Here is a 115,343-nt window from a genome sequence, read left to right on the forward strand (position 1 = left end):
GTGGATGCCCATGGGGACGTTCTGCCAAGCGAAACTGACGGCAACCAGGGCTCCCGCTCGGCTCTGGTCTATCCGGGAATCTTCCTGCTGGTGGTGATCTTCGTCGTCTTCAACATGAGCTTTTCCGCTGTTGACGTCTCGGTTACCGCCCTGACCAAGTCCATGGGTCGCGAGGGGGCGGTGGGCCTGCAGCTGGCCCTGTTCGCCCTGGGCTCCCTGTGCGGGGCGCTGATCTTCGGCTCCGTCAGGCTCAAAGGATCCCGTTGGCGCTATCTGACGACCTTCCTGGTGTTGCTGACCCTGGGCTACGTGGTCTTCCGCCTGGTCATGGACAATCTGGTCCTGCTGGGTCTGGCCGAGGTGCTGACCGGCCTGTGCGTCTCGCCCATCTTCGCCACCGGCAACCTGATTGTGCGCGAGAACGTGGATGCCCGGGCACTGACCGAGGGACTCTCCTGGCTGTCCACCGGCGGGTCCATCGGCACCTCCTTGGGATCCACCCTGGCCGGGGTCGCCCTGGATCAGTTCGGGCCGCACGGCGGCATGACCATCCCGGCGGTGGTCACCTGCTGCGCTGTCCCTCTGGCCCTGCTGGGCTGGGCCAGGAGCCGCGGGAGGGGTATGGTCGTGGAAAAGACCGAAAATGCTGAGTGAAATGAACGGTGAAGAAGGAGGCAGCCGATGATCCGCGTATCGGTGCTGGGCGCAGGTGGACGCATGGGAACCGAGGTGGTGCGTGCTCTGAAGGACGCGCAGGATATGCAGACGGCCCTGTTGCTGGGCCCCGATGACGATCCGGCTTCTATCAATCCGAGCAACACGGACGTGGCGGTCGACTTCACCAGCCCCGATGCCGTCCTGGGCAATACCCTGACCCTGATAGGGCAGGGGGTCCACTCCGTCATCGGCACCACCGGCTGGACCAAGGGGCGTCTGGACCAGGTCAGGCAGGCCTTGGACGGGCATCCCGGGCTCAGCGTCTTCATCGCTCCCAACTTCGCCATCTCTGCAGTGCTGGCCGACCGGTTCGCAGCCATGGCGGCCCGCTACTTCGAGTCGGCCGAGGTGATCGAGATGCACCATCCCGACAAGGTCGACGCTCCTTCCGGCACGGCTCTGGGGACCGCTTCCGCCATTGCCGAAGCCCGCCGCCAGGCTGGCATGGGTCCCATGCCCGACGCAACCCGGCAGCCTGATGCTTCCAGGGGCCGGGTGGTTGACGGTGTCCATGTCCATGCCGTCCGGCTGCGGGGACTGAACGCACACGAGGAGATCCTCATGGGTAACCCCGGCGAGCAGCTGACCATCCGCGCAGACAGCTTCGAGCGCGTCTCCTTCATGCCCGGAGTCCTCCTGGCCGTGCGCCGTGCTGGAAGCATTCCAGGACTGACCGTGGGCCTGGACTACTATCTGTTCTGATATCCGCAAGAGCGTCCCCATCTGCAAGTAGCGTGAAGATATGACCGAGACCGTTACCCATCTGCTTCCTCCTGCACCCTTCGGACGGGTGATCCCCGCCATGATCACGCCTATGAATAAGGACGGATCCGTGGATTATGGGGCTGCCGCCAATCTGGCCCGCACCCTGGTGGCCGATGGGGCCGACGGCATCCTGGTCAACGGCACAACAGGCGAGTCTCCCGTCACCCACATGGAGGAGAAGGTCAACCTGGTAAGGGCCGTCAAGGATGCCGTCGATGTGCCCGTCATCTCCGGAGCGGGATCCAACGACACGGCGCACACGGTACGCATGGTGGAGATGACCCAGGAGGCCGGGGCCGATGCCTTGCTGGTGGTCATGCCCTACTATTCACGCCCCTCCCAGGATGGGGTGGTGGCCCACTTCCGCTCTGTATGCCAGTCGGCTCAGCGACCGATCATTCTTTACGATGTGCCCGGACGGACCGGACTGCACGTCGAGCTGGACACCTACCGGCGCCTGGGCGAGTTGGATGCGATCATCGCCGTCAAGGATGCCACGGGCGACTTGGCCTCCATGCCCCGCAAACGCCAGGAGACCGGCCTGACCTGGTACTCAGGCGATGACGGACTCTATCTGCCCTTCCTGGCCTTGGGCGCGGTCGGCGTCATCTCGGTCATTGCCCATGTGGCATCCGGACCCATGAAGCGTCTGGCTGACGACTTCGATGCTGGCGACCTGGACGGCGCAAGGGATCTGGCCGTGCGTCTGGACCCGCTGGTCCAGGCTCTGAACGGCCGGGGGCAGCAGGCCGTCATGGCCAAGGCTGCTCTGAAGGCGGCCGGTAGACTGGACCAGACCGCCATGAGGCTGCCCAATCTGGGTCCCGATGAGGACCAGGTGGCTCTTGCCCGCAAGGGCATGAAGGCTGCCGGGCTGATCTGAATCAGTTCTGAAATCAACGTCGCCCCTGTATAGGCAGGGGCACAGATGATAGAAACACAAGTGAGTATGGCAAGAAAACAAGAAGAATCAAACACGACCGGCAAGAGCAGAAATCGTCGGTCCTCCTCCAAGAACGGCAAGCAGGGGTCAGGCAGGTCCCGGGGCGAATCCCGTAGCCGCCGCAACGGCGCCATCGCCCGCGGCAAGGGCACCCAGACCGAGCAGCATCTGGTGGCGCCCCCCAAGTATCGCAAGGGTTCCATGCGTATCGTCCCCCTGGGTGGCTTGGGCGAGATTGGCCGCAACATGAATGTGATCGAGTACAACGGCCACATCCTGCTGATCGACTGCGGCGTGCTCTTCCCCGAGGAGGAACAGCCGGGCGTGGATTTGATCCTGCCTGACTTCAGCTACATCAAGGACAAGCTGGACCAGGTGGATGCCCTGGTTCTGACCCACGGGCATGAGGATCATATCGGCGGCGTGCCCTACCTGCTCAAGCTGCGCCCGGACATCCCCCTGATCGGCTCCAAGCTGACCCTCGGATTCGTCGATGCCAAGTGTGAGGAGCACCATCTCAAGCCCACCGAGGTTGAGGTCAAGGGCCGCGACAAGCTCAAGGTAGGCCCATTCAACCTGGAATTCGTGGCAGTCACCCACTCCATTCCTGACGCCCTGGCCGTCTCCGTGCGCACCCCGGCAGGCCACATCATCGACACAGGTGACATGAAGATCGACCCGCTGCCCCTGGATCACCGCCTGACCGACCTGCGCGAGTTCGCCAAACTGGGGGAGTCCGGCGTGGATCTGCTCATGGTCGATTCCACCAACGCCGAGGTCCCCGGCTTCGTCAAGCCCGAGATCTCCATCGCCCCCGCCCTGGACAAGGCCTTCGCCGAGGCCCAGCGCAAGATCATCGTGGCCTCCTTCTCCAGCCACGTCCACCGGGTGCAGCAGGTGGTCGACGCCGCCCACAAGTTCGGCCGCAAGGTGGTCTTCGCCGGCCGGTCCATGGTCCGCAACATGTCCATCGCCTCCGACCTGGGCTACCTGCACCTGCCTGAGGACACCGTGGTCGACCTCAAGGACGCCCACAGCATTCCGGACGAGAAGATCGTCTACATGTGCACCGGATCCCAGGGCGAGCCCATGGCGGCTCTGGGCCGCATCGCCGACGGGACCCACCGCGACATCACCATCAACGAGTTCGACACGGTCATCCTGGCCAGCTCGCTGATTCCCGGCAACGAGCATGAGGTCTACAAGGTCATCAACAAGCTGGTGCGTCTAGGCGCCAAGGTGGTCAACCGCGACAACGCGGCCATCCACGTCTCCGGCCACTCCGACGAGGGCGAGCTGCTGCACTTCTACAACATCGTGCAGCCCAAGTGCGCCATGCCCATACACGGCGAGAACCGGCACCTGGTGGCCAACGGTCTGATTGCCGTCAAGACCGGCGTGGATCCGCAGAATGTGGTCCTGGCCGAGGACGGCGACGTGGTGGACCTCTACCATGGCCAGGCCGCTGTGGTCGGGTCCGTGTCCTGCGGATACGTCTATGTGGACGGCGACTCCGTGGGCCAGCTGACCGACGACGAGCTGGAGGAGCGCCGGATTCTGGGCACCGAGGGCTTCGTCTCCGCCTTCGCCGTGGTCGACACCGAGACCAGCAAGGTCGTCTCCGGCCCCAAGCTCTACCTGAACGCCGTGGCCGAGGACGAGAGCGAGTTCAAGTCCATCAATGCCCAGATAGTCGATCAGCTTGAGGATGCCATGTCCAAGGGGACCACCGGCACCTACCAGCTTCAGCAGATGATGCGCCGCACCCTGGGCGGTTGGATCTCCCGCAAGCTGCACCGTCGGCCCATGATCGTGCCCGTGGTGGCCGACATCGCCACCGACGTGCAGCCGCAGGACTGACCTCCACTGCCCGCATACTGATACCGAAGGCTCCGGTCGCCCAGATGGACGGCCGGAGCCTTCAGTGTTATCAGTAGACAGTAGCGGTTACATGCTCACGATGATCTTGACATGGTTTTCCGCGTCCTCACGCAGCTGGCGGAAGCCCTTGTCCACGATGTCCTCGACCTTGATCCTGTCGGTGATGAAGGTGGACAGGTCGATGTTCCGGTCATGGATGAGCTTGATGGCATCGGCATGATCGTTCGCGTATCCCATGGTGCCGCGGATGAACTTCTCTCCGAAGCCCAGCTCCTTGGTCAGGTTCAGCGTGATGGGCTTGCCATGAAGGGCCACGACCATGAGTCCGCCGGTGGCCTTCAAGGCCTCCAGAAGCTGGTGGTCGACAGGCTCTGCCCCTGCTGCATCGAAGGCCAGGTCAGCCCCGGCTTCGTCGGTTTCCTGGCGGACCCTCTCCGCCAGGTCCTCTTTGCTGGGATCGACCACGATGTCGGCCGAATGCGACTGAAGGGCCTTCTCCTTACGGGCTGAGGAGAGTTCGGACATGATCACCCGGACTCCCTTTGCGCGCAGAATGGTGCCGATGAGCAATCCCACCGGCCCGGCGCCTCCGACCACTGCGGTCTGGCCTTCTTGGGGTTCCATGGCACGGATGGCGTGATGGGCCACGGCGAAGGGCTCGATCATGGCAGCCTGATCCAGGGGGATGTCGCCCACGGGGAAGACATGCTCCGCCGGAACCACGATATGCTCGCTCAGTCCGCCGCCCCCTCCGTTGATGCCGATGCCGGCCAGCTTGTCGCAGTCATTGTAGTTGCCGGCCTTGCAGGCCGGGCATTCGCCACATGCGATTTCGGCCTCGACGACCACCGAGTCGCCCACCTTCATATCCGTGTGCACATCATCGGCGATCGCCTCGACGGTACCCGAGATCTCATGGCCGAAGACTACCGGCAGGGTCTCTCCCGTCAGGGGATGGGGGTGGTCGGGCGAATTTCCGCCCCCGTTGACTGCTCCATCGTAGTAAAGATGAACATCGGAGCCGCAGATGCCGGTGAAGGCGGGATGGATCTTGATTGTTCCCGGCTTGAGCTCAGGCTCGGGCACGTCCTCCAGACGTACATCTTCCTTGCCGTAGTACATCAATGCTTTCATATCGTATATCCTCTCTGATATGCGTGTAGGCCCTGCATGGACGAAGTTGAACACCCAACATGACATCCCTGCGGGCAGGTGACGCTCCCTCATTGGAGACCGCCCGATTCCCATATTACCGTGGGTATGTGGCCATGTTGATGGGAGTTTCGGCCAGAACCTCGCCGCCCTGGTCGAAGTCAAAGTCGCCCAGCCAATGTCCGAACCTGCTGGGTCCCTTGCCGCACCAGACCACACAGGCGCTGCGGTCGGCCTGTCCGCTCAGCAGACGGTTGGCGGTTCCGGTCACCCTGTCGTTGCCCAGACGGTAGTCCAGGAACTTGCCGTCCCCGTAGTGGCGGGCCACCCGCTGACGCTGCTCCTGGTCCAGCACCCGCCAGGGGTCGGCGGCGCAGAAGACCCTGGCGGGCAGATCCTGCTCCGCTGCCTGGATCAGTGCCAGGCCTCCACCCAGGCTATGTCCGGTAAAGAGGACCCCGCGTTCGGTTCCCGCCTTGTGCCGGGCCAGGTCAAGCGCCTGCTCGGCCAGGATGCCCGCCTGCTGCGTCTGCCCTGGTTCCCCATTCAGCGGTGGCAGGAAGCAGGTCAGCGCGGCATGGATATCGTGGCGGGGGTCGTCGCGCAGGTTGGTGCCTGCATAGACCACGATCAAGTGGGCATAGTCCGGACCGTCACCCATGTTCCGGGCGGCGATCATCCCCTCGAAGCCGTTTTCGGGGCAGTAGCGTGAGCGCAGCACCCAGTAGCTGCCCAGAGTCGGATCCTCGAACCAGTGCAGGCCCGGCCTGGTCTTGACATCCCCTCGACCGATCCCGTAGGAGTACTGGCAGAGCATGTTGAGCTGCTGTGTGGTAAACCCGGTCCGGACCTGCATGACGCTTCCTTTCTGCCAGACTCACAAGGCAACGACCATGAACAACCGCCTGGAGGCCCGACTATTCCCGTCCGGACTGCGCCGTCAGAAAAGAGGGGAATCGTCCTCCTGGCTCGTCGGCGTGTGCCGGCATTAGACTTGACATGCCATATCCATACAGGACCTATGCCGATGCCGGTGGGGGCACCGGCATCCATGCGCGAAAGGAAATTCATGCCCGGAGCCAATCTGACTCGTGTGGAAGCCGAAGAGCGAGCCGTCGTCGTATCCAATGTCAGCTATAAGGTCAATCTGGACCTGACCAAGGGGCCTGCCACCTTCCCCTCCTCGGCCCTGATTGACTTTGATGCCCGGCCGGGGGAGTCCACCTTTGTGGATCTGATCGCCGACCAGGTCAGCCTTATCGAACTCAACGGCCGGCGTCTGGACCCGGCCCTGACCTTCCGGGATGACCGGATTGAGCTTAACGACCTGCGCGAGCACAACCAGCTGCGGGTGGAGGCCCTCTGCCGTTATTCGCGCACAGGCGAGGGTCTGCATCGCAGCGTGGACCCCTCGGATGGCAACGTCTACCTCTACTCCCAGTTCGAGGTGCCCGATGCCCGCCGCGTCTATGCCGTCTTCGACCAGCCGGATATCAAGGCCGTCTTCGATTTCACCGTGGACGCTCCGGCATCCTGGACGGTCCTGTCCAACATGCCTCCCGCCTCCCATCAGGACCTGGACAGCCGCACCGCCCAGGGGACCCTGGAGGGCGGCCGCACCGAGGGCGTGACCCGCTGGGTCTTCCAGACAACCCCGGTCATGAGCTCCTACCTGACCGCCTTCGCCGCCGGCCCCTATGCCAAATGGACCAGCGAATACCGGAACGAGGATGGACGGACCATCCCCATGGGCCTGTACTGCCGTCAGGCGCTGAAGGATTCCCTGGACGGGGACGCCGAATACCTCTTCGACGTGACCAAGAAAGGCTTCGCCTTCTATGCCAGGACCTGGGATCTGCCCTTCCCCTGGGCCAAGTACGACCAGATCTTCGTGCCCGAATACAATGCGGGCGCCATGGAGAACATCGGCCTGGTCACCTTCCGCGACTCCTACGTCTTCGAGTCCAAGGCCACCGGGGCCCAGATCAACCGCCGTGTGGAGACCGTCCTGCACGAGCTGGCCCATATGTGGTTCGGTGACCTGGTGACCATGAAGTGGTGGAACGATCTGTGGCTGAACGAGTCCTTCGCCGAGTTCATGTCGACCCTGGCCACCGCCGAGGCCACCGAGTGGACCGACGACTGGGCCACCTTCTGCTCCGGCGAGAAGAGCTGGGCCCTGACCGAGGATCAGCTGCCCACCACCCACCCTGTGGTGGCCCCCATCCGCGACCTGCATGACACCGAGGTCAACTTTGACGGCATCACCTATGCCAAGGGGGGTTCCGTCTTGAAGCAGCTGGTGGCCTATGTGGGCCGTGAGCGCTTCTTCCAGGGCATCCACAACTATCTGACGGCTCATGCCCACGGCAACGCCACCCTGAAGGATCTGCTGACCGAGCTGGAGAAGACCAGCGGTCGCGACCTGGGCAACTGGTCACGGCTCTGGCTAGAGGAGGCCGGCATCACCACGCTGACCAGCCAGGTGCAGACCGACGAGCGTGGGACCATCACCGCCATGCGCATTGACCAGACCGCCCCCGAGGAGCATCCCGTCCTGCGTCCGCATCGCCTGGCGGTGGGCCTCTATGATGAGGACAAGTCCGGCAAGGTGGTGCGCACGGACCGGTTCGAGCTGGATCTGGAGGGCCAGGGAGCCGAAGTGCCCCAGGTCGTTGGCAAGAAGCGTCCGGCCCTGATTCTGATCAATGACGACGACCTGACCTACGCCAAGCTGCGTCTGGATCAGGACTCCCTGGAGTATGCCACGCAGAACCTGTACCGGATCGAGGATCGTCTGGCTCGTGCCGTGGTCTGGCTCAGCCTTTGGGACATGACCCGGGATGCGCAGTTCCCTGCTGAGCGCTTCATCAGCCTGAGCCTGAAGGCTCTGGCCACCGAGCACCAGTCCACCACCTTCCGCTACGCTCTGTCTCAGATCTCCACGGCCGCCCATCACTTCACCGCATCCCGTCGCCGCCAGCCCATGTTGCAGCTGGTGGCCAGCACGCTCTGGGATCTGGCCATGAAGGCCCAGCCCGGTTCGGACGAGCAGTTCCAGCTTGTCCGCGCCTACCTGGGTTACGGGGATGACGCCGACTTCGAGGATCACGCCCGGGGTCTGCTGAGCGGCGATCTGAAGCTGGAGGGGCTGACCATCGACAACAACACCCGCTGGCTGATCATCCATGCCCTGTCCGCCCACGACCTGCTGGCTGACGGGGAGATCGACCGGGAGCTGGCCGCGAAAGACACCACGGAGAACCGCGAGTTCGCCATGGGCGCCCGTGCCGCCCGCCCGACTGCCGAAGCCAAGGCCTGGGCCTGGGATCAGGCCCTTCACAACGAGGACCTGACCAACTCGCAGATCGAGGCCCTGGCCGACGGTTTCTCCGGCTCGGGGGACCAGGATCTCTTCACACCCTATGTGGACCGTTTCTTTGCTGCTGTGGACCAGGTCTGGACCCAGAAGACCTTCCACATCGCGGAGACCCTGCTCAACCCGCTGTCGGCAGGCGGGCTCTACCCGACCAAGGCCGACCCGGCCGCCCTGGTCAAGGCGGGCGACGCCTGGCTGGCCGACCACGCCGAGGCCCCCAAGGCCCTGCGCGGGATGATCATCCAGAACGTGGAGTCCTCCAGGCGCATCCTCAAGGTCCGCGAATACAACGAGCGCCTGCGCTGAGCGCTCTTTCCGCCCCGGCCCTTGTGGCGACGGGTCAGGGGCGGGGCCATAATGAATCTGTCGCCTGCATGCAGGATGGTACGTTCGGAGGAGAGCAATGCCCAGATTATTCGGTACCGATGGTGTACGCGGTTTAGCCAATAGAGACCTGACTGCACAGCTGGCCCTGGATCTGGGCGATGCGGCGGTCCGTGTCCTGGGTCGTGGAGCGGATCGGTCCGCGGGCCGTCGACGTGCCCTGATCGGCCGCGACACCCGGGTCTCCGGGGACTTCCTGGCCTCGGCCCTGGCCGCCGGCATGTCTTCGGGCGGCTTCGACGTGATCGACGTGGGCATCATTCCCACTCCGGGCATCGCCTACCTGACCAGCGTGCTCAACGTGGAGATGGGGGCGGTCATCTCCGCCTCCCACAACCCCATGCCAGACAACGGCATCAAGTTCTTCGCCCGGGGCGGGTTCAAGCTCCAGGATTCCAAGGAGGACGACATCGAAGCAGTCCTGGGCCAGGACTGGGAGCGCCCGGTGGGCGAGGGCGTGGGCCGCGTCTCCCATGACACGGTGACCGCCACCAACATGTACATCGACCACCTGGTGGAGGCCGTGGCCCCTGTAGCCCCCGACAAGACCCAGCCCAAGCCCCTGGACGGTCTGCGGATCGTGGCCGACTGCGCCAACGGTGCAACCTCGGTGGTAGCCCCCGAGGCCCTGCGCCGGGCCGGAGCGGATGTGGTGGTCATCAACGCCTCTCCTGACGGCTACAACATCAACAAGCACGCCGGCTCCACCCACCCCGAGCAGCTGCAGGCCATGGTCAAGGCCTCGGATGCGGTCATGGGCGTGGCCTTCGACGGGGATGCCGACCGTTGTCTGGCCGTGGACGAAGAGGGAAGCATGGTCAACGGCGATCAGATCATGGGCATCCTGGCCCGCGCCAAGCAGCGCGAGGGCAAGCTGGCCAATGACACCCTGGTCGTCACGGTCATGAGCAACCTTGGACTCAAGCTGGCCCTGAAGCAGATGGGCATCGTCACCGTCCAGACGGCTGTGGGTGACCGCTACGTCCTTGAGGAGATGCTGCGCGGCGGCTACACCCTGGGCGGCGAGCAGTCGGGGCACGTCATCAACCGCGAGTTCGCCACCACCGGAGACGGGACCCTGACGGCACTGACCCTGGCCAAGGAGGTCGTGCGCTCTGGCAGGAGCCTCAAGGAACTGGCCGCCGACTTCCCCCAGCTGCCCCAGCAGCTGATCAACGTCTCCGGTGTGGACAAGAACGCGGCCCGCACCAACGCCAAGGTCCAGGATGCAGTCGAGGCGGAGGAGCGGATGCTGGGCAGCACGGGCCGGGTCCTGCTGCGGCCATCGGGCACCGAGCCCCTGGTCAGGGTCATGGTCGAGGCTGCCACCCAGGAGCAGGCTGACCAGGTATGCCAGCGGCTGGCCTCGGTCGTGGCCGACGAGCTGGCCATCTGAACCAACGACCCAGGAAAGGCGGAATCATCCATGTTCGGCAGAAAGGCGGCCTTCGACGCCGACCTCAACAACCGGGTGGAGTCCATGCTGGCCGAGGCCGGCAAAGAGGAGCTCCTGCCCATCGTGCAGATGGGCGAGCCCGTCCTCCGTCAACAGGCCCAGCCCTACCAGGGTCAGCTGGCAGCCAAGACTCTGAGCAGGCTGCTCAAGGCCATGCGGGCCACCATGCTTGAGGCTCCGGGCGTGGGGCTGGCGGCACCTCAGGTGGGCCTGGGCCTGGCCATCGCGGTCATCGAGGACCACGTCCGCGACGACGAGGACGATCCGCGCCAGATTGACGAGCTGCCCTTCAGGGTCATCATCAACCCCTCCTATGAGCCTATCGGGCAGGAGACTGCGGCCTTCTACGAGGGATGCCTGTCCCTGGAAGGATTCCAGGCGGTTCGGCGGCGCTGGCTGGACATCACGGCCAGCTGGGAGGACCGTTCCGGGCGCAAGCACCGCCAGCGCATGCACGGCTGGCCGGCCCGCATATTCCAGCATGAGACCGACCATCTGTCGGGCGAGGTATACATCGACAAGGCCGAGATTCGCAGCCTGTCCTCCGACGACAACCTGAGCGAGTACTGGGCCTACGACCCGGTTCCCACCGAGGCGGCGCGGGAGCTGGGCTTCACCATCTGAATCATAAGAACCCTCTAAATTCTCTTGACCCTCTGGTCCAGGGCCATGGCTTCTGTTAGCTCCGGACCGTCCCCCCTCAAGGGTGCCACCGGGTGCATGGTCAATGCTTCTGAGGCACGACGACCAGGCTCCACAGCCTTGGGCAGGATTGCCTTGCCCTCCATGCCTGGATCCAGCCAGGAGTCCAGGTTCTCATCGGTGATCAGCAGGGGCATCCGGTCGTGCACCCGGGCGGCCTCTGGCGTGGCTTGCGTCGTCAGGATGGTGGCTGTCAGCAGCCAGGGTTGGCCTGGTCTGGCACGCCACCAGGAGTAGAGCCCGGCGATGTTCAGGGTGTGGCCGTCGGGAGCCTGGAAGTAGTAGGGCTGGTGGTCGGGTGTCCACTCGTAGTAGCCGCTGGCCGGAATGATGGCCCTCTGACTCCTGGCCGAGTCCGCGTAGGTTCGCTTGGTCAGAGCGCTCTCCACTCGGGCGTTGTGGGTGGGGTAGGCCATTTGATCGCTTTCCGACCAGGAAGGGACCAGGTTCCAGCGGGCCGGATGCAGGTGCCGCTGCCCATGACGGTCTTGGGCCACCAAAGCGATGACAGACCCGGGGCTGATGTTCCAGGAGGGCTTGGGCAGTCCCGAAGCCTGTCGGGCACCGTAGCGTTGGGCCAGGTTGGAGTAGTCCAGGTCAGCCGCGAATCGTCCACACATGAAGCCCATTCTATGGATGCTTGGAGGCCCCGTCGAGGAAACGCCGGAGGCCTTTTTCCGGGCCAGTCTAAATGCTGATTGACCCTTCTTTCCTGCTACCATGAAAGTGGTCTGCGGCAGCGGTGTATACATTGAGGATGGCCGTGGCCACAGCGGAATATTCAACGTTGTTTTTTGCCCTGCCTGGCATGATGCCGGTGGCGGCATTGTGATTAGGAGATGGTTTATGCCTCAGAAGATCAAGGCGTCGATTGCCTACGGCATCGGCAAGGGCTTTGCCCAGCCCGAGGAGATCATCATTGACGACCCCATTGGCGCGGAGGTTCTGGTGGATGTGCAGGCCTCGGGTCTGTGCCATTCGGATCTGCATCTGGTCGAGGATGACGACAAGTTCTTCCCCTTCCCGGCTGTGATCGGCCATGAGATCTCGGGCATCGTCGAGGCCGTGGGCCCCGAGGTGTCCGGCATCAAGGTGGGCGACCACGTGGTGGCCTCCCTGGAGCAGGTCTGTGGACACTGCGCCAACTGCCTCAAGGGCCAGCCCCAGTCCTGCACTCAGCAGCAGGAGTGCGTGCGCGGCGCCGGCGAGAAGCCCCGTCTGTCCTTCCCCGACGGCCGGCCCATAACCCAGGCCTTCGGCACCGGCGGCTTCGCCGAGAAGGCCCTGATTCACGAGAACCAGCTGGCTGTGGTCAACAACCAGGTCAAGTGGGATGAGGCCGCCTGCATCGGCTGCGCCACCATCACCGGAGCCGGAGCGGCCATCAACACCGCCCATGTGCGTCCCGGCGACACCGTGGCTGTCATCGGCACCGGCGGTATCGGTCTGAACATCATTTCGGGAGCCCGGATTTGCGGCGCCAAGCGGATCATCGCCATCGACCTGCTGGACAACAAGCTGGAGTTCGCCCGCAAGTTCGGCGCCACCGACGTCGTCAACTCCAAGAACGAGGACCCTGTGGCCAAGGTGCGCGAGCTGACTGACGGCGGCGTGGACAAGGCCTTCGAGGCCATCGGTCTGCCCGTCACCATGAAGCAGGCCTGGGACATGCTGGGCGTGGGCGGCACCGCCTACCCGATCGGTCTTACCAAGCCTGATGCCACGGTCTCCCTGGAGATCAACCCGGCCGACCTGCTGGTCCACCAGCGCGGCTTCAAGGGCGTGTGGATGGGCTCCACCAACATCAAGCACGACATCCCCATGTACGCCGACTTCGCTGTGGACGGCAGGCTGAACATGCATGACATCGTCAGCCAGCACATCAAGCTGAGCCAGATCGACGAAGCCTACAAGCAGCTGGTCAACGGCGAGGTCATCCGTTCGGTCATCACCGAATTCGACTGATGACTTCCACTGTTCGGTATGACTGCTGAAGGTCATGCCAAACAGGGTTCTTATAGGGGTTCTGATGACAAGGGGCTCCGGGTGCGCAAGACATCCGGAGCCCCTTTGTCGTTTTGGCAATCCCAGAGCCTGATCAGGCCAGGAGCCTGCCGATGTTCTCGGCCACTGCGGCGAGGTTGTCGGCGGCCTTGGCCATGGCATCCTCAAGGCTGACGGCCCCGGGGCTGATGCTGAAGATGGCGTCGATGCCCACCTTGTAAAGCTCTTCGGTCCCGGCTCCAAGGTTGCCCGCCAGGGCGATGACCTTGCAGCCGGGGGAGGACTCCTTGACGGCCTGGGCTGTGCCCATGGGGGTCTTGCCGAAACCGGTCTGGAAGTCGATGCCGCCCTCGCCGGTGAAGCAGAGGTCGGCGCCGCGGGCCAGCTCCTTGAGACGGGTGGTCTCCACGACGATGTTGACCCCCGAGGCCATGACGGCCGGAGTGAAGGCCAGGGATCCTGCACCCAGACCACCGGCGGCCCCAGCACCCGGCTTGGTCTCCACCTCCCGATGCAGATCCCTGCGAATGACGGCTGCATAGTGGGCCAGGGCCGCATCCAGGGTGGCCACCATGGATGGGTCCGACCCTTTTTGCGGTCCGAAGACGGCCGAGGCTCCTTCAGGGCCGGTCAGAGGGTTGGTCACGTCCGAGGCCAGACGAATGCGGGTGCGAGCCAGCCGGGGATCCAGCCCGGAGACGTCGATCCGATCCAGCCGGGCCAGCGCCGCTCCACCCTGTGTCAGATCATTTCCGTCAGCGTCCAGGAGCCGGGCACCCAGGGCCTGGGCCATGCCGGCGCCGCCGTCGTTGGTGGCCGATCCGCCCAGGCCGACGATGATCTCCTGTGCGCCCTGGTCCAGGGCCTGGCTGATCAGCTCGCCTGTGCCATAGGTGGTGGTGACCAGCGGGTCCCGGGTCTGTTCGTTGACGAACTGGATGCCGCTGGCCGCAGCCATCTCGATGGCGGCTGTCCGTCCGTCGCCCAGGATGCCGTAGCTGGCGTTCACGGTCTGGCCCAGGGGTCCGGTGACCTGGGTCTGGATCATGTGGCCTTCGGTTGCATCGACCAGGGACTGGACCGTGCCCTCGCCACCGTCGGCCATGGGCACCAGGACCATTTCGGCCTTGAGCGGGCTGCGTCGCAATCCCCGTTCGATGGCCTCTGCGGCCTCCTTGGCGGTCAGGCTGCCCTTGAAGGAGTCGGGTGCGATGATGATTTTCATAGGTGTGACCTTTCCTGACTCGTCGCTTCAGAAGACCAAACAGACCAGCATGGTCACCCGGGGTCACGGTCAGGCCTACCAGGCTCGCCCAGGGTCATGCTGATGGGCTTGGTGAAGAAGCTGCTGCCCAGGATAAGGCTTGTGGAGATTGCAACGGCCATGTGGATGTTGACAATCGATGTCAGCATGGGTCCGAGCATGCTCATGGTTTGGATGAGGTTTGTGATCTGCATGGGCAAGTCTGAGCTGGAGCTTTGCCAGACTAGGCCTGCCTCGGCTCTGCTGCCTAAACCTCTGCTGCCTAAACCTCAGTTGTCTGATTATCGGCGGAAAGCTGCTTCAGTTCGGCGCGGACCTTCTGGAGCTTGGCGAAGGCTGTGTTGCGGTCCTGGGTGGTTTTGGCCCGGCCGTGGTCTCCGGTCAGCTTGGCCTCCTGGGCCTTGAGCAGGTCGATGCGCTCGCGGACGGCGAGTCGGTTGTCCAGATTCGTGCCGTCAGTCTGATCCAGGGTCACCTGGGCGCAGAGGCTGTCCCAGAGCTGGTCCATATCGTCGCCGACCAGGGTTAGGCTGGTCTGATCAACAGGGCGGGGCCTGCCCAGGTGGAGCGTATGCCTGGTCTCATGACCAGCCTTGGTGGGCAGGGCCCGGCGGACGGCCGGCGTGCAGACGAGGCCCTCTTCACCCTGGTGGATGGTGATGAAGACCATGCCTGAGGAGCGCATGGCGGCGATGTGTTCCAGCACGTCCTCCGGCACATCGGGGGTCTTCAGCCCGACTGCCATGACCAGCACCTCGTGACAGTGCGCGCCATCCGTCACAGGGATGCTACCGGGCCTCAGCAGGGCCAGCATGACGATTTTGCCGACGCTGGTGGAGAAGTGCTGGCGCAGTCGTGAGGAGACGGGCGGTCGCGTGGTGAAGGCCCTTATGGGCAGTTCGCCCTTGGCTGCTGGAATGGCGGTGGTGGGCGGCAGACCCAGGGAGAGCGCGGATATGCCTTCGTAGCTTGCGATTGTCATCCTTGGCCTTTCTGTCGCTGTTTCCGTCATTTTACCGGCAGGAGCGCGACCAGGGGCAAGAGTGTCCGTTTGCCGGCATTGTATATTGGCTGTAAACCCACAGGACCGGATGCGAGGAGCTGTGCGGGTTGGAGTAATGAGGGCTGAATGATGAGCAACGATGCAGAGATGACTGTAACCGAGGAGGAACGCGAACTTCTGGAGGGATGGACCGAAGTCGACGGGGACCTGGATGGCTGCAGTCCGGATATGGTCCGGGTCGTTCTGGGCTCCAGGCTGACCTTCGGGCGCGTGGACGCTCCCCGCTCCCGTCATTGGCAGGTGCCGGAGGGGGTGGACTGCCTGAACGACATCGCGTATGTGGATGATGGCCTGCGCGCCCACAAGCTGGACCTTTACCTGCCTCATGATGCCCGGCTGCGCAACGGCAGGGTCATCCCTGTCTACATCGACATCCACGGCGGCGGGTTCATGTACGGCTACAAGGAGCTCAACCGAAACTTCTGCACCCACCTGGCCAAGCGCGGCTTTGCGGTCTTCTCGGTCAACTACCGGCTGATTCCCAGCACGGACTTCATGGGCCAGCTGGGTGACGTGCTGACGGCCCTGACCTGGATCAAGACCCACCTGGACGAGTATCCGGTTTCGCCCGACCGCATCTTTCTGACGGGAGACTCGGCTGGAGGCACCCTGGCCCTCTATACGCTGGCAGTGGAGTCCGATGACCAATTCGCGCAGAGGCTGGGGCTGAAACCTGCCGGGCTGCGGCCCCGTGGCGCTGCCTTGGTCTCAGGGCTTTTTGACCTGACTCCTTACTTATCGGTGAATCTGGATGACTTCCATCCAACTGGTTCGCCCACCGATGACCTATCCATGGTTGCCCCATCCTTCTTTGGAAGCTTCGTGCAGGCTGGGGGCGATCAGGTGGCCGACCTGACGACCATGGTCGACATGGTCCACCTGCCGCCGGTCTTTCTGAACACCAGCACCGACGACTTCCTGCAGGGCGAAGCGCTCAGGTTGGCCGAGATTCTGTGCAGGAGGGGCCGCGATTTCGAGCTGCATGACCTGAGGCCCAACCGCCTGCAGTCCCTGGGACACGTCTATCCTGTGGCCATGACCTGGCTGGAGGAGAGCCGTCAGGCCCTGGACCGGATTCACGATTTCTCCTACGACCTGATATGAGCCTTTCAGCGCGCCCGGTTCATCCGGACACTGGCTATGATGGGAGGAGAAAGGTGGGCATCGATGGCGCAAGGCCCCCGGTGTCTGCACCGCCGCTTACAGAGGAGTGATTCATGGACGAGAAGACCTTGGTAGAGAAGCTGAGCAACCTGGAGACCATCGACCAGCTGGTTGATCTGTCCAAGGAGATCGGGCAGCCCCTGTCGTACAACGACGCTGACCAGCTCTTCGGCAGGATCAACCAGTGCAAGAATGATGTCGCACAGCTGGGCGGCGACACCATCGCCAAGCTGGCCAAGCAGGTCTTCAACATCTGAGGCATCGGAATCTGAGGTATCGGATTCCACAAGGGCGGGCCGACGACCGGTTCCGCCCTCTTTTTATGCCTGATTTCATGCCCGGGACCGGGCCTCCTGCTCGATCTGGGCCAGGCTCTTGCCTCGGGTTTCGGGCACCATGACCCAGGCGAACACCAGGGCGCACACATTGATCAGGGCGAAGAGCAGGTAGGTGCCGGTGCCACCCAGCCGTGCCAGGAGGGTGGGGAAGACCAGGGAGAGCCCGAAGTTGGTCAGGTTCATGGCCACGTTGGCGTATCCCATGCCGCGGCTCTTGACCTGCTGGGGGAAGATCTCGGACAGGAGCAGCCAGGTGACCGGGGCCACCAGACCCTGGACGAAGATCACGTAGATCATCATCATGCCGATCATGATCCAGGCGGCCGTGCGTGACCCGCTGCCGGGAGCACCGACGAAGCGGTAGCAGACCCCGATGGCGGCAAGGAAGACGATGGTGCCTGCAAGTCCCACAGCCAGAATGACACGGCGATCGAAGCGGTCGATCAGTCCCAGCCCTCCGATGATGGCCGCTATGGCGGAGACCAGGATGACGGGCACGGTGGCGACCATGGACAGGGAGGTGTCGAAGCCCAGGGTGTCGGTGAAGATGGTCGGCGCGTAGTAGTTGACGATGTTCAGTCCGGTCAGCTGGTTGATCATGGCCACGCCGATGCCTACGATCAGCACCCGCCGGAGCCAGGGGGCCTTGAAGCTGGCGGTCTTCGCGCTCGCAGGCTGCGATAGCTCCTGCATGGTCACCCGGGCCTCTGCCTGGTCGCGGGTGGACTCCAGGAAGTTCTCTGCCTGGTCCGGTTGGCCACGGCGGATCAGATGGGCAGGGCTGTCATGCAGGAAGCAGGCCAGCAGGGCCAGCAGGATGGCCGGAGGCACCAGAGCCCAGAGCATGGTCCGCCAGTCGGCACCCATCCGGTCCATGATGGCGTTGACGCTGACCGCCAGCAGCTGCCAGACCACGATCATGACCGAGTTGACCGAAACCACCCGCCCGCGTTCCACGGTGCCGACCATATCGGCCAGGTAGATGGGCACAATGGTTGAGGTCATGCCGATGCCAGCCCCGATGATCAATCTTCCCAGTCCCAGCAGGGCCAGACTGGGGGCCAGGGCGCTCAGCAGGGCTCCGGGGATGGCCAGCAGGGCGCCGGCCAGGATGATGTGCTTGGGACCGAAGCGGTCATTGAACTTGCCTGCCAGGTAGGATCCCAGCGCGGCACCTATCAGCAAAGCGGATGTAACCATGCCCTGTTCCCCGGCCGTCAGATGTCCGCCCGAGCCGGAGCCTAGGTTCATGCCGACCAGCGCCCCGGAGATGACGGTCAGGGTGTAGCCGTAGAGGCCGCCGGCCAACACGCCCAGGGCGGTCATCAGTTGCAGATTGTGCCGCCGTCCTTGAGTCGCAACCATGTGTTCCCCTTTCGCCAGATCATCCGGGCAGAATCAGAGTAATCATAGGCATCTGGGGAGTGGTCCGTCGATCCGGCTCGCCATTGTGGACAGGGAATCAGCCGGAAAACCGGCTGCTGGATTCGCTATCTGGGTCCAGTAATCCGGTGACATGAAAATCTGAGGATATTGTCCACGACTTGCGTCTGTCATTGGCAGCGAAACTGCTCAATTTCGCATATGATAAACAAGCATCCACCACAAGGACATCGTGGATGCATACGGCCATGGTTCCATACAGCCATGGCAATGAAAGGAAACATTGTATGCGTAAGCTGATTCTCGATCTGGACACTGGTGTCGATGACACTCTGGCTATCTCCTATGCCCTGGGCAGCCCCGAAGTTGAGCTGATCGGCATAACGGGAACCTATGGCAACGTGCTGCTGGAGCAGGGCATCCGCAACGACCTGGCCATCACCGACCTGCTGGGTCACCCCGAGGTCAAGGTCTACCCGGGTCTGTCCCACGCCTCCAAGGCGGACTCCTTCGAGGTGCTGCCCGTCTCCGCCTTCATCCACGGAGAGAACGGAATCGGCGATGTGGCCATCCCCGACTCGGACCGCAAGGCTGAGACGCAGTCGGCCGTGGACTTCATCATCGACGCGGTCAACACCTACGGTAAGGACCTGGTCTACGTGCCCACCGGCCCCATGACCAACATCGCCGCCGCCCTGGCCAAGGAGCCTGAGATCGCCCAGCGCATCGGCTCCATCGTGCTCATGGGCGGGGCCCTGACCGTGCCGGGCAATGTGGACGCATGGCAGGAGGCCAACATCTCCCAGGATCCGGATGCGGCCGATGTGCTCTTCCGCTCCGGCGCGCCTGTGACCATGGTCGGCCTGGACGTGACCCTGCAGACCCTGCTGACCTACAAGGAGACCGCCCGCTGGCGGCAGCTGGGCACTGCGGCGGGCAACTTCCTGGCGGACATGACCGACTTCTACATCAAGGCCTATGAGACCACCTCGCCCCACCTGGGTGGTTGCGGCCTGCACGATCCGCTGGCCGTGGGCGTGGCCGTGGATCCGACCCTGGTCACCACCCTGCCCATGAACATGAAGGTGGAGACCGAAGGCGCCACCCGCGGGCGCACCATCGGGGACGAGCAGCGGCTCAACGACCCCAACAAGACCATGCGCGTGGCTGTCGGCGTGGACGTGCCCCGCTTCCTGGACGAGTTCATGACCCGCATCACCAGGTTGGCCTCCCAGGCCGACTGAGGTCCGCCATCCCCGGCAAGTTCACGCAAGAGAAGGAGAACTGAAGACATCATGTCCGAAAAGCAATCCACCGAGGATTCGACAGCAGTACGATCGCTGATCCTGCTGCTGATCACCTTCGTCCTGGGCACCCTGTGCCTGCAGGGCTTCAACCTGGTCTTCCAGCAGGTCGGCAAGGATGCCGGCGCTCCCGACCAGGCATCGCTGATCACGGCCCTGCCCAGCATCGTCCTGGGCATCGTCTGCTTCATCTACGGGTCCCTGGGCGACTTCGTATCCCTGCGCAAGCTGGTCACCTTCGGCCTGTGCATACTGTTCATCGGGTCCGTGTACGGATACGTGGCCAACACGATCATGGCCCCCAACATCTGGAATGTGATCGCGGCCCGGCTACTCCAGACCGCCGGCGAGCAGGTGGCTGGATCGGCCTACCTGGTCGTGGCCACCAAGTACCTCAAGCCCTCACTGAAGGTGATCTTCTTCGGCATCTTCACGGCAGGCTACCAGGTGTCTGCAGCCATCGGCATCTTCGCCGCAGGTCTGCTCAGCTCCATAGCCTGGCAGTACCTCTTCCTGATTCCCGCGGTCACCATCATCTTCCTGCCCATCCTGCTCAAGAGCCTGCCCACCGGCGGCGGCAACGGCGAGAAGGTGGACTGGCTGGGCTTCGTCATCTTCGGGCTGGCCACGGCCCTGCTGACCCTCTTCTTCTCTTACACGGCCTGGTGGCTGCTGGCGGCCTCGGCTGTCTGCTACCTGATCTTCGCCCTGTACATCAGCCGGGCCCGGAGCCCCTTCATCACCCCGGACTTCTTCCGCAACAAGCGCTGGCTGATGGGCATCGGTCTGATTCTGATCTTCTACTTCATGAACTACTGCATGTCTCCCATCTTCAACGCCATCGGGCGTGACGTCTACAAGGTGTCGACCACCACGGTCTCCCTGCATGTTGTCTGGGCCTTCCTGGTGGCCGCCGTGCTGGGCACCACCTCGGGAGCCATTGTGGACAGAATCGGCCGCAAGCCTGCCATCATCATCGCCGCCTGCCTGATGACCCTGGGTTTCGCAGGATCCGCTCTGGTGGTCAATTCCGGCCTGCTGGCCCTGACGCTGACCGCCTGCGTCTATTATGCCGGGGTCGGACTGATGTATTCGCCCATCGTCTCCACTGTGCTTGACACCCTTCCACAGGACCAGTCGGGCCGCGGCGTGGGCATGAACGACCTGGTCATGAACGTGACGGGCTCCATCGGCATCGCCATCATCGGCGGCCTGATGGGCAAGCCCAGCCTGGAGGGCTTCAGCATCATGGGCGCCACCGGTCCGGCCGCCAACTACAGCAACCTGCTGCTGATCGGGGCTGCCGTCTCCCTGCTGGGCCTGGTTGTGTATTTGGCCTGCAAGAAGACCATCTACGCCACGACTGCCGACCAGCAGTAGAACAGTTATAAGTTATAGTCGACCGTCCGAGCGCGGCAAGAGGGGTTGCTTGCTCTGTTGCGCTTGGGCGGTCGACTGATATGTGTGGTGGGGGCGCGGGGGGAAGTGTCGGCTCTCTTGGGGTTGAGCCTTAAGTGGCACTGGCCTCCCTGCCCCCTATATGGGCCGGGGGCGGGGGGATTGATACGCGCCCCAGGCCTTTTCTTACTCGTGCGAAGCGTAAAGCAGTCGGTGCGTTTCCCTCCGGTGGCGGCGGGATGCGAGGACTCCGCCCATGCCGGTCATGCCGGTGCCCAGGGCCAGCAGGATGCCTTCCCCTCCGGCGCGGGGAAGCACGCCTGCGGGCAGGTACGTGTATCTGAGGGAGGTGTCGGTCAGGGTGATTCCTGTGCCACCCATCGTGTAGTCGACGCTGACCGTGACCGTGCCCGGCTGGTGTGCAGGCGTGAGCACGCTGACACTGTTGCCATCGCCGCGCGTCAAGCCTGATACGGCAGTCTGGTCGAATCTGACGCCGGTGATCACCAGTTGCAGGTTGAACACCACCGGCACGGGAGCCGACTTGGTGTTTCCGGTGCCGTCGCCGAGCTGGCCACTGTCGTTAGCACCCCATGCCCAGGCGTTTCCGTCGCTGCCCAGGGCCAGCGAAAGATGCCACCCGCCGCTGACCTGTGTGGCTTTTAGTCCTTTGCTCTTGTCGGTGGGGTTGGCGGGGTCGCGCACGCGCACAGGAACAGGATTCACGTCACTGTACCCGCTGATGGTGTTGTTGCCGAGCTGGCCATACCAGTTGCATCCCCATGCCCAGACTTTGTCGTCGCTGCCCACAGCCAGCGAATGATCGGCTCCGCCGCTGACCTGCACGTAGGTGAAATCCTCTGGCAGGTCCGGGTACGCCTTGCGGTCAGGCTTGTTCACCCTGACAGGCGTATGCCGTTCGGTGGTCGTCCCGTCGCCGATCTGGCCACTGCCGTTCCATCCCAAGGCGTAGGCGTTGCCGTCGCTGCCCATGGCCAGGGAATGAGCGCCTCCGGCGCTGGCCTGCACGTAGGTGAAATCCTCTGGCAGGTCCGGGTACGTGTTGCGGTCAGGCTTGTTCACCCTGACAGGCGTATGCCGTTCGGTGGTCGTCCCGTCGCCGAGCCGGCCATTGCTGTTGTTTCCCCAGGCGTAGGCGTTGCCGTCGCTGCCCAGGGCCAGGGAATGATAGCCTCCGGCGCTGGCCTGCACGTAGGTGAAATCCTCTGGCAGGTCCGGGTACGTGTTGCGGTCAGGCTTGTTCACCATGACCGGCGTAGTCTGCCTGGTGTCCGTCCTGTCGCCGAGCTGCCCATTGCTGTTGTTTCCCCAGGCGTAGGCGTTGCCGTCGCTGCCCACAGCCAAGGAAAAAGCATAGATATTGTTTTTTGATCCGCTGACCTGGCTGAACCTGATGCCCCGGCTGGCGCTGTCTGGCGGGGTGATGGTGGTGGATTCCCTGCCCAGCTGGCTGCCCTTGTCCGGGCTGATGCTCCACGTGCTGTTCCGGCTTGCCGGCGTCCACTTGGCGGTCAGGGTCAGATTCTTGGTGACGGGCTTGCTGAAGTCGTAGGCGACCTCGCCGGTGAACCATCCGTCGAACAGGAAGCCTCGGCGCGTAGGGTCGGGGGAGGGCCGCTTCACCCTGCCGTTGGTGGTGGGGAAATGCTGGTCTGCTGGTTCGGGTTTTCCTCCGCCCGTGTTGAATCGGACCGTGAGCGTGGATCTTGGTTCCGCGCCTCGTGTCAGCGGCTGGTCGACCGTGTACTTCAGGCTCTTGGTGAAGGGCTGGCCGTCCTGACTACCTGTGATGAGAATGGCGGCTGGCCCCGGCTTGCGTGCGGGCATGTCCGCCTGCCATGAGCCGTTGTTCCTGGTGAGTTTAAGCGGCTGGCTGTCCATGCTGGCTGATTCCAAGGTGGATTCTATGATGGTGTTGATTCTTACTGGCTGGCCGGGCTGGCCCTGCCCGTCCAGGCTCCACCTGTAGATGCCGCCCTGCCTGTCCCAGGCGGTGATCCTGCTGCCGATGCGAACCGCTTGCATGTAGCGTTGGTTCTCTTTATTCGCACTGGTGGGTGTTTCGCCGGGCTTCCAGGCCCAGACCTTGCCGTCCTTGTCTGTGATGATGGCCTGGCTGTCGTTGGTGGTGATCCGGCTGGCTTTCATGCTTTCCGGCAGGCTGACCGCTGTGATGCTGGTGGTGCTGTCGGCCAGGTACCGGGTCTGCCCGTCCTCGTCCAGCAGGAGGAATCCCTGGTTGATGGCCTGGGCCTGGATGATGCGCATGCCTGGGTCCTGTCTGATGGGTTCGGGTTTGACGTTGCCGGTCCTGTCTGCGTCCCGGGTCCAGGCCTGCCCGTCCGCGTCCACGATGAGGGTCCGGCTGCCGGAGGCGACGGCGGTGACGGCCTGCGCCTGCCCGGGCAGGCTGAACGTGGCCCGCTCAGTGGATTTCGGATCTTGGCCGGACTGGTGGCTGTGGATTCGGCCCTGCCGGTCCACGGCCAGCAGCAGGTCTCCGTTCATGCTGATGCTGGTGAACCCGACATCCTGTCCGGTGTCGAAGAGCGTAGGCGCGGGCTGCTGGTTGTCCCAGGTGTATATGTGCTGGTCGGATCCGAGTGCTGCCTGCAGGTGGCTGCCGGCTGTGGCCTGCTGGTAGTGGAACCCTTCGTGAGCCTGGGCGGGGAAAGGAACCTGTTTGGGTGTGTGGTCCTGTGTCCAGGTGTGGATGCGGCCGTCGCCGGTCAGGCCGAGGATCTGCTCTCCTGCGGCTTGGACGTTGACATAGTAAGGCTCCTGCAGGCTGGGTGGCTTGATGGTTAGCCTAGTGCCGGTGGCGGGCCCGTGCTCCGGGCTCAGCGTCCAGTCCGTGGTTTTCGACCAGTGTGCTTTCAGGGTGGTGTCCTGGAGGATGGGGGTCTGGAAGTCGTAGGGCTGGCCGTCACGTGTCCACCCGTCGAACCGGAAGCCCCCACGCACAGGGTTGTGTTGCGGAGGGGATGCTAGGGTGCCGGTTTTCACAGTTGATTGGGTAGGCGTGTTGCCGTCGGCCGGGTCGAAGTTCACCACATGCGAAGTTTGATCAGCGGTATCGGACGGCTTGGTTGAAGTGAATCCTGTGTTGTCGGGTGTTCCCGTCGTCGATGACGGAGTGTTTGGGCTTGCTGTTGGACTTAATGATGTGGTGGCTTGTATTGGCGAGGGTGAGGGCAGTGGGGTGCTGGTTGTGCTGCCGGGGGGGATGCCGGGGGTTTGTTCAGCTGTGTGGGGGGTCTGACGACCCCACTCGATGAATGGGGGAGCGTCCGCGTTGGCGGATGCCGTTGCCAGGCCTGCCAGCAGGCCCAGCAGGAGGATCGTCGTCGCCGAGGCGCGACGCAGACGGGTACCCAGATGCATAAGCCGACAACCTTTCGCCCGCACCGGACACAGTCACCTCGAACATCCCCAGAAACGTGCCGATGAATCCCTGCTTACAACGTCCTATCCGTCAGGATGCCGTCCAGCTCTCCACTGCTCAAGCCAGCCCCCACGCCGGCGTACAAGCCATATCGAAACCCAGCCAACTCCCCAACACCACTACACTCATCATGCTACCTGAAAAAACAAGAACACACGACGCCGTTTGTGATATCGGATCCGTATAGGTCAAGCCAGCCTCGGGCTTCGTGCCAGCACAGCGTCTCTGTTTACCGCCTCACTGAAGACAAAGCAAGCAAACATCGTATTGCAACCCGTATTTCAGCTTCAAGTTCCTTGTCTGCCCGGCGATAGAATGGTCTGACGAATCAGGCGCGAGGGAAGCGACGGCTAAAAGTGACGACTCTGGATGATGTAGCTGGCCAGGCCGGGGTGTCGCGGATGACGGCATCCAATGCCTTGCGCGGCAAATCCTCGGTCAAGCCCGCCACGGCGCGCCGTGTGCTGGAGGCGGCTCAGCGGCTGGGATACCGGCCCAATCTGGCGGCCCGGCGGCTCAGCTCGGGCAGGTCCGGAATCATCGGCTTCTCCACTGTGGAACTGGATCGTTCGCCCTTCTCGGCGGCCTTGGCGGCGGCGGTATCAGATCAGGCCGTCAGCATGGGGTATCAGACACTGATTCAGCAGACCAGGCAGATGGCCAGCTATGAGTCCTCCATGGTGGCCGACATCGCCACCCAATTCTGCGAGGGAACCATCCTGTCCGCGCCGGCCCTGTCCGCTGACTTTATAGCCGCGCTCAATCGGCGCTATCCCTTGGTGGTTTTTGATGGCCCTCGACTGGACCGATCAGTAGACACCGTGCGCAGTCCTAACCGCCAGGGTGCCGAGGCTGCGGTGGGGCATCTGCTAGACCATGGTTGCCGACGGATTCTGGTTCTTGGCGCTTCCTACAAAGCCCCGGACGAGCTGGCCCAGTCCAGCCTGGGGTGGGAACAGCGGCTCTTGGGGGCCATGCAGGCAGCACGAGGCCATGGAATCCGCATAGGGCCCGAAGATGTGGTCGACTGTGACTGGAATCAGGGCAGCGCCGACCAGGCCATGGCCGCCCTGCTGGCTCGCCGCAGGGATTTTGACGGGGTCTTCGCCCTGACGGATGTGGTGGCCATCGGGGCCCTGCACGCGCTGGGGGAGCATGGGGTTCGGGTGCCCGGGCAGGTGGCCCTGATCGGTTTCGACGGGCTGGAAGTGTCCCGATTCCTCACGCCCGCCCTATCGACCATCCGCGTGAATACGGACCGGGTGGCGGCCGAGTGCCTGCGACTGCTCATGGCTCGGATGAAGGATCCGCCCGGCAGGCATCAGCCCGAGCAGGTGGTCCTGCCTTTCATGCTGGTGGAGGCTGGCAGCACAGCCCGGTCCTGAGCCCTTCAACCGTGAATCAGTGCCAGAGTCAGCAGGTCAGGGGTGGGACCTTCGGCTCCGGCCTGGATCTGCACCCTGACGGCCCGGTCGGGCAGGGCATCCAATCCATGACCGGTCAGGGGGTAACGGTCCAGTACTCTGCCGTTTTCGCGGCTTCTTACGGGCTGGCCCAATTCCAGGCCTTCCGTCCGCAGCCAGTAGGGTGCAGCGCTGCCCTGGTCCCGCATGGCCACCTCCAGCATTTTCACACCGCCGGAGGCATCCCGCAGCCGGTACGAGAAGCAGCCTCCAGCCAGGGCGTGACGGGTGTTGATTCCTTCGATCAGCTCCTGCCGGTCATTCCTGCCCTGATACTCGTGGTCGATTTCGGACTGCTGGGACCCGCAGTCCACCCGGTCGCAGACCCGCAGCTCGTGGGCCTGCTCCTGTGCATCGGTCTCTTCCAGGGCCCGGTGAACGCGGTCCTTATCGCCATCCTGCGCCCAGGGCAGGTAGACAGAGTATCGGGAGGCCTCGATGGAGGTGAAGGGGACCAGCAGCAGGCGTGAATCGGTCCACCCTTGTTTTCCCTCCATGGGTCGGGAGACGGCCACCTCTATGGCGCCGTCATCCTGGGGGTGGGGCAGCAGGAAGTCCTGGGGTTCTCCCTGGAGCACGGGCAGGTCGCCCAGCGGACGCAGGGGGCCGGAAGCGATGTGCCCGGCACGGGAGTCGTCGGCCTTCAGACCAATCAGGTCGGCATCGTCGCTGCGGGCGGCCATGACCTTGACGCCGCGCAGCAGGCTGACCCAGTCCGAACCGTCCGGCAGGGGCTCGGCAGTCACCCGGACCCGGTGGCACAGCTCCAGGCTAACTCGGCCGTTCCAGGTCAGATGCAGGTGGTCGAAGCGGGGGCTGCCATCCGAACCGGACGTCGCTGGCTCGACGGTCATGTCCGCCTGGCCTTGCGCGATCCGGTACTCGGCATCCTCCACCCACCAGGGATGGCGTATGTCGAGGTCCAGGGTCTGCTGGCTTTGGTCGTCGGCCTCCAAATCGATTCGGCCCAGGTTGGTGGTCCCGGGGCCGGGAGCGTAGGCCAGGCTGACCCGCAGCCCGCGCTGGGACCAGTCCAGGCTGGCGGGGATGAAGAGGTTGACCGCCAGGGCCTCGGATTCCTGGCCGGAATCCTTTCCGGGTCGGCGCTCGAAGATCATGGCACCGTAGCGGGCGTGGTTTTCCAGGCCGGTGCCCACGCAGCACCAGAAGGAACGCTGGGCGCTGGAATAGACCCGATAGTGCCGGGGTCGCATGGGGGTGAAGTAGACGAAGCCGTGCTCGCGGATGCCCACCGTGGAGACCAGATGGTTGACCAGGACCCGCTCATAGAAGTCCAGATAGCGGGCCTGTCCGGTGCGGTCGTAGAGGCGCAGGGCCAGCTTGGCCATGTTGTAGCTGTTGCAGGTCTCCAGGCCCTCGCGGGAGGTGACCATGGCCGAGAAGTCGTCCGGCGGATTGAAATGCTCGGAGATGGAGTGGGCTCCGATGGAGACCGTGCGCTTGTCCACCACCCCATGCCAGAAGGTGTCCACAGCTGTGCGGAAGGTCTCGTCTCCGGTGATCTCGGCCAGACGCTCGTAGCCCAGGACCTTGGGTATTTGCGTATTGGCGTGCAGGCCGGTCAGCTGGTCCTTGCCTGCGGCCAGCGGTTCGAAGAAGGGGCGGTCGGTCAGGCGACGGGCCTGGTGGAGATAGCGGTCCTTTCCGGTCAGCTGATAGAGGCGGGCGAAGGCCTCGTTCAGGCCCCCGTACTCGCAGGTCAGCATGGTTTGGAAATCCTGTTCGTCGATATTGTCCGCCAGGTCGCACCACCAGTCGGCCAGGCGCAAGACCATGACGCGGGCCATTTCGGAGGCGCCCTTGGTTTGGAAGGACTGCCAGCAGTCCAGCAGGCCGGCGAAGAGCTTGTGCAGATTGTAGAGGGGCACCCAGGAGCCCAGCAGATCGAAGGACTGGGCCTGCACCTGGCCCTCCCGCAGGTTCCGGAAGAGCTCGGCGCTGTGAGGCATTCCGCCCAGAAAGCCGTCGCCCGAGGCCTCCTGGCACTCGAGCAGGCCTGTCAGCATGCGGGTGGCGCGCTCCAGGAAGGGCCAGGTTTGCAGAGTCTGCCAGTAGGCCGCCAGCCCGGACAGGTAGTGGCCGCCGATGTGGCCGTCCAGGCCCATGGACTCCCAGTTGGGGTATGGATCCGCCTTGTTGGTTAGACCTGCCTCGCGCCGGTAGGGGGCCAGAAGGCGATCGGGATCCAGGCTCAACAGGTAGTCCGCGCCGGCCTGCTGTGCATCGGCGTAGATGCTGCCGGGGGTCAGGCGGACCTGCGATGGGTTGAAGCGGGCATCCGGCCCAGTATGGTCCTGCACGGACTGGGATTGATGGCGCGCGTCGGTCATGGCTCCTCCTTGTAGTGCCGTTCGGACAGGTCTGCGATGGCTGAGTCGGCGGCATTGCTGATGATAATTGTAGCGCTACATATATTGTCCATTCCAGCAATGCCGCTATACGATGCCAAAGCCGTCTGGCGGAAGAATATGGGTGGCCCCGTTGCGTTGGGGGAGTTGGGGCCACCCGTGTGGTCCGGGCCTGTGTTTGGGGATAGTGATAACCCGGACCTGCTTACACGAGGGAAGTCTTTATTGTTGTCGGCTGAGGGTTTCCAGCCGGTGGCGCCTGGCTGCTGCGGCGCATGCGAAAGCGAGCAGCCCGGCTATGAGCAGGGGGAGCAGGCCGCCTCCGCCGGCCCTAGGCAGCACGCTGATGGAGTTGTATCGATACGTATTGCTGGTGTCGGGGGTCTGGTCTGCTCCGTTCAGCCTCCAGTCGATGGTGACGGTTGACGTGCCGGGCATGTGCGCCGGCGTGGTCGCCGTCCAGGTGCCGTCGGGGTTCCTGGTCAGGTCGGAGACTTCAATATTGTCGAACAGAACATGCGTGGGGATGCCAAGCCTGGGGAAAGTGTCCTTGGCCGGGCTGTCGTCCTTGGTATAGGTGGTGTCGCGGCCCAGCTGGCCGTTGGTGTTGTCTCCCCAGCTGTAGAGGTTGCCGTCGGATCCCAGGGCCAGGCAGTACGATGCACCTGCGCTGGCCTGGGTGAAGGTGATCCCTGCCGGGGTATCCACCTTGTTGGGCCTGCCTGCCGAGGTTTTGCCGCTGTCGCCCCAGGTGTACAGGCTGCCATCGGAACCCAAGGCGATGGAATGCTTGCCTCCTGCGCTGGCCTGGGTGAAGGTGACGCCAGCCGGGGCGTCGGCTCTGCCGGGCTTGTCTGCCGGAGTGCTGTTGGCGTCGCGGCCCAGGCGTCCGTTGGCGGCATTGCCCCAGGTGTAGAGGCTGCCGTCGTCGCTTACGGCCACGGAGTGGCTTCCGCCTGCGCTGGCCTGGGTGAAGCTGACGCCTGCCGGGGTGTCGGCTCTGCCGGGCTTGTCTGCCGGAGTGCTGGTGGTGTTGCGCCCGAGCTCGCCGTGGGTGTTGTCTCCCCAGGTGTATATCTCGCCTTGTGTGTCCACGGCCACCGTGTGGCCCTGGCCTGCACTGACACTGGTGAAAGTAACATCTGCCGGGGTGTCGGCCTTGTCGGGCTTGTCAGCGGGGGAGCCGCTGGTGACGGTACGTCCCAGCCGGCCTGTGCCGTTGTCACCCCAGGTGTAGATGTTGCCGTCCGAGCCCAGAGCCACGGCATGAGATCCTCCTGCGCTCGCCTGGACGAAGGTGATGCCTGCCGGGGTCTCAACCTTGTTGGGTCTGTTGGCTGGGGTGCCGCTGGTGACTGTGCGCCCGAGCTCGCCGTGGGCGTTGTCTCCCCAGCTGTAGAGGCTTCCGTCGGAGCCCAGGGCCACTGAAAATCCGTAGCCCGCGCTGACATGGATGAAGTTGACGCCTGCAGGGGTATCCGCCTTGCTCGGGTGGCTGTCCTGCTTGCCGGCGGTGTCGCGGCCCAGCTGCCCATGGCTGTCGTTGTCCCCCCAGGTGTAGAGGCTGCCGTCGGAGCCCACGGCAGCGGAATGGAGGTCTCCTGCATCGGCTTGGCTGAGCCGGATACCGCGTTCCGGTGGCGGGGTCAGCGTGACGGTTTGGCCACCGGTCTCAGGCCCGTTGTCCTTGTCGAGCTTCCACCTGTTGCTGTCGGCACTGCTCCAGTGGGCGGTCAGAGTCGCCGTGCCGGTGACCGGCCTGCTGAAGTCATAGGCTGTGTTGCCGACGAACCAGCCGTCGAACAGGTGTTTATTCTTGGTTGGATCCTTGGCGGGGGGTTTCAGTCGGTTTCCCTCGGTCACGATTTGGAAACCGAACCCATTGCCACCGTCGGGGTCGAAAATGATCAGGTAATTGTCCAGGTATCTGTAGGACAGATGCGCATCTGGACGCTCACCGTTCATCTTCCAGGTGATGACTACATCAACTCTGCCACGGTCATGTTGGGGCGTGGTGACGCTCCAGGTGCCGTCCGAGTTGGGGTCGAGGTTGGTTCCGGGTGCCCCCCCGAAACTCACGTTAACGGGCTTGGGATCCTCGGGGAATGCGACCATGCCGGGGCTGCTGTCGTACTTGCCGCTGGTGGGGCGTCCCAGTTCGCCATACTTGTTTTGTCCCCAGCTGTACAGGTTACCGTCGGAGCCGATGGCCAGGGAGTGGGAATAGCCGGCGCTGACCTCGGTGAATTGTGCGACACCTGCTGGTGTAGGCACTTTGCCCGGCTTGACGTCGTATTTGGCTGACCCGGTGTCGCGGCCCAGCTGTTTGCAATCGTTTAGTCCCCAGCTGTAGAGGTTGCCATCCGAACCCAAAGCCAGGGAATGCCTGTGTTCTGCGCTGACCTTGGTGAACTTCGTGACGCCTGCCGGCATGGTCACCTTGCGCGGTGTGCGGTCTTGTCTCGCCGGGGCGGTGTTGCGTCCTAGCTGGCCATATTCGTTCCATCCCCAGCTGTAGAGACTGCCGTCTGAGCTGGTGGCCAGGGATGTCCACTCTCCAGCCTTGATCCAAGTGAATTTCTTGACGCCTGCCGGCATGGTCATCTTGCGCGGTGAACGGTCACGGAAGGGATATCCGCCGGCGTAGCGTCCCAGCTCGTCATAAGTGTTGTCGCCCCAGCTGTAAAGGTCACCGTCCGAGTCCAGAGCCATGGAGTAGAAGGTTCCTGCGCTGATTTGAGTGATTTTTGTGATGCCCTTCGGCAAGTTCACCTTGCCTGGCTTGACGTCGTATATGGCAGAACCCGTGTCACGTCCAAGTTCGCCGTACTTGTTTTCTCCCCAGCTGTAGAGGTTGCCGTCGGATCCCAGTGCAAGGGAATGCCATTTGCCTGCACATGCTTGGGTGAAGTGGACGCCGGCCGGTGGAGTGACCAGCTTCGGCTGATTGTCTATCTGGGGGTTGTCTTTTGGTGTTGTGCTGACAGTTTCGCGTCCCAGTTCTCCGTCGGCATTGTGCCCCCAGCTGTAGAGATTGCCGTCTGAACCGATGGCCAGGAAATGGGAGTAGCCTGTGCTGACCTGGGTGAAGTGGACGCCGGTCGGCGGGTTGACCAGGCTTGGCGTGCGCTTTTCGTCTTCAGGAGTCTCCAATTTGTAGTTGTTGTCTCCCCACCGGTAGAGGTTGCCGTCCGAGGCGATGGCCTGGGAACCTTCTTCTTTTGCCGGGATGATGTGGCTGAAGCGTATGTCTGGTTTGGTGGGCGGGGTCAGGGTGATTTTGGCGTATCCTCTGGTCTTCCCGGATGCGGGGGAGAGGCTCCAGGCGCTGGTGCCCTTGGTCCAGTGGGCGGTCAGGGTGAGATCCGTGGTGACGGGCTGGGTGAAGTCGTAGGCCACCTTGGAGTCGCCCTTGGCGTCTTTGGCGAACCAGCCGTCGAACAGGTAGCCGTCCCTGGTCGGGTCTTGTTCGGGACGGCTGGCCAAAGCACCGTCCTTGACGTTCTGGGAGTCGATGCTGCTGCCGTCTGCGCTGTTGAAGACGACCTGGTACGAAGTTGAACCTGACTGAGCACGGCTGGCTGCGGTACCGACGGATGCGTCTGTTTTCTGGTCTGCTGCGGTTTCTTCCAGTCTGGTCGGCTGGGCCGGGCCGATCGGTTTCGCGATGGCGTCGGCCGCAGTGAGCCCGCCGAAAATCATGCTGGCTGGAAGAATGACAATAACTTTCAAAATGTCTACAACAATGGCTGACCGGGAAGACACGTCCGGATGGCACATGATCGCTACAAACCCCTTTCCCAAGGTAAGGCAATCCGATGATGAAAACCCCAAGTTTTTTCATCGGTCGCATGCCGGGCACGTTCCCGGTAGCTAGAAAGAACGCTAGCATGCAGGTTCGGGTCTGGAGGGGAGCAACACTCGGATAAAACGAGTAAAAAATATTATGTCAAGTTGGGACGCCGATATTTTCCTCTAGGCGCAGAGGTAAAAATGAAAATGGGTGGCTCCCTGATGTTGGGGGGTGCGGAGCCACCCATCATGGCCGGGCCGTTCTTGGGATGCGGCCCGGCCGTTTACTCGAGCGAAGTGAATTCATGCCTGTGGCGTCCGGCTGCCAGGGCGCCGGCGGCGGCAAGCAGGCCTGAGGCGAGCAGGAGGAGTACCCCCGTGTTGCCTGTGAGGGGCAGGATGCCTTTGAAGGTATAGCTGAGGTGGGTCGGGGTCTGGTTGGCGGGACCCAGGGACCAGTCCACGATCACGTCAGACAGTCCCGGATTGTGGGCTGGCGTGGTCAGGGTGACCGACCCGTCCGCGTTCTGCTGCAGGCTGCCGGCGGGTGTCTGGTCGAACCTGACGCCGGTAATCAGCGGCGGCGGATATAGCGCCACCAGCGTCGGCGTAATGATCTTCGTGCCGTTGTTGCTGCCCGTGCCGAGTTGCCCACGGAAGTCGTATCCCCAACTGTAGAGGTTGCCGTCCTGACCGATGGCCAGGGAACAAGCCGATCCTGCGCTGATCCGCGCGACCGCGAACCCCTTGCCTGCGTTGTCCTGGCCTGCGGGGAGTGACACTTGTGAGGGGACGAGCAGCTCGGAGGTGCCCTGGTTGCTGCCCAACTGATCAAAGGTGTTTTCTCCCCATCCCCAGGCTGTGCCGCTCTGGTCGATAGCCAGCGAATATGTGGCTCCGGCGATGATTTGTGCGGTCTGGAATCCCTGGCTGGCATCGGCAGGGTTTTTTACCTGCGTGGGTGTGGACCGGTCGGTCAGCGTGCCATCGCCGATCTGGCCATCCGCGTTCATTCCCCATGCCCAAGCTGTGCCGTCCTGACCGATGGCCAGTGCGTGGACTTCACCGCTGCTGATCATCCTGGCCTTAAAGGTCTTGCTGGCGTTCTTGGGATCGGGCACGGGGGCTGGGTCGGTAGCATATGCGGTGCTGTATTTTCCTGTGCTTTGGCCGTTGCCGAACTGTCCGTGGTTGTTGTATCCCCAGGTGTATACGTTGCCGTCGGCGTCCAGAGCCATGAGGAAGCTGTATCTTGCGCTTACCTGGACCGCCTTCAGCCCCTTGTCGGAGCCGCTGGGATCCTTGGCCAGGGACGGTGTCAGTTTGGGCGCGCTATAGGTGTCCTGGTCCTTGGTTTCGCTGCCCCAGACGTAGACGCGCCCATTCAGGTCGATGGCTGCCGAATCGGTGAAGCCGGCGGTCACCTGGGTGGCCTTGAAGGGTTGTCCGTCTGGGCCCTTGACGGGCTGTGGCTTGGAGTGGTCTTGCGTGCTGCCGTCGCCAAGCTGGCCATATTGATTGTGTCCCCAGCTGTAGACGGTCTGGTCGGAGCCGATGGCCAGCACGTGGGTTCCGCCTGCGGCGACCTGCGTGTAGGTGAACCCGGTAGCTGCGCCGTCAGGCAGGGGGACCTTGGTCGGCGCGTACTGTGTGGCCGTCGTACTCGGATCCTGGCCCAGCTGCCCGTAGTCGTTGCCGCCCCAGGCGTAGGCATTCCCATCGCTGGTCACCCCTATAGAAAAACCGGCAAAATTATCGCTGGCGCTTATCTGGTTGAAGCGGATGCCCCGGCTGGTTTTGGGCGGGGTGATGGTCACCTGCTGGCCGCCTTGGGCATCGCCATTATTCGGGCTGATCGCCCAGCTGCCGATGTCTGCAGGGCTCCAATGGGCGACCAGGGTAATGCTGCTGGTGACGGGCTGGCTGAAGTCATAAGCCACCTTGGATTCGCCTTTTGAGTCCTTGAGGAACCAGCCGTCGAACAGGCAGCCGTCTTTGGTCGGGTCTGCGATCGGGCGTGTGGCCTGCCTGCCTTCGGTGACGGACTGGGGTCCGGGCATGCCCGAGGGTGCTGTAGGGGAGTCACTGTCGGAAGAGAAAGTGACATGGTAGGCGTTCATGTATCGGTAGGTCAGGTGGGTGTCGGGCTGCTGGCCGTTCATGCCCCAGATGATGGTGACATCGGTCTTGCCTGCTGCATGCTGGGGCGTGGTGACGCTCCAGGTGCCGTTCGACTCGGCGATGAGGTTGGTGCCGGGCGTCCCGCCGAAGCTGACGCTGACGGGTCTGGGATCCTCGGGGAATGTGACTGTGCCGGGGTCGGCGTCAGAATGACCAGTGGTCGTGCGTCCCAACTGGCTTCGGCTGTTGTCTCCCCAGCTGTAGAGGTTGCCGTCCGAGCCTAGGATCAGGGAGGAGGTATTTTCTGCGTTGATCTGGATGCAGCTGATGCCTGCCGGCAGGGATACTTTGCCCGGTGTGGCATTTCTCAAGCTGTTGGCGTCGCGTCCCAGCTGGCCGAATTTGTTGCTTCCCCAGCTGTAGAGGTTGCCGTCCGAGCCTACGGCCAGGGTGTGTTGGTTTCCTGCGCCGAACTGGGTGAATCTCGTGACGCCTGGGGGCAGCGTCACTTTGCCTGGATCGATGTTTTGTGTTGGCGTGTCGGTATCTCGTCCCATCTGGCCGTAGCTGTTGTAACCCCAGCTGTAGAGGTTGCCGTCTGAGCCCATGGCCAGAGAACACCATCCCTGTGCGGCAATCGCGGTGTATTTCGTAACGCCTTTCGGCAGGATCACTTTGTTCGGCAGGGTTCCTGGCTGTTCGCTGTTGGTGTTGCGTCCGAGTTCGCCCTGAGTGTTGTCTCCCCAGCTGTAAATGTTGCCGTCCGAGCCCAGAGCCAGGGAATAGAAGGTTCCCCCGCTGATCTGGGTGCAGGTGATGCCTGTCGGCATTGACACTCTGCCTGGCGTGGCGTCGTAGGTCTCTGATCCCGTGTCGCGTCCCAACTGGCCTCGGCTGTTGTCTCCCCAGCTGTAGAGGTTGCCGTCCGAGCCGATGGCCAGGGATTGCGAGTATCCGGCGGTGAACTGGGTGAAGTGGACGCCGGTCGGCGGGGTGACCAGGCCCGGTCTGTCAGCTGGCGTGATGGTGGTGCTGCGTCCCAGCTGCCCGTTGTCGTTTAGTCCCCAGCTGTAGAGGTTGCCGTCCGAGCCCATGGCCAGGGAAAGGCTCATTCCTGCGCTGGTCTGGGTGAAGTGGACGCCGGTCGGCGGGGTGACCAGGCCTGGGGTGCCTTCTGGTGCCTTGCTCGGTGCGGTGGCTGGTATCTCATTGGTGTCGCGTCCCAGACTTGCTTTGTTTTGTCCCCAGCTGTAGAGGTTGCCGTCCGAGCCCATCGCCAAGGTATGCCATAGACCCGAGCTGATGTGGCTGAATCGTACGCCGGGTTTGGCGGGTGGGACCAAGGTGATCTTGTCGCCTCCGGCGGCTGACCCGGAGGTGGGGGAGAGGCTCCAGGCACTGGTTCCCTTGGTCCAGTGGGCGGTCAGGGTGAGGTCTGCAGTGACGGGTTGGGTGAAGTCGTAGGCAAGATTGCCGGTGAACCAGCCGTCGAACAGGTAGCCGTCCCGGGTCGGGTCCTTGGCGGGCCGGCTGGCCAGTGCGCCGTCATCGACGTTTTGAGGGTCGATGCTGCTGCCGTCGGCGCTGTCGAAGGTGACGGTGTGCCTTGTTGAGCGTGCCTGGGGGCGGCTGTCAGGTGTTTGATCGTGTTCGGGTGTGGTGTTCAGTGGTGATGGTGTGGTGTTCAGTGGCGAGGGTGTTGGTGTCAATGGGGACCGGGGTGTCGTCGGCGTGGTCTGCAGCGTTGGCTGGCTTGTGTCGGTGTCGGTGTTGGTGTCGGTGTCGGCTGTGGCGAGGCTGCCCATGATCAGACTTGCGAGCAGGATGATGGCAAGCAGAAGGCTCGCGGCAATGCATGGCCGGGCAGAAGCATCCCTATGGTGCATGATGGCTGCGAACCCCTTTCCCCAAACAGGTGGCTCGATGATGAAAATCCCCAAGTCGCTTCACGAGACGTGTGCCGGGGACCATCCCGACAGCTGTATTGCAGTCTATCATGCGCGGACGGGCAAGAGTGGGAGCAACACCCGAATGAATAAAGAAGGGTGGCTCCGCTGTGTTGGGGGATTGCGGGGCCACCCTGTAGGGCCAGGATCGTCATAATTTGGGGATAGACGCAATCCGGGCCTGCTTACTCGTGCGAAGTCTACTGATTCAGGCTTCTGTCCTTTCTCAGGTGTCGCGCTGCCATGGTTGCCATGATGATGAGCAGACCAACGGCGAGGGGCAGGAATATGCCGGTGCCGCCGGCCCGAGGCAGGACGCTGATGGAGGTGTACAGGTAGGTGTTGCTGGTGTCGGGGAGTTGCGTAACCCCGTTCAGCGTCCAGTTGATGGTTACCGTAACCGGCCCTGGTGTGTAAGGCGGCGTGGTCACATTCCAAGTGCCGTCATTGTTGGCTGTCGGATAAATTCCGCTCGTATTGCCGAACTGAACGAGTTTGGGAATGCCGACTCCAGGGAAAATGATCTTGCCTGGAGTCGGATCATGGTCACCGCTGATGTCGCGTCCCAGCATACCTTGGTCGTTCTTTCCCCAGCTGTAGGTGTTGCCGTCCGATCCTATGGCTGAAGAGTGATTGCCTCCTGCCTGAGGCTGGATGAGGGTGATGCCGGCTGGAGCGTCCACTTTGGTGGGCAGATAGTCGGATTTGCCGCTGGTGGTGCGTCCAAGTTGTCCGCAATCGTTGTATCCCCAACTGTAGAGGTTGCCGTCCGATCCTGTGGCGAGGGCAAAGTAACTTCCCGCCACAAACCGGGTGAAATGAACACCTGACGGCATGACGACCCTGGAAGGGGTCGCAGAAATCAGTTCCGTGTTTCCCAACTGATCTTTGTTGTTGCCTCCCCAACTGTAGAGATTATTGTCGGAGCCGAGAGCCAGCGAGAAGTTCAGGCCCGTGCTGGCTTGCGTAAATGTGACGCCGGTTGGGGCCTTTACTTTGTAGGGCAGAGGGTCATATAGGTCAGTTGTCGTACTACGTTGGCGGCCCAGTTGGAACGAATTGTTGTATCCCCAGCTGTAGAGGTTGCCGTCCGAGCCCAGGGCGAGGACATGCTTGCTGAATGGACCTGTGAAAACCTGGGTGAATGTGATGCCTTCGGGTGCAGCGACTCTAAGAGGGTCTCTGCTCTTTAATCCTGACCTGCCTTGCCCTAGTGCGCCTTCCCTATCGTCTCCCCAGGCGTAGAGGTTGCCATCGGAGCCTAATGCCAAGGCGAAGCTATCGCCCGCGTAGACTCGAGTGTAGTGGATTCCCGCAGGCGGTGCCACTTTGTCTGGGGGATTGCGATTGTTGGCGAAGGTGTTGCGTCCCAGCTGTTCACAATCGTTGCTTCCCCAGGTATATACATAGCCGTCTGAGCCAAGGGCCAAGGCGAACTTTTGTCCTGCAGCGGCCTGGGTATAGCGGACTCCGGCGGGAGTTTCCACCACGACAGGCTTATCTGAGGGGGTGTGTCCAAGTTGGTAATTATAATTTGTTCCCCAACTGTAAAGGTTGCCGTCTGAACCGAGAGCCAAGGAAAAATCCTGTCCCGCTTGGATCCAAGAGAAACGGATTCCACGTGGGCCTTGCGGCGGGGTGAGTTTGACGCTCTGGCCGCCGGTTTCCGGTCCTTCCTTCTTGTCGATGTTCCAGTGCGAGACGGGACTGAAGTGGGCGACCAAGGTGATGTCGCCGAAGACGGGCTGATTGAAGTCGTAGGCTATATTGGAGTCGCCCTTGGAGTCTTTGAGGAACCAGCCGTCGAACAGATAGCCGTCCTTGGCCGGATCCTTGTCGGGGCGGACGACCTGATCGTCATCCATGACCCGCTGGGCATCTGGTGTTGGTGTACCGCCTGCACCGTCGAAAGTGACTGTGTACGTGGAACCATCATACTTGTAGGGCAGGTGTGCATCGGGCTGATGGCCGTTCCTGATCCATGCGACTGTTAAGTCCACCCGGCCCTTTTCGTGCGCTGGGGTGCGGAAACTCAAGGTGCCGTTCTGGTTCTTGGTCAAGTCGGTAATCGGGGTTCCATCCAGCTTGGCGCTGATGAATTTGAATGCTTGTGGGAAGTCGGCCTTGTTTGGTGTGGTAACTGGCACACTGCTGGTGTTCCCGGCACCCAGCTGGCCGCTGCTGTCGTCTCCCCAGTCGTAGAGGTAGCCGTCCGAGCACATAGCCAGGATGTGCCTGTACCCCGCACTGAATTGAGTATAGGTGATGCCGTCGGGCATGTTCGCTTTGTCTGGCTGGTTTGTGGTTTCACCACCCGTATCTCGTCCCAGCTGGCCGCTGCTGTTGTCTCCCCAGCTATAGATGTTGCCGTCGGAACCAGTCGCCAGAGAGTAGTCGTATCCCGCGCCGACCTGCCTTGTTCTGATGCCGTCAGGCAGGGCTACCTTGCTGGGCTGGCTGGTGCTGCCATACCCCCAGTTGTATGCATTGCCATCTGAATCAATAGCCAGTGTGTGGCGGTATCCTGCGCTGACCTGGGTGAAGCTCAAACCGTCCGCAGTATCCATCTTGTATGGCTGATTGGCAGGTTCGCTGGCGGTGGGGGTGCGTCCCAGCTGGCTGTTGCTGTTGTCTCCCCAGCTGTAGACGCTGCCATCAGAGGCGAGTGCAAAGGAAGCCGTGCCGCCCGCGGACACCTGGGTGAACTTTACGCCTTTTGGAAGCGGTATTGGGTTCGGGTACGCGTGCCCATAAGTCGACGAGTCACCATGGAGTTCGTCGGTTTCGCGTCCCAGCTGGCCGCTGCTGTTATCTCCCCAGCTGTACACAGTTCCGTCCGAGCATGTGGCCAGCGCATAGTTTGGTCCTGCGCTGACTTGAACAAAGCTTTTGGAGGAATTTGTAGATGGGACCACCTGATTTGGCACGGGACTTGATGAGTGGACGAGACCTAGTCCTGACTGGCCTTTTTCATTGCTTCCCCAGCTGTATAGATGGTTACTGATATCGATGGCCACAACAAATTCGTCTCCTGCGCTGACCTGGATGAAGCGGGTGCCACCTGGAACGTCTACTCGTCCAGGCCGATTGGCAGGTTCGCTGGCGGTGGGTGTGCGTCCCAACTGCCCCTCGCTGTTGTTGCCCCAGCTGTATAGCACTCCGAGCGAGTCAAGGGCTAGTGAAAAGTCTTTTCCTGCGCTGAACTGGCTGAAGCGAATATCTCCTATGGCCGGCGGGGTCAGGGTTGCTGTCGTGTTGCCGGTGGCAGGACCATGGTTGGGGCTGAGACTCCAGGAATTGAGACCCTTGACCCAGCGGGCTGTCAGCGTGAGGTTTTCGGTGACGGGCTGGGTAAAGTCATAAGCGACATCCCCAATGAACCAGCCGACAAAGGAATAGCCTTTGCAGTAGGGGTCTGGGGGACGTACCACCCTGCTTCCACGGCTGAGCGTTGACTTTTGTGTTGACGAACCTATTGTGCTGTCAAAAGTTACTGTGTATGTTGTGGCCAAGCGTGGCTGGACCGAGTTTCCGTTGCTTTCGTCTGCCTTGTCAGCATTATTGGAATCACTGTCAGATGGGGTGGCCGTAGGAGCAGGGGAGGAGTCGGAAGAGGGAGTCGGTTTGGTGGGATTCTGGGGTGCGGTAGTAGCCGACGGCGATTCCGATGTGCCTGGGGCAGTGGAAGGCGTTGATGGTGTTGTTGATGTGTTTGGTGTTGCTGCAGGTGAAGAAGGTGTCGCGGGTTTTGTTGACGGGCTCTGCGAGATTACGGTGGTGGAGGAAGTGCCGGGGTTTTGCTTATCTACCCGAGCGGTCGGTCGACCCCCCCCCCCCGGTGCCTTCCAGAGCAGTCTGCGCGCTCGCGCTGGCTGCACTGGAATCGTTCGTGACTGGCTCGGCAGTGGCAGCAAGGCCAGTCAGAAGGCTGGTAGGCAGGATAATCGCGAGCAGAAGGCCAGCTACAGTGGATGACCGGATCTGCTTTTTCCGACAATGACGCATGATGGGTGCGATCCCCTTCCTCAAAATCAACGGCCCGTTAATAAAAATCCCAAGAAAAACGAGCTGCACGCCGGGAACGGTCCCGGCTTCTATCTCATCATGCTACCACGCTCTACACACATTGACTGCGGGACTGGAATTCGGCGGAAGTGCAGGCGACCAGTTGTTCCCTTCTGGGTGTCTAAATTGCCTGGTTTCCCTTTTGGCGCTGGTGTTGAAGGGGGAGGGTGGGTGGCTCCGCTGTGTTGGGGACTGCGGGGCCACCCTGTGTGGTCGGGCCATCTTGGGGTATGGTCCGGCTGCTTACTCGTGTGAAGTCTCTAGCTTCGCAGGTTGCGGGATTCGCGCCGGTGGCGTCCCGCTGCTGCAGCGCCAGCAGCGGCGAGCATTCCAGCCGCCAGCAAGATCAAGGTCCCGCTGCTGCCTGCGTGCGGCAACATGCCTTCGTAGGTGTAGGCCAGGTGCGCTTGAGGCTGCATGATCCCTCCCAGGGTCCAGTCCACGATCACATCGGCCTGTCCCGGATTGTGGGCAGGGGTGGTCAGGGAAACGGACTGATCAGGGTTCTGCAACAGGGAGTTGACCACCGTCTTGTCGAATCTGACACTGGTGATCAGCAGTGCCTGATTGAAGGCCACTGAGGTCGGCTTACGGCTCTGCTGCAGGCTTCTGTTGCCGAGTTGGCCGTATGTGTTGTCGCCCCAGGCGTAAGCGTTGCCATCCCGGCCGATGGCCAGGGAATGATATTGGGCTGCGCTGATTTGCATGGCCTGCAGGGATTCGCTGGTGTTGGCGGAAGAGTCGGTGCTCAGCACTTTTGTAGGCGTTTGCAGTGGATAGACGTCGCCGTTGCCCACTTGCCCATAGGCGTTGTATCCCCATCCCCAGGCGTTGCCTGCGCTGTCGACGGCCAGAGAGTATATGACTCCTGCGCTGATGCTTACCACGGTGAAGTTGCCTGTCCTGCCGGGATTCTTCACCGGTTTGGGGACGGGCTGGTCGTAGGTGGAACCGTTCCCTAATTGGCCGGAATTGTTGTGCCCCCAGCTCAGGACGGCCCCATTCTTGTCGATGGCGAGGCCGTGGTCCGTGCCTGCGCTGATTTGAGTGGCTTGCAGTCCTTTATTAGGGTCCTCGGGGCTGTTCGGGTCGCGCACCTTGGCTGGTGTGGCTGTGTATGTGCTGCTGGTGCTGTTGTTGCCGAGCTGACCGTAGTTGTTGTATCCCCAAGCGTATGCGTTGCCGTCCGCGTCCAGAGCCAAGATGAAGCTCCATCCGAGGCTGACCTGCACCGCCTGCAGTCCTTGGCCGGAGCCGTCAGGGGCGGCTGCTGGGGCAGGTGTCTTCTGTGGCTGGGTGAAGCTGGGATTGAAGTTACCGTCGCAGCTGTTGCCTTCGCTGCCCCAGGTGTAGACGTTCCCATTTAGGTCGATGGCGGCCGAGTCATAGGCACCGGCGCTCACTTGGACGGCCTTGAAAGGCCGGCTTGTGTCGGACGGGTCCGGCACGGAATGTGGCGTGGAATGGTCGACGGTTGTGTTGTCGCCCAGTTGGCCGTGGTCGTTGGCGCCCCAGCTGTAGACGATTTGGTCGGAGCCTATGGCAAGCACGTGGAAGCCGCCTGCTACGACCTGTGTGTAGGTGAAGGTGGAGTCCACGCCGTCCGGCAGGGGGATCTTGACCGGCTTGTTCTGCTTGGCTGTGTTGCCGATGCCGAGCTGACCATGCTGGTTGCTGCCCCAGGCATAGGCGTTCCCATCGCTGGCCACTCCTACGGAGAAGCCCATGGCATCACTCATCTGGTAGCCACCTGCACTGACTTGGTTGAAGCGGATGCCCCGGCTGGTTTTGGGCGGCGTGATGGTTACCTGCTGGCCGCCCATCGAGCTGCCCTTGATCGGGTTGATCGACCATCCGCCGCTATTGGTTTGACTCCAATGCGCGATTAGTGCGACATCTCCGGTGACAGGCTGGCTGAAGTCATAGGCGACCTTGGAATCACCATTGGCATCCTTGATGAACCAGCCATCAAACAGACAGCCGTCCGTCTTCGGATCGGGGTATGGGCGCACGGCCTGCCCGCCCTCAGTGACAGACTGGTTTTGGGGCATGTCGGAAGAGGCCGGACAGGACTTGTCTTTGTTGCTGAAGGAGACGGTGTATTTTGGTCCATCATATCGATAGGTCAAATGCACATCCGGCTGCGACGCCCCATTTATGGTCCATTGGACGGTCACATCCGCCTTGCCCTTTGCATGTGGCGGGGCAGTGGCGCTCCAGGTGTTGCCATTCGTGTTCTTTGACAGGTCTTTAATAGTGGTTCCGTCGAACTTAATGCCAGTGAGGTCGGGTGTGCCGAGCGTCGACACCACTCCGCGTTCTTTATCGCCGGCGGCGCCGTGCCCTAGCTCGCCGTAATAGTTGAAGCCCCAGGTATACAGGTAGCCGTCTGAGCCCAGTCCCATGGTATAGCCGTTGTTTATGCTGGCCTGCTTCCAGGTGAAGTCATCCTTGCCACTGTCTGGCTTGGTCACAATTCCCGGGCCGCTTACCGGGGTGGCGTGCCCGAGCTCGCCGTCGCCTCCCGTTCCCCAGCTGTAAAGGTTGCCGTCTGAGCCGAGCCCCATGGAGTGGTAGTCAGTCGTCATGCAGTCAATGTAATTGACGTTTGCCGGTTTATAGACAGCTGCCGGACGATTGGCTGCATTGAGGCTCAGGTCGCGTCCCAGCATGACTTCTTGAAGATCCGAACCCCAGGTATAGATATTTCCATCCGAGCCCAAAGCCATGGAATTGTAATGGGCTGAACCCGTCTGGAGCCATGTGAAGTCGCTGGGAACACCTGCAGGCTTGTCAATCTTGCCGGGGATGGGATTCTTCCTTGTATCAGTGGTGTCGCGGCCTAGTTGGTCAAAGTCGTTGTTCCCCCAACTGTAGAGGTTGCCGTCTGAACCGATCGCAATCGTATCGTAGAACCCTCCGTTTGCCTGAATCCAGGAGAAGTTGGATGATGCATTCGCGGGTTTGTCGACCTTAGCCGGTTCTTTGACTTGCTGAGTTCCACCATCATGACCCAGTTGCCCATACTCGTTCCATCCCCAGCTGTAGAGATTTCCAAGGGAATCAAAAGCCATGGCGTGGTTTGCCGCTGCCTTGATGCGGGTGAATTTGATGGTGTCCTGCTTGTCTACAGGCCTTGGTGTCTGGTCACCGCCGAAGAGATTGTAAACACCATCGCGTCCAAGCTCATATAAGTCGTTGTCTCCCCAACTATAGAGAATGCCGTCAGAACCGAGAGCCAAGGCAAAAGTGTTTCCTGCGCTGACCTGAACCCAGGTGAAGTCGGATGGTACGTTTGCGGGTCTGTCGACCTTACCGGGTGTGGGATTGGGATCGTATAGGCTGCTGCTGGCTGTTCGACCAAGCTGCCCTTTCTGGTTGGAGCCCCAGCTGTAGATGTTGCCGTCTGATCCCAATGCCACAGCAAAGTTATTTCCCGCGCTGATCTGACTGAACCGAATATTGGGTATGACGGGCGGGGTAAGAGTGACCTTGGTGTTGCCGCTTGCTGGTCCATGGACTGGATCGAGGCTCCATGAGCTGGAGCCTTGTATCCAGTGGGCTGTCAGGGTGATATCGCCGGTGACCGGCTGACTGAAGTCATAGGCGACGGGTGTGTCTCCTATGAGCCATCCGTCGAATACATAGCCGATTCTTGATGGATTGACGGGTCGGCTTACACGGTTTCCGTCCGTGATTTTTTGTTCTGTGCTGGTTTGCTGTTCAGGGTCGTTGAAGGTGACGGTATGTTGAGCGGATGAGCGTGGCTGTGATCGGCCGTTTAAATCTTCGTCGGTCGCGATTCTTTTATTAGGTGCTGGGATGGTGGGTGACGGTAGCTGCGCTGTATTTAGCGGGGAGGTTGTAGATAGGGGTGATGGCGTAGAGAGGGGTGTGGTTGAAGGCGTTGCCTTACTGGGGGAAATACCGGAATTTTGCTTAGCTACGCGAGGGGTCTGACGACCCCCCCCCCCCCCGGTGCCTCCTGCTATGGCTGGCGCGCTCGCGCCGGCCACAGCAGGCTCGCTGGCGGTGGTGCTGGCATCGGCGCTGGTGCCGGCGAGGAGGCCTAGAGGCAGGACGAAAGATAGCAGAAGACTGACGGCCGCGGCCGGTCTGATCGACATGTGCTGATGCTGACACCTATTAAGCATGATCCCCTTCCCCAAAGGCTGACCCACCGGCCCCTACCGGTTGAAATACCCTTGGAGGCTTCCCTGACGTTGCGTATATCCCCATCCCTCTGTGCGAGGGTACAAGCAGGAAGCCTTGCGTCTTTCAACTATACTACGTGCCGATAAGGTTCTCTCAGGTGGAATGTCGGGGAAGTGATTCTGAGTAGAACATGAAGTTTATGCGTGCGTGTTATGGGTGCGTGACTGGGAATGATCCATTGGCCACTAATCAGGCAGGCCAACCGGCGATCAGGGCGTGCAGGCCCTTGCGGTAGCTGGCCTCCATAAGGGCACTAATTCCGTCGTCCGTAGAAGCAAAGAGTGTCTTCAGGTCATCGAATCCTTGGGTGTCTTCAGCCAGTCTTTTGACCAGATCCGTATTGGTCTGGCCACCCGCACCGCCGACCGGGGGAGAGGCCTGGGCGATGGCACTGCCCAGGGTCAGTCCGGCAAGGCTGTTGAGCAGGTGGATGGTGTCGGAATCGACCTTGAGCCCATGGGCGGTCAGCTGGTTCAACCAGGTGCTGACCATGTGGAAGGACTGGTCGGTGTTGATGGGATGCGTGGCCATGAGCGGGAGCGCCCGGGGATGCGAAAGCAGCGTCCGGTGAACCTGAAGCATGACATCTTCAAGCGCTTGCCGCCATCCCATGTCCTGGGGTATGGAGTCCAGGTCGGTGGCTGACTGCCAGATGAGCTCGACGATTCCATCAAGCAGGGCGGCCTTGCTGGGTACATGGCGGTAGATGGCTGGTCCTGACACCCCCATTTGCTTGCCCAAGGCGCGGATGTTCAGGGCCTCCAGTCCGTGCTCGTCGACGAAATATAGGGCAGAGCGCAGAATGTAGTCTCGGTTGAGCGACGTCTTGACGGGTGCCTTGGGTGGGTCAGCCATGCTTCCTCACTCCTTCCGCTGTACTCCTCTCTTGAATAGTACCGTTGCCAGGAGAGCCAGGGCGAGCAGGAAGGCCAGCAGGATACGCAGGTCAGGCCATACATCCGCCATTCCGGCATGGTCGAAATTGATTTTTCCTATGGCATCCATGGCCCAGTAGACGGGGCTGCCCTTGGCCAGCTTCTGCGCCCAGTCCGGGAATCCGGAGACAGGGCTGAGGGCTCCGCCCATGCCAGCCAGGAGCATGCCAAGAATGTCGTTGAAGGACATGGCCATGTTCTGGGAGGACGAGAAGATGTAGAGCAACAGGCCGAAGAGGGTCAGCACAATCGAAATGACCAGGCAGACCGCGGCCAGGGCCAGGACTGATCCATTGGGCCGATAGTGGTAGAGCGCCGTCCCGATCAGCATGACTAGAGAGACCTGGACCACCTGCACCATGAAGGACACGCTCAGTTTGGCCATGACAAGGTCGAAGAGGGAGACCGCCGACACCCGCATCCTGTCCCAGGTGTGCCATTCATGCTCCTGGAAGAAGAGTTGGAGGACCAGCTGCAGGGAAAACATGGCGAAAAGGATGGCGAACCCAGGAAGCGCCTGCTCGGATCCATTGGCGCCCAGATGCCCCTGGGCCCTCAGCGAGTCCCGGTAGGAGGGCAGCATGAAGGGGATGACGATCAGTGGAATGGCCACGATGACCACCTGCAGCCAGATGCTTCGCAGCTCGATTTTGAAATTGAGGCGGAATGTCGCTAAATATCCGTTGAAATGCACGGCGCTCACCTGTCTTCCCATGCTCGTGACCCGGCAGGCTCGCTTGAGGATGTGCCCATGACGGTCATGTAGGCCGACTCGATGTCAGGCTGGACGATGGTGATTGATGCCAGACGGGCACTTTTCATGACCGGCTCCTGCAAGAGGCGGGCCAACTCCTGCTCTGGACTGGACACCGGGTGATCGGGCTCCAGGAAGCCGTCTGCCGTCCGCCATCCCGGGACCTGGCCTGGGGCAGGGCCGACGAATGAGATACGCAGGGATGCCCGGGCATATTTATGGAGTACCTCCTGCAGGGAGCCCCGGACTTGGATCCGCCCGTCGATCAGGAAGGCCAGGTCCGCGCCCATCTCTTCCAATTCTTTGAGGTAGTGGGTGGTGTAGATGATGGTGGTGCCCTGTCGGCTCATGGCCTTGACCATGTCCAGTATTCTGGAGCGGGCCTCCACATCCGCCCCAACAGTGGGCTCGTCCAGGAAGAGCACCGGGGGATTGTGGACCATGGCCATGGCGGTGTGAAGGCGACGTTTCTGCCCTCCCGATAGATTCTCGGCTGCTGTTCCTGACTGGGAACCCAGCCCCATGAGCTCCATCAGCTCGTCGGCCCTTCTGCTGCCCTGCTTGGTGTTCAGCCCTTGCAGGCCGGCCATGCCACGTAGGTTGTCTCGGACACTGAGATGGGGATAGATGCCCAGGTCTTGGGGAGCAAGTCCGATTACCCGGCCGAAGATGCGCGAGGGGGTTCGATAAGGGTTGCGCCCCTCTACTGAGATGTGGCCTGAGTCCGGCTCGCCCAGCCCGGTCAAGGCCGAGATCAGGGTTGACTTGCCTGCTCCATTCCTACCCAGCAGACCCAAGATGCTGCCGCGCCTGACCTGAAGATCCACACCCTTGAGCACCTGCCTGCTCCCGAATGATTTACGCACCTGGCAACAGGACAGGGCGTATTTCCCTGAATCGTTTTTTGCGGGTTGCAAGATATACCTCCTGACTATTGTTGTTTAACAACGTTAACTATAATAACATCGTTAACAACCAAGTTTCATCATGCTTTTCGAAGGCAGCGGGATTCTGGCGTGGCGAGGCGGGGATATACGCCTCGGACCGCCTGGAAGAACTATGCTTTTCCTTAGCAGTGTTGGGAATCCGATAATTGCTCTTCAATGAAGAAGACTCGGGGGATTTCAAGCTTGAGCGGGACACGATCCTGTCCATGCCGCTGTGCCTCCGGTTGGCCGTTACCCTGGCTTAGCGATTTCGTAGGCGCCAACCTTCAGGGACCTGGCAGGCGATGACAATAGCTGGCGTATACAGTAGCTGGTCTATGACAGAAGAATGATGGCCCTGCTTGCGAGGAAGCTCCAGCTTGAGATCAAAGCAGCAGATTAAAGAAATGGGGTGACTCTGCGATCTTGGGGTTTTGCAGAGTCACCCCGCTTACTCGGGCAAAGAGCTCAGTGCCGGCGGCTGCTGGTTTCTCGCTGGTGGGAGGCCGCTGCTGTGGCGCCGGCGGCGGCGAGCAGTCCTGCGGCGAGCAGGACCAGGAGGCCGGTGCTGCCGGCCCTGGGCAGGATGCCCTCGTAGGTGTAGCCCAGGTGGGCGGTCGTCTGCGCGGCTTGGTCGATGGTCCAGTCGATGGCCACGTCGACGGGCCCTGCGTCGTGGGGCGGGTTGGTGATGCTCCAGGTGCCATCAGCGTTCCGGTACAGGCTGGTCCCGGCCATGCCGCCGAACCTGACGCCAGTAAGGACCAAAGGCGTCGGATCGAATGCAACCGGCATGGGGGTCGTGTTCCTGGTTGCCGTTTGATTATTCCCCAACTGGCCGTATTGGTTGTCTCCCCAGGCCCAGAGGTTGCCGTCCTGCCTGATGGCCAGTGAATGGAGTTGTCCGGCGCTGCTCCGAACGGCCTTGAATGTCTGGGCCTCGTTGGCGGGGTCCTTGATGGTCGCAGGCTTGGTCTGATTGACGGTGTTGCCGATGCCCAGCTGCCCGTTGCTGTTCCAGCCCCATGCCCAGAGGCTGTCGTCCCGGTCGACGACAAGGGAGTGGTTCACACCCGCGCTGATCTGGGTGGCTTTAAGGCTTTGGCTGGTATTAGTAGGGTTCTGCACGGTTTGGGGCTTGTATTTGTCGCTGGTGCTGCCGTCGCCCAACTGCCCGTACCCGTTGTATCCCCAGGCCCAGGTGTTTCCGTCCGTATCGATGGCCAAGGCATGCCAGCTTCCTGCGCTGATTTGGGAGGCCTGGAAGGACTGGCTGGGCAGTCGGGCTGGGTTGGATGCGTAGCTGGTGCTGTCGCTGGTGCCGTTGCCGAGCTGGCCGTTCGTGTTGTATCCCCAGGTGTACACGTTGCCATCAGCATCCAGGGCCATGACGAAGCTCCAGTTGAGGCTGACCTGGACCGCATGCAAGGTCTGTCCCGGATTGTCCGGGTCAGCGGCTGGAGTCGGGTTCTTCCGGGTCGTGCTGTACGCGGGCGTCTGGCCCTTGCCAGTGCTTTCGCTGCCCCAGGTGTAGACGCGGTTTTCAGAATCGATGGCGGCCGAGTCTGCCACGCCCGCGCTGACCTGGACTGCTTTGAAAGGCTGGCCGCCGGTGTCCTTGACGGGCTGGGGATTGTACCGGTCCGTGGTGGTGCCGTCACCCAGCTGCCCGTGGTCGTTGCGTCCCCAGCTATATACGATTTCGTTTGATCCGATGGCCAGGACGTGCGAGTCACCGGCTGTAATTTGCGTGTAGGTAAAGCTGGAATCCGCGCCGTCGGGCAGGGGGATTCTGATAGGAGTTTTTTGCATGCTGACGTCGGCCGGTTTCTGAGCAAGTTGCCCGTATTTGTTGCTGCCCCATGCGTAGGCGTTTCCGTCGCTGGCGACGCCGATGGAGAAGGAGCCTCCGGCGCTGACCTGGTTGAAGCGGATGCCCCGGTTGATGGTGGGCGGGGTGATGGTCACATGCTGGCCGCCGAGCACGTTGCCCTTGTCGGGGTTCAGGGCCCAGCGCGTGTCCGTTCTGGTCCAGTGGGCGGCCAGGGTGATGTTGCCGGTGACGGGCTGGCTGAAGTCGTAGGCGATCTTGGAGTCGTTGTTGGCGTCCTTGGTGAACCATCCGTCGAACAGGCAGCCGTTTGCTTTCGGATCGGGGGAGGGGCGTTTGGCCTGTCTGCCTTCGGTGACGGTCTGGCTTTGAGGCATGGCGGAGGGTGTCGGGCAGGAGCTGTCCGCACTGGTGAAAGTGACGGTGTAGGAGTCCAGGTATCTGTAGGCCAGGTGGGCGTCCGGCTGCTGGCCGTTCAAAGTCCATGAGACGGCTGTGTCCACTTTTCCTCGCGCATGCGCAGGCGTGGTGACACTCCATGTGCCGTCAGCGTTCCTGGTTATGTTTGTGCCCGCCGTTCCACCGAAGCTGACCGCAGTGACTGTGGTAGTACCGGGCATGTTCACTCGGCCGGGGATATGCCGGTCGTTGGTGGTGTTGTCGCCCAGCTGACCGTTGGCGTTTTTGCCCCAGGAGTACAGGTTGCCGTCTGAGGCCAAGCCGAAGGAGTTGTTGTCCCAACCGGCGCTTGCCTGAACCCAGGTCAGTCCAGTTGGCGCGTTCTGTGGCGCAGCAACCCGGATAGGGGTGTTTCGCTGGGTAGTGGTGTTGTCGCCCAGCTGGCCATTGTTATTGGCACCCCAGGAGTAGAGGTTTCCGTCTGAGCCAATGGCCAGTGATGCAACAGATAGGAGGCTTACTTGTTTCCAAGAGAAATTAGGTAGCACTCCATTGGGTTTATGCGCTTGAGTTGGGCCGTACACATCGACGGTGAGTCCATTGCCAACGTTGCCGTTTCCGCCGTAACCCCATGTATATATGTTGCCATCGGATCCGATAGCTTGCGAGTAGTAGTCCCCCATTTGGAATTGTCTCCAGGTGAAATTGGAGGGAACACCTTGCGGTGTGGCAATTCGGACGGGCGTAATTTTATTATCGGTGATTGATCCTGTACCTACTTCGCCACGGGTATTTGCACCCCAGCCGTAGATCCAGTTATCCGATCCCAAGGCCAGAGAATGCCATCCCCATCCGCTCATCTGCTTCCATGTGAATCCGGAGGGTACTCCGTTTGGCAACTTCACCTGGACGGGGGCATGCCGTTCAGTGGTAGTGCCGTCCCCCAGTTGGTTATGATCGTTGCTGCCCCAGCTGTAGAGGTTGCCGTCAGATCCTAGGCCAAGAGCATGCAAGCTACCTACCGCTTCCTGCTTCCATGTGAACCCAGATGGGGCATTTTGTGGCAAGTTAACAGGTTCGGGGGTGTAATGCGCGGTTGTAGTGTTGTTCCCCAACTGACCATAGGTGTTGTCGCCCCAGCTGTAGAGCTTGCCATCTGATCCCAGACCCACGGAGAACAAGTATCCGGCTGAGGCCTGGACCCAGGTAAAATCCTGGGATACGCCCTGGGGTTTCTTCACCGGGACCGGCTCATGACGTTCAGTGGTGGTCCCGTCGCCGAGTTGGCCATGATCATTGCTTCCCCAGGCGTAGAGGTTGCCGTCCGAGGCGACTGCAAGAATGTGCCCCCTTCCATCGCTGACCTGGCTGAAGCGAATTCCTCGGGATCCGGGCGGGGTCAGGGTGACTTTCGTGCCGCCGGCGACCGGCCCCTGCACGGGGCTCATGCTCCAGGCATCTGCCTTGGTCCAGTGGGCGGTGAGATTCACATCGTTGATGACGGGCTGGTTGAAATCGTAGGCGACGGGTGTTGAACCGATGAACCAGCCGTCGAACAGGTAGCCGTCTCGGGTTGGATCCGCTGGACGTTTCACACGCTCTCCGTCAGCTATGGTTTGTGTTGTGTCGATGCCTTGGGGATTGCTGAAGGTGACAGTGTGCGTTGTGGAGGCGCGCGCCTGCAGCTCGGCGCTGTCTTTCTCGTTGGGAGTGCTGGTCTTGTCCGGCGTGGGGGAAATGGATGGGGTCGGCTGTGTGGGATTCAGAGGGGAGGGTGTGGCCAGGGGAGATGGTGAAGTAGGAGCGGTTGCTGTTGGAATGTTTGCTGTTTCAGTTGGCTGGGTGGTGGTGTCAGGAGGATTGCTGGACTTTTGTTCAGCTTCACGACCCCCCTCCTCCCCGCTAATTCCAGGTGTAGTCGGCGCGACCGCGTGGGCCGCGCTGGATTCGGTTGTGGCGCTGTCTGCTGTGGCATAGGTGCAGACCAGGAGGCTTGCGGGCAGGATGATGGCCAGCAGGAGGCTGACCAACAAAGCCGGTCGAGCGGATATAGGTATATCAGAGTGCTGACGAGGCATAGTGTGATCCCCTTCCCCAGGAATCGCAGCCATATTGTCAAGAATCCCCAACATCCGACGAGTCACGCGCCGAAGACAACTTTGGCCACTCATATAATTTTACCATATATGTGAAAGCAAGGTGAAAATAAAACATGGAAAACTGTCGTCAATCATATGGTGCATGACCGTCTTTTTTCTTCTATCCGTGTTGATGAATGCGTGACTTCAAGTTGTTAGTGATTATAGAGCCATCCTATTGGTCTGGCTGCTTACTTGATGTAGCTTCGGACTGTTGCAACGGTCACGGAGAGAAGCCCTGAGGAGAGCTGAATAAGGATTCTGATGCTGCCCATACATGGCCGGTTGTCCTTGTATGTATAAAGCTAATTGGGCTGGAGCATGGTTGCCCAGCTGATGCTATCGAGAGTGAGCTCCAGTAGCGGCAAAGGTGAAGCAGTTCTTTGACGATCTGTCTGCAGACTATGAGCTACTTTGGCGTTACCTCGGATGCTGTTCGTGTTGGTGGTCAGGAGTGCTTTGCCGGTCAGCCGTTTGCGAGCTGCTTTTTTTTGAATTGATGGTTTGAACTATTGCGACTCAAGAGGCAGGATGCTCTTGATTGCCGTGGCTTGCCTGATAACTAACGCCCCAATCTCGCATAGCGTTGATGACCGGTCTCAGGCTCTTGCCTGTTTCTGTCAAGGAATATTCCACCCGAGGAGGTACCTCCGCATATACTTTGCGGTGCACAAGGCCATCACGCTCCATTTGGCGCAGGTTCGAGGTCAGTACCTTCTGCGAGACATTGCCAACGGAACGGCGCAGTTCGCCAAATCGCATGGTTCCGTTCAACAAATCGCGCAGGATCAGTGCCTTCCACTTATCGGAGATCATCAGCAAAGTAGTCTCCACGGGACACGTCGGTAACTCGCGCTCCATCTAAGCTCCAATCTGAAGAATGCAGGGAAATCAGCAAAAGTTCCCAAGGAGTAACTATAGAACATATTAATGCCTACTTCTTTTTTGTTCTGTATGACCATAAGGTACATCATGACAGCAGAAAACAGAATTAGTCCGTAACGAATATGGAGGGAATCATTATGAAGATTGCAGTAGTGGCGGCAAACGGTAAAGAAGGCCGACTTGTCGTCAAGGAAGCCTTGTCGCGCGGAGATGAAGTAACCGCTGTGGTGCGAGGTGAAAACAAGTCGGCAGCTCCACACGCCATCGTTAAGGACCTATTTGATTTGACCACGACGGATCTGGCTGGCTTCGATGTAATTGTGGATGCCGTCGGCACATGGACATCGGAGACTCTGCATGTCATTCCGGATGCAGCCAAGCATCTTGCCGGCATATTGTCAGGAACCGATATCAGATTGATTGTGGTAGGGGGTGCCGGTAGCTTGTTTGTTAATAAGGAGCACACCTTGGCGCTTAAAGATACTCCTGATTTTTCGGATGACTACAAGCCGGTCTCGGCCGCCCATAGCAAGGCGCTTGAAGGCCTACGCAACCGTTCCGATGTCAAGTGGACCTACATCAGCCCTGCCGCTGATTTCCAGGCCGATGGAAAACGCACCGGTTCATACGGGTTGGCAGGTGAAGAACTGACTGCGAATGCTGAGGGGGAGAGTTTCATCAGCTATGCCGATTATGCAATGGCTGTGGTGGATGAAGCCGAGTCGGGCAGACACGTCGGTGAACGCATCTCTGTTTATGCCAAGTAATTGGCTAAAGTCCAAGCCATTTGAATTGAAAATACAGTATGAGTAACCTGCTTTGTTTGAACTGCGCCGTTTCTGTTATGGGGAGTCGAAGCAGATGCCTATACACGGCGATTTCTGATTGTTGGATTGCTTTTTATCTGATCGACAGTCTAGATGCGGTTTATTTGACTGAACCTGATGGAATTGTCTCATGTGAATTGGTGCTTGGATTCTGCTTCGTTGTTGTTGCTTCCCCCTATTTTTATAATCATTGAACCTCACCTAGTATGTTGGATCAAACGCTAAGGACGGCATTTTGTGTTGCCGGCATTCAACAGATGACAGATTTGGCATCAGTCTTGGAATAACACATCACAGGCAGCCCCCGCCCTTGAGCTGGTTGATGGAGGATCCGGGTTTTTAGAGGGAACAATGAAAGAACGATCATGAAAGCCTGCATGCCGGATTGGTGTCATTTTGGGGGATGGCCAGGAGGCCTGAAGATACAACTGCTTTCCTGTTGGAGAGGATTAAAGCAACATCGACATTTTTTTCAGACCGTTACCACTTTTAATGACTCTAAGTATCAACGAATGAATGTAAGGTCCTGATTCATGAAGGTGGTCTTGCCGAAACAAGATGCCAGGAGGGTTATGACCTAACGGCTCCTTTGATGATCGTCGGCAACAACGGCGATGAACAAGCAGCCGACGACGACAATAGAGAAGCAGGAAGTTGTGCGGTGATCACTGGGGGATAACAACATGTGCATCTTCTTCTCTTTAAAGTGCACCAAGCACACGTCGGGTTAAGGTTGCTGCGGTTGAGTCGGGGATTGGACGAGAAGATAGGACGACATGATGATAAAAATAACAAACCTGGTTTTTCATGTGAAACCTAACCAAGGAGCAATGAAGTACTGATTCCTTACAAATCACTACAGAAACGTTATGACACTGATGTCATAGATGTCATACACCTCAGAACGGCTATTGACCAAATTGGACCAGTCTTTATCAAGGTCTTCAAACACAAGACGTGGTCCAGATTGCTCCCGTAGGTGCAGCTACGAGGACGAATGCCTTGTAAATCCCGGTTTCGTCTTGACTTACATACGAATGTCTCAGAGTCAGGGCGCCCTGCTGGAGTCCCGAACGGACATGGGGGATTTGAAAGCTCTGAAGAATCGATTCGGCAGGCTAGTGAGGTCATACGATTCTGACTGAAGTCAGCACAGGAGTTACACCGTCGTGAGCGTAGAAGTGATGAGTGAGTGAGATAAACGGATGGAGATTAATAAGTAATTTTAAAATAACAGTACTGAAGAGTGGTCTGCCCAGGTGGTGTTGATGGGCCTCAGAGGGTTATTTGGGCACTTATCGCTGATACGTGTGAAAGTATTTGATTTAGCCATCTGCCAAGACCGAGTCAGATGCTGGTCAATTCATAGCAGTACTTGGGATTTTTTGACTCCGGCTTCAGAATCAAGACCGGAGTCGTTTTATAAATGGCTATGTTCAGGCCATGGTTGAGGGTCTGAGTACAGCGACTCCGTTGCATTAACGGACCCTCGCTGGTTCCGTAAAAGCCTAATTAGAACCTGTCCATCCATAACAATCGGCGACGCAGTTCCCCTGGTTGTCGATGGCTGGACCCTCATGGCCTTGCTGCATCTGGTTCCACAGGTTGGGGTAGTCCTGAAGATTGAATCCGCCGCTGTTTTGAGTAGATGGGGCGGATCCGCCTCCTCCGCCACCTTGACCGGCGGCTGGACTGGATCCGCTTCCGCCAACAAAGGCGGCAGTGGAGGCGAATCCGCACCCGCTCCAGCAGCTGTGCAAGGTGGAGGCTTTGATTGGAATGACTGGCTAAATCGTCCGGATAATACAATGCATGGCTGCAATCCAGATGGATCTTGTGGCATCGGTTGACTGATTAGAAAATTGAAGAATTTGCCAGCGGGACCGGTTGCTTGGTAGGTCTCCTACCCTGCTGACGTTACTCGTGGGCGGCTATGAGGCCGTCCCTTTCATAGTACGAGAAGGGAAACATCAATGATGACACCAGAAAAGATCGGACGCTGGGACGGAAGGCTCCTGCGCCCGGGCTCCGGCTGGGCGTGCAGGGCGGTGGCCGTGGCCGCCTGGCCACGTAGATGCTGAGTCGCCAGCGTGTTTTTCGCAGTAGGATTTCAACCATTCTTTACTGCATTGGCCGGAGAATGCGATGTGGCCCGGCTTAGGTGCAAAATGTTGTAGGTAAGGATTCTTTACATTTGATTGGTTCTTCAGGTTCTGTCTGCTTTCTACTAAAAGTTGCAATCCGGAAAAGCCTGGTTAAAGCCAACCGATCGGCCTATGAATCAGAAAAGACCGGACGAAAGACGATTCGTTACTTATGGAGGCACTTACTGATAGGAGTCGAGCGATTAATGCCGGAATTGACTCGCCGTTTGAGTGTGGAAAGGCCATAACCGGAATTATGCAGCCTGCTTTGGCAAGCTTCGAACGTGGGGATCGAGCAATGCGATCAATTTGACACTATTGGGCTGGTCGCATGTGAGCTTGTGCGGATTGCCCTGCTTAATGTCGATTTTCGCAAAGGGGAAGAAGTTCTGCCCGTCGCCTGCTGGATAATTCAAGTTTGAAGAAGAGTGCTGCATGGCTTGTCCATTCACCTTGCACTGCGCGGCCTCTGTCTGCTTAAGGTCGGCCCGTTTTGCAAGTACATACAGGGTTCCCGATTTGTTCGCAGAGATGGTTTTGACGGTGCCGTCACCAGAAACGTCGTATTTGGTCAAAGATGAAAGATAATTGGAGACCTGTTCCACGGACGGCTCTGAACGGTTCGATCCCTGGCAGCCCGAGAACAGGGCCACACTCATCAATACTGCTACGAGGGCAATTATCTGTTTCTTCCAGATATCCCCAGCCGTTCTTGCCTCGCTACGGAACGGGACCGACAATGCCGTGAGCCGTCCCATGTGTCCCTGGTGATCCCGCTGATGCGCCTCTGCCGGATCAAAGTCCGTCTGTCCAAAAGCCTTTGTCTTCTTCATCAGTTCTCCTTAGGTAGGTGGGGGGAGAGTTCACGACGCTGTTGATTAGATTTAAGTTTAATAACCCAGAAGAGCGGTTATTAGTTCAAGCAAGTTTAGCTCTTTATTTAAGATATACAAATATTTGCCGATCGGTATCTGCAGTGGTCGAATGCTGGCCATATTTACCTGGTTGGTCGTTGCTCTTAGCATCACGAGCGCGGTCTCTAACCTCGGTAGGCCTGAAAACACAACAGGAATTGTGCTCTGCTTTGGGGAAGTCTTTGAAGGTGTGTCATTGTCACAACGTTGTCTTACTGGCCATTTACCAATACAGAAGCAGCGGCTAGAAAAATTAATATGAGTCTGCCTGCATTCCTAAGTTGTGCGGCAAGCTCAGTGAATGTCTTCTGCCCTCTGGCCATTTCTCGTATCCAGCAATACATGCCATTGCGCATCGGCTTGTCCGAATCGTTGACATACAATTCGATACCCATTTTGAAGAGAAAAAGAAAGTGAAGCTCGCATGGCAGTTCTTTTGTTACCATAACCGAAAATATGGTCTTTTGCCAACATTTCTGCCAACCTGCTTACCTGATTGAAAATGTCAGTGAATTCATATCGCACAGCAGGGCTGATGCCAAAGCAAATGCAGAAGAAAGCAAATGCAGAAGACTATGTAAACCGGAATCAGCAATTTGCTCTCAACTACTAGGTGTTGTTTCTGTTTGCCCCGAATATCAGTTTTACCAAAACTCCAGTTTGCAGTATTTCCAGCTTGTGCAAATCAAATATTCTGCTGGTTTGTTCTTTGCAACCAACTTCTCATTCTTCATGAGTCCTTCAACAGTTTCAGCGCATTGTGGAATCGCTCATCCACTGCATGAACACCACCGGCCAAGGTCCTCCGCAAACCAGGATAACCGATGCCATCGTGAGAGCTGAGTATGGCTTTTTCAGTGATTTCGTTGTTCTTGCGGGGCTCATACACCGCTTTCCAAGCTGAACCGTTGCGATGTGAATAGTCCACAAGTTCGAAAGCTGACAATGATCCGTATAAATCGGCAACCTTTTGAACCACATCCTTTGTGTCTTGGAAGTCCGCTAAGGAATTGGCCTGATGGTAGTACTCTGATATGGCTGGAGCAGTGATTCGATCTGAACCATACTTTTTGAATGCTGTATAAACGCTCGGTTCCGCGGGACCGTACTCCCATGTTTGCATAGGTCCATCGAACAGCCTATGCCCATGTGTTCGGAGGCATTCAACCTGTGCGAAGTAAACCAACTTGTTGATTTTTATATTGGTCAGATACAGGTGTGACCGACGATAGTTGATCAGCATGTTGACGATAGTCAATGCATACATGTAATTCTTACCTCCTGTCTTATTGATTTTCGCGTTTAGGCCAGCTGGTTCATATGCCCGCTGTAGTCAAGGTTGACCGGGTTGGTGTTCCAGAGGTAGGTCAGTATACGGATGGATGTCCGCCGCAGGTCGTAGCCGGTCGGATCGTGTTCGCGCAGCTCATTCCTGGTGTTGAGCGGGCCTCGGATGATGTCCCTGTTGTCGTCGGCGCCCTCAGTGGTGTGTTCGATGCTGGCGGCGGAGATGGAAGTGTTCGAGTCGCCAATAATGCCTCCATTGCCTTCGACAGGCCGATCCATGATCTGGGCGCCTCCGCAGTCAGCCGCAGCATGGTCAGACTGCGGGGTGCCTGCCTGGCGAGAGTCTGCAGAGTTGGCTGATGCTGCTCCGTTTTACCGCCAATGGCAACCTGTTCGTCACCTGCCAACCACGGCCACTTTGATTCCTCATTTTGTTATTTCGTTTGGTCCAACCGTGGCGAAAACGAGATAAGGGTTTTCCTGGACGTGGACTGAAGGTCGCCGTCTCTCAAGCGCGCTGCGTTTTCTGAGAACGGTGCAGGGCGGCCAGGATCAGCAGAACCTCCAGGGCGCCGACAATCAATAACAGGGTCAGGGCATGCCGTGAGCCGTTGATGGTGCCCAGCCGTCTGTCTGCGACTGCAGTCTGACCTGCTGCGACGATGGTGGTCGCCAGGCTGCTGCCGATGGCTGCGGCGAACTGCTGGACGGTGTTGAAGATGGCGTTGCCGTCGGCCTGTTGCTCCTGGCTCAACCGGTGCAGGCCGTTGGTCATGATGTTGCCGAAACTCAGCCCGATGCCCAGCATGAAGAAAATATAGACAATCAGGATGGTCAAGGCTGTCAGCCGGCGGGCCGTCAGGGCAAATCCCAGAAGACCGATCAGGGCGACACAGCTGCCGCTGATGAGGGGAATTCGTGGGCCAAGCTGATCGTAGAGCCTGCCGGAGAGCGGGGCCAGAACAGCTCCGATTGCCGCGCCCGGCAGCACCACTAGTCCGGCCTGCAGCGAGGTGCAGCCATCAACCAGCTGCAGGTGGTTGGGCAGGATGAAAGAGAGGGCCAGGGCGCTGATCTCAAAGAGGATATAAGCGCCGACATGCAGGGAGAAGCGGATGTCCGTGAACAAGCGCACGTCGATGATTGGTTGGGTCTGATGCCGGGCGCGAAGGGTGAACGCTGCCAGGGCGATAAGCCCCAGGACCAGGGCACCGCCGAATCTCCAGGAGAGCCATCCTGCCGAGGCGTTGCTGATGCCGAAGATCAGACCGGCAAAGCCCAGGACCATAAGGAATATGTCAAGTGGCTCCAGTCCGGCCTGGTTACCATCTGCCGCCACCGGAACCGAGGGTATGCATGCCAGGCCGGTCACCAGTGAGATCAGCAATACGGGGATCAGGATGATGAAGACAAAACGCCATCCGATGGTGGTCGCTATCAGCCCGCCGAAGGTCGGGCCGACGGCTGGTCCGATGGCCGTGATCAGGGTGCCCACGCCCATCATGGTGCCGATGCGCTTTGTCGGAACCTCCTGAAGGATGATGTTGAACATCAGGGGGAGGGCGATGCTGGTGCCCAGACCCTGTATGGCCCTGCCCAGCAGCAGGAGGGGGAAGACCGGAGCCAGCGCGTCGATGACCAGGCCTGCCAGGAAGAGCAGGTTGGCGCACAGAAAGAGGGTCCGGCTGCGGAATCGGCGTTTGAGGGCCGCTGAGAGCGGGGTGATGGAGGCGACGACCAGCAGGTAGAGGGTGGTCATCCATTGCACGCTGGAGGTCCCGATACCGAAATGGCTCATGAGGGCCGGAAATGTGATGTACATGGCCGTCTCCACAATCACGCCGCAGAAGGACATGATGCCAGTGGCTACCACCGCGCCGATGACCTTGTGGGGGATTGCTGTGCTTTGTGCTTGCGTGGCTTGGGTTGCGCTCATGAGCGAGATTCCTTTCCGGACTGGGAGGAATCATCGGAATTCGAGGCGATGAAATAGGCCAAGACGCGGTCAAAGGTAGCCAGATCATGCTGATCGAACCGGCGCTCCATGGCTGTTTGTTGGTCGTCTATGTAGGACCGAACCGCTGTCTGCAGGCCACGGGCCTTGGTGGTCGGGGCAATGATGCGTTGGCGGCCGTCCCTGGGGTCGCGTTTGGCGGCGACCAGTCCACCGGCCTCCATTCGCTGCAAAATTTTTGTCGTTGTGGACGGGCGAATGTCGAATTCCATCTCAATGTCCCGCTGGGTGTGGTCCTGGGACTCTCCAAGGAAGTCGATGATGGACATTTGAGTGCCGGTCAGCCCGTACTGGGCCGCATAGGCATCCATGGATCGTGACATGAGGTTGGCTGCCCGTTTGATCCGCTTGCCATAGTCTTCGCTCAAAGGCTCTCCCCGGTTAGATTGTTAGCTACCTAATGAATGCTCTCCCAAGTCTGGACAAGCCTGCGTATATAGGTCGTCGATGCAGTCTCCTGAGGCTCTGCGTTTCTTCCTCGTATTTGCGAAATTCTATCGGACAGGATCTTTTGTGGACCGAGGTCAAGTTCAATTCGTCTTCAGTTTTGAGTCTCGATGATTATTGCTCCTTATTTGAGCATCAGCAGGCTTTTACAAGCCACGCTGTATTTAGAGCTATCATCGAAATGATCGGTAATTCAGCGGCCGTCATCAGGCCGGTGCAAGGCGGCAAACGATGTGATCCCAGGTCAGGCCAAGCTACCCTTCGAAGTCTACGCTCGGACCGTATTTGCCGACGATGTCGGTTCTGCCTAAACCGACAAGAAGACAGTCCGAAGCAGGGTGTGGATGCCTGGCAGAAGCACCTGAAGAATATGGTGAGCAGCAGGGCTTCAACGTACACTGATTCTATAAAGTAATAGAAATGCTGACGTTGCCTTGTATTGTTTGAGTATGCGGTAACGCATTGCTGTATCGGCAAGGACGATGCCTATAACTGATTTATGCCTTATCTCGTGGTTTCATGTGCAAGGTCGGAGCTGCCGTTTGCTTTCTTAATGGTCCTGAGTTCGTTTGGAGGTCGTCAGGAGCGGCCGTCGTGATTCGTGGGGGAAGTGGTTTGTGCGGAAAGGAGGGTGCATCGTGGCGAAGCCTGCCGAGCACGGCATCGATGCCAATACTTCTGACTTTTTGATTCACACCCCTTCGGCTATTGCGCGAACAACATTTTTCTATCCGCTGCGGGTGGGCAAATTCTCCTATGAACCCGGCTATAGGCTGGAGCGACGATCCTTTGACAGCTATCTGATTATTCATATCGATAGCGGCAGACTGACGCTGAATCTGCCTGAAGGTTCGTTCGTGGCTGAGGAGGGCCGGTTTGCGTTGGTCAACTGCTACGCACGCCATGCCTACGGTACCGATGTCCCGACGACCGTCCAATGGCTCCATTTCGACGGCGTTATGGCCCGGCCCTACTACGACTACATCATCAGGAAGCTGGGCAATGTCTTCATGCTCTCCTCCGAGACCTACGCCTTGGAGCGGATGCGGACCATTACCTCCTGGATGACGGCGGAAAACGGCTATTCGGAAGCTAGGATGTCCAAATACATCACCGACCTGCTCACCGAGTTTGCCGATGAGCAGCCGCGCTCCTTCAAGCGAAAGCAGGAGGAGGTGGTTGAAGACACGATCGCTTATGTGTCCTCCCACTTGTACGAGCCGCTCACCGTCTCCGAGCTGGCCAAGCGGGTCTTTCTCAGCGAGTATCACTTTATTCGTTTGTTTAAGCAGGAAACCGGCATCACGCCCCATGCTTATCTGGTGGATTCCCGTATCCATGCTGTGCAGTATTTGCTGGTAAACACAGGGATGCCCATACGACAGATTTGTCAGCAGTGCGGTTTCACATCCGAATCTTCGCTGTGTGCCTCTTTCAAGAAGCACACGGGAATGACACCCATGAAGTATCGCAGACTCAAGCAGGGCGGGTGACTGACAGGTATTGATCCGGCTGTCAGCTCCAGAGGCGTATCTGAATAAATTTATCTCTACGATGCGCGCTTTACACATTCACAAAGCCGTCTTCCATCGATCCGTCCCCTGACATTGGCGGAATCGAAGGTGAACGATAATTCGCTATCGCAATTGGGTTTGAAATCCTGCTGTTAGTTTCGTTGTGTAACCATATGCTGCGGCGGAATAAGAACAGCAGCAAATCCGCTGGACGGGCAGCCGGGCTAAGCCAGACCACGCTCGAACTTACCCGGTCAGGCTTTCTTTCTGGCTACCATCGAGAAGGTCAGGGGGATCTGAGGCTGATTTCGGGGCATAATCCAGCCTTTGAGATCAGGACTGTACTCAAGCATCGGCAGTGACTGCCAGTCATCCACATTATGCTCGCCGATGGCCTCTACAGTCAGTCCCGCACCCAACAGGGCACTGCTTATTTCCTGGAAGTCGTGAGCCCAATTGTGATTGGTGGTGTGCGTAATTCTGGGTGTTGTACCATCTTCGAGCGAGTCGGTTGCTGACGTGTAGCTTTGATCCGTCTCATAAGTTGTTTCTGTCCCGCCAAAATAATCTTGAACTATCGACAAGCCCTCGTTGTTCAAAGCGAAAATCAGGGGATGGTTGTCGCGGATCATGAATATTCCGCCGTCTGCTAGCAGGGAGGCGATTGAACGAGCCCAGCCCTTCAGATCGGGAAGCCAGGTGATGGTTCCGCAGCTGGTGACGATGACATCGAACGAGCCTTTCTGCTCGGGCATGGCATCGGCAGCGCAACGGGCGTCGCTTTGAACATAGGTTATCGTTGCTCCGGCCCGTTCGGATAGCTTCCTGGCATAATCCAGCGAGGTGGGAGAGAAATCCAGGCCATATACGTCTCGTGCTCCCAAGCGCCACCACGAGATGGTATCAGAGCCTATATGGCATTGCAGATGTAAAAGGCGTAACCCTTTAACGCTGTGCTCGGGCAGATGAGGCTTCAAAACCTCCAGATCGCGCACAGTCACGGGCGACAGAGCCGATGGGTCATCCGCAAAAGCGTCCAGGTCTCCATAGCCACCATTGGCATGCACAACTGCCCTGTCATTCCAGTTGAGGAGATTATCCTCTACATCCTCGTTCTGGTGCAAACCTTGAGGCAAGGTGCTCCTTTCTGATGAGGCTTATCAACAGTGATCGAGTTGGACAGTGTCCAAAACAGGTTTTTCAACTGCAGATTTGTGCAGACTCGTAAGTCATGCGCGAATATGCAACTTTTTATTATCTCGAATATCAACTTCGTTGGCAAATACAGGGTGCCCCGGATGCGATTCGAACGCACGACACCTTCTTTAGGAGAGAAGTGCTCTATCCCCTGAGCTACCGGGGCAACGGAAACTACTGTACCACGAAGTGAGACTTGGACAGGTCGCTGGTGTGCAGACCGAGGGAAGGCCTTGGTACCGTGCTCTTCTTGGGGAAGTCAGCCTCCTATACCGGCTCGCTATACGGTCATGGTTTACAATTGCTCAACGGCCGAGCTGATTGTGCATTCCTCGGAAGGGGACCGGGTCGGCGATGATTTGCTGGAGGAGACCATGGCGAAATTCAGACAGTCCTTCCTGGTGAAGCATGTCTTTGGGTGGACGGCCAGACTGCTGGCGTTGATCAGCTTGCTGGCCTTGGCGGTGCGTGCCTGCCCGGCTTGGCTCTCGTCGATACCATACCTGCCGGATTTGGCCGCTCTGACGCCCTGGTTCATCCTCTTGGGTCTGCTGGCCCTGATCCTGGCCCTGATGGCTTCACGATGGTTCACAGCTTTGGTGCTTATCGCCGCCCTGGCTTTGAATGTCTACTGGCAGTATCCCTTCTATCAGGAAGGATCCGAGCTCAACGGGCAGGCTGATCAGCTCATGGCCCTCGAGCATCCCGACCGGTACGACGATGTGGCCCGGGTCATGACGCTGAACGTCTACAAGGGTCAGGCCGATGCCGATCAGGTAGTCAAGACTGTCAGCGACAACCGGGTGGAGGTGCTGGCTCTGCAGGAGGTCAGCAATGATTTTGTGGACCGTCTGCACAAGGCAGGCATCGACCGCTACCTGCCACACGAGCAGCTTTCCACATCTTCGAAGGAATACGGCAACGGTCTTTGGACGGCCGCGCCGATGCAGTCGCCTTCAAGGGACGACGTGGGTTCTCGCTCCTCCATGATGCCGGCGGCCAGCATCGACTTCGGCAGGGGCCAGACCAGCGTCAGATTCGTCTCGGTCCATACCACCTCGCCACAACCGGGCAGTTGGAATGCATGGCGACGCAGCGTGTCCGACCTGGGGAAGCTGCGGAAACACGAGCACACTCGATACGTGCTGATGGGCGACTTCAATGCCACCTATGATCATGCCGTTTTTCGAGACATGCTGGGGGAGCGATTCAGCGATGGGGCCCGTCAGGCCGGGCACGGCATGAGCATGACCTGGCCGGCAAACCGAGCCCCATTACCCAGGTTGGTGGCCATCGATCATGTTGTGGTGGACCGTGACATCAGGGCCAACCGGCTGCAGACCATACCTATCTCGGGGTCGGATCATGCGGCCCTGCTGGCCACGGTGATGGTGGGGTAGGGGACTTCAGGCATCCAAGTTGGATTGTGTTCCGGCCTGGGCCCCGGCGCTGGCCTGCTCCTGCTGGGCGGCATCGAGCTTGGCCCTCACCTGACCGAGGAGTTCCTGGGCGCGCTTGGCCAAAGCCTCGCCAATCTCCCACTGCCGCATGGACGCATCCAGATCCAGCCCGCCGGCCTCCAGCGCCTGAACCGCCTGGATCAGCTGATCGCGGGCTTGCTCATAAGGCAGTTTGGCGATGGTCTCGCGTTCCTTCTGGCTTAGGGCCGAAGCCAGTACTGGCTGTTCCTTGGTCTGCTCCTCATTGGTGTCGCTCATTCCTGCTCCTCTTTTTGTCTGATTCTTATTCGGCGCGTTATCAAATTGCAGATGACGCAGATGATCATCGCGAATGATTATATGTGGCTGACCACGTGGGATTGGTCACTGCCCGCTGACGACCTTGGTCTCGATCCGGCCCTCTTTGACAGTCAGGGTCAGATTCTGATCGACCCGAACCTGCTGGGGGCTGACGACCACCTTCCCGTCCAAGGCCTGCACGACCGCATATCCGCGGTCCAGCGTGGACTGGGGAGAGAGGGCGGTAAGTGAGGATTGGAGCTTTTCCACGGTCAGGGAGGCGTCGTCCACAATCCGCCGAAGGGCGATGTCCAGGCGGACCAGAGACTCGTCGACCAGCCGCTGGGGCTTGTCCAGCATGGTCTGCGGCTTGGTCAGGCTGGGGCGGTTGGCATATCCCTCAATCAAACGTGTCTCGCCTTCGACCATATTTTCGATACGCGCGTTTATACGCATCCGGGCCTCCTGGATGATTCCCTCCTGCTCGACCAGGTCGGGCACCACCCGCTTGGCTGCGTCGGTAGGAGTGGAGGCGCGCAGATCCGCCGCCAGATCAATCAGGGTCCAGTCGTCTTCGTGGCCGATGGCCGAAACAATGGGGGTGACACAGGCCGCCGTGGCCCGGACCACGGACTCGTCAGAGAATCCAAGCAGATCCTCGAAGCTGCCGCCGCCCCTGGCCACGATGATCACATCAACAGCAGGATCGGCATCCAGCTTCTGGATGGCCTCGACCACCTCGGGCGGGCATTGAGGTCCCTGGACGTGTGCATGTACAACGGAGAATTCGATGGTGGGCCAGCGCAGACGAGCGTTGGTGATTACATCCCCTTCGGCTCTGGCCTTGGGCGCGCAGATCAGGCCGATGCGCCGGGGGAATTCGGGCAGGGGAACCTTGTTTTCCGCATCAAAGAGGCCCTCGCCCTTGAGCTTGCGCCTGAGCTGGTCGATCTGCTCCTTGAGGTCGCCGGTGCCCACACGCTTGATCCGGTCGGCCATGAAGCTCAGACGGGTCTGTTTGATCCACAGGTCGGGCCGCCCGTGTACCACCACCCGGTCGCCCTGGCGGAATTCCCTGGCCTGGGTGGCGAAGGCCCGGAATCCCATGACGTTGATGGAGATGTCCTCGAAGTTGTCGCGCAGGGTCAAATATGCTGAACCGGTCCTGCGGGTGTTGATCTCCACTATCTGACCCTCCACCCAGGCTCCCGGCCAGCGGGCCACCGCGTCGTGGTACTTCTGGCTGAGCACGCTGACCGGCCAGGGGTCTTCCTCGGTGGTATCCCGTGCAAGTCGGGGCAGCTGGTCCAAGGGTTTGGGGGCCAGTCCGGACGAGGCTGAGCCAGCCGGTGCGCCCATCGACCCCTGCATGTTCGAACCCATGTATGCTCGCACCTGATGCCTCCTGACCATCGGTTCCGCCAGCCCGACCAACTCATACGACGTAACCTGCACAGGATGGTATTCGGGTTGGTCAGCGAAGGAAATGTCCTTTCAGGGTCTCTCAATACGGGGACAATTCCATATGCTCTGCAAATTCCCTACAGGCCCTCTGCCGGCTGCTCCTGATCCGATTTCGCCGAGGGCACAGCGGCCTTTCTCCCGCCAGCGAGGAGGTTGGTACTGAGATGAAAGTGCGGAGGACAAGGGTTGCAACCAAGGCCTTGATGCACTTGCCCTGGTCTGCGGCTTGCCTGCAACAGAGGCGGTTTTGCCGGCGGCTGTGTCAAAGGAGACAGTCTTGATTCCCTGATATCGCAGAATTTGTTTACGTTCCGGCGGTAGCATAAATAGAGTAAGCCGGATATGATGTGGTGTCTGCTTTTCGAACCCATCATGCGGCGGTCTCACGGATTGAGGTTGTTTCATGTCTGATGGCGTCGACATAGCGGGTCGATTTAAGGGCACAGGACCGCGGGATCTCCTGCGTGTGGGTTTGGACATCGGTTCCACCACAGTCAAGGCCGTGGTTCTTGGCACAGGGGACAGGCTGGATCAGGCGCTTTTCAGCGACTATCGCCGCCATCACGCCAATGTGCGTCAGTGCGTGGCGGAACTGGTCACCGACATCAAGCTTTCACTGTCCAGGGTCGGTCTGGCCGGCAATCCCATCAGCCTGGTGATCACCGGCTCGGGTGGGCTGGAACTGGCCAGCCAGCTTCAGGCTGAGTTCGCTCAGGAGGTCATTGCCGAGACCGAGGCCATCAACGCCACCTATCCCGAGGGGGATGTGATCATCGAGCTGGGCGGCGAGGATGCCAAGATCACCTATCTGAAGCCCACTCCGGAGCAGCGGATGAATGGATCCTGCGCTGGCGGAACCGGAGCCTTCATCGATCAGATGGCGACCCTGCTCAACACCGATGCTTCAGGCCTGAACGATATGGCTTCCAAGTACAAGACCATTTATCCCATCGCTTCACGTTGCGGGGTCTTCGCCAAATCCGACCTCCAGCCTCTGATCAACGACGGAGCCGCCAAGGAGGATCTGGCTGCATCCATCTTCAACGCCGTTGCCACACAGACCATTTCCGGTCTGGCCTGCGGACGCCCCATCCGCGGCAACGTGATCTTCTTGGGCGGGCCCCTCTTCTTCATGAGCGAGCTCAGGGAGGCTTTTAAGCGGATCCTTCAGGACAGAGTCAGTCGCTACATCATCCCTGAGAACGCGCACCTTTATGTGGCCTATGGCGCCGCCATCATGGCTGGCCGCCACAACCAGGACGATCAGGACAGTGCTGCGCAGGTCAAGACCGACTACTCGCCTGAGTCTGATGTCAACGATCCCTTCGGCCCGGCTTGGGGACTGGACCAGGAGGAGGTCGACCGGGCGCGGTCCGAGAAGGCTTCGAACCTGGACAAGATGGCTCTGCAGGATGCCATGCAGGATGGCCGCACAACCACATTGGTCGACGGCGAGAAAAAGGTTCCCGCAACGGAAACCGCCAAGGATGCCCGCCAAGATCAAGACATGCACTTTGATCTGACTTCCTTGGAGGGCGTCCTCTCCGCCCTGAAGGGCCTGGAGAACATGCCCTCGACGGCCAGAACCATCCGTCCGCTTTTCCTGAACGAGGAGGAGCGCAAGGAGTTCAATGACCGTCATGGGGCTCAGATCATCCCCACCGGAGACCTGTCCGGGGCCAAGGGGCCGCACTTCCTGGGCATCGATGCGGGCAGCACCACCATCAAGGCCGTGCTGGTCAACGACGACAAGACCATCGTCTGGTCCACCTACGGGGTGCATAAGGACAGCCCTCTGATCGCCGCCGCCAACATCGTCAAGGAAGTCAGGAAGTCCCTGCCCGAGGGCGCCTACATCGCCCGTGCCTGCGCTACCGGCTATGGTGAGGGTCTGGTCAAGGCAGGCTTGCATGTTGACGAGGGTGTGGTCGAGACCATGGCCCATTACCGGGCCGCCGAGGAGATCAGCCCCGGGGTCACCTCGGTCATCGACATCGGCGGGCAGGATATGAAGTACATCGCCGTCAACGACGGGGTCATCGATTCAATCTGCGTCAACGAGGCCTGCTCGGCAGGCTGTGGGTCCTTCCTGCAGACCTTCGCCCAGTCCATGGGCATCAGCATCCAGGAGTTCACCAGGCAGGCGTTGGCCTCCGAGGCCCCGACCGATCTGGGCTCCCGTTGCACGGTCTTCATGAACTCCTCGGTCAAGCAGGCTCAGAAGGAGGGCGCCTCCCCCGAGGACATCGCCGCCGGGCTCTGCTATTCGGTGGTCAGGAACACCCTCTACAAGGTCATCAAGCTGCGTGATGCCAATGCCCTGGGGCCGGTGGTCGTGGTCCAGGGAGGCACCTTCCTCAACGATGCCGTTCTGCGGGCCTTTGAACTCCTGACCGGTCGCAAGGTGACCAGGCCCAACATCGCCGGGCTCATGGGAGCCTACGGCGCCGCGCTGACGGCCCGCATGCACTGCCCGCAGAATGAAGAGGTCGAGGATCTTACTGCAGCCAACTCCAACATGGCCCACCCTTCACTGAACGTGGTCGACGGGGCGAAGTCCGTGGGCGGCACGCCCACCACCCCCAATTCGGTCCCGGCTTCCACCAAGCCAAAGTTGTCACCGGCCGCCGTCAACAAGATTGCCTCCAAGAATGACCAGGAGTTCAAGACGACTCTGCCCGATCTGAGGGTGGAAGATGGCCATGTGGTCAGCTCCATCCTGGCAGGGGATGATCTGGACAACCTCTCCATGACCACCACCCACGATGTCTGCAAGCTCTGCCAGAACCACTGCAAGCTGACCATCACCGAATTCGAGGACGGCGGCCGCTATGTGACCGGGAACCGCTGCGAGCGTGGTGGAGACAAGAACCGGCAGCGCTCCGACAGGCCAAACCTCTACGATTTCAAGTACAAGCGGGCTTTCGCCTACCGCCGTCTGACCCCGGACAAGGCCACCAGGGGCGATATCGGCATTCCACGTGTGCTCAACATGTATGAGGACTACCCCTTCTGGTTCACCCTCCTGACCTCTCTGGGCTTCCGGGTCATGATCTCCGGGCGTTCCAACCATGAGCTCTTCGAAAGTGGTATGGAATCCATCGCCTCCGAGAACATCTGCTACCCGGCCAAGCTGGTTCACGGTCACATCCACTCCCTGGTCGACAAGGGCATCAAGACCATCTTCTACCCCTGCGTCACCTATGAGCAGGAGCTGGTTCCCGATACGGACAACCATTACAACTGCCCCATCGTGGCCAACTACCCGGTGGTGATCGAGGCCAACATGGCCGAGCTCAAGGAGAACGGCGTCCGCTTCATGCGGCCCTACTTCAACCTCTCCAACAAGGAGAAGATGGTCGAGCGGATCGTCAAGGTCTTCGACTGGGCCAATGTGAGCGAGGATGAGGCCCGGACGGCCGTCCAGGAGGCCTACCGTGAGGATGCCCGGTTCAAGGAGGATGTCCGCCAGGAGGGGCTTCGTGCCCTGGCCTACATGCAGGAGTACGGAGTCAAGGGCGTGGTTCTGTCCGGACGACCCTACCATGTGGATCCCGAGGTCAACCACGGCATTCCCGAGACCATCTGCTCCCTGGGCATGGCTGTGCTCTCCGAGGATTCGATCTGCGAGCTGGACGTGCATAAGCTGCCCAAGCTGAGCGACTACATCATTCCGGCAGCGGGGGAGCGTGCCCTGGCCTCCAACAACCCCACGGCCGCCAAGTTCCGCAAGACTGTGCCGGGCTTCGGCGACGACCATCAGAAGATGCCTCTGAGGGTGACCGACCAGTGGGCCTACCACTCCAGGCTCTATTCCGCCGCCAGGTTCGTCTCCGAGTATCCCGACCTGCAGCTGGTCCAGCTGGTCAGTTTCGGATGCGGCGTGGATGCCATCACCACCGACCAGGTTCAGGAGATTCTGGCCGACAAGGGCGATGTCTACACACAGTTGAAGATCGACGAGGTCTCCAACCTGGGTGCAGCCAAGATTCGTCTGCGCTCGCTGAAGGCCGCCATGGACGAACGCCACCAGCGGGATCTGGCCCAGGAGGGCAGCGAAGATCAGAAGGAAGCCCCCGTCAAGGTGCAGGTACAAGCGCAGGATTCATCCGACTCTCAGGATTCGCTAGACCTTGCCAGCCATATTGAAGCAGTGGATGCAGATGCGTCTGACAAGCCGAAATCGGAAGGATTCCGGTCCACCAACGCGCAGAAGATCAAACTATCCCAGCGCAAGGCCGACATTGTGGCTCTGGCCCGGTTCGTGGCTCTGCACGACAAGAGCGATCAGGGTCTGATAGGCCTTCATCCCATGGGCATCAGGCCCATCCGGGAGACCATGGCATCGCAGCAAAAGCGGCAGGAAGCCGACAATCAGGGCAAGGATGACCAGCCTAGCGGGGCCGCTGCCAAGCCGACCCTGTCCAAGTACGCCACCGAGCATCGCTTCACCAAGGAGATGGGGCACAAATTTACAGTGGTAGCGCCGCAGATGTCCCCCGTGCATTTCTCCCTCCTGGAGGCGGTCTTCTCCAGCGCGGACTATCACTTCGAGCTCCTGAAGCATGCCACGGCGGAAGACATCAACACCGGGGTCAAGTACGTCAACAACGATGCCTGCTTCCCGGCCATCATCGTGGTGGGGCAGCTGGTCAACGCCTTCTTGTCCGGCAGGTTCGACCCGCACAAGTGCGCGGTCATCGTCACCCAGACCGGCGGCATGTGCAGAGCCACCAACTACTATGGCCTTCTGCGCAAGGCCATGGCTGATGCAGGCTATGGCTACGTCCCGATCATTACGCTGAGCGTCCAGGGATTCCGGGCCAACCCAGGTCTTCAGGTAACCCCAGCCTTGCTGCACCGCGCCGTCAAGGCCTTCTACCTGGGCGATGCCATGATCGAGTGCCTGCTCAGGGTCCGTCCCTACGAGCAGGAGCCTGGATCAGCCAACAGGCTTTACAAGCTCTGGGACACGATCTGCAAGGAGACCATCGAGCACCACGGGTACTCCAAGACCGCCAAGAAGGTCTATGGCCACGGCTATCTGCCCTATGGCACCCTGATGAAGCGGATGATCCGGGCCTTCGACCAGCTGCCTTTGCGCAATATTCCCCGCAAGCCGCGAGTTGGCGTAGTCGGGGAGATCCTGGTCAAGTACCATCCCGATGCCAACAACCACGTGGTCGACCTGATTGAGAGCCAGGGCTGCGAGGCCGTGCTCCCCGGTGTCTGCGACTTTATGGTCAACGGCATCTCCAACGCCGAATGGAACGAGGAGATGCTGGGCACCGGCGGCCAGGTGGGTGTCAAGAAGATCGTCCTCAAGGCTGCGGATGTCTACCGTGCCCCCATGATCGCCGGCTTCAAGGCCTCCCATGGAAAGTTCGACATTCCCGCCCACATCAGCGAATTGAGGGACAAGGCCGCATCGGTCACCTCCCTGGGTGTTCAGGCGGGAGAGGGTTGGCTCCTGACCGGCGAGATCATCGAACTGATTCAGTCCGGCGCTCCCAACATCGTGTGTGCACAGCCCTTTGCCTGCCTGCCCAACCATGTAACCGGACGTGGCATGTTCGGCAAGATCCGCAGGACCTACCCCGAGGCCAACATCGTCTCGATCGACTATGATCCCGGCGCCTCGGAGGCCAACCAGCTCAACAGGATCAAGTTGATGATCGCCGCCGCCAAGAAGCCGGGCGACCAGCAAAAGCCCGGCCAGGACCGTAAGATTGGCGCCGGATTCCAAGCAGCGGAATCGACCGGTCTGGATGCGGGGCAGGCAGCACCCGTCCAGGACGAGGAGAAGGTTCTGGAGAGCCTGTAGCCGCCAGGCCGAGGCCGGTGTCCGGAGCCAACGCGCCGGCCTCGGAATTGCTGAACCACGAGGATCAAGGAAAGAGGGGGTTTCCCATGACCAGCCGCGAAGAGATCAAGGCTCTGCTGGACACCGACCAGATCTACATTGCCGATACGCCTGAAATGAAGCAGGTCCAGGACGCTCAGCAGGATCTGGTCTTCGAATTCAACGCCTGCCGTCCCAGCCAGGTGGAGAAAAAGCAGGACCTCTGCAGGCGGATGTTCGGTTCATTCGGCCAAGGCAGCTGGATTGAGGGGCCGGTGAGGGCCAACTGGGCCTGCAACACCTACTGGGGAAGCAAATGCTATGCCAACTTCAACCTGGTTCTGGTCGACGATGGACGCATTGACATAGGTGACCACACCATGTTCGGCCCCAATGTCACCATCGTGACCACCGGGCACGCCATTCGCCCCGATATACGTGCCTGTGGAACGCCCCAGTTCACAGTTCCGGTCAGCATCGGCAGGAATGTATGGATCGGAGCAGGCGCCATCATCATGCCGGGAGTGGCCATCGGCGACAATGCGGTCATCGGGGCAGGCTCCCTGGTCACCAAGGACATCCCCTCCGACGTGGTCGCCTACGGCCACCCCTGCAAGGTCGTCCGCCCCATCGACGAGCACGATTATGAATACTTCTGGAAGGATCGCCGGTTTCAGCCGCCTTATGATGCCCGGCCCTTCAGGATGGATTAGGCGGGTTGATTGAGGGCTGACTCCCTTGATTCCTCTGCAGGCGGTTTCCGGCATCCGATTGCTGGTTTAACTCCGGTGGGCGTGGTTTTGAATGTTGAACTGTCGATGTGCCTGATTTGATCAGCAATATCCATCCCAGAGCGGAGAGGGGAAGATCAGCGCCTTGAACCGGTCCCACTCTCGGACGTAGTCGATTCTCGGCTCACGCAGCAACCGTATCTGTATGCCGTCCATGACTTCCAGGCTCATTCTCACCTTGCCCTGCATGTCTGTCGCCCACTCTATGCCATCAGGAAGCAGCCAGGGGAATTTGGAATAGTGTTCCCAGACTTCTGAAGGCCTGCGGATGAAGTAATCGTGCAGGGGGTGGCTGGTGGAGATGGCCTCGGTTTCCAGGACCGTATACAGCTGAGTGAGTTCAGGCTGTCCCGCGTTGTGGGCGACCAGATAGTCAAAATAGGCAGGAAGATGTGGATGATCGGGGTCGGACCCGGGCAGGCCTGTCTGCACGAATTCCTCCGGGGTGCCATTGACGTCATAGATATCGGTGACCAGGAGGGAGAGCAGGCCTTCCTTGCTGCCGACATAATGGAGGACCCCCGGCTGGGACATCCCCACCATGTCGGCGACGTCTTTGAGCGATATGCCGTTGTACCCATGCTGGCTGATGAGGTGGGCGGCGGCTTCTGTGATTTCAGCCCGCCTCACCTCTGGTGATTTTCTGGTTCGACTCGCCATTGTCTGGTCTTGCGGCTCCTTCTCACTATTTTTGAGCGCCTGGGTGCTGCTGATCTTTTGATACCCATGGTACATGGGGGCAAATTCATAAAAGCGTCGGATGTATGGCCCAATAAGGTTTCGTCTCTTACTGGTACAGGGAAAACAAGCACTGGGTACTAGCTGATTTGCATCGAGTCAATGATTTGACAAAGCTATCGAATAACTGCTAGATATATGATTATCTAATGGATGGTAGATATGGTTGGCTGCCAAACATTGGATGTGTCAGAGAAGACTAGTTGAAAGAGGTCGACACCATGAGCGACTCAACAACCCCGGCATCAAAAGATTCTGAACTTCTGCAGGCGCATAAGGCCGCCCTTGCTGCAGCCCAGCGGGATCCGCTCCTATCGCCCGAGACGGGCAAACCGGTTCCAAAAAAGACCCTGTTTCGGTTTGGGGCAAGCTTCCTGGCCTTCGGCATTCTGTGGATGTCAGGCCTGGGCATCGTCAGTATCGTGCTGCTTCCCGAGCACCTCAAGCAGGTCCCGGGCATCGCGCCCGAGGCGCTGATGGGCATAGTCAATGCCTGTACGGCTGTGGCTTCGTTGGTCTCCAACCTGCTCTTTGGCAACTTTTCCGATCGCAGCCGCTCCCGGTACGGACGTCGAACCCCATGGGTCCTGGGCGGTGCAGTCCTGGGTGGCGTAACCCTGTTCCTGACGGGCATGACCACCAACCCGGTTCTGTTGACCATCGTCTACTGCCTCTGCATGTTCGGTCTGAACTGCATGATCGCCCCTATGGTGGCCATCCTGTCCGACCGCGTGCCATCCGGTGTGCGCGGAACCCTGTCCGCTTTCTATGGGGCAGGCTCTACCATCGGTTCGCCCATCGGCTCCCTGATTGGCGCGGCCCTGGTGACTCATATGTTCACCGGCTTTGTTCTCGCGGGCGTACTCATGTTCCTGGGTGGTATCGTGGCCATTCTGATCATGCCCAAGGAAGGCTCGGCTGCTTACCTGCCCAAGGACGAGGGCACCCTCATGGATGTCCTCAAGTCTTTCCAGCCACCGCGCTTCCATGGGGCCCATGACTTCTATAAGGCCTTCGCCGGAAGGCTCTGCATGTTGCTGAGCTATCAGATGATCTCCGCTTATCAGCTCTACATCATCGAAAAGTATGTGGGTCAAACCGTAACCCAGGCTGCCGCCACCATTTCGGTCATGTCCGTCATCACCATGGTGGTTTCCCTGCTGGGTTCGTTGGTCTCCGGGCCTGTTTCCGACCTGATCGGACGGCGCAAGGTGCCGGTGGTCGTCGCCTCCGTCCTCTTCGCCATCGGCATCGCCATGCCCTGGATCAGCCCCACGGTCATGGGCATGTATCTGTATGCCGGCATCGCCGGGTTCGGTTACGGGGTCTATTCGTCCGTCGACCAGGCGCTCAACGTCGATGTCCTGCCCAGCAAGGAGGAGGCCGGCAAGGATCTTGGCATCCTGAACCTGGCCACCACGCTGGGGCAGATGGCCGGTCCTCTGGTCATGTCCTTCATCACGCTGAACTGGGGTTATGCGGCGGCCTTCCCGACTGCTATCGTTTTCGCACTGTTGGGATGCGTCTTTATCCTGATGATCAGAAACGTCAAGTGATTCCGGCCTATGCGGGCATACAGGAAAACTATGCAAAGGAGCAGAAGATCCATGAATAGGAATACAGGACCGATTTGGGTTGCAACCACTCGGCGGCAGGCCATGCAGGAGCAGCACTTGGCTGTCTCCGACATGGAGGCGTCAACCGATCTGGAATGCACCGGTGCCGAATTGCAGGCTCTGCGAGGGTTTGGCGGCTGCTTCAATGAGTTGGGGTGGCTGCCCTTGCAGGAGCTGGGAGAGGAGAAACGTGAGGGGGTCATCCGTGAGCTCTTCAGCCCGGACGAGCTGAATCTGACCTTCAACAGGACCCCGGTGGGTGCCAACGACTTCGCCGCGAGTTGGTACAGCTACGACGAGACCGACGGCGATTATGACCTGGAGCATTTCAGCGTCGATCACGACGAGCGGACCCTGATTCCGTATATCCGCCAGGCTCAGAAGTATCAGCCGAACATGGGACTGTTCGCCAGCCCCTGGAGTCCGCCCACCTGGATGAAACGGCCCAAGGTCTACAATTTCGGACGGATCGACATGAGCGAGCGCAATCTCACTGCATATGCCCGCTACCTTCTGGAATATGTGCGCGAGTATGACCGTCGTGGCATCCATATCGACCAGCTGCATGTGCAGAACGAGGTCTTCGCGGACCAGAAGTTCCCCTCCTGCCTCTGGTCCAGCGAGGACATGCGCATCTTCATCCGTGATTATCTGGGGCCCCTCTTCGCCAAAGAGGCACCGGATACGGCCATCTTCCTGGGGACTCTCAATGGTCCCGAGGATATGAAATTCGGACCCGAAGGCATGATCCTGGAGAACTACAACCGGTACGTGGACAACATCCTCTTCGACGAGGACTGCCGCAGGTACATTGCCGGCATCGGTTACCAGTGGGCCGGCCAGCATGATATCGAGCGCACCCATCAGTCCTGGCCTGAGGTTGAGTTGGAGCAGACCGAGTCCGAATGCGGCATGGGCGGCAACACCTGGGAGTACGCCGAATATATCTTCTCGCTGGTCAACCGTTATCTGCGGGCCGGAGCTACCTGCTACACCTACTGGAACATGGTCCTGGGCCAAGGCATATCCACCTGGGGCTGGCGGCAGAACTCCCTCTTCTCCATCGACACCACCACCGGCCGGGTCAGTCGGAATCCCGAGTACTACGTCATGCGCCACTACTCGCACTATGTACGCCCGGGCGCTCGGCTGCTGGATACTCGCGGTCATTTCAGCTCCATGGCCACAGCCTTCGAAAATCCGGATGGATCGGTTGTTGTCGTGGTCCAGAACGCCCTGGATCGCGCCATGCCCTTCTCCTTCTCCGGGCCGGGAGGGGATAGCGAAAGGAGCCAAGGTTTCCAGGCAACCTTGGAGCCGCGATCCTTCAACACCTTCGTCCTATGAATGTAGACCTGTAGATCGAGATTGGAGTTCATCATGACAGACAATGCAGTCCGAACCAAGGACCATTCGGTTTCGCAGGGTATCACGCGCCTGCCGGACAGGCTCATCTTCGGCTGTGCCTACTACGACGAATACATGCCCTATGAGCGGGTGGACAAGGATATGTCCATGATGAAGTCCGCTGGCATCAACACCATTCGTATCGCCGAATCCACCTGGAGCACTCTGGAGCCCCAGCCTGGCGTATTCGACTTCAGCCATGTGGACCGTGTGCTGGATGCTGCTGAACGCTTCGGCATTCAGGTCATCGTGGGCACCCCCACCTATGCCGTCCCCTCCTGGCTGGTCGCCATGCATCCGGATGTCCTGGCGGACACCCCCAAGGGCCACAACCGGTATGGCGCCCGCCAGATCATGGACATCGTCAATCCTTCCTACCGGTACTATGGCGAGCGCGTCATACGTAGGCTGATAAGCCATGTGGCCGACAACCCCCAGGTGATCGGCTACCAGGTCGACAACGAGACCAAGTACTACGACTGCGTATCGCCTGACATGCAGCGCCTCTTCGTCAAGGATCTGCGGCGGCGCTTTGACGATGATCTGGACCGTCTCAATGCGGCCTTTGGCCTGGACTACTGGTCAAACAAGATCGACTCCTGGGAGGACTTTCCCGATCTGACCGGGACCATCAATGCATCGCTGGGTTCGGCTTTCGACCGCTTCCGTCGAAGCCAGGTCAGCCGCTACCTGGCCTGGCAGGCTGGCATTGTGCGCGAATATGCCCGCGAGGACCAGTTCGTCACCCACAACTTCGATTTCGATTGGGGTCCTGGCTGGTCATATGGTGTTCAGCCAGCCGTCGATCATTTCGAAGCGGCCGGATGCCTGGACGTGGCCGGTGTGGACATCTACCATCCCACCGAGGACAACCTGACCGGCAAGGAGATTGCCTTCGGCGGGGACATGACCCGCAGTCTGAAGGGTGGCGCCAACTACCTGGTTCTGGAAACCGAGGCCCAAGGGCAGAACGGCTGGCTGCCCTACCCAGGGCAGTTGCGGTTGCAGGCATACAGCCATCTGGCCTCGGGGGCTGACGGGGTCATGTACTGGCACTGGCATTCCATCCACAACTCTTTTGAGACCTACTGGAAGGGGCTGCTTTCGCAGGATATGGAACCCAACCCCACCTATGAGGAGGCCGGTCGGTTCGGCAGGCAGATAGCGCAGAAGGATGTGGGGGAGCGTCTGATCAACCTCCAAAAGCGCAACAAGGTAGCCATCATGGTGGGCAACGACTCCCTGACCGCACTGGACTGGTTCTCCCTGGAGACCGGCTTCCCCCGTCAGCAGGGGCAGATCTCCTACAACGATGTGGTCAGACGGGTCTACGATGCCCTCTTCGAGCTCAACATCGAGTGCGATTTCATCAGCGACAAGGCCGACCAGTCCCGGCTGGGCCACTATGCCATGGTCGTGGTTCCCGCCTTGTACAGCACCAATGAGGATACGCTGAAGGCACTGGCCGATTATGTCCGTCAGGGAGGTCACCTGGTGGCCACGCTGCGCTCCTTTGTGGCGGACGAGAACCTCAAGGTCTGGCATGACAAGGCTCCGCACCTGCTGACCGACGTGTTCGGCATCGACTACAACCAGTTCACCCGTCCCGGCAAGGATCTGACCCTGGACCTGCATGGGACCGACCAGGCCGGACCGGCCTGCCAGGGGCTGATTGAGCTGCTGAATCCGCGCCCCGGCACTCAGGTCCTGGCCTCCTATGACCATCCGGTCTGGGGACGATATGCGGCTGTGACCCGTAATGATTACGGCAACGGGATCGCGGAGTGGATCGGCACCCTGCCCTCGGCCCAGGGCATGCGGATGCTGCTTTCGGATGCGGCGGATGCGGCTGGCTTGAGCGGTCCTGCCCGGGACCTGGCTGGCCTGGTCACCGTGCGGGAGGGCATCAACGCCCGGGGAGAGCGGGTCGCTTACCTGCTCAATTATTCATCCAAGGAGGTCAGGCTGGACACGCCCTACGGGGGGCATCTGCTGGTGGCTGACGGGCAGGCTGATCCTCAAGCGCATGTGGATCAGGGCCAGTCCATGACCATTGGACCCTGGGATCTGGCGGTCATCGTTCGATAGACCGGCTTCAGTCTGACCGGTTTCAGTCCGACCGGACGCCAATATGAGCGGATCAGTGCTCAGTAAGAAAGGAAGGTGCCCAGATGGCATCAAGAAAGTTGACGGAGTACCTGCCCTACCGCGATCCCGACCTGAGTGTGGATGAGCGAGTGGCCGACCTGCTGGGCCGGATGACCCGCGAGGAGAAGGTGGGCCAGATGATGCAGGTGGATGCCCGCCAGGGGGTCGACAAGGAGGTGGTGGATCAGCACGCCGGGTCCCTGCTGCATGTCTCTCCGAAGAACATGATCAATGCTGACAAAGCGGTCCACCGCACTCGTCTGGGCATTCCCCTGCTGATCGGCGACGACTGCATCCATGGCCATTCCTTCTTCCGAGGGGCCACCATTTTCCCCGAGCAGTTGGGCATGGCAGCCTCTTTCGACCCTGGACTGATTCAGCGGATGGGGAGGGCCACAGCCCAGGAGGTCGCCACAACAGGCGTCCACTGGACCTTCTCTCCGGTGCTTTGCATAGCCAGGGACACCCGCTGGGGCCGGGTGGATGAAACCTTCGGCGAGGATCCCTTCCTGATCGGCGAGATGGCCTCGGCCATGGTGCGCGGCTACCAGGGCGGATCAGCCATGACCGGAACCCTGCCCAAGGATGCTGTTCTGGCCACGGCCAAGCACTTCGCCGGCTACTCCGAGACCCAGGGCGGGCGTGATGCCTCCGAGGCCGACCTTTCGCACCGCAAGCTGCTCTCCTGGTTCCTGCCGCCTTTCGAGCGCCTGGCCAAGGAGGGAGTAGCCACCTTCATGCTGGGCTACGAGTCCATCGACGGGGTTCCGGTCACCATCAACAACTGGCTGCTCAACGACGTGCTTCGAGGGGAGTGGGGATACCAGGGCACTCTGATCACCGACTGGGACAACGTTGGCCGGATGGTCTGGGAGCAGAAGGTGCAGCCCGACTACACCAGGGCTGCTGCGGCCGCCGTCAAGGCAGGCAACGACCTGATCATGACCACGCCCGGCTTCTACCAGGGAGCCTTGGATGCACTGGATGCCGGGCTTCTGCACGAGGAGGACCTTGACCGGGCGGTCAAGCACATCCTGGCTCTGAAATTCCGCATGGGACTCTTCGAGGATCCGCGGTTGCCCAACCCCGAGGCCCAGAAGGCGGTCATCGATTCACCGGAGCACCAGGAGCTCAATCTTCAGGTGGCCCAGGAGTCGGCGGTTCTTTTGAAGAACGACGGCATCCTACCCCTGTTCGGTGGGGTGGGTGCCGATGGCCGTCCTGGTGATGATTCAGCACATAGCATCGCCTTGGTGGGTCCGCTGATCGATGATGCCCAGAACCAGCTTGGGGACTGGGCCGGCGGCTCGGGTCAGTGCGACTGGATCAAGGACCAGCCGCGGGAGATGATCTCGACCGTGGCCGACGGTCTGCGCCAGGAGTTGCCGGAAAACTGGCAGCTCAGCTGCGAGCAGGGCGTCGACGTGCTCCGTCTGGTTGATGACCCGGCGGGCAAGCTCTTCCCCGACGGCCAGCCCAGGCCCAAGGTGGCGGCCCCGGCAAAAATCGATCAGGCCCGTTTCGACAGGGCTCTGGACCTGGCCGGACAGAGCGACCTGGTGGTTGCCGTGGTCGGCGACGTGGTCCAGCTGGTGGGCGAGGGCCGTTCGACTGCCACACTGGAACTCTACGGTCCTCAGCGCGATCTGCTGGATGCCCTGGCGCAGACGGGCAAGCCCATGGTCATCGTGCTCATGTCCTCCAAGCCGCTGATCCTGCCCCCGTCCGCACAGTCGGCCAGGGCTCTGATCTGGCAGCCCGACCCGGGCATGCAGGGCGGTCGTGCCCTGGCCAGGATACTCACCGGCAAGGTTGAACCCACAGGCAGACTGCCCATCACCTTCCCCAGGCATGCCGGGCAGCTGCCGGTCTACTACAACCAGATCCGGGGCCAGCATGGAGACCGCTATGCAGATCTGACGCAGGATCCGGCCTTCGCCTTCGGTCAGGGTATGGGCTACACCACCTTTGCCTACGGAAAGCCACAGGTCGATGGACCGGATACCGTTGGATCCGAGGATACGGTCAGGGTGACTGTAGACCTGACCAACACCGGCAAGCGGCCAGGCACCGAGGTGGTCCAGGCCTATATCAGCGACCTGGTGACCTCAGTCAGCTGGGCTGACCGCGAGCTCAAGGCCTTCCAAAGGATTCAGCTGGATCCAGGGCAGACCCGGAAGGTGGTCTTCGATCTACCGGTGTCCGAGTGGATCCTGGTCGATGCCGACTGCAACCGCAGGGTCGAGCCTGGTCAGTTCCAGGTGCTGGTGGGATCCTCCTCGCGGAGGGAGGACCTGCAGGCCGTGACGGTGACCGTGGACTGACCACCATCCGATAGCGGAACTCCTCGCGTGTTGGTTGCCCAGGGCCCTCGACCGCTCCTACCATGACAGCATGAGGAAAAGCGTAGGCGCTGGGTATGCGCACCTGTTGACGGTTCCAAATCCGCGGCATGTGGACAGCCTGGTCGACTACTTCAGACGAGGATCCAAACCACGTTCCCAGTGGCGTTTCGGTATTGAGATCGAGCATCTGCCGGTCCGCAACGACGGGTCCGATGGCCCGGTTCCCTATGAGGGGGAGCAGGGCATCGAGGCCCTGCTATCGGCCTTGGAGCCTTGCTACGACGGCGATAAGGAATATCGGGAGGACGGTCACCTGGTAGGACTGAGTCGTCAGGGCTGCGTGGTCTCACTGGAGCCCGGGAGCCAGGTGGAGTGCTCCCTGGGTGTGGTGCGGGACAGCCGGGAATTCGAAGACCTCTACCGTCGCTTCCGTGCCGAGGTCGACCCCATCGCCGAGCAGCTGGGGTTCCGGTTGGTCGAGTACGGGTACCGTCCGGCCGGGTCATACGCGGATGTGGGCGTCAATCCCAAGGAACGCTATGCGGTCATGAACACCTACTTGGGTCGCATCGGCCAGTGCGGGCCCATGATGATGCGCAGCACCGCCTCCACCCAGATCAGCATCGACTACCAGGACGAGGACGATGCCATCGGCAAGATTCGTCTGGGCACGGCCATCGGGCCTATCCTGGCCTACTTCTTCCGCAACACTCCAATCTTTGAGGGCAAGCCCAACCGCATGCCCCTGAGGCGTCAGCGGATCTGGGATTGGCTCGACACCCAGCGCACGGGTCTGATTCCTGGGCTGTTCGAGGATGGCTTCGGCTGGGAGGACTATGCCGTGGACATGCTCTCCACTCCGCTCATGGTGGCCGATGTCTCCCACACCCCGGAGGTGGAGGGGCCGCAGGGACAGCAGGTCTTCATAGCCTGGCATGAAAACGCCGGGGAGATCTATCCGGATCGGCGGCTCAATGATGCCGAGATAGCGCACATTTTGACCACGCACTTCAATGACGTCCGCCTGAAGAATTACATCGAGCTCAGGCACTGGGATTCACTGCCCATGAAACGTGCCAGCCGACTTCTTGAGGTCGTCGGTGGCATCTTCTATGACTCGGATCGATTCGCCGGACTTGCCACGCTCTTGGACGGGGTGAGCGATGAGGATGTGCTTGCAGCCAAGGCCGACCTGCAGGTTCGCGGCGGCAAGGCCAGCCCCTATGGTCGTTCCCTGGACTTCTGGCGGCAGGCGCTGGGCGCCGAGGACACCCTTGAAGATCTGCCGGGCGATCCGCGCCATCCCGATCTTTTCCAGTCCTGACGACCGTTTCGTTATGCGAACGGGCGAGACCGGTTTCCTGAGGATGGTATAATCTGGTCACCAATGGGCCTTGATCCGTCATCAGCGGGGAGCCCTCGGAAGAACAGGATCGCCTGCGGCGGTCCTCAGTAGAACCGACGGGTGGGCCCGCATAGCCCAGATCAAGCGGTCCGGCGCGGGTCATTGGCCGGGCAAGCGAGGTGGTACCGCGGTGGGCCCCATGGGTCCCTCGTCCTCGACATGGCGATATGAACGACCAGCGAGGAGCGTGAACGGTGAATCAGACCACTGATACCTCAGATGCGACAAGTCGGGATGGCGAAGTCTATCCCAAGGCGGTGGTGGACCCGGCTCTGGCCAAGGTGACGCCCAATCCCTCCTTCCCCCACATGGAGGAGTCCGTGCTGGACTACTGGGATCATGACGACACCTTCAACAAGTCGGTGGATCGTCGCCCGTCCGGTGATCACGCCGACAACGAGTTCGTCTTCTTCGACGGCCCGCCCTTCGCCAACGGCCTGCCCCACTACGGGCACCTGCTGACCGGCTACGTCAAGGATGTCATTCCCCGCTATCAGACCATGAAGGGCCACAAGGTCAATAGGGTCTTCGGCTGGGACACCCACGGTCTGCCCGCCGAGCTGGAGGCCCAGCGCGAGCTCGGCATCGACAGCGTGGATCAGATCGAGCAGATGGGCATCGAGAAGTTCAATGACGCCTGTCGCGCCTCGGTGCTCAAGTACACCAGCGAGTGGAAGGACTACGTCCACCGTCAGGCTCGCTGGGTGGACTTCGACCATGGCTACAAAACCCTGAATGTCTCTTATATGGAGTCGGTCATGTGGGCCTTCAAGACCCTGTATGAGAAGGGCCTGGCCTACGAAGGCTACCGCGTGCTGCCCTACTGCTGGAAGGACCAGACGCCGCTGTCCAACCACGAGCTGCGCATGGATGCCGATGTCTACCAGGACCGGCAGGACACCACCGTCTCCGTGGCCGTCAAGCTCAGGGACGAGGATGCCTATGCGGTCTTCTGGACCACTACTCCCTGGACCGTGCCCACCAACCTTGCCATCGTTGTCGGCGCTGACATCGAGTACTCGGAGGTCAGTCCGGTGTCGGGGCCCTTCGCCGGCAAGCGCTTCTACATCGCCACGGCCCGTCTGGGCGATTACGCCAAGCAGCTGGGGGAGGACTACCAGGTGGTCCGCACCCTCAAGGGGTCCCGGATGGAGGGCTGGCGGTACTGGCCGGTCTTCCCCTACTTCGCCGGGGAACAGGCCGAATCCGAGGGCGGCACCCCCGGCCCCAATGCTTATACCATTTACACGGCCGACTACGTCGACACCGTGGAGGGCACCGGCCTGGTCCACCAGGCTCCCTATGGCGAGGACGATATGAACACCCTGAACGCCAAGGGCATCCGCAGCGTGGACGTCCTCGATGCCGGGGCCGTCTTCACCGAGCAGTGCCCGGACTACCAGGGCCTGCAGGCCTTCGAGGCCAACATGCCCATCGTGCGCAACCTGCGCGCAGGCGACGGCCCCCTGGCACGGATTCCTGCCGAGCACCGGGCTCTCCTCTTCCAGGAGAAGAGCTACGTCCACTCCTACCCCCACTGCTGGCGTTGCGGCACCCCGCTGATCTACAAGCCGGTCTCCAGCTGGTTCGTCTCCGTGACCAAGATCAAGGACCGCCTGCTGGCCCTCAACCAGCAGATCAACTGGATCCCCGAGAATGTCAAGGACGGCCAGTTCGGCAAGTGGCTGGCCAACGCCCGCGACTGGTCCATCTCCCGCAACAGGTTCTGGGGCTCACCCATTCCGGTCTGGGTCTCGGACGATCCCAAGCACCCCCGGGTGGATGTCTATGGATCCCTGGATGAGCTCAAGCGGGACTTCGGCCGCTACCCGACCGATGACAAGGGGCAGATCAACATGCATCGGCCCTGGATCGACCAGCTGACCAGGCCCAACCCCGACGACCCCACCGGCAAGTCCACCATGCACAGGATCACCGATGTGCTGGACTGCTGGTTCGAGTCGGGCTCCATGCCCTTCGCACAGTTCCACTACCCCTTCGAGAACAAGCAGTATTTCGAAGACAGGGATCCCTGCGATTTTGTGGTGGAGTACATCGGTCAGACCCGTGGCTGGTTCTACACCATGCACATCATGTCCACGGCCCTCTTCGACCGGCCGGCCTTCAAGAACGTGATCTGCCACGGCATCGTCCTGGGCTCCGACGGCCAGAAGATGAGCAAGCACCTGCGCAATTACCCGGATGTGAACGAGGTCTTCGACAAGTACGGATCCGATGCCATGCGCTGGTTCCTGATGAGCTCTTCCATCCTGCGCGGCGGCAACCTGGTCGTCACCGCCGATGGCATTCGCGACACGGTCCGTCAGGTCATGCTGCCGGTCTGGAGCTCCTACTACTTCTACACGCTCTACGCCAACGCGGCCAACAAGGGTGCCGGCTACCAGGCCCAGGCGCTGACGCCGGACCGGGTGGCGAGCCTGCCGGAGATGGATCGCTTCCTGCTGGCACGCACCCGTCGGCTGATCCAGTCGGTGCAGAAGGCCCTGGACGACTTCGCCATCTCCGAGGCCTGCGATGCGGTGACCGACTTCATCGATGTGCTGACGAATTGGTACATCCGCAACAATCGCGATCGCTTCTGGAGCGAGGATCACCAGGCCTTCGACACCCTCTACACGGTCCTGGAGGCTTTCTCCCGTGTTCTGGCCCCCCTGGCGCCCATGGAAGCCGAGCAAATCTGGCGGGGTCTGACCGGCGGCGAGTCGGTCCACCTGGCCGACTGGCCCTTCCTGGCCGACGAGGCCACCGGGCAGGAGACCCAGCTGGGACAGGTCCTGCGCGACGATCCTGCTCTGGTAGCCGCCATGGAGAAGGTTCGCGAGGTGGTTTCGGCCACCCTGGCCCTGCGCAAGGCCGAGCAGATCCGCGTCCGCCAGCCCCTGTCCCGGCTGACCGTGGTGGTTCGTGACCCTGATGCCGCCCGCCCCTACGTGGATGTGCTCAAGTCCGAGCTCAACATCAAGGATGTGGAGTTCTGCACCCTGGATCAGGCCGGCCGGCATGGCCTGCAAATCATCCACGATCTCAAGGTCAATGCCCGTGCGGCCGGACCCCGGCTGGGCAAGCAGGTCCAGTTCGTCATCCGGGCCTCCAAGCAGGGCGACTGGTCAGAGCAGGACGGACATGTGGTCGTCACTACCCCCGATGGACCGGTGGCCCTGGAACCTGGCGAATACGAGCTGGACAACCGGATCGAACAGGAGGATGGCTCCCAGGCCGACAGGTCGGCCTCCGCAGCTCTCCCCACTGGGGGTTTCGTCATCCTCGACACCCAGCTGGACGACGACCTCTTGGCCGAGGGCTATGCCCGCGATCTGATCCGCCAGGTTCAGGATGCCCGGAAGACCGCTGGTCTGGACATCGCCGACCGGATCCGGTTGACCTTGACTCTGCCTGCTGAGGATGCCCCCAAGGCCCAGCAGTTCAGCGACCTGATCGCTCGCGAGACCCTGGCCACCAACCTGACCGTCAATGCCGGCAATCTCGACCAGCCGCAGGTGGACCTGGTCAAGGCCTGATCATCGTTGCATACAAAGGGCTTCCATCCTGTATCGGATGGAAGCCCTTTGCTATAAGCTCTGCCTGGCTCGGTGCTCGTCTGCACCACGCTTGGCCATGCTGCCGGCAACCGCGATGGAGTACCGGCTGCTGATCAGCCTTTGACCTTGTCGCTGACCTGGTCCAAGGTCTGCATATCCTGGTCGCTCAGTTTCAGATGGGCAGCGGCCAGAAGGGCCGGCAGCTGCTCGGGGGTGCGTGCGGAAGCGATAGGGGCTGCAATCCCAGGCCTATGGTTGAGCCAGGCCAGGGCTACGGTGGCCAGTTCGACCCCGTGGGCCTTGGCGATGCCGTCCATGGCGGCGACCACATCCAGTCCCTCCTGGGTGAAGAAGTCCTTGACCATGCCCTCGCGCTTCTTGCCCTTGAGGTCGTCCAGGGTCCGGTACTTGCCCGTCAGGAAGCCCGAAGCCAGCGAGAAGTAGGGGAAGACCGCCAGATCCTCGTCCTTGGCAACCTGCATGAGGCCATTCTCATAGGTCCTGCGATAGACCAGATTGTACTGGGGCTCCAGGGCCACCGGCAGGGTCAAGCCCTCCTTGCGTGCAATGCTGAACCATTCACGAATCCGGTCCGGGGTGTAGTTGGACACTCCAATGGCCCGGACCTTGCCCTCCTTGACCAGTTTGTCGAAGGCTGCCGCAGTCTCCTCCAGGGGGGTGGAGCTGTCGTCGAAGTGGGCGTAGTAGAGGTCGATCACATCCAGGCCCAGCCTGAGCAGGGAGGCGTCGGCGGCGGCCTCAATGTTCCTGGCTGACAGGCCGGAGTACTGGGGGTGCTGGCTGACCTTGGTGGCCACCAGGACCTTGTCGCGGTTGCCGTTCTTGGACAGCCAGCGGCCCATGACGATCTCGGACTCACCGCCGGAGTGGCCGGGGGCCCATGCCGAATAGACGTCAGCTGTATCGATCAGGTTGCCTCCGGCTTCCGTGTAAGCGTCCAGGACCCGGTCAGATTCGGATTCGTCGCTGGTCCATCCGAAGGTGTTGCCGCCCAGCACCAGGGGGAAGATTTCGGCGTCGATGCCGCGTAGTTTTGCCATGTTCATCCTTTCGAGTTGAAGCCTTGTTAAGCCGAGTCTATTACCGCTGGTGTGCCCGAACCGGTTATTCAGACGAGTCCATCATGTATGGTGATGAGAGGAAAGGCCGGAATGGTGCGGTTTTCAGGTCCGGCCCCAAGGGTTTTAAGCTCGAAGGAGAACACTCATGCATCTAGGCATCGCCATTGTGATCGCCGTGCTGGTTCTGGCGCTGATCATCTTCCTCCTGGGGATCTTCGTGGTGCCCCAGCAGCAGGCGGACGTCATTGAGCGCTTCGGCAAGTACCATCGGGTGGTGCTGGCGGGCATCCACGCCAAGATCCCCCTGGTGGATCGAATCGCCGCCAAGACCAACCTGCGGGTCAACCAGTTGAACGTCAAGCTGGAGACCAAGACCAAGGACAACGTCTTCGTCACTGTGGAGGTCTCCGCACAGTTCCGTGTGGAGGCGGCCAACGTGTCTACGGCATACTACGAGCTGGTCGACCCGGCGGGCCAACTGCGCTCTTACATGGAGGATGCCCTCAGGTCGGCCATTCCCGCCCTGAGCCTGGATGACGCCTTCGCCCGCAAGGACGACATCGCCTCAGACGTGCAGAAGACTGTGGGGAAGGAGATGCAGCGCTTTGGGTTCTCGGTCATCAAGACCCTGGTCACCGCCATCGACCCCTCCACCCAGGTCAAGCAGGCCATGGACTCGATCAACGCGGCCCAGCGCGAGAAGGAGGCCACCAAGGAGCGTGCCGAGGCCCGTCGGATCGAGATAGAGACCCAGGCCAGGGCCGATGCCGAGAAGACCAGGATGCAGGGCGAGGGCCAGGCCAACTACCGGCGTGAGATCGCCAACGGCATTGTGGACCAGATCAACAGCCTGCGGGCAGTGGGCATGGATATCGACGCCGTCAACAATGTGGTGCTCTTCAACCAGTATCTGGATGTGATGCGCTCGCTGGCCGAATCCGGCAATGCCAAGACCCTGGTCCTGCCTGCGTCAACCCCCGGTGGATACAACGAGCTCTTCAATCAGATGACCGCAGCGCTGATGACCGCACAAAGCACCCAGGGCAGCGCGGATCCCCGCCACGGCCGCAGGAGTGCGGGCACAGAGGGCGGGACCGGTACGCCGGTTCTGTAAGATCCAGTGAAAAGGAACAACTCCCCGCAAGGCAGAACCTGCGGGGAGTTGTTCAGCTTTCCAGGAAGTCGGCTATGGCCTCGGCGGCCCGATAACCTTTGTCGTACATGGCGTTGAGTCCCTTGAGCGACTTGCTCAGGGTGGTCAGTCCGCACAGGCTGTCCGGGGCCAGGATGAGGACCCGACCCTCCTTTTCGGCCTGTTTGGCCAGGGCCACCTCGTCGTTGTAGGTGCGGTAGCGCTCCATCAGGCGCTCGCCGGCCGCCGGATAGGTTCTGGCCAGGATTCGGGCGGGCAGGACATCCTTCTTCTGCTCTCGCAGAATATCCCTCTGGCGGGTCAGTACCAGGACAATGCGTTCATAGCCCTCATCCATGGCTTTGCGGACCGGGACAGGGTCGGCGATGCCGCCGTCCAGATAGGGCACGCCATTGATCATATAGGGCTTATTGGCCACAGGCACTGTGGATGAGGCCTTGAGGATGTCATAGTTGTCCTGGGCCAGGTCTGACTTGTCAAAGTAGACGGTGGATCCATCGGTGGCCTTGCAGGCCACTACGGTGAACAGGGCCGGGTTGGCCTTCAGCGCCTGGTAATCCAGCGGGCATTCCCCGTCATGGGCCGACAGTTTGCCGTAGACGTAGTCCAGGTCGACGAAGGTGTGCTTGGTCAGGAAGTTGCTCACGCTCGCGTACTCCTTGCGGGAGGAGTATACGGTGTAGAAGCGGTAGCAGCGTCTGAGCTGGCCCGACAGGAACGAAGCCAGATTGGCGCTGCCGGCCGAGACCCCGTAGCAGTGATCGAAGGTGATGCCCTGCTCCATGCAGCGGTCGAAGACGCCGGCGCCGAAGATGGACCGGTAGCCGCCGCCTACGTCAATGACGGCTGTTCCTTTGCGTGCCATGAGCACCTCGATTCCAGACAGATTCCGCGCTTGATGACAGCTTATGCGCGGACGTAGGACAAGCCGTTCAGGGGCGGCAGGAGGCCAGCAGCCGCTCGGACAGATCCAGCATTTCCGGTGAGGAATCGGAGTTGGCGATCTGTACCCTGCCCGGGTCGGGGCCTTGGTTGAGGGCATCGGCGTGGAGCAGCAGATCCTTGAGGTGGCGGGCCGTCCCAGGGTTGCCGTCGATCAGCGCAAGCTCCGGCGGGCAGATACGGGCGATGGATTGACGGAAGAAGACGAAGTGGGTGCAGCCCAGGACCAGGGCATCCAGGGTCTGCAGATCATAGGGGTCCAGGTAACGGTGCAGGGTGGCATCGACCAGTGCCTGGTCGTTCAGTCTGTCAGACTCCACAATGGTCACCAGGTCCGGGCAGGGCTGGGTGAGGATGGTGTGCCTGCCGGAGAACCGAGCCATCAGACGCGAGAACTTGGCCTCCTTCAAGGTCAGCGGGGTGGCGGTGACCAAAACCCGCTGGGGTTGGCCCCCGCCTCGTGTACAAGCCAGTTTCAGGGCCGGCTCCATGCCGATGACCGGGACCGGGTAACGTCGGCGCATCTCATCCACGCAGACGCTGGTGGCGGTGTTGCAGGCGATGACCATGGCCTTGACGCCCTGGTCCATGAACCGGTCGCCGATGACCTGGCAGCGCTGGGCGATCTGTTCCGGCTCCTTGGTGCCGTAGGGGGCATAGGCGGAATCGCCGAAGTAGAGCAGATTTTCTTGGGGCAGCAGGTTCTGAATGGCTGCGGTGACGCTCAGACCGCCCAGCCCGGAGTCGAAGATCCCGATCGGTGCATCTGATGCCATGTGATCCGCTCCTTTCGCAGCCGAAGAACCAGCCTAGTCTGTCGCCGAAGGGCCGTACGCTACAAGCATGAGTATTCCCCGGACTGTTTACAAAATGCAAGCCACCGGCAACGATTTCGTGGTCTACGCCGATCCCCGGGGGGATTTGGAACCTACGGCCGATCAGGTGCGATGGCTGTGCGACCGGCATTTCGGGGTCGGAGCCGACGGGGTGATCCGGCTGACCCACCCGGCCGATGTCAGCGACCTGAACCAGGAGCAGGTGGATGCCTGCGACCGCTTCGGCTGTCAGTGGTTCATGGACTACCGCAACGCGGACGGTTCCTTGGCTCAGATGTGCGGCAACGGGACGCGGGCCGTCACCCTCTTCGCCCAGAAGCAGGGGCTGACGCCGACCATGGAGGGCTCCTCCTTCCTGCTGGGGACCAGAGCCGGGGTCAAGCGGATCGTCTCGTGCAGTCCGATGAAGTGCGATGGCGATCATGTGTTCAAGGTCAAGGTCGGGGCATGGCGGTTGGGCCCGGTGGGGCAACAGCTGGTCGACGGCGGTGCTTTAGGCGGCTCGGCTCCCGGCACCATGGTGGATATGGGCAATCCCCATGCAGTCGTTCTGGCCTCAGCCGCTGCCGAATTGGAGGCTGGGGTGCTGCCCGGAACCGTGACCGACCTGTTAGCCAGAGCTGATCTGCCTGACCTGGCCAATCTGGATCTGTCGGCTCCCCCGCAGGTCAGGCCCGGGCTGGCTGAGGGGCAGAATGTGGAATTCCTACGTCTGGATGCCCTGGATGCCGACAATGGCAGCGGTCGGGCCACCATGAGGGTCTATGAGCGTGGAGTGGGCGAGACCTTGTCCTGCGGGACCGGTCTGTGCGCCAGCGGCGTGCTGCTTCGAGCTTTGACCGGTGTCGATCACTGGATCATTCAGGTAGGTGGAGGCTGTCTGAAGGTGGACGTGGATTCGCAGGATGCATGGCTGACAGGACCGGCCAGAATGGTGGCCCGTCTGACCCTGGAGCATGTGACCCTGGAGCATGTTCCCGGCTGCTGATTAGCCGAAGAGGGCGGATCCTTCCACAGCCAGGACGATGGTTGCCAAGGCTACCAGCCAGATCAGGTCGACCATCAGGTCGAAGTGCCGCTGGTAGTACGTCTGCAACCATCCTGGCCGCTTGTGCGGCAGATCCTGCTGGATGACCGTGGCGTGGCTGAAGGCCATGAATTGCAGGCTGGTGGCGAAGATCATGACCAGGCACCAGGGGCAGAGGGCGTGGATGACGAAGAGTGACTGGGTGAACAGCCAGAGTGCATAGGCCAGCGCAGCAAGCGAGGCCAGCCAGGTTCCCGCTGCCAGCAGCGTGGGCATCTTGATCCTGCACAGGCCAACTACCGCCAGCGTCAGGAAGACGGACTCGGCCATCAGTCCCAGAAAGGCGTTGGGGACCGGCAGTGTGCCCAAGCGAATCAGCTCGGCCTGGGAGGACTGGGCAACGGCGGAGCAGGAGACCACCGAGTTGATGTCACAGCTGAGCTGGCCCTGGGGGTGACGTGCCAGCTGGAGCGTTTCCGCTGACAGGACCAGGCTGGCGTAGAGCGTTGCGAGAGAGGCCAGGGCAGCAATCAGATAGCTGTAGAAGGATCTGGCCTCCTGCCGGGGTGGGGCTGACGATGTCGGTTCGCTCATGGGGTCCATCACCTCGATGGTCAAGAAGGTTCTCTGAGACGTGAACTCGTTCACGAGTTTAGGATGGAGGCATGACGCATGAGGATACTGCCACGGTTTCCGGCTGGGATCTGCACTGCCACACCGTGTTCTCCGACGGCACCGTGACGCCCAGGGGGATGGTTGAGCAGGCACAGCAGCTGGGTCTGGAAGGTCTGGCCATCACCGACCATGACACCAATGCTGGCTGGGATCAGGCTCGTCAGGCGGCCCAGGACCTGGCGATGCCCCTGCTGCCGGGCACCGAAATCACCGCGCAGGATGGTCATGTATCGGTTCACATGCTGGCCTACCTTTACGATCCCGAGGATCCGGTCATCGCCGGGCTTTTCGTCAGGACCAGGGAGGCCAGGTTGAGCAGAACCAGGACCATGGTCGAGCGGATCTCCAAGGATTACCCGATCACCTGGCAGGATGTGCTGGACCAGGTCAAGGAGGGTTCGAAGACCACGGTGGGCCGTCCGCATATCGCCGATGCCCTGGTCAAGGCCGGTGTCTATGCCGACCGGAGTCAGGCCTTTGCCGGGGTATGTTCATCCAGAAGCACCTACTACCTGCCTACGCCCTCGCCGACCACCCACCAGGTGCTGGCAGCGGTCAACCATGCAGGCGGTGTCTTGGTCATCGCACACCCCGGTGCGGTCAGTCGCAACCCCGTTCTGCTCTCCGACCAGCAGATCGCTGCGCTGGCCAGGGAGGGGCTTGGCGGCCTGGAGGTCTGGCACCGGGACAATCCGCCCGATCAGCGTCGACGGTTGCTGGCTCTGGCCCAACGCTGGGGGTTGCTGGTGACCGGAGGATCGGACTGGCACGGCCAAGGCAAACCCAATCGCATGGGGGAGAACAGCACCACTGATGAGGTTGTGGCCCGAATCGTAGACAGGGCCCGGGGGAGCCGCCCGGTGGCCTGGGCGGGTTAGCGGAACGAATCGGGGGCGGTCGGACCACAAGGACCCGACCGCCCCCATCAGGCAATCACAGCCTCAGTCGGAGGCGCCTCCCAGGACTCCGAAACCGACCGGATGGGTCGTGTCTGAACCAATCACTGCATAGCCCAGGGACTCCTTGGGAACAATGATGTGCCGACCCTTGTCGTCTACCAGATCGATGGGTCCGCCCTCGTTCAGGGCCTGAGCGATGTGGGCAGCCACCTCGTCCGCCTTGTCGTTGGTGGTGAAGTTAACGGTGCGGGCCACGTTCTTGATGCCGAATTCGATATCCATTGCTACCTCCAAGGTTTTTCTCCGATGCCCAGACCTGCCGGTCCACGGATCTTCCGGTCTCATTATTCGCTGACCCCGGTGATTACGCTCTAAGCGTCTCCCTGATGCTCCTCCTGGGGAGAGCCGGTTTCCGGCGGTGATGCCGATGCCTGTCCGTCTGCAGTGAGCGTGGGGGTCTGCTCAGGCAGGGGCTTTCTGGGAAGGACGATGGTCTCTGCCTGATCGCTCGCAAGAGCCTGAGCTGACGAGGCGTCATGCGGCTGGGAAGCAGCCGAAGGCTGACCGTCTCCGGACAGGCCTACGGATGAGCCGCTTGTTGTAGCCTTCGGATTCGCTTCGCCATTTGCATCCTCGTCGCTGGTGGCTGGGTGGCCGATGCCGCGGAAGTGATCGCTCAGGCCTGATTCCTCCTCCTGGGCAATAGGAGCAACAGCTGGGGGCTTGGACTTGTCATCGCTGTCAAGGTCTGTGGTCCGGTCCTGTCCGATGGGCTTATTCACGGCCTCGGAGTGGTCCATGGCGGTCTGGGCCAGAGCCAGGTCAGCCATTTCCACCCTGCTGATGGCGATGGTGGCCGAGCTTTCATCCAAGGCTTCTGTCGAGGCGGGGTCCGGCTCTGGCGCCTGATTCTCATGTACCTTGGCTGCGGAGGGGTCCTCAGCTTTATCATCGCCCAGCAGAGTTCCCACAGTGATGGTGGAGGGTGCGCCAGCGGGTGACGGACTGGGCGTCTGCCGCTGGCGACGGGCGCGCCGATCCTGCTCGTGGTCGCCCAGCTGCTGGGCCAGACGTTCCACCTGTGCCTTGAATTGGATGATCCGTTCGTTGTCCGCATGATCCAGGGCGGTGATGAACTCGCCCACCTGCTCCATCTGCAGCCAGAGATTGGCCCGGAGCATGATCAGGTCATCCAGCCGGGCCCCCATCATCCTGCCGTAGGCTGCAATGACGGCGTTGCGGCGGGACCCGTCCAGCTTGGCGAAGATCCAGGCCAGGTCGCGGGCAGGATCATTGACCTGCATGTCCTGCCATCCGTAGACCCCGCTGAGTCCGGAGCCTGAATAGAGTAGATCGCCGTCGGAGAAGCCTCCGTGCACGGTGCAGGTTTCAAAGGACCAGAGTCCGTCGGTCGCCACGATGGAGGCCCAGGAATCGGTGATTTCCTTGGGCACGTGGCCGTCCATGCGCAGCCGTTTGATCCATCCGCGCAGTTGGGCCGCAATCTGGGCAGTGGAGAAGGCCGGATAGCCGTGGGTTTTCAGAAAATCAGGGCGTACCCGATGGATGGCGCCGATGGCGGTGCCTGCGGCGGTGCATTCGTTCAGGGTCAGCAGGTGGAGGGGACGGATTCTGCCCGGGCAGTGGGTCATGACGGCAACAGCTGTGGTGCCGGTCGGACTGTCGGCCCTCTCGCCGGGCTGATAGGCCAGGATGCGCTCGACCCGGAAGCCCATGGCCGCCATCTCCTTGGCATCGGCCAGGGCCTGAGCCGCCTTGACCCGAGCGGCCAGACGGCGCTTGCCGGCCTCCGAGCCGGTGGCCCAGACGTCGTAGACGTTGCCGGTCGCGTCCTGGACCACGGCACAGTCCACGCCCTGTGCACGGTCCAGGCTGCTGAGCTGGTCACAGTCCCGTGCGCCGGTCATGGGCACCTCGGGCATGGCGGCCGACGCCAGGGCGGCCAGGGTCAGCTTCGTTCGTTCACTCACATTCCCAAGGATAATACAAGGACTGCTGTGGATAGGGTTGCCCACTTGACCACATGGGCACGCCGCTGTCGGTTCCGGTACCGCCCTTTGACACAATGGAGTTGTGCATGAGGATGAGGAACGATTGCTGGAGGGTCTGGATCCCGCCCAGCGGCAGGCTGCTACCGTGCTTGACGGGCCTGTGCGGATTGTCGCTGGGGCCGGGGCTGGCAAGACCAGGACCATCACCCGGCGGATGGCCTATGCCTGCGCCAGCGGCAGCTGGGAGCCATCCAGAACCCTGGCAGTGACTTTTTCGGTCCGTGCTGCAGCCGAGATGCGCGATCGACTGACCAAGCTTGGCGTGTCGGCCTCCCTGCAGGCGGCGACCTTTCATTCGGCGGCCCTGCATCAGCTCAGGCGGGTCTGGCCCCAGGTCAGCGAGACCTACCCTCCCGATTTGATTGAGGATGTGGGTCCCCTGGTGTCCTCCGCCTACCAGCGGGTCTGCGGGCAGGAGGCCGACCCGGGGCAGGTCAGGGACCTGACTGCGGAGATCAACTGGGCCAAGGTAGGGCTGATTGCCCCCCAGGACTACGTACGGGTCTGCTCAGCCAGTCACCGCCTGCCACCGGCCGGTCTGGAGGCTGATCGGATGGCCGATCTGTACACGGTCTTCGAGAGATCCAAGGCCGCTCATAATCAGATGGACTTCAACGACATTCTTCTGCTGGTCTGTCACATATTGGAAGAAGGTGGCCAGGCTGCTGCAGACATCAGAGACCGAATCGGCTGGCTGACCGTGGACGAGTACCAGGATGTCTCGCCCCTGCAGCACCGGCTGCTCAAGCTCTGGCTCAACGGCAGGCAGAACCTGTGCGTGGTGGGTGACCCGGCCCAGACCATCTACTCTTTTGCTGGGGCCACCTCCTACTACTTGCTGAACTTCCCCCAGGAATTCCCGGACATCAAGGCTGATCTGGACTTGTCCACCGACTACCGGTCGACGGGTAGGGTGGTCCATTACGCCAACGGCATTCTGGCGCGCTCGCCGGTGCGTGATGACTATCTGAAGCTGACCTCGGCCCGTCCGGAGGGCAGCAGGGTTGCAATGACCCGTTACGAGGACGATGGCGATGAGGCCGGGGCCGTGGCCTCCCGCATATCCTCCATGATCAAGAAGGGGGCCCGGCCCGGCCAGTTTGCAATCCTGACGCGGATCAATGCCCAGCAGACCCTGGTCTGCCGTGCCCTGCACGAACGTGGAATTGGTTACCGGGTACGCACGGAGTCTGGCTGGCAGAACCAGTCGGTCAATCTGAGCAAGCAGGAGGTGCTGGAGCAGCTGGAGGGCGGTATGGGCCAGGGTAGGGTCACGGTCTCCACCATTCACGCCGCCAAGGGGTTGGAGTTCACCCATGTCTTCATCGTGGGCTGTGCCGAGGGGCTGATTCCCTTTGGTTCACCGCCGGAAGGGGATGTCCTGGAGGAGGAGCGCCGTCTCATGTACGTAGGGGTGACCCGGGCCGAGGACACACTCCACCTCTCCTATGCGGAGCACAAGGATGGCAGCGCTTTCGTCCGACGCACCCCCAGCCGATTCATTCACCGCTGAGTGCCATCGCCTCGGCCTTCGCATCGTAGTGGAGAGGGAGTGCGATTCAGGCTTGGTTCTTGCCTGAATCGCCACTGTCTGAGTCGTTCCGATCCGGGTGGCCGTCGTCGGTGTCCTGGGAATCCGGGCCAGCGCTCATCTGATTGCCGGGAGTCTCGTGGTCTGAATGCTCCTGGTCATTGGAACCGTCGGAGTCTGCAGGGGCGGTCGGATCGGTAGAAGGCTCCTTCTCCTCGTCATTCAGCAGTTTGTCCAGCTCGGCATCCCAATCCACCGAGGTGGTGGGAGTGTCGGCCTTCTGCTCGGATTGCCCCTCTGCAGAGATCGGTGCTCCGCCCTCGTCGGCTTCCTCCTTGATGGGCAGGGAAGGCAGCAGGTCAGGATGGGACCAGTGGTCGTCACGGCCCTGTACCCCCTCGTCGGCGGTGATGCGCTCCCAGAGATCGGCAGCCTCGCGCAACCGCTTGGGATGAAGATGCAGGCCCAGCAGGGACTCGAAGGTCTGTTCGGCCGGCCCTCCCACGGCGCGCTCGCGTCGGGTCATTTCCCGCAGCTGCTCCAGATGGGGCAGGTGGGCCATGCCGGCGTTCCAGACCACACAATCCACCCAGCCGTCCACCAGGGCCAGCAGGTCGCCCAGGCTGTGCAGGGCCTCCTTCTGCTCAGGGGTGTCCTCGATGCCGACGTTGCTGAGATTGATGGCACCGGCGATGGATTCGGGGTTGATTTGCTCAGCATCGCGCAACTGATCCTCCACAGCGTCCAGGTCGATGGAGACACCTCGGGCATACTTGCCGATCAGGGCCTCGAAGCGCGGCATCAGCCAGGGGACGGCGGCGTAGAGCCGGGCGTGGGCGGCTTCCTTGAGGGCCATATAACGGGTGACTTCGTCCAGATCCAGATCCAGGGATTTGGCATAAGCCTTGATGTTCTGTGGAATAAGGGCTCCGGCGGGGTTTTTCAGCAGCGGGATGCCCTGGTCGAATCCTCCGCGGACCTCCTTGGCCAGCTCGCCGGCGGCCTGCCCCAGCTGCATGGCGAATGAGGTGTTCCCCAGCAGCCTCATCAGCGTGGTCGGATCCTTGAGATTATCGGGCAGGGGGATGGGCACAGGTCCGGCGAACATCCCCGAAATCTCGCCCTGGTCGAAGCCCTGGAAGCGCTGGCTTATGACGGAGGTCAACGCCTCGCTGACCGCCTGGGCCACCGGCGAGGCGAACTGAACCCAGGCGTCTATGCTGCCCTCGATCCATCCGGCACGGGTCAGGGCTTCGGTTTGGCCTGGGGCGGGGTCAAAGGCGCAGACGGTGTCCAGCCAGAGGTTGGCCTCGCTCATGACCCGGGCCACCCGGTCGCTGTCCTCGGCTGTGACTGTGGTATCGGACTGGTCGACCCTGGTGCGCCCCAGGGCGATGTTCTTGGCCAGCGTAACGTTGATGGGCCCCTGGTCGGCTTGGGCTTTCATGTCGGCCGGGGTGTTCAGCCCTCCAGCAGTGAAGGCCTGAATCAGGGCCTGGACCTCGGCGGGTTTGGGCAGCTGATCGGCTCCCTGGGCCGCCATCTGGGAGCGGATGGACTCAGGCAGCTGCGAGAACTGACTCCAGGCCAGCTCGCCCTGCACCGGGCCGAAGCACTCGATGAGCCATTGGTGGATTGCATTCTCGTCCATTGCTTTGTTTCCAGTCCTCGCCAAGGCAGGTCGTTCGCCGTCAAGGTTGGCGCCTGCCGGGATTATCGTCTTCATCAACCATAATATTGGAGCTATGACACTTCCGCACGGGAAATCGGATCACTGCGCCACAGGCGCACCCGAAAGGCAAATCGGGACGCTTGGCGGACCCACCCGCAAAATGCTGGTCGGCGGTCTTCTGGTCATTCTGGCTATCTTGGTGCTTTTCCTTCCCTCGCCTTATACAATCGAGACGCCCGGCCCCACCCAGGATGTGCTGGGAAGTTCAAAAGGCTCACCGGTCATCAAGGTGAAGGGCGGCCAGGTCCACCATGACAAGGGCCGCCTGCTGATGACCACGGTCAATGCCCGCGGAATCCCCGGCTACCCGGCTTCCAACCTGGATGCCCTGGTGGGCTGGGCCGACCCCCACGCCACGGTTCTTCCCCAGGAGGCTGTGGTCCCTCCCGGACAGAGCGTTGAGGAGTACAAGCGTCAGGAACAGGGCGATATGCATGGCTCCCAGCAGGCTGCATCGGCCCAGGCTCTGGCCTTCCTCAAGGCCCGAGGATATGACGTTTCAGGCCTGCAGTTCAGCATGAGGGTGGCCGACATCGGCGGTCCCTCGGCCGGGCTCATGTACACCCTGGGGGCCATCGACAAGATCACACCCGAACAGGAGACCGGAGGTCTGACCATCGCCGGAACCGGCACCATGGATCAGAATGGACGGGTCGGGGCCATCGGCGGCATCCAGCTGAAGATGTTGGGCGCCAGGCGGGACGGCGCCACCTGGTTCCTGGCCCCGGCGGCCAACTGCTCACAGGTGACAGGCCATGTGCCGCAGGGGCTGCGCGACGTGCAGGTGTCCACCTTGGACGAGGCTTACAAGGCCCTGGTGGCCATCGGCCATGGCCAGGGGGAGGGGCTGCCCCGCTGCACAGCCACCAAAGGCAGATAAGACAAGGCCGGCCCAATTGGTGAATTCCGGCAGTCTTGTTATGCTGAAGCCGTGGCTGAGACTACAACCTATACAGCGGAAGAGTTCGGTTTTCATCCCGGAGATATCGTCCAGGAATGGATGTGGGACGACGATGTCGACGACGGAATCCGGACCAGGATCGAGGATCTGACCGGCGAGGAGCTGGTGGACGAGGACTATGACCAAGCCGTGGATGGGGTCATCATCTGGTGGCGGGACGGCGATGCCGAGGACGATCTGGCAGATACCATCATGGATGCCTCGGCCATGGTCAACAAGGGTGCACCGTTCTGGGTGCTGACCCCCAAGCCCGGAAGACCGGGTACATCGGCGCCTGGGGTCGTCTCCAACGCGGCCAAGACCGCTGGGATGAACGCCCTGATGCCCACCACCGTCAGCAAGGATTGGAATGCCACCCAGCTGCGGGCTTTCGGCAAGGGCAAGTAAGACTTTAGGCTCTACCAGCGTTTACGGCGGCTAGACATATCGCATAAGAGCCGATGAAGGAGGTGGTGGGCATCGGAATCACCCGATGCCCACCACCTCCCTGTCATTCATGGACAATCCCGGAGGAATTCGTCTGGCGGGCGACCTTTACTGCTCGCCCCTGTCAGCAATGGCAGGAGCCGCCGTCTTGGCCTTGTTCTGATATTCGGCCAGCAGGGTGCGCGAGCGGATGTCGCAGAGGTTGGCCACCAAGGCCATAATCAGGATGACCAGGCCCACCAGGAAGATCCAATGCAGGCCGTCGAAGACGATGGTGCGGGCCGGTCCCAGCAGGCGTGAAGGGATGCTCCCTGCTGTGGCCGGGTTGATCATGCTGTTCATCATGTCCTCGGTCAGTCCCTTATGCTGAGGCACCTCGCGTGCGATGACCGTGTTCATGACGATGCCGAAGATGGAGACCATCAGGGTCTGTCCAAGGGAACGGGCCAGCGTGTTGAAGCTGGTCGAGGCACCCACATCGCCGGCCGGTACCACGCTCTGGGCGGTGATGGTCGAGGTGGTGATGGTCAGGCCGAAGCCGAAGCCGACCACGGCGGAGATGACCAGGAAGACCCAGTAGGCGGTGGCCTGGGGGACGGCTATGTAGCAGATGCAGGCCGTCAGGATGAAGGCCAGGCCGATGTTGGTGGCCCGGTGCGGCGGGTGGTGCATGGTCAGTGGTCCGGCAAGATAGGCGCCAAGGAGCCAAAGAATGGAGGAGGGGGTGACCACAAAGCCGCCCAACGAGGGGTTCATCCCCAGCACAGACTGCATCCAGATGGGCATGTAGGTGTCGAAGCCCATGAGGAATCCGGCCACCAGCAGCATGCAGATGTTCTGGATGACGAAGGTCCTGATGCGGAAGAGTCTCAGGGGCAGGATGGGATCCTCCTGCCGGCCCTCCACATGAAGAAGCAGGGCAAAAGTGACCACGGTGGCCGCAGCCAGGATCAGGGTGAGCCGCGTATCGCCCGCCGATCCCATGCTTTGCAGGCAGAGCATCAGGCAGATCAGGCAGATGCTGAGCAGCCCGATGCCGATGTAGTCAACGCGGGTTTTACGCGCCTGGATATGCTCGCTCAGGAAGAGCTGGATCATGATGATGACCAGCAGACCGATGGGCACGTTGATGGCGAAGACCCAGTGCCAGCTTATCTGCTGGACGATGAAACCTCCCAGCAGGGGGGCGATGATGGATGCGATGCCCCAGGCCGAGCCGTTCAGGCCGATCATGCCCGCCCGCTTGTCCAGAGGATAGATGTCGGCCAGAACCGTGTAGGTCAGCGGCTGGATGGCGCCTGCCCCCAGGCCCTGCAGAAAACGGGCGCCTATCAGCTGGGGCATGGACTGGGAGAGGGCGCACAGGGTGGATCCGATTACGAAGACCAGCAGGCCGATGGTCAGCAACGGCTTGCGGCCAAAGCGATCTGAAAGCTTGCCGTAGATAGGCGTGGTGACCGCCGTCATGAGCAGATAGATGGAGTAGACCCAGTTCATGATGGACAGCCCATGCAGGTCCCCGATGATGGTGGGCATGGCGGTGGAGACGATGGTCCCCTCGATGGCGGTCATGAAGGTGGCAATGAAGACCGCCACCGTCACCAGGGTGCGATTGGTCTTCCTGCCACTGCCTGTATCGACTGTCTGTGACAATCCAAACTCCCCCTTATATGGTGTGTTTCTCTGCTTTTGCGGACGATGGCCGCGAATTCCTAGTGGATTATAGCCGCACCATGCGGCCTTGTCACCGTGTCTTCTGCTAAGGTAGTGTGCTGGTCCCGTGGCTCAGTTGGTTAGAGCGCCACCTTTACACGGTGGATGTCCCCGGTTCGAGTCCGGGCGGGACCACAGGGGTTTTAGGGGGCGTGCCCGAAGTCGCGTCTTAGCGCTCACGTAGAATCGATGCACGACGATCGTTGGCAAGAAAGGTCAGGAGGTCGATGCCTGATGTCAGCTAAGCCTGATGCCCGTGGAACCGAGGCGACCATTGCGCGCTCGGGCAAGCGCAAGTGGGGATATGACACCAAGCAGGTGGACGCCTTCCTGGAGCGGGCTCACTCTCTCTATGAGAGCCAGGACCCCGATCTGACCCAGGAGGAGATAGCCAACGCCTCCTTCGATCTGTGCAAGAACGGCTACATCATCACCCAGGTGGATGCTGCCCTCTCGCGCTTGGAGCGGGTGATTTCCGACAGGCAGACCAGCTTGGAGATAGCCCGGGTGGGCGTGGATGGCTGGACGACCAGAATGGTCAGTCTGCAATCGGAGCTGACCACTCATGCCGGCAGGCCCTCGGGCAGTGTCTTCAAGCGCGGGGATCCCGGCATGCCCTCATACGACTGCAAGCAGGTGGAGCGGCTGATCGAGCAGGTTCTCAACAAGACCTCTGACCAGCTCAACCTGCACGAGGGACGGAAGACGGGCTCGGGCAAGTCGAAGAACACCGACATCACGGCAGACCGTGTCTCCAACGTCATCTTCACCCAGCGGCGGGGGCCCAAGGGTTATGACGAGCGCCAGGTGGACTTCTTCCTGGCCAAGGCCGTCGAGCTCCTGGAGCAACTGGAGTCCTTTGCCAGGGTCAGCGAGAGGGCCAAGAGGGCAAGCGCTAATGCAACGGCCCCGGCTGCTGTTCCTGCGCCGTCGCAGCTGTCGGTGCAGGAGTCTTCAACTTCGGGCGTTCAGCCGCTGATCGGACAGAGCCAGGCACCCGCCTGGAGCATCCCGAATGCCTCCGCTCATGCGAGCGACCAGGGCAGTCAGGACGATTTCGCTCAGCTGCACCAGGCAGAGCGGGCCATCTTCGAGGCTCCGACAGCCGCCACGCCGACGACACCCACGGCATCGACGGCGCAACCTAACAGTTCTCTGGGTGCCCTGGCTTCGGCGGTCAACCAGCGGCTTGAACAGGGGGGCGCTGAGGCAGCCCAGGCATCATCGACGGCGGCATCTCCCATCTCTTCTCCAGCCAAGTCGATCTCCTCGGTCGGTGTCGGCCGTGGATCCGCTGCTGCCCCGGCCAATCCCGCTGTCTCCGGTCAACAGGAATCGGTCATGCCTGCTTCCGCGCCCCCTGAGTCCGCAGCGACGGCCTCTGCGCCGACCAGCTACACTCCTGCGGTTCCTACTGCAGAATCAACGGCGCCTGCGTCGTCTGCGAAACCCGTGCCTTTCAACTCGGCGGCCCCTTCTTCATCGTCTTCCCCGGCACCACAAACTCCCGAGCCAGCGGTATTCCAGCCGACCCCTTCGGCACCTGCAGCCTCGACCCCGCCTACTTCGGCAGGGGCTGCATTCGTCCCCTCCACAAGGCCGGGATCACCGGTGTCTGACTCGGCGACGGGTGCTGACGCTGACAGTTCGTCTACGCCGGGATCCACCTCGATCATCTCCTCACCCTTCGTTGACGGACATCTGGGCGCAGGCGGACCCTTGGGCAGCTATGAGCAACCGGCACCAGCAGCGTCTGGGACCCGTGAACGTCCCTGGGCCGAAACAGCCGGAAGCAGCACGGATACGCCTGACTGGGCCAAGCCCCGGTATTCACAAAACACACAGGGGAGTAAGCAGGACAAGGACCCGGATTCCTACCTGGCCTCCCTGCTCAACCAGGATCTGCCCAAGATGGATCTGGACATCCCCGATATTTCTTTTCCAGCCTTCGGTGACGAGGGGGAGCAGGATAAAGGCGGTCGATGAGTCATCTGGCAGTGATGAGTGAAGGCAGGCAGGGCGGTCTGTCGGTCGGACGTGAGCGCACCTTGGCGGAATGGTCGCCCAGGGATGATGCCGACCGGTCTCGCAGTCTGGTCATCCTGGGATCCACAGGATCCATCGGCACTCAGGCCCTGGATCTGATCAGTCGTCACAGGGATCGCTTCCAGGTGACTGGATTGGCCGCTGGCGGCGCGCATGTCGAGCTCCTGGCCCGCCAGGCCCGCGATTTTGGCGTGAAGCGTCTGGCTCTGGCCGACAAGGCTCAGGTTCCGGCCCTGCAGCGGGCTCTCGAGGCCCTGGGATTGACCGGCATCCAGGTAGAGGCAGGCATGGAGGCGGTTCAGGCTCTGGCCGGTTCCGGCAGTGACCTGGTTCTCAATGGCATCACCGGATCAGTTGGTCTGCGTCCATCCATTGCAGCTTTGCAGGCTGGATCCCAACTGGCTCTGGCCAACAAGGAGTCCGTGGTAGCCGGCGGCCATCTGCTCTTCGACGCCGAGATACGGCTGGGTCAGATCAACCCTGTCGACTCGGAACATTCGGCCATCTGGCAGTCCCTGCGTTCGGGGCAGCATGGAGAGGTGGCCCGTCTGGTGGTCACCGCCTCAGGAGGTCCCTTCCGGGGCTGGAGCCGCCAGGCCATGCGCGAGGTCACCCCTGAACAGGCCCTGAACCATCCGACCTGGTCCATGGGCCCGGTGGTCACCATCAACTCCTCCACCATGGTCAACAAGGGTCTGGAGGTCATCGAGGCCAGTCGACTCTTCCGGATCGAGCCCGAACGGATCACCGTGGTGGTCCACCCCCAGTCCGTGGTCCACTCCATGGTCCAGTTCCAGGACGGGGCCACCATAAGCCAGGCCTCGCCTCCGGATATGCGTCTGCCCATCGCCCTGGGCCTGTCGGCGCCCGCCCGTCTGGACAACGTGGCTGCGGCCTGTGACTGGTCCAAGGCCAGCACCTGGACTTTTGAGCCCTTGGATGACGAGGCTTTCCCGGCGGTCAATCTGGCCAGGCGGGCTCTGGGAGGCTGCGAGCCCATGACTGCGGTCTTCAACGCCGCCAACGAGCAGGCGGTCAGGGCCTTCCTGAATCACCGGCTGCCCTACCTGAACATCGTCAAAACCATCCATTCGGTCATGGATGCCATGGAAACGCATCTTCCGGGAACATTCACATCCGTGGAGGTAATGGAGCAAGTCGAGCATGAGGCGCGCCAAAGGGCCGATGCTTTGATAGACATGACAGCGTGAGTAGCATTCCCAAGACCGAACAGTCAACATCCTCCCAAGGGTTCCGCAAGACAGGTGAGCAGGCCATCAGCCAGACTCCGTTGCATCCTCGCCGTCGCTCCCGTCGGATCATGGTGGGGCCTGTGCCGGTCGGCGGGGGCGCCCCAATTTCGGTGCAGTCCATGACCAACACGGTCACCGCTGACATCAATGCCACCTTGCAACAAATCGCTGAGCTGGCTGCCGCCGGCTGCGACATCGTACGGGTGGCCGTGCCCAGCCAGGACGATGCCGACGCGCTCCCCATCATTGCGAAGAAGTCGCCCATCCCGGTCATCGCCGACATCCACTTCCAGAGCAAGTACGTTTTTCAGGCCATCGACGCTGGTTGCGCAGCCGTCAGGGTCAATCCGGGCAACATCCGCAAGTTCGACCAGGTCGGCCCCGAGATCTGCAAGGCAGCCACGGATGCAGGCATCTCCCTGCGCATCGGGGTCAACGCCGGCAGCCTGGACAAGGACATCTACGCCCGCTACGGCGGCCCCACTCCCGAGGCCCTGGTCGCCTCGGCCTTGAAAGAGGCTCACATGTTCGAGGACGTGGGCTTCCACGACTTCAAGATCTCCGTCAAGCACCACGATCCCGTCACCACTGTCCAGACCTACAGGCTCCTGGCCTCCAAGGGCGACTGGCCCCTGCACCTGGGTGTGACCGAAGCCGGGCCCTCCTGGCAGGGGACCATCAAGTCCTGCCTGGCCTTCGGCGCACTGCTGGCTGAAGGCATCGGCGACACCATCCGTGTCTCCCTGTCTGCGCCGCCTGTGGAAGAGGTCAAGGTGGGCTGCAAGATTCTGGAATATCTGGGGTTGCGCCAGCGCCACTTCGACATCATCTCCTGCCCCTCCTGCGGCAGGGCCCAGGTGGACGTGATCGAGCTGGCCAAGGAAGTCACCGAGGGGCTCAAGGACATCACCGCCCCCATCCGGGTTGCCGTCATGGGCTGCATCGTCAACGGACCAGGTGAGGCCAGGGAGGCTGACCTGGGGGTGGCTTCGGGCAACGGCAAGGGGCAGATCATCATCAAGGGCAAGGTGGTGCAGACCGTGCCAGAGGATCAGATTGTCCCCACCCTGCTGGAACGGGCCAAGGAAATCGCCGCACAGATGGATGCCAAGGCTGCGGTTCAGGGTGAAACCCTCCCGGAGGTAGGGCCCATGGTGGTTCCGGTCACCGGCCGTGCCAGCTGAGCGCGTGAGCACCATCCTCGCCACCGGATACAATGGCCGTCGTGTCCCAAGAGGTTGAGCGTTCCCTCCCCGCAAGTCGGTGGAGCAGAGTCAGGAGACTGATGACCAGTCTGCCCATCTTTGTCATCCTCATGGGTCTGCTGGTATCCGTCTCACACTTGACCGCCGTCCCCTGGAAATACGAACCAGTGGATCAGAATTTCCCCACCCTGACTCCGGACACCGCGGTCACCTTCGATTGGCCTGCCGGCCTTGCCAGGGATGCCATGGGGCAGTATCAGGTCGAATCCCGCCACCAGGAACTGAGCGTGGAAAGGCCCGCCACGGGCGAGCACCAACGCATCAGAATTCTAATTCGCTCTCCCAAGGGGGCTTCAGGCCATCGCCCGGCTGTGGTTTTCATGCACGGCGCCGGTTACGGCACCTGCGACAACTCCTTCGGGGACGTGGCTCGATCCCTGGCCTCCGCAGGTTTCGTCACCGCCGTGCTGGACAAGCCGGTCTGGTCCACCACGGATGCCGACAGGGACTATCCGGCCTCGGCCAGGGCCTATGAGCGGGTTGCCAATCTGCTGCGAGACCGGGATGATGTGGATGCCTCCAAGGTGGGCATCTATGCCACCAGCGAGAGCACTTGGATCGCCGCCATGCTGCTGACCATGGACCACCGGATCGCCTTCCAGATCCTGCTGAGCCCCATGGTCTATTCCCCGCGGCACGCCATGGGCTTCTTCGTGGCCCAGGACTTTGCCATTGCCGGGGCCAACCAGGGATACCAGTCGGTGGTCCGTCGGCTCTTCAGCACTGATGCCGCTCTTCTGGGCCTGAACAATCTGGACATCGAACCCACCGACCGCTACACCTACGCCATCCCCACCCTGCTGGCCTACGGGGCCAAGGACGTGATGACCGCACAGGTGGAAGGGGTGCAGCGTGTGCTGTCGAAGGCGCACGCCTCAGGCAACGAAAACGTCACGGTGCGTTCCTACCCGGTCTCCAACCATGTGCTGCGGCTGGGGGATGAGGCCCGGACCGGAACACCCCTGGCCGACCACTATCAACAGGACATGATCGACTGGGCGGTGGGTCAGGTCCATGGCCTGCATCAGACCAGCCCCAGCGTGGGAGGGGCCACCATCCACCAGTCCATCGCCGTGCCTACTGACCTGCGGGGGCGGCGCTCGCTGACCGTCTATATGCTGGTCCTGCACCTGCTGACCCTGGTTCTTTTGCTGGCGGCCCTGGTCATGGCAGTCGTGGCAGGTCTGATGAAATTGTCCCGTCTGCGCAGGCGCAAGGACCCGGTTCTGGGCTTCAGCCATGGCTTCGGCGGCACCTTGGTCACCATCACCGGCACCACCCTGGCCACCATGGTCCTTTTCGGAGCCGGCCTGGGCCAGGTCATCATGGCCGTGGTACGCCTGGGTTGGGGCGGCGTGCCCGACCAGGCCGGGGTCAGTTACTGGAGCTGGCCGGTCATCCAGGTGGTCTGCGCCCTGGTCATCTGGGCCTGGTCGCGCACCTTCGCCCGCATGGTCGAAGTGGCCTCCCTGAGGGGATTGGACCGATTTCCCGACCAGGTCCGCACAAGCAAGGCCGGCGGCCCCAGCCTGCGCCAGCAGATGCGCAACATGGATCCCAGGCCTGTTCTGGCCTCCACCCGCTTTGGCGTTGCCCTCTTCACCGTCACCACCCTGGCCATGTTCGGAGTCCTGTTGATCTTCGCCTTCTGGGGCCTGTTCATCTACCAGTGAAAGGACGGGACCGCCGTGGCCATCTATCGTGACGAGGGCCTGGTCCTCAGAACGGTCAAATTGGGCGAGGCCGACCGGATCGTCACCATTCTGACCAAGGGGCACGGCAAGGTCAGGGCCGTGGCCAAGGGGGTGCGACGGACCAAGTCCCGCTTCGGTGCGCGGCTGGAGCCCTTCATGCGTGACGATCTGCTCATCTCCCGTGGACGCAACCTTGACATCGTATCCCAGGCCGTCTGCATAGCCCGCTATGCGGATGCCATATGCGCCGACTATGACCTCTACGCCAACGGGGGCGTCATGCTTGAGACCGCAGACAAGCTGGTGGTAGGCGAGCACGAGCCGGCCCCGGAGCAGTACCGTCTGCTGGTCTCCGCCCTGGCCAGCCTGGCTGGTCACCGGCATGGACCCCGTGACATCGGCGCCTCCTACCTGCTGCGTTCCCTGGCACTGGCTGGCTGGCGGCCCCGGCTGGACTCCTGCATCGTCTGCGGCCGGACCGATCAGCTGACCCACTTTTCGGTGCCCGGCGGTGGGGTGGTCTGCAGTCGGGATAGGCCTACCGATGCCGTGGCGGTGGATCCCGCCACCCTGGACCGCTTCAGGGCTCTGAGCAGCGGGGACTGGTCCAGGCTGGACGGCAAGGGCTCAACCCCCCTCTGCGATGGTCTTGTCGAGAAATGGGGCGAATATTACCTGGAGCGGCCCATCAGGTCCCTGAGGCTATTAGATTCTTGAAGCATGAGCTTTGACCCCGTCGACTATACCTCCCTTGATGTGCCTGCAGCCCCCTTCTCCGATCCTGCGCGTATTCCGCAGTTCCCCAAGGGTTCAGTCCCACGGCACCTGGGTGTGATTATGGACGGCAACGGCCGCTGGGCCAAGCAGAGGGGCATGGAGCGCACCCAGGGTCACCGGGCTGCCGAGCCGGTGGTCTTCGACACCATAGCCGGGGCCATTGAGGCCGGGGTCCGATACCTGAGCCTGTACACCTTCTCCACGGAGAATTGGAAGCGCTCACCGGCCGAGGTGCATTTCTTGATGGGCTTCTCCCGGGACATCATCCACCGTCGAGTGGACCAGATGGATGACTGGGGAGTGCGGGTGCGCTGGGCGGGCCGTCGGCCCCGTCTCTGGAAGTCGGTCATCGATGAGCTGGAGGAGGCCATGGAGCGCACTCGGCACAACAACAGGATCGATGTGATCTTCTGCATCAACTACGGGGGCAGGGCTGAGTTGGCCGATGCAGCCACTGACATCGCCAGGGAGGTGGCGGCCGGGCAGATCAAGGGCTCCAAGGTGACCGAAAAGATGATCGCCCAGCACCTCTACAACCCCGACATACCGGATTGCGACCTGGTGCTTCGCACCTCGGGGGAGCAGCGTACCTCCAACTTTCTGCCCTGGCAGGCGGCATATGCGGAGCTTGCCTTTGTTCCCGAGCTCTTCCCCGACTGCGGGCGCGAGGTGCTCTGGCGGGCCATCGACGATTACATCCACAGGGACAGGCGCTTCGGCGGCGTGGAGAATGGCTGAGAAAACAGGACCTCCCATTATGTGAAGTTAGCCATAGTCGTCCAAATTTACATGTCTGAACACTCTCGAAATGCCCCTGAAAGGTAGTCTGTGTCTTATCGCAGCGGAGCAATCCATATCCGCTGTGGAAATCAAGGCAGCAAACGAAGCAAGGGAGTGACAGGCGTGGACGACAAGCAGCGCATCATGCAGATCATCGAAGATAAGTCACAGGAGTTCATCGAGGCCGCCGACCATATTTGGGGTACCCCCGAGACCAGGTTTGCCGTCAAGGAGTCGGTCCAGCAGCACTACAAGGTGTTGGAGCATGAGGGCTTTGACATCGAGAAGGGCGTGGGCCATATGGACTATGCCTACGTGGCGACCTGGGGGTCGGGCCGTCCGGTGATAGGTATCACCGGCGAATACGACGCCCTTGGAGGCCTCAGCCAGGTGGCTGATTTGGGCGAGCACAAGCCATTGGTCGAAGGTGGCAATGGACAAGGCTGCGGCCACAACATTCTGGGCATGGCTGCCGTAGCGGCAGGCGTGGGCATTAAGACTTTCATGGAGGAAAAGGGTCTCAAGGGGACCATCAAGGTCTTCGGCTGCCCGGCTGAGGAATCGGGCTACGGCAAGGCCTTCATGGCCAGGGACGGGGTCTTCGACGGGCTGGACCTGGCCCTGTCCTGGCATCCCTCAGATGTGACCCAGGCTTGGGGTTCCTCCAGCCTGGCGGTCCTGCAGTCCTACTTCGACTTCACCGGCGTGCCGGCACACGCGGCTGCGGCTCCCGAGCTTGGGCGGAGCGCCCTGGATGCCGCGGAGTTGATGAACGTGGGCGTGCAGTTCCTGCGCGAACACATGATCGATGAGGCCCGCGTGCACTATGCCTTTATCGACGCAGGCGGTGAATCTGCCAACGTGGTGCAGTCCCATGCCCGGCTCTACTACTTCGTGCGCGCCCCCAGGATGGATCAGGCCCAGGATCTGTTCAAGCGGGTGGAGAAGATCGCCCAGGGTGCGGCCCTGATGACCGAGACCCAGGTCAAGGAGGAGTTCGATGCGGCCTGCTACAACTTCATCCCCAACCATCCGCTGACCGAGGCCATAGACAGGAACCTGGACCTCGTCGGCCCTCTGCCGCTGGACCGGCAGGAGCTGGACTACGAACGCCGCTACACCGACACGGTCCCCGAGGCCGGCAAGCAGCGGGTGCTCGGCCGCACCAAGGCTGCCTTCCCTGATCTTCCGGATGAGGAAGTCAGGAAGATGGCCGAGTCCACCATGGCTCTGAAGAAGTATCCGCTGGTTTTCACCGATACGGCATCGGGATCCACCGATGTCGGCGATGTCAGCTGGCAGACGCCCACCGCCCAGTTCAGCGGCGGCTTCGAGCCCCAGGGTACCTCGGCTCATTCTTGGCAGTGGGCGGCCAACGGCAAGTCCTCGGTGGCCCACAAGGGTCTGCTGGCTGCGGGCAAGACCCTGGCCCTGACTGCTTATGATGCCTTTACCGACCCGGACCTGGTCAAGGCCGCCAAGGAGGACTTCGACAAGACATTCGCCGGCCAGGAGTACAAGGTCGTCATCCCTGACGATGTGATGCCCCACTGACCTACTGTTCGGCTGCCGCCGGGCCCTGTGATCCCTGCGGATCACTTCGCCCGGCGGCGGTTGGCTTCGACTGAAGGATGACAGACCAATGGCAATCAAACAATCCTCAAAAACGGCGAGCGGAACGCTGATCTTCTCCCTGATGGCCGGTTACTCGATCGTGTACATGGACAAGAACATGATCTCGACCGCCATCATCCCCATCTCCGAGCAGTTCCACCTCGACTCGGGGCAGACAGGCATCATCATGTCGGCCTTCTTCCTGGGCTACTCGCTCATGCAGATTCCCAGCGGTTGGCTGGCCGACCGACTTGGGGCCAAGCGTGTGCTGATGGCCTCCATGATCATCATCGGTCTGTTCAGCTATCTGTTCGGCCTGGCCAATGGTCTGGTCTTCTTCATCATCGTCCGGTTCTTCGCCGGCATGGGCCACGGCGGCTACCCGCCCTCCTGTTCCAAGTCGATTGCGGAGAACTTCCCGCAGGAACGGCGCACCTTCGTACAGTCGCTGATCCTGTCGACCTCGGGCATTGGCGGCATTCTGGCCTTCGTCCTGGGAGCCAACCTGGTCGCCATCAACTGGCACCTGGCATACGCAGTGCTGGGCACCCTCTATCTGCTGGCATTTGTCTGCATCCTGATCTTCGTGCCCTCCAAGCCCCGCCAGCCCGAGGTTGACCAGAAGCCCGGAGTCAAGGGTGCAGGGTTCCTCGAGGTGCTGAAGAATAGGAACGTGCTGGTCCTTTTCGTGGCCATGCTTCTGCTCAACATCCTCCTGTACGGCAATATCTCCTGGATGCCTACCTTCATCAAAAAAACCTTCGGGCTTTCAATCGGTCAGGCCGGCATCCTATTGGCTGTCAACGCGGTATTCACGACCATAGCCACCATCTATGCCGGTCAGCTGCTCTCCAAGCTCTTCCTGGGCAGGGAGAAGGTGGCCATCCTGGGTGCCGGACTGATCAGTGCCGTCCTGGTCGTATGCTTCGTTTTCTCGCGCAACATCTGGCTCTCCCTCCTGTTGCTGATCCTGGTATCCTGCGTCTCGGTGGTGGCCTTCACCGGCATCTTCACCTGGCCCCACAAGATCATGGACCCGCACATCATCGGCTCCGCCATTGGCATCATCAATACCGGCGGCACCTTGGGCGGATTCCTGGCCCCCATGATCATCGGTTACCTGGTTAAGGCTGCCGGCGGTTCCTTTGTTGGATCCTTCCTCTTCATGGGTGCGGCGGCCATCGCCTCCGGACTGATGGCTCTGCTGGTCAAGGTTGGCAGGTAAAGCCAAAGCCGGATTGGTCTGATCAATGACTTCCGGTCCCGAAGACCAAAGGTCTGGGACCGAGCCTTGACCGCCGACTTGCAAGATAAAAGGCCCGCCCCTGAGTGATTTCAGAGGACGGGCCTTTCCCATGCCAGCCATTGGAGTGGAATCAGTGATCCGGCTGCTCCCAGATGGTGCCCAGCCTGGCTATGGAGAGGGAGTTTATCAGGGCCTTGCCCTCGCCGGATTCGGCAATAAGGCGGATGCCGCGCGGCCCTTCGGCGGGGAAGGAGTACGAGGACATGATCTCCAGTCCGTCGTTGACGACGACCTCGATCGAGCCCCGGTCTACGATGATGCGCAGCTTGAGCTTGCCCGAGGACTGGTCGACGGGAGCCGTACGGTAGCCTCGGTCCCCGTAGGTGTTGCAGTGGCGGTCAAGCACCACGCGGCCCAGCTGGTCGTCATAGCAGACCAGCGTATGGTCACCGGATCGCGTCCTATGGATCTCCAGCCCGATGCGTTCGGCCTGGGACTTGTTCAGATCGATCTCCAGATTGATGTCGGCGGTCTGCGCATCCTCCACCAGATCCCGGCTGCCGTTGACCTCCAGTTCGATGGCACCGAAGTCCTGCCGGTCCTGGTCCAGGCTGGAGAACTCACGCACCGGTAGGCAGCGCAGGTGATCGCCGGCCAGGGTGACCTCGCGGGGCACCGTGAACTGGCCACACCAGCCATCCTCCTGCATGGGGATGGGCTCGGTGAAGGGGCTCATCCATCCGAAGACCAGCCGACGGCCGTCAGGGGCCTGGAAGGTCTGAGGGGCATAGAAGTTATGGCCGTCATCCCAGAGGTGGAACTCTGTCTCCTGATGGAAGTCGCCGCCGGGCTGCCAGCTGCCGATTACGTAGCCGGCATTGTTGTGGTTGCGAGCTTCGAATCCGTGGGGCTTCAGGCCCATTGCCGAATAGCAGATCACCCACTTGTCCTCCAGGGGGAACATGTCGGGGCACTCCAGCATGAAGACCTCAGGGTCGGGGTGCCGGTAAATCGCCCGGTCAAAATTCCAGTGCTCCATGTCATTGGAGGTATACATCCAGATCTCGCCCCGATTGGCAGGTGTGCTGACCCCGAAGACCATGTACCAGAGCCCGCCCATCTTCCACACCTTGGGATCGCGGAAGTGCAGGATCTTGTCGTCGGGGCAGGGGACTACGACCCCCTTCTTTTCGAAGTGGATGCCGTCTGAGGAGACAGCCATGCACTGCTCCTGAAGATTGCCGTCATCTTCGTTGACCCCGTTGCGCCAGCGGTGACCGGTGTAGTAGATGGTCAGGCGGCCGTCGTCGCCCACCACGGCCGATCCGGAGAAGACCCCGTCCTTCTCGACCTCCAGGGTGGGCGCCATGGCCAGGGGCTCGCGCCTCCAGGTGACCAGGTCGGCGCTGGACACATGCCCCCAGTGCATGTTTCCCCACTCGCTCCCATAGGGGTTGAGCTGGAAATAGGCATGATAGCGACCCTTGTAGTAGCTCAGGCCATTGGGGTCGTTGATCCATCCGGCTTTGGATGCTATGTGGCACTGGGGATACCAGCGGTCATTGCGGGTGGCGAAGAGCCGATCGATGCTCTTCTGGGCCTTGCCCAGCTGAGCGCTCATATCGGCATTCTCCTTGTTTGTTGGCTGGTTCATCCTTGAATCCTTTCCGGTTGGATGGGTGCTGATGATGGCTGATGTGGGGATCAGCCCTGGGTTACGGCGTTTTTTTGAGAGTCCCTGATGAAAGGATCGCCGTCAACCTGTTGGTCGTCGCGCTTGAGCACGAAGATACCGTAGATCAGGGCGATCAGCACCACCAATGAGATGGTGTAGAAGGTGATCCGATCGCCGACCCGGTCGTGGAGGATGCCCAGCGGGGTGGACATGGCCACCTGGCCGACCTGGGAGGCGATCTGGAAGCCCACCATGTAAAGGGTGGCGGACAGCTTGGGGTTGAAGTGCAGGGTGAAGTAGCGGAAGGCCGGCAGGCTGAAGAGCGGGACCTCGATGGAGTGGAAGAGCTTGACGATGGAGACCATGACCGGGTCGTGGAAGAAACCGCACAGGCCAATCCTGGCGAACATGACCGTAGCCCCCAACAAGAGGGAGTTGCGCACGCCGATCTTGCGCATGATGACCGGAACCACGCCCATCATGGCCGATTCCAGAAACACTTGGAAGGAGTTGAGGATGCCATAGACCTCGTGGCCCTGTTCCGGGGTGGAGAAGAGACTGGCATAGTAGTTGGGGAACATCTGTTGGTCGAAGACGGTGTAGAAGGTGTTGGTGAAGACCACGAAGACGATCAGGAGCCACAGGGCGGGAATGCCCAGGACGTGGATCATGTCGCGCAGGGAGGGCTGGGACTTTTCGCCCTCTGGGGTAGACTCCCGCTTGATTTCCTCGCGCTGCTCATCGGGGATCCAGAAGGCGTAGACCAGGAGCATGCAAGCGCCGAAGGCGGATCCCAGCCAGAAGTTGATCATCGGGTTGACGTTGAAAGTAAACCCGGCAATCAGAGCCACAATGGCGTAGCCGAAGGAACCCCAGGCGCGGGACTGACCGTATTCGAATCCGAATTTACGGCTGTACCGCTCGGTGATGGCCTCGATCAGGGAGCAACCCGACATGAAGCCTGCGGATAGAACGACTGAACCGAGTACCGCGCCCAGGATCAGGTTGGAATGCATGAGGGGGGCGTAGACGAACTGCACGAAAGGTCCGACCAACGCCGCAATGGCCGCGATGAAGATGGCGAGCCTACGCTTTACCCCCAGCTCGTCCTGGATGACCCCGTAGACAAACATTATTATCAGTGTGCCCAAGGAGTTGATGGAGTAGATGTTGCCGACCTGGGCGTTGGTCATACCGAGGCCGTTGGTCAGCCAGGGCGAGTAGAAGGACCACCAGATGCCCCAGGCGCAGAAGAAGAAGAATATTCCGGTGGAGGATTCCAAATATGATGGATTCCTCCATGCTGATGATTTGGCGGCCATGTTGCCCCTCTCTCCTTGTCATGCACCGCTTCTCCGCAGTGCCTTAAGGTCCGATGCACTCACTGTGTGCAGAGCGAATCCTGGTAGGTATAGTAAACCGTCAATCGATTTACGTCAAACGATTGACAATTGCTATGTGAACCTGAACACGATAAGCAACCAGCTGGGGATGCTGACCGATTGTCGATTGGCGCGAAGCCCGCCAGTATGCGACCTTGGTTCACCATCTTGCGACGGTGAGAGGGGTGAGGGAAGTGTGATTCTGGCTTAGCGGTTGGCCGGGTTCGGGTCCGAGGCTGCATCGAGGCGGGTGGAACCCTTGCGGATCAGAGCGCAGTGGATGCGCACCCCGCCAGCTTGATCGAGCGGCGGCAGGACGGCACGAGTTTTGGGCAGTGGCAGAGCAATGCGACGGGGGTTGATTTGCGCCAGCAGTCGCCGCACTGCCCAGAAGCCCATCTCGTAGTGGGGCAGTTCGACAGTGGTCAAGGGGGGTGCCGTGGTTTCGGCTACGACCTGGTGGTTGTCCACGCCTACCAGGTTCAGATCCTTGCCGATGATTAGATGGCGGGCGGCGGCGGCCTGATAGAGGTAGAAAGAACGCGAATCATTGAAGCAGAA

Annotated in this window: 76 protein-coding genes and 2 tRNA genes (2 of these 78 only partly in view); 39 read left to right on the top strand and 39 right to left on the bottom strand. The window is 60.9% G+C overall.

Annotated elements, in window-relative coordinates; genetic code table 11:
* The 4 genes from H3T88_RS04540 to H3T88_RS04555 all read left to right on the top strand — a co-directional run.
* Positions 1-654, top strand: the 3' end of a protein-coding gene (locus H3T88_RS04540) for an MFS transporter (RefSeq protein WP_198203705.1). 657 nt of this gene lie to the left of the window's left edge; the window shows 654 of its 1,311 coding nt (coding positions 658-1,311); the start codon falls outside the window, past its left edge; the stop codon is at positions 652-654.
* A gap of 27 nt (positions 655-681) precedes the next feature.
* Entirely contained in the window at positions 682-1,419 is a 738-nt protein-coding gene (dapB, locus tag H3T88_RS04545; RefSeq protein ID WP_198203706.1) for a 4-hydroxy-tetrahydrodipicolinate reductase, read from the top strand.
* A gap of 40 nt (positions 1,420-1,459) precedes the next feature.
* A complete protein-coding gene (gene dapA / locus H3T88_RS04550) occupies positions 1,460-2,365 on the top strand; it encodes a 4-hydroxy-tetrahydrodipicolinate synthase (RefSeq protein ID WP_198203707.1) in 906 nt (301 codons plus the stop codon).
* Positions 2,366-2,431: 66 nt separating this feature from the next.
* Positions 2,432-4,285, top strand: coding sequence for a ribonuclease J (locus H3T88_RS04555; RefSeq protein ID WP_198203708.1), 1,854 nt, complete (start codon positions 2,432-2,434; stop codon positions 4,283-4,285).
* Positions 4,286-4,372: 87 nt separating this feature from the next.
* Here the strand turns inward: H3T88_RS04555 and H3T88_RS04560 are convergent, their stop codons facing one another.
* A complete protein-coding gene (locus H3T88_RS04560) occupies positions 4,373-5,440 on the bottom strand; it encodes a 2,3-butanediol dehydrogenase (protein WP_015021454.1) in 1,068 nt (355 codons plus the stop codon).
* 115 nt (positions 5,441-5,555) lie between these two features.
* Entirely contained in the window at positions 5,556-6,314 is a 759-nt protein-coding gene (locus H3T88_RS04565; protein ID WP_198203709.1) for a hypothetical protein, read from the bottom strand.
* A 213-nt stretch (positions 6,315-6,527) separates the two neighbouring features.
* On the opposite strand from H3T88_RS04565, the gene pepN reads away from it, so the two are divergent.
* The 3 genes from pepN (at position 6,528) to H3T88_RS04580 (ending at position 11,301) form a co-directional block, all read left to right on the top strand.
* Positions 6,528-9,143, top strand: a complete 2,616-nt coding sequence (gene pepN, locus H3T88_RS04570; RefSeq protein WP_198203710.1) for an aminopeptidase N — start codon at positions 6,528-6,530, stop codon at positions 9,141-9,143.
* Positions 9,144-9,240: 97 nt separating this feature from the next.
* Entirely contained in the window at positions 9,241-10,617 is a 1,377-nt protein-coding gene (gene glmM / locus H3T88_RS04575; protein ID WP_015021457.1) for a phosphoglucosamine mutase, read from the top strand.
* Between the two features lie 30 nt (positions 10,618-10,647).
* A complete protein-coding gene (locus tag H3T88_RS04580; RefSeq protein WP_198203711.1) occupies positions 10,648-11,301 on the top strand; it encodes a peptide deformylase in 654 nt (217 codons plus the stop codon).
* Between the two features lie 14 nt (positions 11,302-11,315).
* Here H3T88_RS04580 and H3T88_RS04585 read toward each other — a convergent pair whose 3' ends face one another.
* Complete coding sequence (locus H3T88_RS04585; protein ID WP_198203712.1) at positions 11,316-11,999, bottom strand: SOS response-associated peptidase; 684 nt, start codon at positions 11,997-11,999, stop codon at positions 11,316-11,318.
* Between the two features lie 226 nt (positions 12,000-12,225).
* Between H3T88_RS04585 and H3T88_RS04590 the strand changes: the two genes are divergently transcribed.
* Positions 12,226-13,344, top strand: a complete 1,119-nt coding sequence (locus H3T88_RS04590) for a zinc-binding dehydrogenase (protein ID WP_015021460.1) — start codon at positions 12,226-12,228, stop codon at positions 13,342-13,344.
* 133 nt (positions 13,345-13,477) lie between these two features.
* Here the strand turns inward: H3T88_RS04590 and H3T88_RS04595 are convergent, their stop codons facing one another.
* The 3 genes from H3T88_RS04595 to H3T88_RS04600 all read right to left on the bottom strand — a co-directional run bounded on the left by H3T88_RS04595 (position 13,478) and on the right by H3T88_RS04600 (position 15,629).
* Positions 13,478-14,608, bottom strand: coding sequence for a glycerate kinase (locus tag H3T88_RS04595; protein ID WP_198203713.1), 1,131 nt, complete (start codon positions 14,606-14,608; stop codon positions 13,478-13,480).
* 53 nt (positions 14,609-14,661) lie between these two features.
* Positions 14,662-14,796 carry a hypothetical protein gene (locus tag H3T88_RS08805; RefSeq protein WP_269748972.1) on the bottom strand — a complete coding sequence of 45 codons (135 nt, stop codon included), beginning with the start codon at positions 14,794-14,796 and terminating at the stop codon, positions 14,662-14,664.
* A gap of 113 nt (positions 14,797-14,909) precedes the next feature.
* Positions 14,910-15,629 (bottom strand): DUF4391 domain-containing protein, encoded by a 720-nt coding sequence (locus H3T88_RS04600; RefSeq protein WP_198203714.1) that lies wholly within the window; start codon positions 15,627-15,629, stop codon positions 14,910-14,912.
* Between the two features lie 150 nt (positions 15,630-15,779).
* On the opposite strand from H3T88_RS04600, the gene H3T88_RS04605 reads away from it, so the two are divergent.
* Both H3T88_RS04605 and H3T88_RS04610 read left to right on the top strand, forming a co-directional pair.
* Positions 15,780-16,814 (top strand): alpha/beta hydrolase, encoded by a 1,035-nt coding sequence (locus H3T88_RS04605; RefSeq protein ID WP_232347141.1) that lies wholly within the window; start codon positions 15,780-15,782, stop codon positions 16,812-16,814.
* 113 nt (positions 16,815-16,927) lie between these two features.
* Positions 16,928-17,131 carry a hypothetical protein gene (locus tag H3T88_RS04610; protein ID WP_015021464.1) on the top strand — a complete coding sequence of 68 codons (204 nt, stop codon included), beginning with the start codon at positions 16,928-16,930 and terminating at the stop codon, positions 17,129-17,131.
* A 75-nt stretch (positions 17,132-17,206) separates the two neighbouring features.
* Here H3T88_RS04610 and H3T88_RS04615 read toward each other — a convergent pair whose 3' ends face one another.
* On the bottom strand, positions 17,207-18,577 hold the full coding sequence (locus tag H3T88_RS04615; protein WP_198203716.1) for a sugar porter family MFS transporter: 1,371 nt from the start codon (positions 18,575-18,577) through the stop codon (positions 17,207-17,209).
* A gap of 305 nt (positions 18,578-18,882) precedes the next feature.
* Here H3T88_RS04615 and H3T88_RS04620 point away from each other — a divergent pair, with 305 nt between their 5' ends.
* Together H3T88_RS04620 and H3T88_RS04625 are read left to right on the top strand one after the other, a co-directional pair.
* Complete coding sequence (locus tag H3T88_RS04620; protein WP_198203717.1) at positions 18,883-19,839, top strand: nucleoside hydrolase; 957 nt, start codon at positions 18,883-18,885, stop codon at positions 19,837-19,839.
* A 51-nt stretch (positions 19,840-19,890) separates the two neighbouring features.
* Positions 19,891-21,279, top strand: coding sequence for an MFS transporter (locus tag H3T88_RS04625; protein WP_110416901.1), 1,389 nt, complete (start codon positions 19,891-19,893; stop codon positions 21,277-21,279).
* A 204-nt stretch (positions 21,280-21,483) separates the two neighbouring features.
* On the opposite strand, the gene H3T88_RS04630 is transcribed toward H3T88_RS04625, so the two are convergent.
* On the bottom strand, positions 21,484-24,702 hold the full coding sequence (locus H3T88_RS04630; RefSeq protein ID WP_198203718.1) for an RCC1 domain-containing protein: 3,219 nt from the start codon (positions 24,700-24,702) through the stop codon (positions 21,484-21,486).
* A 417-nt stretch (positions 24,703-25,119) separates the two neighbouring features.
* Here H3T88_RS04630 and H3T88_RS04635 point away from each other — a divergent pair, with 417 nt between their 5' ends.
* Positions 25,120-26,148 carry a LacI family DNA-binding transcriptional regulator gene (locus H3T88_RS04635; RefSeq protein ID WP_198203719.1) on the top strand — a complete coding sequence of 343 codons (1,029 nt, stop codon included), beginning with the start codon at positions 25,120-25,122 and terminating at the stop codon, positions 26,146-26,148.
* A 5-nt stretch (positions 26,149-26,153) separates the two neighbouring features.
* Here H3T88_RS04635 and H3T88_RS04640 read toward each other — a convergent pair whose 3' ends face one another.
* The 10 genes from H3T88_RS04640 to H3T88_RS04685 all read right to left on the bottom strand — a co-directional run bounded on the left by H3T88_RS04640 (position 26,154) and on the right by H3T88_RS04685 (position 52,578).
* A complete protein-coding gene (locus H3T88_RS04640) occupies positions 26,154-28,577 on the bottom strand; it encodes a beta-L-arabinofuranosidase domain-containing protein (protein WP_198203720.1) in 2,424 nt (807 codons plus the stop codon).
* A gap of 240 nt (positions 28,578-28,817) precedes the next feature.
* The gene (locus H3T88_RS04645) at positions 28,818-32,297 is read right to left on the bottom strand and encodes an RCC1 domain-containing protein (protein WP_198203721.1); all 3,480 of its coding nucleotides are present in this window, start codon (positions 32,295-32,297) and stop codon (positions 28,818-28,820) included.
* Between the two features lie 374 nt (positions 32,298-32,671).
* Positions 32,672-36,394 carry an RCC1 domain-containing protein gene (locus H3T88_RS04650; protein ID WP_198203722.1) on the bottom strand — a complete coding sequence of 1,241 codons (3,723 nt, stop codon included), beginning with the start codon at positions 36,392-36,394 and terminating at the stop codon, positions 32,672-32,674.
* A gap of 260 nt (positions 36,395-36,654) precedes the next feature.
* The gene (locus H3T88_RS04655; RefSeq protein ID WP_332461013.1) at positions 36,655-40,332 is read right to left on the bottom strand and encodes an RCC1 domain-containing protein; all 3,678 of its coding nucleotides are present in this window, start codon (positions 40,330-40,332) and stop codon (positions 36,655-36,657) included.
* Positions 40,333-40,779: 447 nt separating this feature from the next.
* Positions 40,780-44,673, bottom strand: coding sequence for an RCC1 domain-containing protein (locus H3T88_RS04660; RefSeq protein WP_332461014.1), 3,894 nt, complete (start codon positions 44,671-44,673; stop codon positions 40,780-40,782).
* Between the two features lie 250 nt (positions 44,674-44,923).
* Positions 44,924-45,589 (bottom strand): TetR/AcrR family transcriptional regulator, encoded by a 666-nt coding sequence (locus tag H3T88_RS04665; RefSeq protein WP_198203725.1) that lies wholly within the window; start codon positions 45,587-45,589, stop codon positions 44,924-44,926.
* Between the two features lie 6 nt (positions 45,590-45,595).
* Positions 45,596-46,372, bottom strand: a complete 777-nt coding sequence (locus tag H3T88_RS04670) for an ABC transporter permease (RefSeq protein ID WP_198203726.1) — start codon at positions 46,370-46,372, stop codon at positions 45,596-45,598.
* Complete coding sequence (locus H3T88_RS04675) at positions 46,369-47,340, bottom strand: ABC transporter ATP-binding protein (RefSeq protein WP_198203727.1); 972 nt, start codon at positions 47,338-47,340, stop codon at positions 46,369-46,371. Before H3T88_RS04675 ends, H3T88_RS04670 begins: the two co-directional genes overlap by 4 nt.
* A gap of 477 nt (positions 47,341-47,817) precedes the next feature.
* Positions 47,818-51,657 (bottom strand): RCC1 domain-containing protein, encoded by a 3,840-nt coding sequence (locus tag H3T88_RS04680; protein WP_198203728.1) that lies wholly within the window; start codon positions 51,655-51,657, stop codon positions 47,818-47,820.
* A gap of 579 nt (positions 51,658-52,236) precedes the next feature.
* A complete protein-coding gene (locus H3T88_RS04685) occupies positions 52,237-52,578 on the bottom strand; it encodes a winged helix-turn-helix transcriptional regulator (protein WP_198203729.1) in 342 nt (113 codons plus the stop codon).
* 161 nt (positions 52,579-52,739) lie between these two features.
* Between H3T88_RS04685 and H3T88_RS04690 the strand changes: the two genes are divergently transcribed.
* On the top strand, positions 52,740-53,369 hold the full coding sequence (locus H3T88_RS04690) for an NAD(P)-dependent oxidoreductase (RefSeq protein WP_198203730.1): 630 nt from the start codon (positions 52,740-52,742) through the stop codon (positions 53,367-53,369).
* Positions 53,370-55,827: 2,458 nt separating this feature from the next.
* Here the strand turns inward: H3T88_RS04690 and H3T88_RS04695 are convergent.
* From H3T88_RS04695 to H3T88_RS04715, 5 genes are all read right to left on the bottom strand, one after another.
* Positions 55,828-56,406, bottom strand: coding sequence for a hypothetical protein (locus H3T88_RS04695; RefSeq protein ID WP_198203731.1), 579 nt, complete (start codon positions 56,404-56,406; stop codon positions 55,828-55,830).
* Positions 56,407-57,217: 811 nt separating this feature from the next.
* On the bottom strand, positions 57,218-57,754 hold the full coding sequence (locus tag H3T88_RS04700; protein ID WP_198203732.1) for a Panacea domain-containing protein: 537 nt from the start codon (positions 57,752-57,754) through the stop codon (positions 57,218-57,220).
* 35 nt (positions 57,755-57,789) lie between these two features.
* Positions 57,790-58,053, bottom strand: a complete 264-nt coding sequence (locus H3T88_RS04705) for a hypothetical protein (RefSeq protein WP_198203733.1) — start codon at positions 58,051-58,053, stop codon at positions 57,790-57,792.
* A 229-nt stretch (positions 58,054-58,282) separates the two neighbouring features.
* Positions 58,283-59,710: an MFS transporter gene (locus tag H3T88_RS04710; protein WP_198203734.1), complete on the bottom strand. Its 1,428-nt coding sequence runs from the start codon at positions 59,708-59,710 to the stop codon at positions 58,283-58,285.
* The gene (locus H3T88_RS04715) at positions 59,707-60,156 is read right to left on the bottom strand and encodes a MarR family winged helix-turn-helix transcriptional regulator (protein ID WP_198203735.1); all 450 of its coding nucleotides are present in this window, start codon (positions 60,154-60,156) and stop codon (positions 59,707-59,709) included. The genes H3T88_RS04710 and H3T88_RS04715 overlap by 4 nt, the downstream gene beginning before the upstream one ends.
* Before the next feature lie 717 nt (positions 60,157-60,873).
* On the opposite strand from H3T88_RS04715, the gene H3T88_RS04720 reads away from it, so the two are divergent.
* Complete coding sequence (locus H3T88_RS04720) at positions 60,874-61,728, top strand: helix-turn-helix domain-containing protein (protein WP_198203736.1); 855 nt, start codon at positions 60,874-60,876, stop codon at positions 61,726-61,728.
* Between the two features lie 275 nt (positions 61,729-62,003).
* Here the strand turns inward: H3T88_RS04720 and H3T88_RS04725 are convergent, their stop codons facing one another.
* Complete coding sequence (locus tag H3T88_RS04725) at positions 62,004-62,885, bottom strand: class I SAM-dependent methyltransferase (RefSeq protein ID WP_198203737.1); 882 nt, start codon at positions 62,883-62,885, stop codon at positions 62,004-62,006.
* 154 nt (positions 62,886-63,039) lie between these two features.
* Positions 63,040-63,112, bottom strand: a tRNA-Arg gene (locus tag H3T88_RS04730).
* Between the two features lie 208 nt (positions 63,113-63,320).
* Between H3T88_RS04730 and H3T88_RS04735 the strand changes: the two genes are divergently transcribed.
* Positions 63,321-64,346 carry an endonuclease/exonuclease/phosphatase family protein gene (locus H3T88_RS04735; RefSeq protein WP_232347142.1) on the top strand — a complete coding sequence of 342 codons (1,026 nt, stop codon included), beginning with the start codon at positions 63,321-63,323 and terminating at the stop codon, positions 64,344-64,346.
* Positions 64,347-64,352: 6 nt separating this feature from the next.
* Here H3T88_RS04735 and H3T88_RS04740 read toward each other — a convergent pair whose 3' ends face one another.
* Positions 64,353-64,664, bottom strand: coding sequence for an exodeoxyribonuclease VII small subunit (locus H3T88_RS04740; protein ID WP_198203739.1), 312 nt, complete (start codon positions 64,662-64,664; stop codon positions 64,353-64,355).
* Positions 64,665-64,769: 105 nt separating this feature from the next.
* The gene (xseA, locus tag H3T88_RS04745) at positions 64,770-66,044 is read right to left on the bottom strand and encodes an exodeoxyribonuclease VII large subunit (protein ID WP_198203915.1); all 1,275 of its coding nucleotides are present in this window, start codon (positions 66,042-66,044) and stop codon (positions 64,770-64,772) included.
* Between the two features lie 508 nt (positions 66,045-66,552).
* Here xseA and H3T88_RS04750 point away from each other — a divergent pair.
* Complete coding sequence (locus H3T88_RS04750) at positions 66,553-71,973, top strand: acyl-CoA dehydratase activase-related protein (protein WP_198203740.1); 5,421 nt, start codon at positions 66,553-66,555, stop codon at positions 71,971-71,973.
* Positions 71,974-72,059: 86 nt separating this feature from the next.
* Positions 72,060-72,704, top strand: a complete 645-nt coding sequence (locus tag H3T88_RS04755; RefSeq protein WP_198203741.1) for a sugar O-acetyltransferase — start codon at positions 72,060-72,062, stop codon at positions 72,702-72,704.
* 120 nt (positions 72,705-72,824) lie between these two features.
* On the opposite strand, the gene H3T88_RS04760 is transcribed toward H3T88_RS04755, so the two are convergent.
* Positions 72,825-73,442, bottom strand: coding sequence for a TetR/AcrR family transcriptional regulator (locus H3T88_RS04760; protein ID WP_198203742.1), 618 nt, complete (start codon positions 73,440-73,442; stop codon positions 72,825-72,827).
* 299 nt (positions 73,443-73,741) lie between these two features.
* On the opposite strand from H3T88_RS04760, the gene H3T88_RS04765 reads away from it, so the two are divergent.
* From H3T88_RS04765 to ileS, 6 genes are all read left to right on the top strand, one after another.
* On the top strand, positions 73,742-75,076 hold the full coding sequence (locus tag H3T88_RS04765) for an MFS transporter (protein ID WP_198203743.1): 1,335 nt from the start codon (positions 73,742-73,744) through the stop codon (positions 75,074-75,076).
* A gap of 51 nt (positions 75,077-75,127) precedes the next feature.
* Entirely contained in the window at positions 75,128-76,483 is a 1,356-nt protein-coding gene (locus H3T88_RS04770) for a glycoside hydrolase family 30 protein (RefSeq protein ID WP_415873727.1), read from the top strand.
* A 33-nt stretch (positions 76,484-76,516) separates the two neighbouring features.
* Complete coding sequence (locus H3T88_RS04775; protein WP_269748968.1) at positions 76,517-78,631, top strand: beta-galactosidase; 2,115 nt, start codon at positions 76,517-76,519, stop codon at positions 78,629-78,631.
* An 83-nt stretch (positions 78,632-78,714) separates the two neighbouring features.
* Positions 78,715-81,015: a glycoside hydrolase family 3 N-terminal domain-containing protein gene (locus H3T88_RS04780; RefSeq protein ID WP_198203745.1), complete on the top strand. Its 2,301-nt coding sequence runs from the start codon at positions 78,715-78,717 to the stop codon at positions 81,013-81,015.
* 70 nt (positions 81,016-81,085) lie between these two features.
* Complete coding sequence (locus H3T88_RS04785) at positions 81,086-82,360, top strand: glutamate-cysteine ligase family protein (RefSeq protein WP_198203746.1); 1,275 nt, start codon at positions 81,086-81,088, stop codon at positions 82,358-82,360.
* Between the two features lie 275 nt (positions 82,361-82,635).
* On the top strand, positions 82,636-85,980 hold the full coding sequence (ileS, locus tag H3T88_RS04790) for a mupirocin-resistant isoleucine--tRNA ligase (RefSeq protein WP_198203747.1): 3,345 nt from the start codon (positions 82,636-82,638) through the stop codon (positions 85,978-85,980).
* 134 nt (positions 85,981-86,114) lie between these two features.
* Here ileS and H3T88_RS04795 read toward each other — a convergent pair whose 3' ends face one another.
* Positions 86,115-87,062: an aldo/keto reductase gene (locus tag H3T88_RS04795; RefSeq protein ID WP_015021507.1), complete on the bottom strand. Its 948-nt coding sequence runs from the start codon at positions 87,060-87,062 to the stop codon at positions 86,115-86,117.
* Positions 87,063-87,228: 166 nt separating this feature from the next.
* Here H3T88_RS04795 and H3T88_RS04800 point away from each other — a divergent pair, with 166 nt between their 5' ends.
* Positions 87,229-88,197 carry an SPFH domain-containing protein gene (locus H3T88_RS04800; protein WP_015021508.1) on the top strand — a complete coding sequence of 323 codons (969 nt, stop codon included), beginning with the start codon at positions 87,229-87,231 and terminating at the stop codon, positions 88,195-88,197.
* A 52-nt stretch (positions 88,198-88,249) separates the two neighbouring features.
* Here the strand turns inward: H3T88_RS04800 and H3T88_RS04805 are convergent, their stop codons facing one another.
* Positions 88,250-89,101: a patatin-like phospholipase family protein gene (locus tag H3T88_RS04805; RefSeq protein WP_015021509.1), complete on the bottom strand. Its 852-nt coding sequence runs from the start codon at positions 89,099-89,101 to the stop codon at positions 88,250-88,252.
* A 67-nt stretch (positions 89,102-89,168) separates the two neighbouring features.
* Positions 89,169-89,954, bottom strand: a complete 786-nt coding sequence (gene murI / locus H3T88_RS04810) for a glutamate racemase (RefSeq protein WP_198203748.1) — start codon at positions 89,952-89,954, stop codon at positions 89,169-89,171.
* Between the two features lie 67 nt (positions 89,955-90,021).
* Here murI and dapF point away from each other — a divergent pair, with 67 nt between their 5' ends.
* Positions 90,022-91,002: a diaminopimelate epimerase gene (dapF, locus tag H3T88_RS04815; protein WP_198203749.1), complete on the top strand. Its 981-nt coding sequence runs from the start codon at positions 90,022-90,024 to the stop codon at positions 91,000-91,002.
* On the opposite strand, the gene H3T88_RS04820 is transcribed toward dapF, so the two are convergent.
* On the bottom strand, positions 91,003-91,635 hold the full coding sequence (locus tag H3T88_RS04820) for a vitamin K epoxide reductase family protein (protein ID WP_198203750.1): 633 nt from the start codon (positions 91,633-91,635) through the stop codon (positions 91,003-91,005).
* Between the two features lie 71 nt (positions 91,636-91,706).
* Between H3T88_RS04820 and H3T88_RS04825 the strand changes: the two genes are divergently transcribed.
* Positions 91,707-92,594: a PHP domain-containing protein gene (locus H3T88_RS04825; RefSeq protein ID WP_198203751.1), complete on the top strand. Its 888-nt coding sequence runs from the start codon at positions 91,707-91,709 to the stop codon at positions 92,592-92,594.
* 63 nt (positions 92,595-92,657) lie between these two features.
* On the opposite strand, the gene H3T88_RS04830 is transcribed toward H3T88_RS04825, so the two are convergent.
* Positions 92,658-92,897: a DUF3107 domain-containing protein gene (locus H3T88_RS04830; protein WP_015021514.1), complete on the bottom strand. Its 240-nt coding sequence runs from the start codon at positions 92,895-92,897 to the stop codon at positions 92,658-92,660.
* Positions 92,898-92,986: 89 nt separating this feature from the next.
* Positions 92,987-94,606 carry a phosphotransferase gene (locus H3T88_RS04835; RefSeq protein ID WP_198203752.1) on the bottom strand — a complete coding sequence of 540 codons (1,620 nt, stop codon included), beginning with the start codon at positions 94,604-94,606 and terminating at the stop codon, positions 92,987-92,989.
* 103 nt (positions 94,607-94,709) lie between these two features.
* Here H3T88_RS04835 and H3T88_RS04840 point away from each other — a divergent pair, with 103 nt between their 5' ends.
* Positions 94,710-96,200, top strand: coding sequence for an ATP-dependent helicase (locus H3T88_RS04840; protein ID WP_332461015.1), 1,491 nt, complete (start codon positions 94,710-94,712; stop codon positions 96,198-96,200).
* 46 nt (positions 96,201-96,246) lie between these two features.
* Here the strand turns inward: H3T88_RS04840 and H3T88_RS04845 are convergent, their stop codons facing one another.
* Positions 96,247-97,869 (bottom strand): zinc-dependent metalloprotease, encoded by a 1,623-nt coding sequence (locus H3T88_RS04845; RefSeq protein WP_198203753.1) that lies wholly within the window; start codon positions 97,867-97,869, stop codon positions 96,247-96,249.
* Positions 97,870-97,963: 94 nt separating this feature from the next.
* On the opposite strand from H3T88_RS04845, the gene H3T88_RS04850 reads away from it, so the two are divergent.
* Entirely contained in the window at positions 97,964-98,830 is an 867-nt protein-coding gene (locus tag H3T88_RS04850; RefSeq protein WP_198203754.1) for a S16 family serine protease, read from the top strand.
* Between the two features lie 51 nt (positions 98,831-98,881).
* Positions 98,882-99,298: a DUF3052 domain-containing protein gene (locus H3T88_RS04855; protein ID WP_033510967.1), complete on the top strand. Its 417-nt coding sequence runs from the start codon at positions 98,882-98,884 to the stop codon at positions 99,296-99,298.
* A 147-nt stretch (positions 99,299-99,445) separates the two neighbouring features.
* Here the strand turns inward: H3T88_RS04855 and H3T88_RS04860 are convergent, their stop codons facing one another.
* Positions 99,446-100,990, bottom strand: coding sequence for an MDR family MFS transporter (locus H3T88_RS04860; protein WP_198203755.1), 1,545 nt, complete (start codon positions 100,988-100,990; stop codon positions 99,446-99,448).
* Between the two features lie 121 nt (positions 100,991-101,111).
* Here H3T88_RS04860 and H3T88_RS04865 point away from each other — a divergent pair.
* The 9 genes from H3T88_RS04865 to H3T88_RS04905 all read left to right on the top strand — a co-directional run bounded on the left by H3T88_RS04865 (position 101,112) and on the right by H3T88_RS04905 (position 111,704).
* A tRNA-Val gene (locus H3T88_RS04865) sits at positions 101,112-101,185 on the top strand.
* Between the two features lie 99 nt (positions 101,186-101,284).
* Entirely contained in the window at positions 101,285-103,036 is a 1,752-nt protein-coding gene (locus tag H3T88_RS04870; protein ID WP_198203756.1) for a DivIVA domain-containing protein, read from the top strand.
* Entirely contained in the window at positions 103,033-104,307 is a 1,275-nt protein-coding gene (dxr, locus tag H3T88_RS04875; RefSeq protein WP_232347143.1) for a 1-deoxy-D-xylulose-5-phosphate reductoisomerase, read from the top strand. Before H3T88_RS04870 ends, dxr begins: the two co-directional genes overlap by 4 nt.
* The gene (gene ispG / locus H3T88_RS04880) at positions 104,304-105,533 is read left to right on the top strand and encodes a flavodoxin-dependent (E)-4-hydroxy-3-methylbut-2-enyl-diphosphate synthase (RefSeq protein WP_015021523.1); all 1,230 of its coding nucleotides are present in this window, start codon (positions 104,304-104,306) and stop codon (positions 105,531-105,533) included. Before dxr ends, ispG begins: the two co-directional genes overlap by 4 nt.
* A 101-nt stretch (positions 105,534-105,634) precedes the next feature.
* Positions 105,635-107,287, top strand: coding sequence for an alpha/beta hydrolase family protein (locus H3T88_RS04885; protein WP_198203757.1), 1,653 nt, complete (start codon positions 105,635-105,637; stop codon positions 107,285-107,287).
* Positions 107,288-107,302: 15 nt separating this feature from the next.
* Positions 107,303-108,025: a DNA repair protein RecO gene (recO, locus tag H3T88_RS04890; RefSeq protein WP_198203758.1), complete on the top strand. Its 723-nt coding sequence runs from the start codon at positions 107,303-107,305 to the stop codon at positions 108,023-108,025.
* 3 nt (positions 108,026-108,028) lie between these two features.
* Positions 108,029-108,823: an isoprenyl transferase gene (locus tag H3T88_RS04895; protein WP_198203760.1), complete on the top strand. Its 795-nt coding sequence runs from the start codon at positions 108,029-108,031 to the stop codon at positions 108,821-108,823.
* 165 nt (positions 108,824-108,988) lie between these two features.
* The gene (locus H3T88_RS04900; protein ID WP_198203761.1) at positions 108,989-110,419 is read left to right on the top strand and encodes an amidohydrolase; all 1,431 of its coding nucleotides are present in this window, start codon (positions 108,989-108,991) and stop codon (positions 110,417-110,419) included.
* Between the two features lie 88 nt (positions 110,420-110,507).
* Positions 110,508-111,704, top strand: a complete 1,197-nt coding sequence (locus H3T88_RS04905) for an MFS transporter (RefSeq protein ID WP_198203762.1) — start codon at positions 110,508-110,510, stop codon at positions 111,702-111,704.
* A gap of 151 nt (positions 111,705-111,855) precedes the next feature.
* Here H3T88_RS04905 and H3T88_RS04910 read toward each other — a convergent pair whose 3' ends face one another.
* The 3 genes from H3T88_RS04910 to H3T88_RS04920 form a co-directional block, all read right to left on the bottom strand.
* Complete coding sequence (locus H3T88_RS04910; RefSeq protein ID WP_198203764.1) at positions 111,856-113,379, bottom strand: glycoside hydrolase family 32 protein; 1,524 nt, start codon at positions 113,377-113,379, stop codon at positions 111,856-111,858.
* A 50-nt stretch (positions 113,380-113,429) separates the two neighbouring features.
* The gene (locus H3T88_RS04915) at positions 113,430-114,722 is read right to left on the bottom strand and encodes an MFS transporter (protein WP_198203765.1); all 1,293 of its coding nucleotides are present in this window, start codon (positions 114,720-114,722) and stop codon (positions 113,430-113,432) included.
* Positions 114,723-114,989: 267 nt separating this feature from the next.
* Positions 114,990-115,343 carry the end of a LacI family DNA-binding transcriptional regulator gene (locus tag H3T88_RS04920; RefSeq protein WP_198203766.1) on the bottom strand. The gene runs 720 nt beyond the window's last position, so 354 of the gene's 1,074 nt are visible here — the last part of the coding sequence; its start codon lies off the right edge, out of view — the gene reads right to left on this strand; the stop codon is at positions 114,990-114,992.

This window comes from Bifidobacterium sp. W8110 (assembly GCF_016101375.1).
In the GTDB taxonomy this organism is placed as follows: domain Bacteria; phylum Actinomycetota; class Actinomycetes; order Actinomycetales; family Bifidobacteriaceae; genus Bombiscardovia; species Bombiscardovia asteroides.

Excerpts from the sequence above, each read along its gene's own strand:
- H3T88_RS04780 (WP_198203745.1), top strand. The coding sequence starts at position 78,715 with ATGGCATCAAGAAAGTTGACGGAGTACCTGCCCTACCGCGATCCCGAC.
- H3T88_RS04620 (WP_198203717.1), top strand. The coding sequence starts at position 18,883 with ATGCGTAAGCTGATTCTCGATCTGGACACTGGTGTCGATGACACTCTG.
- H3T88_RS04695 (WP_198203731.1), bottom strand. The coding sequence starts at position 56,406 with ATGAAGAAGACAAAGGCTTTTGGACAGACGGACTTTGATCCGGCAGAG.
- glmM (WP_015021457.1), top strand. The coding sequence starts at position 9,241 with ATGCCCAGATTATTCGGTACCGATGGTGTACGCGGTTTAGCCAATAGA.
- H3T88_RS04795 (WP_015021507.1), bottom strand. The coding sequence starts at position 87,062 with ATGGCAAAACTACGCGGCATCGACGCCGAAATCTTCCCCCTGGTGCTG.
- H3T88_RS04615 (WP_198203716.1), bottom strand. The coding sequence starts at position 18,577 with ATGGTTGCGACTCAAGGACGGCGGCACAATCTGCAACTGATGACCGCC.
- H3T88_RS04665 (WP_198203725.1), bottom strand. The coding sequence starts at position 45,589 with ATGGCTGACCCACCCAAGGCACCCGTCAAGACGTCGCTCAACCGAGAC.
- H3T88_RS04705 (WP_198203733.1), bottom strand. The coding sequence starts at position 58,053 with ATGGATCGGCCTGTCGAAGGCAATGGAGGCATTATTGGCGACTCGAAC.
- H3T88_RS04765 (WP_198203743.1), top strand. The coding sequence starts at position 73,742 with ATGAGCGACTCAACAACCCCGGCATCAAAAGATTCTGAACTTCTGCAG.
- H3T88_RS04680 (WP_198203728.1), bottom strand. The coding sequence starts at position 51,657 with ATGCCTCGTCAGCACTCTGATATACCTATATCCGCTCGACCGGCTTTG.
- H3T88_RS04640 (WP_198203720.1), bottom strand. The coding sequence starts at position 28,577 with ATGACCGACGCGCGCCATCAATCCCAGTCCGTGCAGGACCATACTGGG.
- H3T88_RS04895 (WP_198203760.1), top strand. The coding sequence starts at position 108,029 with ATGAGCTTTGACCCCGTCGACTATACCTCCCTTGATGTGCCTGCAGCC.
- H3T88_RS04785 (WP_198203746.1), top strand. The coding sequence starts at position 81,086 with ATGAGGAAAAGCGTAGGCGCTGGGTATGCGCACCTGTTGACGGTTCCA.
- H3T88_RS04820 (WP_198203750.1), bottom strand. The coding sequence starts at position 91,635 with ATGAGCGAACCGACATCGTCAGCCCCACCCCGGCAGGAGGCCAGATCC.
- murI (WP_198203748.1), bottom strand. The coding sequence starts at position 89,954 with ATGGCATCAGATGCACCGATCGGGATCTTCGACTCCGGGCTGGGCGGT.
- H3T88_RS04585 (WP_198203712.1), bottom strand. The coding sequence starts at position 11,999 with ATGTGTGGACGATTCGCGGCTGACCTGGACTACTCCAACCTGGCCCAA.
- H3T88_RS04560 (WP_015021454.1), bottom strand. The coding sequence starts at position 5,440 with ATGAAAGCATTGATGTACTACGGCAAGGAAGATGTACGTCTGGAGGAC.
- H3T88_RS04805 (WP_015021509.1), bottom strand. The coding sequence starts at position 89,101 with ATGGCACGCAAAGGAACAGCCGTCATTGACGTAGGCGGCGGCTACCGG.
- H3T88_RS04555 (WP_198203708.1), top strand. The coding sequence starts at position 2,432 with ATGGCAAGAAAACAAGAAGAATCAAACACGACCGGCAAGAGCAGAAAT.
- H3T88_RS04660 (WP_332461014.1), bottom strand. The coding sequence starts at position 44,673 with ATGCTTAATAGGTGTCAGCATCAGCACATGTCGATCAGACCGGCCGCG.
- H3T88_RS04775 (WP_269748968.1), top strand. The coding sequence starts at position 76,517 with ATGACAGACAATGCAGTCCGAACCAAGGACCATTCGGTTTCGCAGGGT.
- H3T88_RS04800 (WP_015021508.1), top strand. The coding sequence starts at position 87,229 with ATGCATCTAGGCATCGCCATTGTGATCGCCGTGCTGGTTCTGGCGCTG.
- H3T88_RS04690 (WP_198203730.1), top strand. The coding sequence starts at position 52,740 with ATGAAGATTGCAGTAGTGGCGGCAAACGGTAAAGAAGGCCGACTTGTC.
- H3T88_RS04595 (WP_198203713.1), bottom strand. The coding sequence starts at position 14,608 with ATGAAAATCATCATCGCACCCGACTCCTTCAAGGGCAGCCTGACCGCC.
- H3T88_RS04825 (WP_198203751.1), top strand. The coding sequence starts at position 91,707 with ATGACGCATGAGGATACTGCCACGGTTTCCGGCTGGGATCTGCACTGC.
- H3T88_RS04645 (WP_198203721.1), bottom strand. The coding sequence starts at position 32,297 with ATGATTTTCGGCGGGCTCACTGCGGCCGACGCCATCGCGAAACCGATC.
- H3T88_RS04630 (WP_198203718.1), bottom strand. The coding sequence starts at position 24,702 with ATGCATCTGGGTACCCGTCTGCGTCGCGCCTCGGCGACGACGATCCTC.
- H3T88_RS04750 (WP_198203740.1), top strand. The coding sequence starts at position 66,553 with ATGTCTGATGGCGTCGACATAGCGGGTCGATTTAAGGGCACAGGACCG.
- H3T88_RS04885 (WP_198203757.1), top strand. The coding sequence starts at position 105,635 with ATGACCAGTCTGCCCATCTTTGTCATCCTCATGGGTCTGCTGGTATCC.
- xseA (WP_198203915.1), bottom strand. The coding sequence starts at position 66,044 with ATGGGCGCACCGGCTGGCTCAGCCTCGTCCGGACTGGCCCCCAAACCC.
- H3T88_RS04905 (WP_198203762.1), top strand. The coding sequence starts at position 110,508 with ATGGCAATCAAACAATCCTCAAAAACGGCGAGCGGAACGCTGATCTTC.
- H3T88_RS04710 (WP_198203734.1), bottom strand. The coding sequence starts at position 59,710 with ATGAGCGCAACCCAAGCCACGCAAGCACAAAGCACAGCAATCCCCCAC.
- dapF (WP_198203749.1), top strand. The coding sequence starts at position 90,022 with ATGAGTATTCCCCGGACTGTTTACAAAATGCAAGCCACCGGCAACGAT.
- H3T88_RS04700 (WP_198203732.1), bottom strand. The coding sequence starts at position 57,754 with ATGTATGCATTGACTATCGTCAACATGCTGATCAACTATCGTCGGTCA.
- dxr (WP_232347143.1), top strand. The coding sequence starts at position 103,033 with ATGAGTCATCTGGCAGTGATGAGTGAAGGCAGGCAGGGCGGTCTGTCG.
- H3T88_RS04650 (WP_198203722.1), bottom strand. The coding sequence starts at position 36,394 with ATGCACCATAGGGATGCTTCTGCCCGGCCATGCATTGCCGCGAGCCTT.
- H3T88_RS04625 (WP_110416901.1), top strand. The coding sequence starts at position 19,891 with ATGTCCGAAAAGCAATCCACCGAGGATTCGACAGCAGTACGATCGCTG.
- H3T88_RS04850 (WP_198203754.1), top strand. The coding sequence starts at position 97,964 with ATGACACTTCCGCACGGGAAATCGGATCACTGCGCCACAGGCGCACCC.
- dapA (WP_198203707.1), top strand. The coding sequence starts at position 1,460 with ATGACCGAGACCGTTACCCATCTGCTTCCTCCTGCACCCTTCGGACGG.
- H3T88_RS04845 (WP_198203753.1), bottom strand. The coding sequence starts at position 97,869 with ATGGACGAGAATGCAATCCACCAATGGCTCATCGAGTGCTTCGGCCCG.
- H3T88_RS04770 (WP_415873727.1), top strand. The coding sequence starts at position 75,128 with ATGAATAGGAATACAGGACCGATTTGGGTTGCAACCACTCGGCGGCAG.
- H3T88_RS04735 (WP_232347142.1), top strand. The coding sequence starts at position 63,321 with ATGGCGAAATTCAGACAGTCCTTCCTGGTGAAGCATGTCTTTGGGTGG.
- H3T88_RS04580 (WP_198203711.1), top strand. The coding sequence starts at position 10,648 with ATGTTCGGCAGAAAGGCGGCCTTCGACGCCGACCTCAACAACCGGGTG.
- H3T88_RS08805 (WP_269748972.1), bottom strand. The coding sequence starts at position 14,796 with ATGCTGACATCGATTGTCAACATCCACATGGCCGTTGCAATCTCCACA.
- H3T88_RS04830 (WP_015021514.1), bottom strand. The coding sequence starts at position 92,897 with ATGGATATCGAATTCGGCATCAAGAACGTGGCCCGCACCGTTAACTTC.
- H3T88_RS04910 (WP_198203764.1), bottom strand. The coding sequence starts at position 113,379 with ATGAACCAGCCAACAAACAAGGAGAATGCCGATATGAGCGCTCAGCTG.
- H3T88_RS04760 (WP_198203742.1), bottom strand. The coding sequence starts at position 73,442 with ATGGCGAGTCGAACCAGAAAATCACCAGAGGTGAGGCGGGCTGAAATC.
- H3T88_RS04565 (WP_198203709.1), bottom strand. The coding sequence starts at position 6,314 with ATGCAGGTCCGGACCGGGTTTACCACACAGCAGCTCAACATGCTCTGC.
- pepN (WP_198203710.1), top strand. The coding sequence starts at position 6,528 with ATGCCCGGAGCCAATCTGACTCGTGTGGAAGCCGAAGAGCGAGCCGTC.
- H3T88_RS04600 (WP_198203714.1), bottom strand. The coding sequence starts at position 15,629 with ATGACAATCGCAAGCTACGAAGGCATATCCGCGCTCTCCCTGGGTCTG.
- H3T88_RS04590 (WP_015021460.1), top strand. The coding sequence starts at position 12,226 with ATGCCTCAGAAGATCAAGGCGTCGATTGCCTACGGCATCGGCAAGGGC.
- H3T88_RS04870 (WP_198203756.1), top strand. The coding sequence starts at position 101,285 with ATGTCAGCTAAGCCTGATGCCCGTGGAACCGAGGCGACCATTGCGCGC.
- H3T88_RS04915 (WP_198203765.1), bottom strand. The coding sequence starts at position 114,722 with ATGGCCGCCAAATCATCAGCATGGAGGAATCCATCATATTTGGAATCC.
- dapB (WP_198203706.1), top strand. The coding sequence starts at position 682 with ATGATCCGCGTATCGGTGCTGGGCGCAGGTGGACGCATGGGAACCGAG.
- H3T88_RS04685 (WP_198203729.1), bottom strand. The coding sequence starts at position 52,578 with ATGGAGCGCGAGTTACCGACGTGTCCCGTGGAGACTACTTTGCTGATG.
- H3T88_RS04610 (WP_015021464.1), top strand. The coding sequence starts at position 16,928 with ATGGACGAGAAGACCTTGGTAGAGAAGCTGAGCAACCTGGAGACCATC.
- H3T88_RS04605 (WP_232347141.1), top strand. The coding sequence starts at position 15,780 with ATGAGCAACGATGCAGAGATGACTGTAACCGAGGAGGAACGCGAACTT.
- H3T88_RS04740 (WP_198203739.1), bottom strand. The coding sequence starts at position 64,664 with ATGAGCGACACCAATGAGGAGCAGACCAAGGAACAGCCAGTACTGGCT.
- H3T88_RS04755 (WP_198203741.1), top strand. The coding sequence starts at position 72,060 with ATGACCAGCCGCGAAGAGATCAAGGCTCTGCTGGACACCGACCAGATC.